Origin of the sequence: Pseudomonas chlororaphis subsp. chlororaphis (assembly GCF_003945765.1) — a bacterium.
Taxonomy (GTDB): domain Bacteria; phylum Pseudomonadota; class Gammaproteobacteria; order Pseudomonadales; family Pseudomonadaceae; genus Aquipseudomonas; species Aquipseudomonas chlororaphis.
Map to the genome: position 1 here is coordinate 1,487,373 of NZ_CP027712.1, position 110,219 is coordinate 1,597,591.

Genomic DNA, 110,219 nt, shown 5'->3' on the forward strand with positions numbered 1-110,219 from the left:
CGCGATGAGGCGAACTTTAAATCGCTATTTCGCGATATACCAATATGATTTTGATCTGAGATCAGCATTAATCGGTATATCGGGTTATAACGATATGTGAGGCGCGGTGCTAAGCTGCGCGAATGAATTATCTCGCACATCTGCATCTCGGCGGCCAGCGCCCCGGTCAATTACTCGGCAGTTTGTATGGCGACTTCGTCAAAGGGCGCCTGCAGGGCCAGTTCAACCCGGAAATCGAGGCGGCGATCCAGCTGCATCGCAGCATCGACATCTTTACCGACCGCCATCCGTTGGTGGGTGAGTCGCTGTCGCGTTTTTCCCTGACCCGCCGGCGTTATGCCGGCATCGTCCTGGACGTGTTTTTCGACCACTGCCTGGCCCGTGACTGGATGCTCTATGCCGACCGGCCGTTGGAATTGTTCACTTCGGACGTGTACCGGGTGCTGGCGGCCGAACCCCGGTTGCCCGGGCGCCTGGCGCAGATCGCGCCGCATATGGCCGCCCATGACTGGCTGGGTTCCTACCGCGAGTTCGAGGTGCTGGAGCAGGTGTTGCGGGGGATTGCCCGGCGCCTGTCACGCCCGGAAGAGCTGGCGGCGGCGATGGGCGAGCTGGAGCGGCTGTATCAGCCGTTGAGCGAGGACTTCCGGGCGTTCTACCCGCAGTTGCAGGCGTTCGCCGCGCAACATATGCAGCCGCGGTAGGAGCCGGCAAGGCCGGCTCCTCCAGGCTCAGGCGGCGATCAGGTCGCCGGCACGCCGTGGCTCGGCTGGCTGGGCGATGTCGCCAAACAGAACCTTCTGCACCGCCTGTTGCGCCTGGAACGCCAGCGCGGCGCGCTCCTGGCCCTGACAGGCAATCGGCTGGAGCAGATGGATTTCCACCCGGCCCTGATCGTTGGCGAACAAACGCATCAGGTGCGACAGCAAATCATCGTCGCCGATGAACGGCGCCAGCGGATCGATATCGCCATCGCGCAGGTAACGAATGGCCACCGGCTGCAACGCCACGTCGGCGTCGATGGCGCTGGCCAGCAGGCGACCGTGGAACGTGCGCAGGCTGCGGCCGTCGGTGGTGGTGCCTTCGGGGAACATCAGCAGCGGGTGGGTTTGCTGCAGATGGCGGGTCATCTGCTTGCGGATCAACTGGCTGTCGCCCGAACCGCGGCGGATAAACAGGCTGCCGGCCTTGGCGGCCAGCCAGCCGGCGACCGGCCAGGTGCGCACTTCGGCCTTGGACAGGAACGACAGCGGTGTCAGCGCACCGAGCAACGGGATATCGGTCCAGGACACGTGATTGCTGACCCACAGCATCGGCTGCTTCGGCACCTCGCCGTGCACCGTCACGCCGAAGGGCAGGGCATTGCTCAGGCGCGCCATGAAAAAGCGCGACCAGCGCTGGCGCCGGACCATGGAATGGGCGACGCCCAGGCGCTCGAACACGCCGAACACGCAGGCCATGCTCAGGCCCAGCGCCACCACCAGCAGCACCCGGGCGATGCGCCCGTAGACCCGTAGCCGGCGCATCACACGGCCGCCTTGAAGTGACGGGCGTAGCGCGGGCACAGCTCATCGCGCTTGAGCAGGATGAACACGTCGGCCACTTGGAAATCCTGGTCCCAGCACGGCTCGCCGCAGATCTTCGCGCCCAGGCGCATGTAGGCCTTGAGCAGCGGCGGCATCTCGGCGATGACGTTGGACGGGATATCGAGGTTCGGCAGCGGGTTCTTCGGTTCGGCGCGCAGGTGCTCGGTGCACAGGTAGCGTTCGCGCAGGCGCTGCATGATCGCGTGGGCCTGCACGCCGCCGTCCTGCATCGGGATGCTGGCGCAGCCCATCAAGTAACTGTAGCCGCCCTGGTTGAGCACTTCGGCCAGCTCGCCCCAGAGCACGGCGATGGTGCCGCCATTGCGGTAGGCCGGGTCGACGCAGGTGCGGCCGATCTCGAGGATCGGGCCCTTGAGCTGGACCAGGCCGTGCAGGCTGAATTCTTCTTCGCTGTAGAAACGCCCCAGGCTGCTGGCGGCCTGGTGGTCGAGCAGGCGGGTGGTGGCGACCAGGCGGCCGCTGTTCAAGTCACGCACGCCAATGTGGCTGCAGTGGACATCATAGTCATCCATGTCCAGACCCAGCTCCGCGCCTTTCAGTTTGGCGTTGAACTCGCCGCTGAAGACGTTGAAGCGCAGGGCCTGGGCTTCTTGCAGGGCCGCGGCGCCCACCAGGCGCTCGGCTTGCAGGCGGCGTTCATTGCCGGTGTCGCTGATGCGGGCGATCTGAGTCATTGTGAATCTCCGTGCGGGCCACTGACCCGCCTTGGGTTGCAGCCGATCGACTTTGTTGTGCAAAGTCAGGCTATGTAGCCCCGGTGTCATCGCCATGAAGCTTTGGTGATGCTTATATGACAGCCCCTGAGGACCCGCTTATGCCCTGGCAAGCCCTGCTGCACAGCCGTCGCCGGCTGCCCGCCCACCCGGACCTGGCCGAAGGTTATGCCGCGTTGTTACAGGAACTGGGACCGGTGACGCCCTTCGAGCTGGCGGTGCGCGGTGGGAGGTTGATGGCCACCCCGGGGCTGGCCTTCCTGGTGGGCTACCAGGCGGCTTTGCGCATGCTCTGGCCCAGCGCGCCGCTGAGCCTGGGTGCGCTGTGCGCCACCGAGCAGCGCAGCCTGCGCCCGGCCGATATGCAGACCCGCCTGCAGGACCTGCACCTGAACGGGCGCAAGGATTTTGTCACCGCCGGCGATGCCGCCGACTGGCTGCTGATCGCCGCTCGCTGCGAAGCGCCAGGCGAGTCGCCGCGCTTGAACCTGGCGGTGGTCTATGCCGGCGAGCCCGGGGTCAAGGTCGACAAGCTGTCGGCGATCCCGCTGATGCCGGATATCAGCCACGGCCGCCTGCAACTGGATAACGCCCTGTGCGAACGGCTGGCGGGCGACGGTTGGGATGCCTACGTCAAACCCTTCCGCACCCTGGAAGACATCTATGTACTCAGCGCCATGACCGCCTGGCTGTATGGCGTCGGCCAGGACAACGACTGGCCGCAGACCCTGCTCCTGCAATTGCTGGCCTTGCTCGCCGGTTGCGCGGAAGTCAGCCGGCAGAACCCCTCACTGGGCAGCGGGCATGTGTTGCTGGGTGGCCTGTTCGCCCAGTTCGACGGGCTCAAGCCGGCCCTTGAGCAGGCCTTTGCCGATGGCCCGCCGCAGTGGGCCGAATTGTGGAAGCGCGATCGGGCGGTGCTGGACCTGGCGGCGGGCGCGCGGAGCAAACGCCTGGCCAAGGCGCTGGCTCTATAGAAGGAGGGGGCCGCAGGAGCGTCGGCCGGACAAAAACTGTCATCTCTCTGGTCTACCCTCAGCGGGTTACCCTGTCTGAGTTCCCGCCATGCTCAAAGGCTCGACCCTGCTGCTTGCGTTGCTGTTGATGCTCCCATCGGCCTGGGCCGAGAACTGGCCCGGCGCGCAATGGAGCAAGGGCCCCGCGGCCAGCGGCCCGGCCCTTGAGGCATTGGAGGCCTATGCCTTCGCGCCCCGCAACGAGGCGACCCGCCTGGGCATCCGCAGCGACGCCTTGCTGGTGATTCGCGACGGCCAGTTGATCTATGAGCGTTACGCCGACCCGACCAACGCCGACACCCCACACCTGACCTGGTCCATCAGCAAAAGCCTGTTGGCCGCGGTGCTGGGCGTGGCCTATGGCGAAGGGCGTTTCCAGTTGCAGGACAAGGCCGCGCGCTTCCTGCCGGCGCTGCGCCAGCACCCGGATATCCGCATGGCCGACCTGCTGCACTGGGCCTCGGGCCTGGATTGGCAGGAGGACTACGAGTACGCGCCACTCAAGTCCTCGGTGGTGGCCATGCTCTACACCCGTGGCCATGGCGATATGGCGACCTTTACCGCCGAACACCCGGTCTTCAGCCCGCCGGGGCAGGTGTTTCGTTATTCCAGCGGTGACAGCAACCTGCTGTCGGCGGCCCTGAAAGGCATGCTGGGAGCCCAGCGTTATGCCGACTATCCCTGGCAGGCGCTGTTCGAGCCCCTGGGCATTACCCACGCCGTGTGGGAAAGCGACGCCACCGGCACCTTCGTCGGTTCCTCCTATGCCTACCTCACTGCCCGCGATCTGGCGCGGGTCGGCCTGTTGATGCTGCGCGATGGGCGTTGGGGCGAGCGCCAGTTGCTGCCCAGGGACTGGGTCGAATTCACTCGCACGCCGTTCGCCGGTTATCAGGCCAATCAGGACGAGCTGGTGCCCGGCGGCCATTGGTGGCTCAACGGCGCTATTGGCGGAGCTCCGCCGCCCTGGCCGGACGCGCCGGCCGATACCTTCGCGGCGCTGGGCCATTGGGGGCAGGCGTTGTACGTGATCCCCAGCGCCGGGCTGGTGATCGTGCGTTATGCCGACGACCGCGACGGCAGCTATAGCCACAACGCATTGCTCAAGCTGGCCCTGGCGGCCTTCGCCCGGCAGGTGCAGCCATGAGCCGGCGTCCGTGGCTCCTGCGCCATCCTTTTGCCGGCTTGCTGTCGTTGGCGCTGTTGGCCTTGCTCGGCTGGGGCTGGAGCGAGCGGGTCGCCCTGCGGGCCTTCCCGGACATCCTCAGCGCCTACAGCGCCAAGGAGTACTGCTCCTGCCGCTACGTGATGCACAACGCCGCCGAGTACTGCGAAGGTTATGTGCAGCAGTACCTGCCACTGAAAAGCCTGCAGGACGATGCCGAGCACAAGCGGGTCAGCGCCAGCGGCCTGGGACGCAGCCACAGTGCGGTCTGGCTGGGCGAACGCCAGGGCTGTCGACTGGAGCCCTGAACGGCGCCGCGTAAAGATCAGTAATCCTTTCCCGGGGTTTCCAGCCCCCATGCTTGTTGGCTCCCCGCACAAGGTTCCACCCTGTGGAACCACATTTGATTGTCGCGGCAGGCGGCTCGCGGTTATCTGAGGGCACGCCGCGATCACGCCTTGCCGCACCGTGAGACGCTCCGAAAAAAGAACGGGATTACACCCGGCCCGAGGAGATACGTCATGACCCGTTTCCCGCATATCTTTGCCTGGCTCGACGACGTCGCCAGCGACCTGCGCGCCGTGCGCCAGGACATCCACGCCCATCCCGAACTCGGTTTCGAGGAGAACCGCACCGCGGCGCTGGTCGCCCGCTCCCTGGAGGAGTGGGGTTACCAAGTGCATAGCGGCATCGGCAAGACCGGCGTGGTCGCTGTGCTGCGCAATGGCAACAGCCCGCGCAGGCTTGGCCTGCGCGCCGACATGGACGCCTTGCCGATCATCGAGAACAGCGGCGTGGCCTACAGCAGCCGCCACAGCGGTTGCATGCATGCCTGCGGGCACGATGGCCACACTGCCATGCTCCTCGGCGCGGCGCGTTACCTGGCGGCCACGCGCCAGTTCGACGGCACCCTGACCCTGATTTTCCAGCCGGCCGAAGAAGGCCAGGGCGGCGCCGAAGCGATGCTCGCCGACGGCCTGCTGGAGCGTTTCCCCTGCGACGCGTTGTTCGGCATGCACAACATGCCGGGGCTGCCGGCCGGCCACCTGGGTTTTCGTCAAGGGCCGATGATGGCCTCCCAGGACCTGCTCACCGTGACCCTCGAAGGCGTGGGTGGGCACGGTTCGATGCCGCACCTGACGGTCGACCCGCTGGTGGCTGCGGCCAGTGTGGTGATGGCCTTGCAAACCGTGGTGGCGCGCAACATCGATGCCCAGGAGGCGGCGGTGGTGACGGTCGGTGCGCTGCAGGCCGGCGAGGCGGCCAACGTGATTCCGCAACAGGCGCTGCTGCGCCTGAGCCTGCGGGCGCTGAACGCGCCAGTGCGCGAGCAGATGCTCGAACGGGTCAAGGCGATCATCCACACCCAGGCCCAGAGCTTCGGCTGCTCGGCCAGCATCGAACACCGCCCGGCCTATCCGGTGCTGGTCAACAGCCCGGAGCAGACCGAATTCGCCCGTCAGGTCGGGGTGGCGCTGCTGGGCGAGCAGGCGGTCGACGGCAACACGCGCAAGCTGATGGGCAGTGAAGACTTCGCCTGGATGCTGCAGCGCTGCCCCGGCAGCTACCTGTTTATCGGCAACGGCCTGTCCCGGCCGATGGTTCACAACCCCGGCTATGACTTCAACGACGACATCCTGCTGACCGGCGCCGCCTATTGGGCCGCGCTGGCCGAGAGCTGGCTCGAGCCGGCCTGAGTTCTCCCTTTCTTCTGCCGCTGAATCGGGCGCCGTGGCGCCCGGCACTTCCCATAAGGGGCCGACTCGCTACCCGAGAGGCCCGACAAGAATAGAAGGACAGCGCTCATGCACACCTCGAAATCCAGTGTTTCGCGTACCCGGCAAGTGGTCGCCGCGGTGATCGGCAACGCCCTGGAGTGGTACGACTTCATCGTCTACGGCTTTCTGGCCAGCATCATCGCCCGGCAGTTTTTTCCCTCCGACGACGAATACGCCTCGTTGCTGATGGCCCTGGCCACCTTCGGCGTGGGCTTTTTCATGCGCCCGGTGGGCGGCATCCTGCTGGGCATGTATTCCGACCGCAAAGGCCGCAAGGCCGCCATGCAACTGATCATCCGCTTGATGACAGTCTCCATCGCCCTGATCGCCTTTGCCCCCAACTACGCGGCCATCGGCATGGGCGCGCCGCTGATGATCGTGGTCGCGCGGATGCTGCAGGGCTTCGCCACCGGCGGCGAATACGCCAGTGCCACGGCCTTCCTGGTGGAAAGCGCGCCGGCGCACCGCAAGGGCCTGTATGGTTCCTGGCAATTGGTCGGGCAATGCCTGGCGGTGTTCTCCGGGGCGGCGATGGTGGCGCTGGTCACCCATCTGTTCTCGCCCGAGGACCTCGACCTGTGGGGCTGGCGCCTGCCGTTCGTGATCGGCTTGCTGATCGGCCCGGTGGGCCTGTGGATCCGCAAGTACATGGAGGAGCCGGAAGCCTTCGTCGAGGCCCGCAGGCAGGTGCGCGGCAACGGCCCGGGCCTGATGCAGGTGCTGCGCGAGCACCGGCGCAGCATCCTGGTGTCCATGGGACTGGCCTGCGGGGCGACGGTGTCGTTCTACGTGGTGCTGGTGAACATGCCGACCTTCGCCCACAAGAACCTCGGCTTGCCGCTGGACCAGGTGTTGCTGGTGCAGATGTTCGCGGTGGCGCTGATGACGGTGGTGATTCCATTGTCCGGCGCCCTGTCGGACCGGCTGGGGCGGCGCCCGGTATTGCTGGCCTTCACCCTGGCGTTTTTCGTCATGGTGTACCCGCTGTATGTCTGGGTCGCCGCGGCGCCCTCGATCGAGCGGCTGCTGGTGATGCAGGTGCTGCTGTGCAGCGCCATCGGCGGCTTCTTCGGCCCGGCGCCGACGGCACTGGCCGAACAGTTCCCGGTGCAGGTGCGTTCCACCGGGGTGTCGGTGGCCTACAACGTGGCGGTCATGGTCTTCGGCGGTTTCGCTCCGCTGATCGTGACCTGGCTCAGCAAGGTACTGGGCACCCCGGTGGCCCCGGCGTTTTATGTCTTGTTTGCCTGCGTGTTGACGCTGCTGGGCACTTATTGCCTGTATGAGGCACCCAAAGAGAAGAAACCGAGCACACTGAATTTCGGGGTGAAGCCTTGATGGATATCGCAATACAAGACCTTGGACCCATTGTTGAGCTGGGCGCCGTCGAGCTGTCCCGGGCGATCCACGCCCGCAGGTTTTCCTGCCGCGAAGTGATGTCGGCCTATCTGGACCGGATCGAGCGCTGCAACCCCCGGGTCAATGCCCTGGTGTCGTTGCGTGAGCGCCAGGTACTGCTGGCCGAGGCCGAGGCGCGCGACCGCCAGCTGGACCGGGGCCAGTCCCTGGGGTGGATGCACGGCATGCCCCAGGCGATCAAGGACCTGGCGGCCACCGCCGGGCTGCGCACGACCCTGGGTTCGCCGCTGTTCGCCGAACAGATCCCGGCCCATGACGCCATCTGCGTGGAGCGGGTCCGGGCCAGCGGGGCGATCATCGTCGGCAAGAGCAACGTGCCGGAGTTCGGTCTGGGCTCGCAGACCTACAACAAGGTGTTCGGCACCACCGGCAATGCCTACGACCCGACGTTGAATGCCGGCGGCAGCAGTGGCGGGGCGGCGGTGGCCCTGGCGCTGCGCATGCTGCCGGTGGCCGATGGCAGCGACATGATGGGCTCGTTGCGCAACCCGGCGGCCTTCAACAATGTCTTCGGCCTGCGCCCGTCCCAGGGCCGGGTGCCCCACGGCCCGGCGCCGGAGCTGTTCGTCCAGCAACTGGCCACCGAGGGGCCGATGGGCCGCAGCGTGGCCGATATCGCGTGCTTGCTCGCCACCCAGGCCGGGTACGACTCGCGGGTGCCGTTGTCGCTCAAGGACGACCCGGCGATCTTCAACGAGCCTTTGCAGCGGGACTTTCGCGGCACGCGCCTGGGCTGGCTGGGGGACTACGACGGCTATCTGGCCATGGACGATGGCGTGTTGGCGCTGTGTGAGTCGGCGTTGGGGGATTTTCGCCAGCTGGGCTGCGAGGTCGAAGCCTGCCAGCCGGCGTTTTCCATGGCGACGCTGTGGCAGTGTTGGCTGGTGCACCGGCATTGGCTGGTCCAGGGCAACCTGGGGCCGCTGTATGCCGACCCGCAGAAGCGCCAGCTGCTCAAGCCCGAGGCGCAGTGGGAAGTCGAGGGCGGGCTGCGCCTGAGCGCGGCGGATGTCTACCAGGCCTCGCAGATTCGCAGCGACTGGTACCGGGCCCTGGAGCGCTTGTTCGAGCGTTACGATTTCCTGCTGTTGCCCAGCGCCCAAGTGTTCCCTTTCGATGCAGGGGTGCCTTGGCCGCGCCTTGTCGGAGGGCGGGAAATGGATACTTACCATCGCTGGATGGAAGTGGTGATCGGCCCGACCCTGGCCGGCCTGCCGAGCCTCAGCGTGCCGGTCGGCTTCAACCCGGCGGGCTTGCCCATGGGCATGCAGATCATCGGCCCGGCCCAGGCCGACCGGGCCGTGTTGCAGCTCGGTCATGCCCACGAACAACTGACGCAGTGGGTCAGGCGCCGGCCGCCGGGTCATCCGTTGTAACCCTCGAACCGGGGTGTGCGGGTTTATCGGGCCCGCATCTTGCTGCGTAAAACGCTCATCCATCCGCTTATCAGGGAGGTCGGCATATGGCCTGCAAGGTAGAAACCAGCAGTGTGCGTTCGGTCGAACGGGCGTTGGCGATCGTCGAACTGCTGGGCCAGCACCAGGCCCTGGGCCTGGAGGAGCTGCACTACCTGACGGCGCTGCCCAAGGCCACGGTGTCGCGCATGCTCCTGACGTTGCAGGAGCAGGGCTGGATCTATCGCGGCCTGAGCGACCGGCGTTACCGGCTGTGCGCCAGGCGGCTGTTCGGCGACCAGCAGCAACGCTTCAAACGGCAGTTGGTGGAGCGTGCCGCGCCCTGGTTGCAGGCGTTGAGCGAGCGCACCGGGCTGGTGGTCGACCTGTCGTGTTTCGACGGCGAGCGCCTGGAAGTCATGGAAAGCTCGATCCCGGCAGTGCTGCGCAAGCGTTATCCGCATAACTGCCAGATCGTCGGCCACTATTCGAGCCTGTTCCATTCGGCGATGGGCAAGGCTTGCCTGGCTGAACTGGATCACGAGCAGGTCCAGCGCCTGGCCGTCCGCGAGCGGGTGCCCCAGGAGGACCAGTACCGCGCCTGCGAACAATCCCAGCATCAGGGGTTCGGCCAGCGCACCGAGGGCTATTGGGAGTACCCGGTGCGGCTGCCGTTCCTGATCCGCGCCGTGGCCTTGCCGATTCGTGACCAGGGCCGGCTGGTGGGCAGCATGGCCCTGCACTGGCCGATGGACCAGGCGCCGGTGGAGCGGGTGCTGAGTTTGCACCTGGACAGCCTCGCGGCGACTGTCCACGATGTCGAGCGCAGCCTGTAGCCGCTGCCGCAGGCTGCAATCGGCCGGCACGGCCGTGACATTCTCGCGGGCGCAGGAGGTCCTGCGGGTCTTTCGCAGGCTGCGCCAGCGGCTACGGAATTCACCGTTCGGGGCTGGTCGCTGTTTGCAAGCGCGCGCGGGCCGGTTAAGGTTCGGCTCAGATTTCTCGACCCCATGAGTCTTCCATGTTCAACGCTTCTTTCCCCAAAGCCCTGGGCGCTTTGCTGCTGGCCTGCGCGGCCTGGCCGGCCCAGGCCAACTGGTACCTGGACAACGAGTCCTCGCGCCTGTCGTTCGTCACCACCAAAAACGCCAATGTTTCCGAAGTCCATCGTTTCCTGGTCCTGCACGGCAAGGTCGACGCCAAGGGCATGGCGCAGCTGGAAGTCGAGCTGGACTCGATCAACAGCGGGATTCCGCTGCGCGACGAGCGCATGCGCAAGGAACTGTTCGAAATCGAGCGGCATCCGGATGCCCTGATCAACGCACAGATCAACCTGCGCCCGATCAACGACCTGGCGCCCGGCGCGCAGATCGAACTGCGTCTGCCGGTCAACGTCACCCTGCACGGCAAACAGCACGAATACAGCGCCGAGCTCCTGGCCACGCGGCTGGACGATCGGCGCTTCCAGGTGGTGACCCTGGAGCCGCTGGTGCTCAACGCCGCCGATTTCGACCTGGTGCCGGGGCTCGAAACCCTGCGCAAGGCGGCCGGCCTGTCGGCGATCAGTCTGTCGGTGCCGGTGGGTGCGGTGCTGATCTTCACGGCGCGCTGATATGGCGGGCGCGGTCTTTCCCTGGCGTGAAGGCAATCGCTTCGAGTTGCTGATCGACGGTCCGAGTTTTTTCCCGCGGATGCTGGTGGCGATCGCCCGGGCCCGTGAACAGGTGGAACTGGAGCTGTACCTGGTGGAGGCGGGCGCCTGTGCCGAAGCCATGGTCCAGGCCCTGACCCAGGCCGCCGAGCGCGGGGTGCGGGTGCGTTGCCTGTTCGATGACTACGGCAGCCTGGCCTTCACCCTGGGCCTGCGCCAGCGCCTGACGGGCGCCGGGGTCGAACTGCGCTTCTACAATCGCCTGAGCTGGCGCCGCGGGGTGCGCAACCTGTATCGCGACCACCGCAAACTGTTGCTGGTGGATCAGGAACTGGCGGTGGTCGGCGGCACCGGGGTGACCGATGAATTCTGGAACCCGCTGCAAGACAGCTGCGACTGGCATGAAGTCATGGTGGAGATCAGTGGCCCGCTGGTGCTCGACTGGCAGATGCTGTTCGACCGGCAGTGGATCGCCAACCGCTATCGCACCGCCTGGAAGCCGGCGTCGAACTTCGGTCTGCCACGCCTGCCGCGGGTGCCGGCCCAGGGCGAGGGCATGGGCCGGGTGGCCTATGCCGACGCCCGGCAACACCGGGACATTCTGCAATCGCTGGTGCGCGCGCTGAACAGCGGGCAACGGCGAATCTGGCTGGCGACCCCGTATTTCCTGCCGACCTGGAAGGTCCGCCGCTCCCTGCGCCGCGCCGCCGGGCGTGGGGTGGACGTGCGCCTGCTGCTGACCGGGCCGCGCACCGATCACCCGTCGGTGCGTTATGCCGGGCATCGTTATTACCCGCGCCTGCTGCGGGCCGGGGTGAAGATCTTCGAATACCAGCCGCGTTTCCTGCACCTGAAGATGGTGCTGATCGACGATTGGGTGAGCATCGGCTCGTGCAACTTCGATCACTGGAACCTGCGCTTCAACCTCGAGGCCAACCTCGAAGCCCTCGACCTGCCGCTCACCGATGCGGTGGTTGCAAGCTTTCTCGCCGACTTCGACCAGAGCCAGGAGGTCAGCCTCGAAGCCTGGAAGAACCGCCCGCTGTGGCGGCGGGTCAAGCAGCGGATCTGGGGCTGGGTGGACCGGCTGGTGGTCAACCTGCTCAATCGCCGCGACTGAACCCGGCCCGGCGCGGCTTTGGCTTCTGTAGGAGCCAAGCTTGCTGGCGAAATGGGCGGTGAGGTGGGGCAGGTGGATCGCTTTCGCGGGCAAGCCTCGCTCCTACGTAGGGGGGCAGGAGCGAGGCCGGGGGGAGGGTTACAGCAGTTCGAAGCTCTGTTGCTTGACGTCCCGGGAGTCCAGGCCGATCTCGATCTTGAACTCGCCCGGTTCCGCGGCGTACTTGAGCTGGGCGTTGTAGAACTTCAGGTCGTCTTCGCTGATGCTGAAGTGGATCACCTTCTGTTCGCCTGCCTTGAGCTGCACTTTCTGGAAGTTTTTCAGTTCCTTGATCGGGCGGATCATGGAGCCGGCGACGTCCTGGATATACAGCTGCACCACGGTTTCGCCGTCGCGCTTGCCGGTGTTTTTCAGGGTCACGCTGGCGTCGAGCTTGCCGCTCTTGTTCAGGGTGGTCGACGACAGGGCCATGTCCGACAGGCTGAAGGTGGTGTAGCTCAGGCCATACCCGAACGGAAACAGGGGACCGGTGATGTCGTCGAAATACTGCGAGGTGTAGTTGCCTGGTTTGCCCGGGGTGAACGGCCGGCCAATGGTCAGGTGGTTGTAGTAGGTCGGGATCTGCCCCACCGAACGCGGGAAGGTGATCGGCAGCTTGCCGGACGGGTTGTAGTCGCCGAACAGCACATCGGCGATGGCGTTGCCGCCTTCGGTGCCGCTGAACCAGGTTTCCAGGATCGCGTCGGCCTGTTCGTTCTCATCGAGCAGCGCCAGTGGCCGGCCGTTCATCAATACCAGCACCAGCGGTTTGCCGGTGGCCTTGAGGGCCTTGATCAGCTCGCGCTGGCTGGCCGGGATGTGCAGGTCGGTACGGCTCGAGGATTCGTGGGACATGCCCCGCGATTCGCCCACCGCCGCCACCACCACGTCAGCCTGCTGCGCGGCCTTTACCGCCTCGTCGATCAACTGCTGGGCCGGGCGCGGGTCGTCCACCACTTCCGGGGCATCGAAGTTGAGGAAGTTCAGGTAGTCGACCACCGCCTTGTCGGCGGTGATGTTCGAACCACGGGCATAGATCAGCTGCGCCTGATCGCCCAGGGCGCGGCTCATGCCGTCGAACAGGGTGACCGATTGCGCCGGCACGCCGGCGGCGGCCCAACTGCCCATCATGTCGATCGGCGCCTTGGCCAGCGGGCCGACCAGGGCGATCTTGCCGGCCTTTTTCAGCGGCAGGGTTTCATTGGCGTTCTTCAGCAGCACCAGGCTGCGGCGCGCCACATCGCGGGCATCGCTGCGGTGCAGGCGGCTTTCGGCGTTGGTGTCGGCCGGGTCCTGCTCGGCCTTGCCGATGCGCAGGTACGGGTTGGCGAACAGGCCCATGTCGTACTTGGCGGCCAGCACTTCGCGCACGGCGTTGTCCAGGTCGCGCTGGCTGACGTCGCCGGACTTGATCAGCCCCGGCAGTTCCTTGGCGTACAGCGAGTCGTTCATGCTCATGTCGATGCCGGCCTTGATCGCCAGCTTGGCGGCTTCGCGGCCGTCCTTGGCGACGCCGTGGCGCATCAGTTCGACGATGGCGCCGTGGTCGCTCACCGCCAGGCCCTTGAAGCCCCACTCCTTGCGCAGCAGGTCGTTCATCAGCCAGGTGTTGGAGGTGGCCGGCACGCCATTGATCGAGTTCAGCGCCACCATCACCCCGCCGGCACCGGCGTCGATCGCGGCGCGGTAGGGCGGCAGGTAGTCCTGGTACATCTTCACCGGGCTCATGTCGACGACGTTGTAGTCGCGACCGCCTTCCACCGCGCCGTACAGGGCGAAGTGCTTGACGCTGGCCATGATGCTGTCGGCGTTCTTCGGGCTGTCGCCCTGGTAGGCCTTGACCATGACCTTGGCGATGCGCGAGACCAGGTAGGTGTCTTCGCCGAAGCCTTCGGAGGTGCGGCCCCAGCGTGGGTCGCGGGAGATGTCGACCATTGGCGCGAAGGTGATGTCCAGGCTGTCGGCGCTGGCTTCCTGGGCGGCGATACGCCCGGAGCGGCCGATGGCGTCCATGTCCCAGCTTGACGCCAGGGCCAGGGGGATCGGGAAGATCGTGCGGTGGCCGTGGATCACGTCATAGGCGAAGAACATCGGGATCTTCAGCCGACTGCGCATGGCCGCGTCCTGCATCGGCCGGTTTTCCGGGCGGGAGATGGAGTTGAAGGTGCCGCCGATGCGCCCGGCGGCGATTTCCTTGCGGATCAGTTCGCGGGGCATTTCCGGACCGATGCTGATCAGGCGCAACTGGCCGATCTTTTCATCCAGGGTCATCTGCTTGAGCAGGTTGTCGATGAAAGCGTCCTTGTTCTGCAGGACCGCGTCCGAAAAGGGTTTTTCCTGGGCCGATACCGGCGTGGTGGCGGCGAGGGCAGGGTGACTGGCCAGGCTGATCAGCAAACCCAGCAAACACAGCTTCTTCATGAATATTGTTCTCTAGGGCCTAAAACAGACGCGATCAGTACGCGCCGAGCGGCCGAAAATTGGGAGAGCGGCTAATAAAGGAACGACTATTGTTGTTCGGATAAATGCAGCACACTTCTGAACTCTTTTTCGCGCTGGGCATCTTTTAGCCGATTGGCCCGATGCAATCCAGTGGTGGCGGCAGATTATGCCCGATGCACTCGATTCAAAGGGTTACAGGTTCCATCCCCTAGGTTGCAAGGAGCGTCACCACCATGAACGTACGACAGAGCCTTCGCTCAAGCTGGCCCGTGATGGCATTGCTGCTGCTCGGCAGCCTGCTCAGCGGCTGCGGGATCAACAACATCCCGACCCTCGACGAACAGGCCAAGGCGGCCTGGGGTCAGGTCCAGAACCAGTACCAGCGTCGCGCCGACCTGATCCCCAACCTGGTGGAAACGGTCAAGGGCTACGCCAAGCACGAACAGGAGACCCTGACCGCGGTGATCGAAGCGCGGGCCAAGGCGACGTCGATCCAGGTCGATGCCAGCACCCTGGACAATCCGGAAAAACTCAAGCAGTTCCAGCAGGCCCAGGACCAACTGACCGGCGCCTTGAGCCGTTTGATGGTGGTGTCCGAGCGGTATCCGGACCTCAAGGCCAACCAGAACTTCCTGGCCCTGCAGTCGCAGCTCGAAGGCACCGAGAACCGCATCGCCGTGGCGCGTCGCGATTTCATCCTCGCGGTGCAGAAGTACAACACCGAGATCCGTACCTTCCCCGGCCGCCTGTGGCACAGCGTGATGTACAGCAACCTGCAGGTGCGCGAGACCTTCGAGGCCACCAGCCCCGACGCCGACAAAGCGCCAGAAGTGAAGTTCTGATCAGCAGCGGCTACCCGCGGATCGCGCGAGCGACCGCGGGATCTGCCCCGGCGTTACCACGGATGAGGTTCCAATGCGCGTGTTGAGAGTGGGTGTGGTGCTGTTGCTCTGGGTGTTTGCGATAGCGGCCCAGGCCGAGCTGAAGTTCCCGGCGCTGAGCGGGCGGGTGGTGGATAACGCTCAGATGATCGAGCCGGCGGTGCGCCAGCAACTGACCCAGGAGCTGGCCTCCCACGAACAGTCCACCGGCGAGCAGGTGGTGGTCGTGACCCTGCCGGACCTGCAAGGCACCAGCATCGAGGACTTCGGCTATCAGCTGGGGCGCTACTGGGGCATTGGCCAGAAGGACAAGAACAATGGTGCCTTGTTGATTGTCGCCCGCGATGATCGCAAGCTGCGCATCGAAGTCGGTTACGGCCTGGAAGATCGCCTGACCGACGCGCAAAGTTCGGTGATCATCAACCAGGTCATCACCCCGGCCTTCAAGGCCGGCCAATTCAGCAAGGGCATCAGTGATGGCGTATCGGCCATGCTGCTGGTGCTGGGCGGCAATCCACTGGACGAGCCGAGCGCTGCCTATGACGGTGGCGGCGAGCGCGGCAGTGAGTTTTTCGAGCGGCATCCCGGCGCCCTGGTGTTCCTGGTGCTGCTGTTTATCGTGACGATCTTCGTCTGCCAGTTGCTTGGCATCCTGCCCAGCGGTGGCGGCGGGCGTGGCGGTTCCGGAGGTTTTGGCGGGGGCGGTTTTGGCGGCGGAGGCGGTGGGGGTTTCAGCGGCGGCGGTGGTAGTTTTGGCGGCGGCGGATCGTCAGGCGGCTGGTGACTAACAATAATCGATGAGTATGGGAAGACATGGCACTACTGAGTGAGTACGAACAACGGCAGGTCGCCGAGGCGATCGCCCGGGTCGAACAGCAGACCGATGCCGAACTGGTCACCGTGCTGGCCGCCCGCGCCGACGACTACGCCTATATCCCGTTGCTCTGGGCCAGCCTGCTGGCGCTGATCGTGCCGGGCGTGGTGCATTACGCCACCGGCTGGATGAGCATGCACCTGTTGCTGCTGGTGCAGTGGGCGATCTTTATCGTGCTCTGCCTGGTGTTCCGCATTCCGCGCATTACCACCCGCCTGATTCCGCGCTCGGTACGCCACTGGCGTGCCTCGAACCTGGCCCGCCGCCAGTTTCTCGAGCAGAACCTGCACCACACCGTCGGCAGCACCGGGATGCTGATCTTCGTCTGCGAAGCCGAGCGCTATGTGGAAATCCTGGTGGACGAGGGCATTTCCAGGCGCCTCGACGACAAGACCTGGGACACCATCGTCCAGGCCTTCACTCAGCAGGTGAAGCAGGGGCAGACCCTGCAAGGCTTCATCACCTGCATCGAGGCCTGCGGCGAACTGCTCAAGGTGCATGTGCCGGTGACCCACGTGCGCAACGAGCTGCCCAACCGCCTGGTGGTCCTGGCCTGATTTCCCCGCTCCTGTAGCCGCTGCCGCAGGCTGCGATCGGCCGCAAGGCCGTGGCGTTCTGAAGATCGCTGGAAGTCCTGCGGACCTTGCGCAGCCTTTGGCAGCGGCTACAGGAGGCCCCATCGCCTGGAATTCTGCGCCGCCGGGTAAATAACTCCGTGCCCCGGCGGGCCATCCCCCCTAAAATACCCGCCATTCCCCGATTCACACCCCGCATCGCCCGAGGCACCTTTTACATGTCTGCAACCGCAACCCCCGCCAGCCTCGCGCCGGATCATCACGCCCAGTTTCTCGAACTGCTGGAAACCAGCCTGGCGCAGAATGCCTTTATCAAACTGGTGCTGGCCAAGCATGTGGGGGCCGAGGCGGATTTGCAGCGGCTGATCATCAAGCAACTGACGGTCAAGGAGCAGCCGTGCCTGTCCTTCGTCTACCGCTACAAGACCCGCGACATCACCAAGAATTTCCCCCTCGATGAAGGCGTGGCGCTGATCGCCGGGCTGCTGCCGGCGTCGTTCAAGAACGCGCACCTGCTGTCGCTCACCGATGAGGTGCAGCTCGAATACAGCAAGAAGGGCAAGAGTTCGCTGTTCAAGGGCAAGGCCCAGCAGCAGCGCGAAGTGCCGTCCGCCGAGCACAACCGCGAGAAGAACCGCTACCTGGAGCTGAGCCGGCCCTTCCTCACCGACCTGGGGGTGACCAACAAGCAGCACGAACTGATCCCGGCGATGTCACGCAAGTGGAAGCAGATCAACAAGTTCATCGAGGTCTTCAGCCACGCGCTGAGTTCGTCGCCGATCGATCTGCAACAGCCGGTGCGGGTGGCGGACTTCGGCTCCGGCAAGGGCTACCTGACCTTCGCCATCCACGACTACCTGTGCAACACCTTGCAGGCGCAAGGGCAGGTGACCGGCGTGGAGCTGCGCGAAGACATGGTGACCCTGTGCAACGCCGCGGCGGCGCGCCTCGACCATCAGGGCCTGGAGTTCAAGTGCGGCGACGTGCGCAGCGTGGCGCCGAGCGAGCTGGACGTGATGATCGCCCTGCATGCCTGCGATATCGCCACCGACTACGCGATCCATACCGGCATTCGTTCCGGCGCGGCGATCATCATGTGCTCGCCGTGCTGCCACAAGCAGATCCGCCCGCAGATGCAGAGCCCGGCGCTGCTCAAGCCGATGCTGCAATACGGCCTGCACCTGGGCCAGCAGGCGGAGATGGTCACCGACAGCCTGCGCGCGCTGTTCCTCGAAGCCTGCGGCTACGAGACCAAGGTCTTCGAGTTCATCTCCCTGGAACACACCAACAAGAACAAGATGATCCTCGCGGTCAAACGCGCCGAGCCCCAGGACCCGGCGCAGCTGCTGGCGAAGATCGGCGAGCTCAAGGCGTTCTACCACATCAGCGAGCACTGCCTGGAAACCCTGCTGCGGGCCGACGGCTACCTGGGCTGATCACGCGCCTGTAGCCGCTGCCGCCGGCTGCGATCGGCACCGCAGGGGCCGCAAACCAGGCGACGCGCTACATCTGACAGGGCCGGGATACCGCCTTTGCGCCGGCTACGCCGTCGATCGCAGCCTACGGCAGCGGCTACAGTTTCGCGGTGATCAGCGGTGCTGGACGCACAGCGGTCTTGCGCCCGAGCATCACGGTGAGGATCACGCCGACGGCGAACAGCCAGGTGACCGGTTCCACCTGTTCGCCGAAGAACAGCGCCGAGAAGGCGATGGTAAAAAAGATCTGCAGCAGCTGGATCTGGCTGACCCGGGCGATGCCGCCCATGGCCAGACCGGCGTACCAGGCAAAAAAACCGATGAACTGCGAGAACAGCGCCACGTAGCCGAAGGCCCACCAGGTCTTCGCCGAGACCGCGCCCTGATGCTGTGCCGCGAGATACCACACTGGGCCGATCAACAGCGGCGTCGACAGCACCAGCGCCCAGCAGATCACCTGCCAGCCGCCCATCTCCCTGGCCAGCCGGCCGCCTTCGGCATAACCCAGGCCGCCGACCGCGATCGCCCCGAGCATCAGCAAGTCGCCGGCCTGGATACTGCCGGCGCCGCTGATCAGCGCGTAGCCCAGGACCAGGGCGCTGCCCAATGCGGCGCAGCCCCAGAAGGCTTTCGACGGCCGCTCATGGGACAGCCACGCCGCGTACAGCGCCACGCACAAGGGTTGCAGGCCGTTGACCAGTGCGCCATGGGACGCCGGCAGAGTCTGCATGGCCCAGGCCGACAGCACCGGAAAGCCCAGGATCACCCCGGCGATCACCAGGCTCAGGCCCTTGATCTGCTTCCAGGTCGGCCACTTTTCCCGACGCCAGAGCAACAGCAGCGCCGCCGGGATCGCCGCGAACAGCGCCCGTCCCAGGCCGTTGAGCAGTGGGTGAAGTTCCTGCACCACGATGCGGGTGAAGGGCAGGGTCAGGCTGAAAATAACCACGCCGAGCAGGCCCAGGGCCATGCCGGTATTTTCGCGGGAAGACATGATGACAACCGTTTTTTATTGGGGAAGGGCAGGTGCGCTTATCTAGCCATAAACCCACCGCGGCACCCTGTTACAGCTGTACGCAGAGTTATCCATACAGTTCGGCTTCTGTAGGAGCGGCCGCTCGACGCTCGATTGCCCGCGATGAACGATAACGCGTTGTATCAGGCAATCCGCGTCGCCTTTATCGCGGGCAAGCCTCGCTCCTACGGGGCCGGGGTATTGATGCGTTTCTGGGGTGAGGCGTAGTACCGGGTTATTACCCGGCCCCGCGGATAGGGACTACCTTGAATACTCCTGTTTTCCCTTGAAGAGGAGTCATCTCCATGGCCGCGAAAAAAATCCTCATGCTGGTCGGCGATTACGTCGAGGACTACGAAGTGATGGTGCCGTTCCAGGCGCTGCTGATGGTCGGCCACACCGTGCATGCGGTGTGCCCGGACAAAAAGGCCGGGCAGACCGTGCGCACCGCGATCCACGACTTCGAAGGCGACCAGACCTACAGCGAAAAACCGGGCCATCAGTTCGCCCTGAATTTTGACTTCGCCAAGGTCGAGGCCGCCGATTACGACGCGCTGCTGATCCCCGGCGGTCGCGCCCCGGAATACCTGCGGTTGAACGAGAAAGTCCTGCAACTGGTGCAAGCCTTCGACCAGGCCGGCAAGCCGATCGCCGCCGTCTGCCACGGCGCCCAGCTGCTGGCCGCGGCGGGCATTCTCGAAGGCCGCGAGTGCAGTGCGTACCCGGCCTGCGCTCCGGAAGTGCGCTTGGCCGGCGGTACCTACATCGATATTCCCGTGACGGACAGCCACGTCCAAGGCAATCTGGCGACGGCGCCGGCCTGGCCGGCGCACCCCAGCTGGCTGGCCGGTTTCCTCGGTTTGCTGGGCACCCAAATCACCCTGTAAGCGGATGATCCACTGGCGCTGCTTTTCTGTCAGGAAGCAGCGTCATCGTCCTACCCCTACAACCGAGGAGCGCCCAGCATGTGCGAGCTCTACGTCAAAGCCGACCCGATCCTCTACGAGTCCCGTTCGCGCTCGCTGCGCATCTGCGGGGTGGTCACCACCCTGCGCCTGGAAAACCAGTTCTGGGACATCCTCAGCGAAATCGCCGAGGTCGATGGCATGACCACCAACCAGCTGATCGCCAAGCTCTACGAAGAGGTGATGGACTACCGCGGCGAAGTGGTGAATTTCGCCTCGTTCCTGCGGGTCAGTTGCACCCGCTACCTGAGCCAGCGCCGCAGCGCCACGCCGGAACTCAGCGTGGTGCGCAGCGCCACCAAATAACCCCGCACCCTGTAGCCGCTGCCGCAGGCTGCGATCGACCCGAAGGGGCGCAGCGATCTTGCGGCCGTCTGAGGTCCTGCGGACCTATCGCAGCCTGCGGCAGCGGCTACAGGATTCGTTTCAGATCAAGAGGTCGGGCGGGTGCCGTCGAGCAGGGCATCCACCACTGCCCGAGCCATTTCCACCGAATGCACCATGGACCAGATCAGCCCGCGTTCGATGCCGCTGGCGCGTTCGGTGATTTCATCGGACACCTCCTCGGCACATTTGAGCAGCAGGGACACGTGCATCAGCGCGTCTTCGGCATTGACGCCGGGCTGCACGGCGAACAGCGGATGGCCCTGGCCATCGCGCAGGCCAAAGGGGCGGTGGCGAGTGCCTTGCAAGGTGGCGATCAGGCTGGCGTTGGCGCGATCCAGTTCCGGATTGCGTAGCTTGCGAGGGGATTGTAGGGGTGGATCGGGGACGAGCTTTTTCATGAGGTGATTTCTCCAGTCGTTTAAGGAACCGCCGGATCTCACTTCCACATGAGAGGTGGCAGCCGTACGTGGGTGTGGAAGACCGGACTGAAGAACCGGCGCACCCGAGGGTGCCCCACGTACAGCCGCCATAAAACGACTTCACCAGCACCGAAAGTTACTGATGTTCGTATTGAGCGAATTGCACGTTCTTCAGATCCGGACTTCCACATCCGGGCCACTGTTTTTGCAGCGACCCAGGCAGACTGCCTGATCGGTTTGAGGGGTACAAGGCGCTCAAAGGCGTTGGGGATTTTCTAGGAAATACCTTACAAAACAAAGCGAAACCTCTCCACTTCTCACCAGCATCCCCTGACAAAACACGACCTGTAGCCGCTGCCGAGCCTGCGAGGCTGCGATAGGTCCGCAGGACCTCAGACGGTCGCGAGATCGCCGCGCCCCTTCGGGTCGATCGCAGCCTCGCAGGCTCGGCAGCGGCTACAGGGGTTACAGGGGTTACAGGGGCATCGCCCCGGTTCAGAAGAACCGGGTCACGCTGATCTTGGCGTTACGCCCCAGGCTGGAGGCATTTTCGCCGCTCAGGGGCGGGCGGTAATCGCGGTTGAACATGTTGTCCAGGGTGAAGTTGACCTCGGTGCCCTTGAGGTACGGCTGCTGCGGTTTCCAGTTGGCGAACAGGCCCTGCACGTTGTAGCGGTCGTTCTCGTACTGGTCCCAGTAGGAGTCGCCCAAGGCGCTGGCCGGGCCGCTCGGGTAGACGTCGCTCGGCACGCGGTCGGTCTGGCGTACCCACTGGCCCTGCCAACCCACCTGCGCATCCCACTGCGGGATTTTCACCCCCAGGGTGGCGACCCACTTGCGGGGCGGAATGTCCCGCGCCCAGACATTCGGCCCCCAGGGGTTGGTGTAGGCGCCTTCATGCTTGCCGGTGATCCAGGAGTAGGACAGCGAGCCGAACAGGTAGGTCGAATCGTAGAAACTCTCGACCTCGAAACCCTTGATGGTCAGGTCGCCGATATTGCGGTAGACCCCGATGGTCGGCTGGTTGCACACCTGGCCGATGTTCTTGCCGCTGCTCAGTTGCTCGGGGCAGCCGATCCCCAGGTTCTTCATGATTTCGTCCTTGATCTCATTGCGGAACACGGTGGTGCGGATTTGCACGCTATCGGCATCGCTGAACACATTGGCGAAGCTGGTGATGTTACCGGCGCGCAACGCGGTGATGCGCTCCGGGTCGAGGTCGCGACTGGTGGCCGAGCGGGTGGTGCCCGGCGCCTGGACTTCGTATTGCTCGTCGATCACTGGCGCGCGCCAGGTCTTGCTGTAGTCGGCGAACAGGGCGAATTGCGGGGTGACCGTCCAGAACGCCGACAGCCGTGGCGACCAGCCGGTATAGGTCTTGTCGCCATAATCGTGGCCGACCACCGGGTTGGGGCTGTTATAGATCGGCGCGTCGTTTTTTTGCCCACGGTTGCGCACATGGTCGTAGCGCAGGGACGGGGTCAGGGTGAAGTCGCCCAGGGTGATCGCGTCCTGGATATAGAAGGCGTTGTTGTCGACCTTGCCATGGGGCATGAAGCCCGGCTGGTAATGCCCGTTGTTGTACTTGGGCACCTCGTAGGTCTTGCCCGGCATCCACATGTCCACCTCGCGGGTGTGCTTGCGGATCTGGATGCCCTGGGTCAGGGCATGTTCCAGCGGGCCGGTGTTGAAGCGGCTGGTGTTTTTCAGCGAGAGGATCCTGTCCTCGTAACCCACGGTGATCTTGCGGCCACCGGAGGCGGGCTGGGTGTAGGCGTTCGGGCCGCGCTCGTCGGTCTGGTCGGTCTTGGAATCGGAGTACTTGGCCTCGAAGTCGATCCACGGGTTGTCCAGCGGCGTGTACTGGTACTTGACCTGCCAGGTGGTGTCGACGGTATTGCGCTGGGCCAGGAAGCGCCGGGTGGCGCCATCGTAGCCGTACTTGTCGATATCGCTCTGGGTCGGTGGCGTCGGGTAGCTCTTGGCCGAGAAGGGCGCCCAGATGTCGCTGTTGGAACGCATGTAGCTCAAGCCCAGGCGATGTTCGTCGGTCAGTTGCATGTTCAGCTTGAACAGCTCGCCGTCCAGGTCCTGGGCGGTGTTGGGCAGGCGCTTGGGGTTGATCGGGTAGGCGTTGCGCGGGTCCGGCTGGGCGCTGGCCAGCTTCATGTCGTCGCCGTCGCGTTTGGTCCAGTAGGCCAGGGCATCGAAACGCCGGTCCTCGGTGCGTCCGTACACCGCGCCGGTGTAGGCCTGCTCATGGCTGTTGCTGCTGTAGCCGTACTTGAGCATGGCGCCGCTGTCGCGGCCTTCCTGCAGCAAGTCGGGGGCGTCCTTGGTCTCCATGTGCACGGTGCCGCCGAAACCACCGTTGCCGGTCTCGGGCGAGTGCGGGCCCTTTTCCACTTCGATACGCTTGATCAGTTCCGGCTCGATGAAGATCGAGCCCTGCTGGTAGCGTTCGAAGCCGCTCTTGGTCGCGCCGTCGACGCTCATCGGCACGTCTTCGGCGTCGCCCAGGCCCCAGATGTTGATGGTCTGACCGCCGGGTTTGAGCGAGCCGCCGAGGCTGACGCCGGGCAGGGTGGCAATCAGGCTGGGAATGTTGGTGGCCTGGTGGCGATCGATCTCGGCCTGGTTCAGGGTCGAGCGGCCGACCGTGGCGGAGTCCACTTCCAGGCCGCTGCCGATGACGCTCATGGCCCCCAGCTGCAGCGCCGAACTGCGGGTGCTGCTATTTTCCGCGGGGCGCACCACGTAGGTCTTGTCGACCTTGACCAGGCTGAACTCGCTGCCACCCAGCAATTGCTGGATCGCCGCCTCGGGGCTGAAATCACCCTTCAGCGCCGGGGCCTTCACGTTGCGCAGCAACTCTTCGTCGAACAGCAACTGGATCTTCGCCTGCAGCGCCACCTGGCTCAGCGAGGCCGCCAGCGGTTGGGCGGGCAGGGCAAAGTTGAACGATTCGACTTGAACCTGGGCCTGGGCCTGCAGGCTGAACGCCAGGCAGGTGGCGAGCAGGGTCGGACGCGAACATATGAGCTGCAAGTGATAAGGCGCGCGAAACATGAAATCCCCCGGAGCGGCGACAAAGGCCAGAAAAGGTGTGCGTAAACAACGCAGACCGGAGGAAGACGCGTCAGCAAAATAAAACCTCATATGCGAATGCAAAATATTCGCATATGGGTTTCAGCGTCGGGCTTCGATGCGCACGCGGCCGTCGGCCAGGGCCACGGTTTTCACCGGGATCAGCGCCGGCAGGGCCTTGATCAGGGCGTCCGGGTCCTGCACATCGAGGTTGCCCGAGACCTTGAAGTTGCCCAGCGCGCCATCGGCCAGCAACACCGGCTGGCGGCGATAGAGGTTCAGCTCGTCCACCAGGCTGGCCAGGTCGCGATTGCGAAAGGCCAGGTGGCCGCCGCGCCAGTCGGCGACCTCGGCGACGTTCACCGCCTGTTCCCGCAGGGTGCCGCTGGCGTAGTCATAGATGCCGCGCTGGCGGGCGCCGAGCAGCAGCGAATCGGGCTTCTGCGCATCGGGAACGAACGCCACCTGGCCATGGGCGACGCTGACCACCAGTTGTTTCTCGCCGCGTCGCACATCGAAGCCGGTGCCGACCACCCGCACCCGGGCGTTGCCTGCATGCACCCATAGCGGCCGTTCCTTGTCGGCGGCCACTTCCAGGTACAGCTGGCCCCGGTCCAGATAGAGGTTACGTTGCTGTGCGCTGAAGTCGATGCGCAAACGGGTGTTGGCGTTGACGTACAGGGTGCTGCCATCGGGCAGGTTGAAGCTGCGCATGCCCGTGCTCTGCGCGGCGATCTGTTGCGAATGGATCGCCGGCGGGGCGCCCAGCTCGATAGCCAGCAGCGCGCAGACCAACGCGGCGGCCACCGCCAGGGCCGGGCGCCAGCGCGGCTTTTTGCGCACCGGCAGCGGCGTCGGTCGGTTCAGTGGTTCGAGTTCGGCCAGGTCGGCCCACAAGCGCTCGAACTCGGCGTAGGCCCGGGCATGGGCCGGTTCGCTGGACCAGGTCTTGAACGCGTCGCGGGTGGCCTGGCTGTGATCGTCGCGATTGCGAGTGAACCAGCCGGCCGCCTGGGCATCGATGCTGTCGATCTGCTGCTCGTGCTCATGTTGAGGGTCGCGGGGGCGGGTCATTGCGCTTGCTCCTTGCCGTGTTCCTGTTCCAGGCGCTGCTTGCAATGCAGCAGGGCAAAGGCGATGTGTTTTTCCACCATGCTCAGGGAGATGCCCATGCGTTCGGCGATCTGCGCCTGGCTCAGGCCTTCGAAGCGGTGCAGCATAAGGGCTTCGCGGCGGCGCGGCGAGAGTTCGGCGAGCACCCTCTTCAAGCGCTCCAGGCGTTGCAGGCGCTGGGCCGCGGGCAGTGGCTCGTGGTGTTCGTCGGCCAGCGGCTCGGGTTCTACTGCATGCGGTTCGTGGTGCACCTTGTGCCTGACCTTCTGCCGGCGCCAGTGATCGCGCAGCAGGTTGCGCGCCATCTGGAACAGAAAGGCGCGGGGTTGTTCGACCTTGGCCCGGTCGCGGTAGTCGAGCCATTGGGTGAAGACGTCCTGGGTCATGTCCGCCGCATCGCTGGCGTTGTCCGTGCGTTTACGCAGGTAATGCAGGATGTCTGCATAGAACCCGCGGACGGGGTCCGCCGAGGTGGGGTCGGGCTTGAAGCGAGACATGAAAATCCTTCGCAAGTACTGCCGGGCAGAAAGGTCGCGAATGATATCGAGAATTATTACTATTTGTCTGCATGAGTTTCGCGTCATGAACCGGATGCGATTTTTCCTGTCTGATGCTGCGTGCCTCAGCAACACACCCCAAACGCTGGTAAACCGGCAAAGACAGGCTTTAATCCGAAGTGCATTCGCATCTTTGGACACTCAGGAGCAGGACCATGGCTGGATGGTATGAATTAAGCAAAAGCAGTGACGGGCAGTTCCGCTTCGTTCTCAAGGCTGGCAATGCTGAAACCATTTTGACGAGTGAGTTGTATTCCTCTCGCAGCGCCGCCGAAAACGGCATCGCTTCGGTGCAGACCAACAGTCCCAACGAGGCCCGCTACGCCAAGGAAGTCTCCAAGGACGGCAAACCTTATTTCAACCTCAAGGCCGCGAACCACCAGATCATCGGTAATAGCCAGCGCTATTCGTCCGAGGCGGCGCGCGACGCGGGCATTGCCAGCGTGCAGACCAACGGTCCGAGCACGACCATCAAAGACAAGACCGCCTGACGTTTTGCACTGAAACAAAAAAGCCCGGCAGGACAACCTGCCGGGCTTTTTGTTGGGCGCTGCTTTTGTAGGCGTCAGACAACGCGTGGTGTCTGATGCGCCGCTATCGCGAGCAAGCTTCGCTCCTACAGAAGCGGACGGTAGGAGCCAGGCTTGCCGGCGATGAGGCCCGCAAGCTCGCCCCTACAGCCAGGGCCCGATCAGCGCACTGCGTTCAACATGGCCTGCAACTGATTGCGCCCGGCTTCATTCAGCGGGAACACCGGCAGGCGCGGGTCGCCGACTTGCAATCCGGTCATGTTCAACCCGGCCTTGATGGTGGTCGGCAGACCGCCCTTGAGGATGAAGTCGAGCACCGGCAACTGGCGGTAGAACAATTCGCGCGCGCGCTCCAGGTCGTTGTCCAGCACCGCCTGGTACAGGTCCAGGTTGAGCTGCGGGATCAGGTTCGCCGCGGCGGTGCACCAGCCCTTGGCGCCGGCGGCGAAGGCTTCCAGGGCCAGCGGGTTGCAACCGTTGTAGAACGGCACCTGGCCTTCGCCCAGCAGTTGCAGCTTGTGCATGCGCTGGATGTCGCCGGTGCTCTCCTTGACCATGGTCACGTTTTCCACCGCATGGAAGATCCGCAGGATCAGCTCCACCGACATGTCGGTGCCGCTGGTGGCCGGGTTGTTGTAGAGCATGATCGGCACGCCGACGCTGTCGCCGATGGCCTGGTAGTGGGCGAGGATCTCGGCTTCGCTGAGCTTCCAGTAGGACGTCGGCAGGACCATCACCGCATCGGCGCCCTTGGCCTCGGCAAAGCGCGCGCGGCGCACGGCCTTGGCGGTGGTCAGGTCGGAAACGCTGACGATGGTCGGTACGCGCCTGGCGATGTGGCGGATGCTGAACTCGGCGACCTGGTCCCACTCGGCGTCGCTCAGGTAGGCGCCTTCGCCGGTGCTGCCCAGGGGCGCGATGGCCTGCACGCCGCTGTCGATCAGGCGATCGATGGAACGGCCGAGGGTGTCCAGGTCCAGTTGCTCACCGTTGGCGGTGAACGGGGTGATGGTGTAGCCGATGATGCCGTGAATGTTGGCGTTCGACATGGCGACGCTCCTTTAGCGAATGAGGTGGGTTCAGTTCAGGCAATCGGCGTGTTGCTTGAGGTTCTGCCGAGCGTAGTAGTTGAAGGCGGCGGCGTGACGCTTGGGCTTGGAGATCCAGTCATGGGCCTCGCGGCCGAGCTCCGGCAGGATCGGTTTGATGGTGCCGGCGGCCATGGCTAGCAATTGCAGTTTGGCGGCGCGCTCGATCAGTTGGGCGATCACGCAGGCTTCCTCGATGCTGGCGCCGGTGGACAGCTGGCCGTGGTGCGAGAGCAGGATGGCGCGCTTGTCGCCCAGGGCCGCGGAGATGATCTCGCCTTCTTCGTTACCCACCGGCACGCCCGGCCAGGCCTTGAGAAAGGCGCAGTCGTCATACAGCGGGCACAGGTCCATGTGGGAGATTTCCAGCGGCACTTCGATCATCGACAACGCGGCGACGTGGGTCGGGTGGGTGTGGATGATGCAGTTCACATCGGGGCGGGCGCGGTATACCCAGCTGTGGAAACGGTTGGCCGGGTTGGGCATGCCGTGGCCTTCGAGCACCTCCAGGTCTTCGTTGACCAGCAGCAGGTTGCCCGCGGTGATCTCGTCGAAACCCAGGCCCAGTTGCTGGGTGTAGTAAGTGCCCGGCTGCGGGCCACGGGCGGTGATCTGCCCGGCCAGGCCGGAGTCATGCCCGTTCTCGAACAGGATGCGGCAGGTCAGGGCCAGCTTTTGCCGGTCGGTCCACGTATTATCCGCCAGGGTGTTTTGCATCTGGGTCAGGGCTTGCCTGACCAGTTGCTCTTTGGGTAGTGCTAATGTCTTGGCCATATCGGTGTCCTTTGGTCGTTGCAATGGACGTCGGATTTGCCAGCCCCCGCTGCTCGCAAGGTCGTTGGGTGAAAGCAAATGACACTAAAGAGGCTATATGACACTTTGTGTCATTGGCAAGGACAAATCGTCGCCTCCTTGATGGGTTAACCGTTCTACATGTCTATCCGTTTGAAATTATTGAGAAAAAAACTTGGCGTGACGCTGGAGGCCCTGGCCGAGAAATCCGGCATGACCAAGAGCTACCTGTCGAAAGTCGAGCGCGGCCTGAACACGCCCTCGATCGCCGCGGCGTTGAAACTGGCCAAGGCGTTGAACGTGAACGTCGAGGAGCTGTTCGCCGAAGACAAGGTCAGCCTGGACAGCTACAGCCTGGTGCGCAGCGACGAACGCCAGTCGCTGGCGGCCAACGACCAGGCGCCGGGTTATGCGGTGCTGGCGCATCAGGTCAGCGAGCGCAGCCTGCTGCCGTTCATCATCTACCCGCCCAGGGAGTTCACCGACAAGAGCTTCAAGGAACACCTGGGGGAGGAGTTTCTGTTTGTCCACGAAGGGCAGGTGGAAGTGGATTTCATGAACGAGCGGGTGATCCTCAACCGGGGCGACGCGCTGCACTTCAACGCGCAGAAACCCCACCGCCTGCGCTCGGTGGGCGAGGTGCAGGCGCAGTTGCTGGTGGTGGTGCACAGCGGCGAGGAATAAGGGACACGATGTAGCCGCTGCCGAAGGCTGCGATAAGGCCGAAGGCCTTCAGCGATCTCAACACCGTGCGCGCCCTTCGGGGTCGATCGCAGCCTCGCGGGCTCGGCAGCGGCTACAGAGGTGGCGCTCCGCAGACGCCTGCCCGCGATCTTTCAGCGTTCGACCGGCACCGACAGCGCAGGATCGCCCAGGGCATGGCTCTTCGAATCGAAGAAGCGCAGCGTCACTTCCATCCCTGCGAACAGCTTGGCGTAGCGCCGCTTCTGGTTCTGGATGAAGGCCTTGCTGCGCGGCTGGATCGAGATCGCCAGGGTCCGCACTTTGGACTGGCGGATGGCACTCACCAGGTGGCTGTCCTGGGAGCCGAGGTCGTGGCCGAAGATGCACAGCGCGTCGCTGTGATTCAGCAACTGCTGGTAGCAGAACGACAGGTAGTCGCTGCCGCGAATGGTCTTGAACTTGTCCGCCACCGGGCCCTCGCTGACGAACAGCGGCACATCGTCGAGGGTCTTCAGGGTGTTGTTGATGGCGAAGTTGCCCAGCAGCGTGCCTTCGGTGGAACCCAGCTTGCGCGCGGTGCCGTCCTGGTTGCGCACCAGGTGCAGGCCGCCGTGCAGGTACAGCACGCGGGTCCGTTCACTGGCGGTCTGGCTGATGTCGAAGCTCGGGTCGGCGCCCCGGAACAGGTCGTCAATGCCCTGGGCATTGTGCTGGATCGCCCAGTAGTTGAGCAGGTCGTAGTTGCTGGTGAACACCGTGCGGTAGCGGCGCAGTTCCTGGTTGATCTGCGACAGCGTCGCCGGCTGTACCAGGCGCCATGGAATGTGCACCGCGTGCACGGTATTGATCAGCGCTTCCTTGATTGCGTAGTAGCGATTGCGCGGCGCCGCGGAGCTGACGGCCAGGGCCTTGTTGACCCGGCTGGTGGTCTTCAGCGCGCCCAGCACCTGTTCGAAACTGCGGGTCTGCAGGGCTTCGAACACGCTCAGCTCGGAGGGGCTCAGGGGCTTTTCTTCGACGGTGCGGGCGTTCTCGAACAGCGAATCGTAGGCGAAGTCTTCCCACACCGCGCGGCTGGCGCCGTTGCCGATCAGCAGGCCGGTGATCGGCGTGCTGGCGCGCAAGGCGTTCCAGTCTTCAAGGTCGGCATCAAATTCCTGGAAATCCATCATCGCGGTTCGTCGTCTCAAGGCAGAAGGTGTACAGGGCGCCGACTTTATCACGACCGACCCTTGAGCCAGATCAACAACGCGCGTGACCGATGGGTCGATCCTGTGCGCATTTGCCGGATCGGCACGGCTGATCCAATCCCAGCCTGGAGGACGCGCCATGAGCAGCACTTTTTTCATTCCCGCCGTGAACATCATGGGTATCGACTGCCTCGACGAGGCCATGGTCGCGATTCGCAACTACGGTTTTCGCAAGGCGCTGATTGTCACCGACGCCGGCCTGGCCAAGGCCGGGGTGGCCGGGATGATTGCCGAGAAGCTGGCGATGCAGGACATCGATTCGGTGATCTTCGACGGCGCCAAGCCCAACCCGAGCATCGGCAACGTCGAGAAGGGCCTGGCGCAATTGCAGCAGAGCAACTGCGACTTCGTGGTCTCCCTCGGCGGCGGTTCGCCCCATGACTGCGCCAAGGGCATCGCCCTGTGCGCCACCAATGGCGGGCATATCAGCGACTACGAGGGTGTCGACCGCTCGGCCAAGCCGCAACTGCCGCTGATCGCGATCAACACCACCGCCGGCACCGCCAGTGAAATGACCCGTTTCTGCATCATCACCGACGAGCAGCGCCACGTGAAAATGGCCATCGTCGATCGTAACGTCACGCCACTGCTGTCGGTCAACGACCCGGCGCTGATGGTCGCCATGCCCAAGGGCCTGACCGCCGCCACCGGCATGGACGCGCTGACCCACGCAATCGAAGCCTATGTGTCCACCGCGGCCAACCCGATCACCGATGCCTGCGCGCTGAAAGCCATGACCATGATCAGCCAGAACCTGCGCCAGGCGGTGCACGACGGCAGCGACCTGGTCGCCCGGGAAAGCATGGCCTACGCCCAGTTCCTCGCCGGCATGGCTTTCAACAATGCGTCGCTGGGTTTCGTGCATGCCATGGCGCACCAGCTAGGCGGTTTCTACGATTTGCCCCACGGTGTGTGCAACGCCGTGCTGCTGCCCCATGTGCAGAGTTTCAATGCCATGGTCTGCGCCGGACGCCTGACCGACGTGGCCCACGCCATGGGCGCGGACATTCGTGGCTTCAGCCCGGAGGAGGGCGCGCAGGCGGCCATCAGTGCCATTCGCAGCCTGGCCCGGGATGTCGAGATCCCCAGCGGCTTGCGTGACCTGGGCGCCAAGCTGACGGACATTCCGGTCCTGGCCGCCAACGCCCTGAAAGATGCCTGCGGCCTGACCAACCCACGCCCCGCCGACCAGCGCCAGATCGAAGAGATCTTCCGCAGCGCGTTCTGATACCTACAGATGCTCTACCGCGCGCTCGGGCCCTTGCTGTCCTGGGCGCGCCGCCGCTGGCCCCAATGCACGAGCTATTGGCGATCGTTTTTCCTACCGGCAGGCGGCAAGCGCGGGTATGGAAAATCCGCAGCATCTGCAGGCGTCCCTGACGTACGCGGTAGGGGATCGGGTAAGGACGATTGGGGACCAGGCGAAGTCGCCTGCCTCTGCTTCAGTCAGGGCTTTCTGGATCTCGTCGATTTGCCAGGCTTCGCGGGCCAGATATTCTCTCAGAGCATCCACAGCGAGGAATGACTTGCTGCGGCCTGTCGCCTTGGCCAAGTGAGCCGGGGAATTGGCAACATCATCGGGCAGGCGCAAGGACATGACGGACAGGGTGATCTCGATGTAGTGGTTTGTGATGCAGCACACTACATCGCCACCCGAGGCTTGCCGCCAGAGCCATTCGTCCAGTGCGAGCGCTGCTTTGATTCAAGACGATTCAGGACCTTCCTCTTACAAGGACTTTGCATGCTGACCGGCCTCAACCACCTGACCCTCGCCGTGACCGACCTGAACCGCAGCCTGGGGTTCTACCACGACCTGCTGGGCCTGCGCCTGGACGCCAGCTGGGACAGCGGCGCCTATCTGTCGTTGCCGGGCCTGTGGTTGTGCCTGTCGCTGGACCCGTCGCGCCGCTTGGCCGAAGTGCCGGACTACACCCACTATGCCTTCGGCATCGAGGCCGGGCATTTCCTGGCGTTCGTCCAGCGCCTGCGGGCTGCTGGCGTGCGGGAGTGGCGCGACAACCGCAGCGAAGGCGCCTCGTTCTATTTCCTCGACCCCGACGGCCACCAGCTGGAAGCCCATGTCGGCGATCTGGCCTCGCGTTTGCGCGCCTGTCGGCAGCAGCCCTATGCCGGGATGACGATCTTTACCGACGAATGACCGCTCGCCGCCGCTTCAAGACGGCTGGCTGTCGTTATGGCGACCATTGTGGGGTGGTGCGGGGGCGCGCAAGCCGGCAGAATCCTGCGATCAAAACCGCGCCACCTTCGGCGCTTCGGAGTGTGGCATGACTTCTTCGCTGTTACTGGCCGTTCTCGCCTCGGGCTTTATCTACGGTATTACTCCCGGGCCGGGCGTGCTGGCGGTCTTCGGTATCGGCGCGGCGCGCGGGCGGCGGGCCGGGGCCGGCTTTCTCTGCGGGCATCTGCTGGGCGACGTGATCTGGTGCAGCACCGCGTTGATCGCCATCGTCGGCGCGAAGGAGATCGGCAGCAGTGCCTTCGATGTGCTCGGCGTGCTCAGCGGCCTTTATCTGTTCTGGCTCGGCCTGCGGGCGATCCGCAGCCAGCGCAGCAACGGGCAGGAACCCCAGGGCCCGGCGCGCCAGCCGTTCTGGCACGGCATCCTGTTCGGCCTGACCAACCCCAAGGCGTATCCGGTGGCCGTGGCGACTTTCACCGCGCTGCTGTCCAGTCGTGCCGAGCTGCTCAACTGGTCGATGCTGCCCTGGCTGATCTTCCTCAGTTTCCTCGGCGGCATCGGCGCATACGCTATTCTGATTGGCATCGTCGGTGCGCGGCGGGTGCGGACCCTGTATCAGCGTCACGAACTGGCGATCACCCGGCTTTGCGGCGTGATGTTCATCGGGTTTGCCATCAACGCCTTGCTGCATGCCGTTCCGGGATTGCTGGCGAACAAGGCATAAAGGCTGTCCGCAAGGTTGCGACAGCCACGGACCAGCAGCGGCCCTGCGCCGCTGCCAGAACCAGGGATTGATACTCGGCGCTTTATCTTCACAGGCAGTGTCGTTCCCTGATGGCAACCAACAACTCCGCGCCCCTGGCCAGTTTCATCGACCTTCTGCTGGACGCCGTCTGTGCGGTGGATGTGGAAGGCCGTTTCGTCTTTGTCAGTGCCGCCTGCGAGCGGATTTTCGGTTATACGCCGGACGAACTGGTCGGCCGGCGCATGATCGAGCTGGTGCACCCCGCGGACCGCCTGCGCACGCTGCAGGCCGCCGAGCGGATCATGGCTGGCGAACCCATGCCCAACTTCGAGAACCGTTACCTGCGCAAGGACGGGCAGGTCGCGCATATCCTCTGGTCGGCGCGCTGGTCCGAGGTCGACCAGTTGCGCATCGCCGTGGCCCGCGACATCACCGAGCGCAAGCAGGCCGAGTCGCGGCAGGCGGCGCTGTATGCGATTTCCGAAGCGGCCCATGCCACCGAGGACCTGCTGGCGTTGTTCCGGCGTGTGCACCGGATCATCGGTGAATGGCTGCCGGCGCTGAATTTCTCCGTCGCGCTGTACGACGAGCAATGTCAGGCGCTGAGCTTTCCCTATCACGTCGACGACCGCGAGCGTTGCCCGGAGCAGCCGGGCACGCTGACCGGCAGCCTGTGCGCCGAGGTGATCCGCAGTGGCCAGCCGTTGCTGCTGACTCCCGGCAATTATGGGCCGCTGTCACCGCTGTCGGATGCCGCCGACCCGTACTCACCCTGCTGGCTCGGTGTGCCACTCAATTCGCAGAAAGGCACCATCGGTGCGCTGATCGTCAAGAGCGCGCCGGGCGACGAGCGATACACCGAGCAGGACAAGGAACTGCTGCAATACGTCTGCGCCCAGCTTGCCACCGCCATCGAGCGCAAGCAGCTGCATGCGCGCCTGCAGTACATGGCCCAGTACGACCAGCTGACCCAGTTGCCCAACCGCGAATTGCTCCGCGAGCGCCTGCGCAGTGCCCTGGCCCGTGCCCGTCGCGAGTCCGGGCGCATGGCCTTGCTCTACGTCGACCTGGACCGGTTCAAGCAGGTCAACGACACACTTGGCCACGCCGTCGGCGACATGCTGTTGCAGGCGGTGGCCAACCGGCTCAAGGCCTGCGTGCGCGAGAGCGACACCGTGGCGCGGATCGGTGGCGATGAGTTCGTGGTGCTGCTCGGCTGTATCCAGCATGCGGAAGATGCCGGCATCGTCGCCGGAAAGATTCGCCGAGCGCTCGACGAGCCGCTGCGCCTGGATGGCCATCAACTGAGCATTCTGCCGAGCATCGGTATCGGCCTGTTCCCCGAACACGGCCATGACGAAAAGCAGCTGTTCAAGCACGCCGACGAGGCGATGTACGCGGCCAAGCGCGCCCAGCGGAGCCCGTCCCGGGCCTGAAAGAAACGGCCGATCAGGGCGTTTTTTTGCCAACCGTTCGTCGTGGCCGATGCAACTTTTTCAAACCTTCGGTGGCCTGAAAACTCTCATTCTGTGCAGGCGCCGTGCGCCGTCAACTGATCAAAGGAGGCCGATACCATGAGCTTCATGGCCACCCATCTGTCCCGCACCTGCCTCGCGCTGCTGCTCGGCCTGAGCGCCAGCGCGGCATTCGCCCAGTCCCCCGCGGAGTTTATCGATGAGGCTTCGGCCAAGGGCATGGCAGACATCGAGGCCAGTCGCCTGGCCCACCAGAAGACATCTTCCAAGGCGGTCAAGGACTACACCATCGTGGTCATCAACGACCGCACCACCGCCAACCAGCACCTGGCGAAAATCGCCAGGAAACTCGACCTGCCCGTAGCGCCCCGGGAAGAAGTGATCAGCAAGGCCAAGGCGCTGATCCCCGAAGTGCCGGAAGGCGAAGCCTTCGATGCCGCCTATGCCGAGAGCCAGGTCAAGGCCACCGAAGAAGCCATCGAACAGATCCAGCAACAGGCCCAAATCACCGAGGTCCCCGAACTCAAGGCCTTCGCCGAAGAGACCCTGCCGAAACTGCGCAATCACCTGCAAATGGCCAAGGCCCTCAAGGCTGGCCGGCCCCTGGATCAGTTGGATGGTTGAGCGGCGGTGTTCCGCCTCAGGTATTGACCAGCCAGCGAGCCTGGCGACTGCCGCGCCAGTTGAAGCTGCTCAGTGCCAGCAAGAGTAAGAGTATCGAGTAGATGGCGTAGGTCCCGAGCCTGTCGTAGGCCCAGCCCGCCAACAGGATGCCCACGAGCCCGGCAAAGCGGCTGATGAAGTCTATCGAGCCATACCAGCTACCAATGATTTCCTTGGGCACGGTGAGCTGGATGGCACTGGCCGTGGTACGGAAATACAGCGTGGTACCGAACTGGAATACGAACATGCCGGTGCCCGCGAGCCAGATATCGCCGCGCAGGCATAACGTGATGCAGACCCCCGAGATCATGATCAGGTGCGACAGCAATATCGTGCTCGGCACCCGGGAGGCCTGGCCACTGGCGCGCAAGGCGAGTCCGCCGGCTATGGCACCTGCCGCTCCAACGGAGAACAGGTAGCCGGTCTGCACTTCGGAAAACCCATGAAAGCCCCGAAGCAGGGGGACCCACAGGAGCGCCAGCACGCTGACCACCAGCAGGCAGGTGGCATAAGAGGCGAGGAAATACCGCCACCGTGGAGCGCGCAATAGATCGATGGTGGCTCTCGAAGCGCCGGTGACACTTTCCTGGAAACGTTGGACAAACGAGGTGCTGGCAATATCGAGGGGCGTGGTTTGCCTATTCAAGGTACTCAGGCTGATCGTCAAGGCGAGCGCGGCCAGCATGAAGGCAATGGAGGCCAGCAGTGAGATCGACAAGCCGACGTTGAAAATGACCAGGGCCCCGATGACCGGCCCCAGGGTCCTGGCGACGCCATTGAAGGTGGCGAGCAGGCCGTTGATTCTGGGGATGTCGCCAGCAGTGAAAAGGAACGGGATCAAGGCAAACAGGATCAGCCGTGAATACTGATGGATCAGGTCGACAAAGAAGGCAAAAAACCACACCCATTCCACGGAGCGGTCGTAGACCCGAAGGACAAGAACGGCCAGGGCAAACACCGCGATGTTTACCAGTTGCGTGGCAATGAACAGTTTCCATTTGTTGAAACGATCGATAAAACCCGCGCCTAGCAAGGTCACCAGTATTTCAGCGCTATAGCCGATGGCGTAGGTGGTGGTAACGGCCAGCGTCGTTCCGCTGATGGAGTAGGCAAGGTTGGCGAATACCAGGTCGTAGATGGCTTCGGAAAGTATGAGTAATACCCCCAAGGCCACAAAGGACCAGACTGACCGCGCCGTTGAATTGAAAGAGGTGTGCACAGAAATTTAATCCGTTAAATTTTTTATATGCCCGGTATCACGCAGCCTGGGCTTTGATATTGGCAGGCAAGAACGATTGGAGTTCTTCTATGCTGTTGAACGCCTGTTTGGCCGTAAGGCTATCCAGCGCAACAATTTCCATGGCTTGTATCTTGCCCAGGAGTGTACGCAGTGCTCCAGGTTATAGATCTGAATGTTTCAGATTTAGCATATGTTCTTTTGTTAAGTGCTTAGATCGAACCAAAGTCCAGCAACAGGCCGAAATCACCGAGGTACCGGAACTCAAGGCCTTCGCCGAAGAGACCCTGCCGAAACTGCGCAATCACCTGCAAATGGCCAAGGCCCTCAAGGCTGGCCGGCCCCTGGATCAGTTGGATGGCTGAGTGCCGTCCCACCATCGATGCGCCTTCGGGCCTAACCTGAAGGCGCACCGCGTCCGGTGTCGCTGTCTCTCCCTGGCATTTTCAGCATCGATTCAACTCGGCTTCTGCTGTTGCTCCGGCGGTAGTTCATCCAGCTTCAAGGGCTCGCCTTCGCCGATTTCCTTGTATTCCTGGCGCAGCTTCTCCAACTGCTTGAGATCCAGCCCATCCAGGCTCAGCAACGCATTGTGCGCATCCTTGGTGGCGCGCAGCAGTTCGTCGATCTTCAAGTGCAGGATGTCGTTGTCGCGGTTCTGGGTGTTCTGGATCAGGAACACCATCAGGAAGGTGATGATGGTGGTAGAGGTATTGATGACCAGCTGCCAGGTATCGTTAAAACCAAAGATCGGCCCGCTCATGCCCCAGATCGCAATCAATGCCAGCGCAATCAGAAAAGTCCCCGGACTGCCGGCCCACAGCGACAGCTTCTGCGAGAATTTGGCGAATTTCATTGGCGTTTCCCCTGTGCGGCGGCATCTGAAATTCAGACAGCGGCGGTAGAGGGAAAATTCTTTTTATGATTGGCCCTCTGGCTGCAGTCAGGGGCTGCATCCGTTCGGTCGCCTGGGATCCTCTCCCGGCGTTCTTTCCAGGATGGGAGGAATCTTTCTTTGTGGCGGTTTGTGTCTAGTATCAATGGCAGTCAATTTGCCACCACGCTCATACATGGATCGGAACAGGTAAGAGGCCACTCATGGAATTTTTCGAGAAGTTAACCAGTCTTGCTGCCAAGGTACGTCTGCAGGGAGCCGCCATTCAGACGGAGGAAGCGACAAAAAATGCTTTTGTCATGCCCTTCATCAGCACGGTGTTGGGCTATGACGTATTCGATCCGACGGAGGTGACGCCAGAGTTTGTCTGCGATATAGGAACCAAGAAGGGCGAGAAGATCGATTACGCGATCATAAAGGAAGGGGAGGTCCAGATCCTCATCGAGTGCAAGAAGATCGGCGAGCCGTTGCATATCAATCATGCGTCGCAATTGTTTCGTTACTTCCATGTCACCAGCGCGCGGATTTCCATCCTTACCAATGGCCAGGTCTATAAGTTTTTCACCGACCTGGATGCTCCCAACAAAATGGATGAGAAACCCTTCCTTGAACTGGATCTGCTCGATATCGACGAGTATTCGGTACCAGAACTGACCAAACTGACCAAGTCGTCTTTTGATGTGGAGTCGATTATCAGCGCGGCAGGTGAGCTGAAGTACGTTAGCCAGATCAAAAAAGTCATCGCTTCTCAAGTTAGTAAGCCAGACGATGACTTCGTCAAAGTCTTTGCATCGCGGGTATACGACGGAGTGATTACCCAAAAAGTCCGTGAGCAGTTTTATGAGCTGACTCGAAAAGCGGTGGGACAATTTCTCAATGATCAAATCAATGATCGTCTCAAGTCTGCAATGAGTGGTGCTATCCAGCCGTCTCTTGCGGTTGCCTCCGCTTCCGGAGCGGGGAGTGCCGATAACGATGACGCGGAGACAGCGGACGATAAGGTGCTGACGACGTTGGAGGAGCTTGAGGGCTATCACATCGTACGTGCGGTGGTTCGCTCCGTGGTCGATGCCAAGAGAATCGTTCAGCGGGACACTCAGAGTTACTTCGGTATCTTGCTCGACGACAACAACCGAAAACCGATTTGCCGCCTGCATTTCAACCGTTCACAAAAGTACATCGGGATTTTTGACGAGGAAAAGAATGAGACCCGTCATCCGATCAGCTCTGTCGATGAAATCTACGAGTATTCCGATCACCTGAAAAAAACCGTTGGGTATTACGACTAGGAATCTGCATTGGGTACGAGTTAAAAAAAACGGCGGGCTACGCCGGTTTTTTTTGCCTGACTCACTCCCCGCCTTCGCTTGTCGAGAGCGGTATGAACGGGGTAGCGGACTGGCTTCAGGGACCGCTGATTTCGCGCTGGAACGCCGCTTGTGCCCGGGCGCAGGTGAGGATGCGGTAGCGCGTGCTGCGTGAGACGGTTCGGTCACGAAAGCGCTGGTACACCGGCTGGAAGACGGTGCGATCCAGGTTGGGGTGCTCCGCGTGCAGGTAGGCCTCGCAAAGCCGGTCGTAATCCTGCTGCGCGATGAAGCGCCGGAACCAGAAGCGGTAGAAGTAACCCAGCAGGAAACCCAGGCTGAAGTCGCGGTCGAGTACCGAGTGGGCGCAGCACTCGAAGTCGATCAGGCGCAGGCGGCCATCGGCGGCGACCAGAATGTTTTTCGGGTGGGGGTCCATGTGTACGAAGTCGTCGTCGAGCATCTGGCCGAACAGCCGGAAGATCGCCGACAACAGGGTTTCAGCCTGCTCGGGATGGGCCAGCAGGCGGTCGTCGACGCTGCAATGATCCGCCCAGAAACCCACCAGCAAGTACTCTTCGCGCAGGAACGGAAAACGCCCCTTGTAGCCAAACGCCGAGATCTGGGGCGAGAGGGCGGATTTGCCCGACACCACCGACAGGTTGATGAATTCATTGGTCAGGTCGTGCAGACCGAAGCTGCGCTTGAGCCCGAGGAAGTTCTGCAGCTGCTTTTTCCAGTGAGTCAGGCGGTTGCGCTTGAGTACCCATTGGCGTTCGCCTTCGAGCAGGAACACGCCCCGGGTGTCTTCCGGAATATCCAGCGTGGGATATTGCTCGGGCTTGGCCAGAAAACGCCGTAGCAGCGGGTCCAGTTCGTGCCGATGGGCTGGATCGAAATGGAAGGTCACGCCATCGATCTGCTGCCGATGCAGCGTTCGGGTGAAGCTCCTGAGGTGAAGCATGTAGGGTTCCTGGCCTGGGATTACGAACGAGGGGGCGCTGTGAGCCTGCGCTGAAACGCGAGCCGAAAGGGCGCGCATCATAATTCATCGCAGGTCCTGGCGTTCACGAAATTCATCCGGGTTCTGCGGCCTTGTGTGCCCTGGCGATGGGAACAACCATGCAACGATTTGCCCGGGCGCAGACTGTTCTGGCCGAGGCTGAGTCGAGCCGGCTCGTGGAGTGCTTCAGTGCGCGGCGTTCTGCCGGAACTGCCGTGGGCTGACGCCGGTCAGCGCCTTGAACTGGCGGCTGAAGGCGCTGTGGTCGGTGTAGCCGCATTGCAGGGCGACGTCGGTGATCGGCAGTTCGCCGAGCAGCAGGCGCGAGGCGTGTTCCAGGCGCACCTTATGGATCATCTGCCGTGGGGTGAGGTGGAAGATGCGTTTGCAGTAGCGCTCCAGCTGGGCGATGGACAGGTCGGCGATATGGGTCAGGTCGTCGAGGCGGATCGCTTCGTTGTAGTGCTCGCGGATATGCCGGTCCACCGCGGCCAGGCGTTGGTAGGCCGGGTGCGCGTCGCGGGCGGCCTGCAGGTCGAGGGAGATGCCGGCCATGCCGATGATCCGCCCGTCGCGCCCGTGCAGCGGCAGCTTGTGGGTCAGGCACCAGCCGGGTTCGCGGCTGCCGTACAGGTGCAGTTCCAGCTGGCCCTTGATGGTGACGCCCTGGCGCAGCACGCGCTGGTCCTGCTCGGTATAGACCGGGCCGAGCACGGCGGGAAACACCTCGGCCGAGGTCTTGCCCAGCAGCGGCGCGACGTTCTTGAAGCCGCAGCGCTGGGCCAGGGTCAGGTTGGCGGTGAGGTAGCGGGCTTGCAGGTCCTTGATGAAAAACACCGCGTTGGGCAGGGTGTCGAGCAGCGGGATCACCAGGGCCATGCTGCCCAGCAGGCTGTGAATATCCTCGGGCGCCTGGCTGGCGATGGCTTCGGGCAGGCGGTGCAGCTGAGCGGTATCGATCATCAAGGGCTGCTCTTGTTGTGGGGCGGGGCGCGCCCCGCGACTTTGGGTCTACTGGCTCATCCTTGAATTGCGCGGCGCCGTTGGCGGGCGGCCCGCGGCAACGGTCTGCGCCTCACTTCACGCCGGGCGTCGACGATTCCATCAGCAGCGTCTCGATCTGCGCCGGCACCAGGGGCGCTCGTGGCGTCGGCGCGGTCCAGCCGAACAGGGCCTGTGCCGCCGTGGCGCAGACTCGCCCCTGGCAGGCGCCCATGCCGCAGCGACTGTGCAGTTTGGCCTCGCTCCAGCCCGCTTCGCCAGCCACGGCGGAGTAGGGCACATCCTCGCAGCGGCACAGCAGCGTATCAGCTCGCGCCAGTCGCAGAAGCGCCGGTTGCAGGGCGAAGGTTTCCCGCACTCGCTCGGCGAAAGCCTGCCAATGGGCCCGACGCTGGATCAGCGCGATGGCCTCCCGGGTCTGCCCGCTGGCGGCCAGCCCGGCGATCTCGCCTTCGACCCTCGCCAGTTCGCTGCCGCCGACCCCGGTGCATTCGCCGGCCGCGTAGACCTGGGCGAGGCTGGTGGCCTGGTAGCGATCCACGGCAATGGCGTTGGCTTGCAGCTGGCAGCCGAGATGGCTGGCCAGGGTGGTGTTGGGCACCAACCCGAAACCGCAGGCGAGACGTTCGCAGGGTATTTCCCGAACCTGCTCGCCCTGCTGGATACGCACCGCTTGCAGGCGGTCTTCGCCCAGGGCTTCGAGCACATGGGCGTTGTAGCGATAGGCCGTGGTGGCCAGCCCGGCGGCCTGGCCGAGCTTGGCCGGCCAGCGCCAGAGCCCGGCGGCGAATGTCGCCAGTGCGGCCAGCGGGGCCTGCTCCAGGACCGCCTGCACCCGGGCGCCGGCCTGGCGGGCGGTGGCGGCGCTGGCCAGCAGCAACGGCCCGCTGCCGGCGATGACCACGCGCTCGCCGGCCAGCGTCAGGCCGTTTTTCAGCAGGGCTTGCAAGGCCCCGGCACCCGTCACTCCGGGCAAGGTCCAGCCGGGGAAGGGCAGCAGCAGTTCGCGGGCGCCGCAGCACAGGATCAGGCTTTGATAGCGGACCAGCAAAGCCTGCTCGGCATTTTCCAGCAGCAGGGCATTGGCGCCGGCGCCGGCCACCACCCGGGTGCCCGGCAGGTAACGCAACCGAGGATGCTCCAGCACCTGCAAGGCGTCGCGGGCGATGCCGGCGAGCGTGACGCCCGGCCCGTTGCGCCAGATCTGGCCGCCGGGGCGCGGGTTGTCGTCGAGCAGGACGATGGAGAGATCGCTGCGACTCGCCGCCCGGGCCGCCGCGAGGCCGGCCGGGCCACTGCCGACGATAAGGATGTCGCAGCTCAGGCGCTGTTGATTCATGGCGTGCGCTCCACGTGCATGCCTTCGCGGCACAGGGTCTGGCAGGCCAGTTGGCGCCGGCCGTCGATGGTCATGCGGCATTCCTGGCAGATGCCCATGCCGCAGAAGGGCGCCCGGGGCTGGCCGCTGCAGGAGGTTCGGGTACGTGGGTCGCCGCTGGCGGCGACGGCAGCGACGACGCTCAGGCCATCGCGCACGGTCAGCGCCTGACGGTCCAGGTAAATGATCATGGGGCGGTTCCAGTCAGGGAGGCGTTCAGCTCGGCGAAGCGTGCGGGGCGATAGGCCTGGGCGTCGATATCCGGCCGTTCGCCGAGCAGCAGTTGGGTCAGCAGCCGGCCGCTGCCGGGGGCGGTGGTGACGCCCAGGCCTTCATGCCCGACCGCCAGCCACAGGCCTGTGTGGCGTGGGTGTTGGCCAAGGATCGGCAGGCCGTCCGGGGTGGCGGCGCGAAAGCCGGTCCAGGCGCGGATGCCGTTCAATTGCGCGAGCCCCGGCAGATAGGCCACGGCCCGTTGCAGCATTGGGGTCAGTACTTCGGGCTCGATGGCCGGGTCGAGGCTGTCGAACTGCCGGGACGAGCCGATCAGCAATTGCCCGGTCGGCCGTGGCTGCACATTGAACGCCACCGAGGTGCCGTTGCTGGCGTGGGCGCTGGCGGCGTAGCCCAGTTCCACCAGTTGGTGGGACACCTGCCGGGGGGAACGATCGGTGATCAGCAGATGGCCTTTCTTCGGCCGCAGCGGCAACTCCGGCAGCAGGTTCTTCGCCGCCAGACCGTTGGCCAACACCACGTACTCGGCACGCAGCACGCGGCCGTCATCCAGCTCCACACGGTGGTCGGCGATGGCGCTGACCGTGGCCCGCTCGCAGCTGATCCCCGGCGTGTTGTGCAACAGCCAATGGGCGGTGGCCGGGGCGTAGAGAATGCCGTCGCCGGGGATTTTCAAGGCGCCGCCAAGCCCTTTGCGCAACAGGGGCTCGAGTGCAGCCAGGGTCGCGCTGTCGAGCAATTCGCCCGCCACGCCGTGCTGGGTCAGGTTGATTTGCTTGGCCCGGGCCAGGTCCATTTCCGCAGCGTCCGCGGCCAGCCACAGGGTGCCGCAATTGCGGTAGGCGCAGGTGGCCGGCAGCTGCGCGCGCAGCTGGTTCCACAGGCCGATGGAGTAGTGACTCAGCGCCAGTTCGGCACGGTTGTCGTCCATCGCCACCAGGTGGCCCATGCCCGCGCCGGTGGCACCGCCGCTGGCGTTGTCGAGCACCCGTACCCGCAGGCCGCGGCGGGCCATTTCATGGGCGCAGGCGGCCCCGACTATGCCGCCGCCAATCACCAGGACGTCGGCTTCGGCCGGCTGGCTCACGAGACGATGCCCCAGCCGAAAGGATCGCTGTCTTCGATCAGCAAGGTGGCTTCGGCGCTGATATGGGCGGTGCCGCGAAGGGTCGGGATGACCTGCTCGCCCGCCTGTTCGTAGTGGGCGCTGAACTGGCTGCCGATCACGCTGGCCTGGCGCCAGGTCGCCCCGGGCGCGAGTTTGCCGTCGGCGGCCAGGCAGGCCAGCTTGGCGCTGGTGCCGGTGCCGCAGGGGGAGCGGTCGTAGGCCTTGCCGGGGCACAGCACGAAGTTGCGGCTGTCGGCCTGCGGGTCGTCGGCGAACAGCTCGATATGGTCGATCACACCATCGTTGGCGCCGCTGATGCCGGCGGTCTCCAGGGCTTCGCGCACGGCCCAGGTGTAGTGGGTCAGGGCTTCGACGTTATCCAGGGCGATGCGCTGGCCATGCTCGCTGATCAGGAAGAACCAGTTGCCGCCCCAGGCGATATCGCCACGGACTTTGCCGTGGCCGGGCAGTTGCAGTTCGACGCCGCTGCGGTATCGGTAGGCCGGCACGTTGCGCACGCTGACCGAGAGGTCGTCGTGCAGGGTGGCGCTGACGGTGCCCACCGGGGTTTCGATGCGGTGCACGCCCGGTTCGATGCGCCCCAGGTGATACAGCGAACGCACCAGGCCGATGGTGCCGTGGCCGCACATGCCCAGGTAGCCGCTGTTGTTGAAGAAGATCACCCCGGCACAGGCATCCGCCGCCTGGGGGGCGCACAGCAGGGCCCCCACCAGCACGTCGCTGCCCCGCGGTTCCAGCACGCAAGCCGTGCGCCAGCGATCGTGGCGTTCTTGCAGGATCGCCAGCCGTTCGGCCATCGAGCCGTTGCCCAGGTCGGGAAAGCCGTCGACAACCAGGCGAGTCGGCTCGCCCCCCGTATGTGAATCGATGACGGTTATTTTTTTCATGGCAGCACCTGACGGAAAAGGCCTACAGAGTGGCTCGGGAAAGGGCTGCATCGCTTGTGGGTTTTCTCTGCGGCGGATGACGAAATCGGCACAGTGATGAAGCTCGCCCATCCTGTAGCCGCTGCCGAGGTACGAGGCTGCGATCGGGTTGGGCGGCATTCCGACGAAGCGGCCGCCAGTCTTGTGTCCTCGGTCTCTCTGACAAACCGAATTGCCGGGTTTACGACTGCTGCGCAGCCGATCGCAGCCTCGTACCTCGGCAGCGGCTACAGGTGTGCGGTGCGGCTGCTGGTGCAGGGGATTTCAGGCGGGTCGAAGGAGGGTAGTGCGAAGGCGTAATGGGCGGAAAAGGTCGGTGGACGGTTGGGCAAATGTGCCGATTTCGTCTTGCTTGAGCGGGAAAAACCTCAAGCTGCGAGGCGGCGAAAGGCGGAATCTGTTTTTCGTTTCCAACGCCTGTCGGCCCCGACCGACTCACCCCATAAGGACAAGACCATGAGCCGTAAAGCCATCCACTGGAGCGGTGTGTTCCCTGCCGTCAGCACCCAGTTCAACCCCGACTTTTCCCTGGACCTGGACGCCACCCACAGCGTCATGCGCAACCTGGTGGCCGACGGTGTGTCGGGCCTGGTGGTGTGCGGCACCGTGGGCGAAAACACCTCGCTGAGCACCACGGAAAAACTCTCGGTGATCGAGGTCGCCAAGGACGCCGCCGGCGGCCGCGTACCGGTGATCGCCGGGATCGCCGAGTTCACCACCGAGTTCGCCCGCAACACGGTGCGCGAAGCGGCCAAGGTCGGGGTCGACGGGGTGATGGTCATGCCGGCCCTGGTGTATTCGGCCAAGTCCCATGAAACCGCCGCGCACTTTCGCGCCATCGCCACCGGCACCGACTTGCCGGTGATGGTCTACAACAACCCGCCGATCTACAAAAACGACGTCACCCCGGACGTGCTGATCGCCCTGCAGGACTGCGAAAACATCGTCTGCTTCAAGGACTCCTCCGGCGACACCCGGCGCTTCATCGACCTGCGCAATGCCGTGGGCGATCGCTTCGTGCTGTTCGCCGGCCTGGATGACGTGGTGGTGGAAAGCATCGCCGTCGGCGCCGAAGGCTGGGTCTCCGGGATGTCCAACGCCTTCCCGAAAGAGGGCGAAACCCTGTTCCGCCTGGCCAGGGAAAAGCGCTTCGAGGAAGCCCTGGCGCTGTACCGCTGGTTCATGCCGTTGCTGCACCTGGATGCGCGTCCGGACCTGGTGCAGTGCATCAAACTCTGCGAGGAACTGGTCGGTCGCGGCTCCTCGATCACCCGCCCACCGCGCCTGGCCCTGCAGGGCGAGACCCTGGCCGAGGTCAAGGCGATAGTCGCCAAGGCCCTGGCCGAGCGTCCGCAGTTGCCGGACGTCGGTCTGTAAAAGCCAGCCGACAGGACGCCCCCGCGCAGCGGCTCGCGGGGCGGCCTGGTCCACGAGAAGAACCATCAGGCACTCGCGCAGTGCCGTGTTTCACCACGTCGGTATCCCATCCACGGGAGGCCGGCGCGACATTCGATCTGCCTACTCCAATAACTCAATAAGAAGGCGCGCCTATGTCAGGCCAAGGCAAATTCAAGAAACAGCTCTCTCTGGTTGACCTCACCTTCATCGGCCTGGGGGCGATCTTCGGTTCCGGCTGGTTGTTCGCCGCCAGCCATGTCTCGGCCATCGCCGGGCCGGCGGGAATCTTCTCCTGGCTGCTCGGCGGTTTCGCCGTCCTGCTGCTGGGCATCGTCTATTGCGAACTGGGCGCGGCCCTGCCGCGAGCGGGCGGGGTGGTGCGTTATCCGGTGTTCTCCCATGGGCCGCTGCTGGGCTACCTGATGGGCTTTATCACCCTGATCGCGTTTTCCAGCCTGGTGGCCATTGAAGTGGTGGCGGCGCGGCAATACGCGGCGGCCTGGTTTCCGGGGCTGACCCATGCCGGCACCAGCAACCCGACCATCATCGGCTGGCTGGTGCAGTTCGCCCTGTTGTGCCTGTTCTTCTGGCTCAACTACTCCAGCGTCAAGACCTTCGCCAAATCCAACAATTTCATCAGCCTGTTCAAGTTCGTCGTGCCGCTGCTGGTCATCGGCGTGCTGTTCACCTTCTTCAAAGCGGAGAATTTCCACGTCCAGGGCTTTGCTCCCTTTGGGCTGTCCGGCATCGAAATGGCGGTCTCAGCCGGCGGCATCATCTTCGCCTACCTGGGGCTGACGCCGATCATTTCGGTGGCCAGCGAAGTGCGCAATCCACAGCGCACCATTCCCATCGCGCTGATCCTTTCGGTCCTGCTCTCGACCCTGATCTACGGCCTGCTGCAACTGGCGTTCCTCGGCAGCATTCCCACCGACATGCTGGCCAACGGCTGGAGCAGTATCAGCAAGCAATTCTCCCTGCCGTACCGCGACATCGCCCTGACCCTGGGTGTTGGCTGGCTGGCCTACCTGGTGGTGGCCGACGCGGTGATTTCTCCCAGCGGCTGCGGCAACATCTACATGAACGCCACGCCACGGGTGGTGTACGGCTGGGCGAAGACCGGGACCTTCTTCAAGATCTTCACCCGCATCGACGAGCAGTCCGGCATCCCGCGCCCGGCGCTGTGGCTGACCTTCGGCCTGTCGGTGTTCTGGACCTTGCCGTTCCCGTCCTGGGAAGCGCTGATCAATGTGGTGTCGGCGGCCCTGGTGCTGAGTTACGCGATTGCCCCGATCAGTGTGGCGGCGCTGCGCAAGAGTGCGCCGGACCTGCCGCGGCCGTTCCGGGTCAGCGGCTTCGGCCTGTTGGGACCGGTGTCCTTCGTCATCGCCGCGCTGATCGTCTACTGGTCCGGCTGGAGCACGGTGTCCTGGCTGCTGGGCCTGCAGATCCTGATGTTCGTCATCTACCTGGGCTGCAGGCGCCTGGTACCCACCGACCACCTGAGCCTGACCGAACAGGTGCGTTCGTCCCTATGGCTGATCGCCTTTTACGCCCTGACCATGGTCATTTCCTACCTGGGCAGCTTCGGCGGGATCGGCGTGCTCACTCACCCCTACGACACCCTGGTCGTCACCCTCATGGCCCTGTGCATTTACTACTGGGGGGCCAATACCGGGGTGCCAGGCAGCAAGCTGCTGCTGGAAGGGGCAGACGAATGAGCACGGCCCAGGCATCCATTCAGCTCACGCCATTTATTCAGAGAGGTAACCCATGCCTGTAACAGGACAACTGCTGATCGGCCAAACCCGCGTGCGGGGTGGCCACGGCGAAGTGCATGCGCTGGCTGCCGCCACCGGCGAGATCCTGGCGCCGGGTTTTGGCGGCGCCGGCCCGAACGACCTGGAGCGCGCCTGTGCCCTGGCCGAAGCGGCATTCGACCGCTACCGGGAAACCAGCCTGGAGCAACGGGCGGCGTTCCTGGAGAGCATCGCCGGCAACATCCTCGCCCTCGGTGATGAGCTGATCGAGCGCTGCATGAGCGAAACCGGCCTGCCCCGTGCCCGCCTGGAAGGCGAGCGCGGGCGCACCCTAGGCCAGCTGCGTTTGTTCGCGGCGGTGGTGCGCGACGGCAGCTTCCTGGCGGCGCGCATCGACCCGGCCCAGCCGGAGCGCCAACCCTTGCCCAAGGTGGATCTGCGCCTGCGCCAGATCGCCATCGGGCCGGTGGCGGTGTTCGGCGCCTCGAACTTTCCCCTGGCGTTTTCCGTGGCCGGCGGCGACACCGCCTCGGCACTGGCCGCCGGTTGCCCGGTGGTGGTCAAGGCGCATTCGGCGCACCCTGGCACCTCGGAACTGGTAGGCCAGGCGATCCAGCAGGCAGTGCACAGCCACGGGTTGCCGGAAGGGGTGTTCTCGCTGCTGTTCGATGCCGGCCGCAGCATCGGCCAGGGGCTGGTGGCGGACAGTCGGATCAAGGCCGTGGGCTTTACCGGTTCGCGCAGCGGCGGCGTGGCGCTGATGAAGATCGCCGCGGCCCGCGAGGAACCGATCCCGGTCTATGCCGAGATGAGTTCGATCAACCCGGTGCTGCTGTTGGCCAATGCGCTGGCCGAGCGCGGCGAAGCCATCGCCCAGGCCTTTGTCGGCTCCCTGACCCTGGGCGCCGGGCAGTTCTGCACCAACCCGGGTTTGCTCCTCGCGGTCGACAGCCCGGCGTTGCGCGCATTCGAAGCCGCGGCGGTAGCCGCGCTCAAGGTGGCGTCGGCGCAGACCATGTTGACGCCAGGCATCCACGCCAGCTACTGCCAGGGCGTCGAGCGGCTGCTGCGGCATACCGAGGTGGAGTCCTTGGGGCAGGGCGCCGATGGCCAGCGCTATCAGGCCCGTGCCGCGCTGTTCGCCACATCGGCCGAGGCCTTTATGGCCCGCGCTGCACTGCGCGAGGAGGTCTTCGGCCCGGCCTCGTTGATCGTGCGTTGCAGCGATGTCGCGCAGATGAAAGCGCTGCTGGCGAGCCTGGAAGGTCAGTTGACCATCGCCCTGCACCTGAGTGACGACGACCATCCGCAAGCCCGGGAACTGCTGCCGTTGCTGGAGCGCAAGGCTGGCCGCCTGCTGGTCAACGGTTTTGGCACCGGGGTCGAAGTCGGCCATGCCATGGTCCATGGCGGGCCGTTCCCCGCCACCTCGGATACGCGCACCACTTCGGTGGGCAGCCTGGCGATCCAGCGTTTCCTGCGCCCGGTGTCGTACCAGGACTTGCCGCCAGCACTGCTGCCGCAGGCTTTGCGCAACGACAACCCCTGGCAGGTTCCACAGCGTCTCAACGGCGAGCGCCCGTTGTAGCCACTGCTGCAGGCTGCGGTCAGGCCGCAGGCCTGCAGCGTTCTCACCCTCAACCCCATAGGGCCGGGTTTCCCGGCCCCCACGGTTTTTATCGGAGCACAAGCCCCATGTCCGATCTCGTCACTCTTTCCCTCGCCGAAGTCCATGAGCTGTCCCTCAAGGTGCTGACCCGCCACGGCCTGTCCAATGCCCACGCCCGGGCCATTGCCGAGGTCATCACCCAGGGGCAGCGCGACGAGTGCCACTCCCACGGGGTGTACCGCCTGCTGGGTTGTGTGCGCTCCGTGCGCGAGGGCAAGGTCGACCCGCTGGCCGAGCCGAGCCTGCGGCCTATCTCCGCGGGCGTGCTGGAGGTGGATGCGCACTATGGTTATTCCTTGCTGGCGTTCCAGACCGGCTTGCCATTGCTGGCGGAAAAGGCCCGCAGCCAGGGGCTGGCGGCCATGGCGATCAAACGGTGCTTCCACTTCTCCGCTCTGTGGCCGGAGGTCGAGGCCATCGCCGCCGAGGGGCTGGTGGGCATCGCCATGAACCCCAGCCACAGCTGGGTGGCGCCGGCCGGCGGCAGCAAACCGGTGTTTGGCACCAACCCCCTGGCGTTCGCCTGGCCACGACCGGCGGGCCAGCCGTTCGTGTTCGACTTCGCAACCAGCGCCATCGCCCGCGGCGATATCGAACTGCACGCGCGCCAAGGCAAGGCTATCCCCGAACACTGGGCCATCGACGCCCAGGGCCAACCGACCACAGATGCCAGGGCGGCCCTGCAAGGCGCCATGCAAACCTTCGGCGGGCACAAGGGTTCAGCCCTGGCGGCGATGATCGAACTGCTGGCCGGCGCCTTGATCGGCGACCTCACCAGCGCCGAGTCCATGGCCTTCGACGCCGGTGTCGGCGCCGCGCCTTGCCATGGCGAGCTGATCCTGGCGTTCGATCCGCAGGTGTTTCTGGGGCAGGACTACGAGAAGGGTCTGGAACGCGCCGAAGGACTGTTCGCGGCCATCACGGGGCAGGGCGCGCGGCTGCCGTCGCAGCGGCGTTTCGAAGCCAGGGCCCGCAGCGCGCAACACGGCGTAAAGATCTCCCGCGCGCTGTTCAACGATATCCAGGCGCTGTTGGCGCAGTAACCGCGATTCTTGTAGCGAGCAAGCTCATCTACAGAGGGGCCGTGATCGTTCAACAAGTGATCGTTGCAGTTCCGGGCTATGAATGAACGTCTTCTTGAATCGGCATACCGATGCAGCGCTCGAATATCTGATTCAGATGGTGATCATTGCCGTGGAATGAACTGATGTTGGCTGCAACCCATTCCTGTTGGTCAACCGCCCACCAATCGATTTCATAGCCGGCGTTGACGATGATCCATTCGAAAAGGATGCGCTGGGTTCGCCCGTTGCCTTCCCTGAAGGGATACAGGACGTTGATCGTTCCGTAAGACTCGGCGCAGGCAACTACCAGCTGTTCACGTGAATAACCGTCAAACCAGCCTGCTGCCTTGAGCCGGCTGAATTCTTTGGTCGCTTCCGGTTCGATGCGCTCGGGGATACAGAACTGATTGCCACCCTTGCTGATCTTCACGGTTCTCAGTTCGCCTGCCCAACTGTAGATCCGCGAAAACAGCGTGTGATGGATGTCTTTCAAGGTTGCCAGACTGTAGGGCGGTTCCTGGAATTCGAACTGCGTTGCGCACTTCTCGGTGAGATAGCGTTCTGCCTCGTTGAGGTCTCGCTCATCACGCAAATCCAGGAGGTTTTTCAGGACATCGGTTCCCGGGTAGCAATCCGGGTCATGGCCAACGCCGTACTTGTCGATATTCACACTTTGAGTTGTTGAACGGCTTTGAGTGCTGCTTTGCGTGAGGGCAGTCTGCATTCCTCATCGTTGAGCGATGTGGCGAAACCTTCAAGGCGCAGACTGGCGCTGAAGTTGGATTTACGATGCTTGGCGAAGTAGGCTTTTTTAGCTTGAAAACTCAGCTTTTCCATATCCGGCCCCTCTATGCGAGTGATGGAAAATCATAGCTGATAGCAGGGGGGACTTTGTTATCGTTCATCGCTCGTTTCAATCTTCCTGAATACGGATATCCAGTTGATGAACCTCCACTTCGAAACCCCCAACCTGTTGCTGCGCCCGCGTACCCTCGAACACTTCGAGGCGTGCATCGCCATGGACCTCGATCCGCAAGTCACCCGTTACCTTCCCGGCCCCTGGGACGGTGGCGAGGAGCACCGCGATTTCGTGCGTTCGCGTATGGAGCGCGATTTTGGTGAGCACTGTGGTTATTGGGCGATCTTTGCCAAGTCCGCGCCGGAGGAGTTTCTCGGCTGGGTGTCGTTCATTCCCTACGAGGCTGTCGGCCCGGAACTGGAAATGGGCTGGCGCCTGGTGCGCCGGGCGTGGGGCAGGGGTGTTGCGTCCGAGGCGGCGGGGCGCGTTGTCGAGCACGCTTTTCTCGGGGCGGGGGTCGAGCGCATCGTCGCCGATGCCCATGCCTTGAACGAGGCCTCGCTGGGGGTGGCGCGCAAGCTGGGTTTTCGTTTTGTGCGCGATGGCGAGTTCGAGGGACTGCCGAGCAAGTTTTTCGAGATGACCCGGGCGGATTTCGACGCCCGAGGACGTTGATCTGCCGCCGCTGACTGGCCGTTTGTCGCCACCTTGCTGCCGCTATCTGCCTGCTGCTATCAGGTTCAGCTAGCAGACAGTTTCGAGCTGTTAAAACACGTCTTACGCCTGGCAGGAGCCGGGTGGTTGCAGGGGGCGTTGTCAGCAGTTCAAGCGTCGGCGTCAAGCGCCGGGGAGGCAGCATGTTGTTACGTTACACGGCTCTGGTGGCGGTGGTCGTAGTGGCCTCCGGGTGTGTGCAGGAACGGGTGGTGCATGAGCGGCGGGTGGTCGAACGCGCGGCGCCGGTGGAGTACACCGAGGTGGTTGCGCCGCAGCCACCGCCGGTGCGGGTCATCGAAGTCGAGCCCATGCATCGCCCGGGTTATGTCTGGTCCCGGGCTTACTGGCACTGGGATGGCCGGCAGTATGTGGCGGTCCATGGTCACTGGGAGCCGTTGCGTCCCGGGTACCATTATGTGCACCCGTTCTGGGAGCGTCGCGGCGATGGCTGGCACCTGCATGCGGGTGGCTGGGCCAGTTGAGCGAAGGCGAACCGGCGCACAGGCAAACCTATGAAAACGACCCGAACGGGTCGTTTTTTTTGCGCTTGCAGAACGCTGCATGCCTTGGCGTCAGGAGCGCCACGAACCTTCGGGCAGTTCGACTTCTCGTTGCGCCTGCGCCAGGGCCGCGCGCAGCCCCGGTTTATCCAGCGGGATGCAGTAGGCCGGTTTGGCCCGTTCGAAACGCCAGCTGTCCGCCAGGCCGCCGCCATCGACCGTGTCGAAACCCAGCTCGTCGAGCAATTGCACGACCTGCGCCTTGGCCTGCGGATCGTCGCCGGCAATCGGCAGGGCGCGGCGATCAGGGGCGCCACTGGGGCGGGCGTCGGTCAGCAGGTCCTGGGCGAGGATGGCATTGAACACCTTCACCACCCTGGCGCCTTTGAGGTGTTCGGCGAGCAGTTGGCTGGTGGTGGTTTCGAAGCGGTCCAGGGCCTCGATATGACCGTCGCGGGACGGGTAATAGTTATTGGCGTCCAGCACCGTCTTGCCGGCCAGCAGGGCTGCGGGGAGGCTACGGTAATGGGCCAGCGGGATGGCCACCAGCACCAGCTCGCCGAACTGTACGGCGTCTTCGACGCTGCCGATGCGGCTGCCGCGAATGCCGCTGGCCACGCTGCTCATGGTCTGCGGGCCGCGGGAGTTGCTGAGCATCACCTCATGCCCCGCCGCCAGGGCCAGTTGCGCCACGGCGCGCCCGATAAAACCTGCTCCGATAATGCCGATACGCATGTCCATGCTCCGTTGAAAGGGTCGAGCGGCTATGATGATTCACCACCAGATGGCGATAAATAAGCGACTGGTACTTAATCTCGTTACTGGGAGTGTTGAATGATGGATCGTCTGACCAGCATGGAGGCCTTTGTCGCGGCCGCCGAAAGCGGTTCCTACGCTCGTGCGGCGACCCGCCTGGGGCTGTCGCCGCAGATGGTCGCCAAGCATGTGGCGGCGCTGGAGCAGCGGCTGGGCGCGCGCTTGCTCAACCGCACCACGCGCCGGCAGAGTCTGACCGAGCTGGGCAGTGCCTACCTCGAGCGCTGCAAGCACATCCTCGGCGAAGCCCGGGCCGCTGATTCCCTGGCGCAGATCATGAATGCCACGCCCCGGGGCAAGCTGCGCATCAGCGCGCCGGTGACCTTCGGCTCCTACAGCCTCATGCCGTTCGTGACGGCGTTTTTGCGCGAGCATCCGCAGGTGGAAATCGACCTGCACCTCACCGATCGCTACATCGACCTGGTGGAGGAGGGCTACGAGGCGGTCTTTCGTATCGGCCCGCTGGCCGATTCCAGCCTGACCGCCAGGCCACTGGCGCCCTATCGGTTGATCGCCTGCGCGGCACCTGCCTACCTCGCCGCCCGGGGCACGCCACGGGTGCCGGCCGATCTCGAACAGCATGAGTGCCTGGGGTACGCCTACTGGTCGCGGCCGGCGGACAACCAATGGCAGTTCCGCCGCGACGGCCAGGTACATGAGGTTCAGGTGCGCAGCCGCTTGCAGGTCAACGAGAGCAAGGCCTTGCTGTCGGCGGCCGTGGATGGCTTCGGCATCGTCCTGGGGCCGGCGGATTTTCTCGAACCGGCGCGGGCCGCGGGGGAGTTGGTGCAGTTGCTACCCGGCTATGAGGCGCCGAGTCGCGCGATGCATCTGCTGTACCGGCCGGACCGGCAGATGACCGCCAAGCTGCGGCACTTCGTCGATGCGGCGATCGCTCGTTTCGGCGCCTGAGAGCAACGTCGTCAACCGTCGAAGCGCTCTAGCTCGAAGGTCTTGAGAACCAAGCTTTTTTGTAACCAATACCGTTCGTCCGACGGATGGGTTTGGCAAGCGCCTGCCCGTCAGTCATTCTGGTGGCCGGGATGTCCTAATGCCACTATCGCTTTCATCCCCGTCGCGCCCCCTCCAGCCTCCCTGCGAATAGGTTGTTTATTGTGATGATCGCGTTGTCCCGGCCCGAGGTCGTGTATGCCCGATAAGGCGATTGCCGAGGAGCGGCGCCTGGCCGCCCTGCATGCCCTGGAGTTGCTGGACACCGCCAGTTGCGAGAATTTCGACCGGATCTGCCGCATGGCGGCCGAGTACTTCAAGGTGCCTACCGCCTTGATCAGCCTGGTGGACCGTGATCGTCAGTGGTTCAAGTCGCGGGTGGGTTTCGATGAGCCGCAGACCCCCATCAACCAGTCGTTCTGCGCCTTCACGGTGCAAGGCCGCGAAGTGCTGGAGGTGCGCAACGCGGCGCTCGATCCGCGTTTCCAGGACAACCCGCTGGTGACCCGCGACCAGGGCATCCGCTTTTACGCCGGGGCGCCGCTGTTGACCGCGTCCGGTTATGCCATCGGCAGCCTGTGCATCATCGACAAGGTCGAGCAGCAGTTGAGCATCGTCGAACGCCAGCAGTTGCGGGACATGGCAGCGATGGTCATGGAGCAGGTCGAGCAGCGCCAGCGCCAGCGTCGTCGCGACCCGGTCAGCGGCCTGGCCAATCGCGAGCAGTTCCAGAGCGACCTGCGTGACCTGGTCGAGCACCACATCGGCGAACAGCGCGTGCTGGTGCTGATCGATGCCCTGGACATGAAGGTGGCCCACGAACTGACCCTGGCCCTGGGGCTGGCGCCTTTCGAGACCATCATCCGTTTTCTCGCGCTGCGCCTGCAGGAGTACCTGGGGCGGCATGTGCGGGTCTATCACGTGTCGGTCAAGCGCTTCGGCTTCCTGCTGCCGGCGCCGGCCGAGGGGCTCGATAGACTGCTCGATGCGCTGGTCAGTCGCCTGCGTCGCCAGCCGCCCGGGCTGGGGTTTCCCATGATTCCCACGGTCTGCGCCGGAACCGTGGAGTTCGAGATCGATACCCAGTCAGTGGACGATGCCTTGCGCAAGGCCATGTTCGCCCTGGAGCTGGCCATGGCCGGGCGCAGTTTCTGGGCGCATTACGATGCCGGGCGCGATCATGCCCAGCGCCGTGCGTTCAACCTGGCCTCGGACCTCAACGATGCCTTGCGCAGTGGCCAGATCTACCTGATGTTCCAGCCACGCTTCGCCCTGCCCGACGGAGCCCAGGTCAGTGCCGAAGCCTTGTTGCGCTGGGAACATCCGTGGCTGGGGCCGATCTCGCCCGCCGAGTTCATTCCGGTGATGGAGCGCAACGGCCTGATTCATCAGGTGACCCACTGGGTCATCGATACGGTGTTGAGCAAGTTGCGCACCTGGGGCCTGCCCGAGAGCAGCAAGCTGTCGTTCAATCTGTCGCCCAAGGATTTCGAGGACCAGGATATCGCCGAGCTGATCCGCCGCGCCTGTGAGCTGCATGGCATCGACCCACGGCGGCTCGAAGTGGAGATCACCGAGGGCGAGTGGCTGCGTTCCAACCCGAATGTCCTGGCGCAATTGACGCGCATTCGCGAGCTGGGCATGGATGTGGCCATCGATGATTTCGGCACTGGCTACAGCAACTTTGCCTACCTGCACCAGATCCCGGCCAACGTGGTGAAACTCGACAAGTCGATGATCACTGACCTTGAGCGCAACACTCAGCACCAGAAGATCACCCGCTCGATCATCAGCCTGGCCCGCGAGCTGGGTTATCGCACCGTGGCCGAGGGCATCGAGAGTTTCAAATGTTTGCAGATGCTCTACACGTTCGGTTGCGATGAAGCCCAGGGTTATTTCCTCGCCAGGCCGATGCTGCAGGAACGCTTCCTGGCCTGGAGCGGGGCGAACCGGTTCCCGTTGCAGCTTTGCGTCTAGGGCAGGCCTGCTGCTCGCCGGCGAGGCCGTGCCTTAGCGGGCCTGGCCGAGGGTCTTGGCCATGGCCTCGCCCACCAGGGCATGGACTTTGCGGGTCGGGTGCCATTCATCCCAATAGAAATATTCGTCTGGATGGGCGCACGCCGGCTTCACCTCGGGATAGGTCGGCTGGCACGGTCGGTCGAGCTGGGCCAGGCCATGCTCGGCAGGCCGGCGGCGCAGCTGATCGCTGAAGGCGATGTGGTCGAAGTAGGTGATTTGTACATTGAGCTTTTTGCTCTCGGCCACCAGCAGCGACGGCAGTTGCTGTTCAAGTATCTGCTGATAGCGCAGTGCTTGTTCGCTCTGCCCGCTGGCCACCACTGCCGGGGCATGGCGCAGGTCGGTGCTGCCGATTACCAGGAAATGCCTGGCGCCGGCATTGGCCAGACGACTGACGGCATTCTGGATATGGTCGATGCTGCTGGCGGCCAGTTCGTCGATCGGTTCCTTGTGGCCGAAGTCGGCATGCTCGAAAAAGTCGTTGGCGCTGATGAAGATGAAGTACAGCGCGCCAGGGTCGGCCTGGCCTTTGGCGTTGGCCAGGTAGTCGTCGATCTGCCCGCTCACTCCTGTGTCGCGGTACGCGGTCATCCAGGCGTAGTAATTGTTCTGCCCGCTTTTCGCGCCGCCAACGGCGTGGTCGGTGAGGGGTAACCGCAGGCTTTTTGCAAGCACTTCCACGGCGGTCGGGCCGTTGCTCCAGCGGCCTTGCCAATACAGCTCGCCGGGCAGTTGCTGGGTGTCCTTGAACTGCTGGGCGAGCATGTCCCGGGTCAAGCGGTCGCTGGCGCCGTTGTCGGAATAACTGTCGCCGAAGGCGTAGAGACGATCGAACGACGGGCCCGCCAGGCAGTTGCCGGCGGCCAACGAAAGTGCGAGCAAGGGAGCGAGCAGGATCTGGCGCATGGGCGGTCTCTACGGTGAAAGGCGAGGGCTCATCGTAGAAGTTTCGAGCGTTGCCGATACGCCGGATGCGACCTGGGCTTAGCCGTACTCGTCCGCGCGTGCCTGTGGGCGACCTGTACGACTAAATTCCACCCGGCCGGTCCAGCGTTGAGCGGCCACCAACAGCCTTATTGGCCGCTCACGTTCTTCGGTCAGGGCGGCGTGTTCAGTCTTGCTGCAATACCTTCAGTGCAGCCGAAGCGAGAAAGCCCGAGCGGCTCTTGGCTTCCGGGTGATGCAGCACGTATTCGTCGATGCGGTTCAGCAAGTAGCCGGGCAGGGTGATGTTGAGCTTCTGCGCCTTGCCCAGGTACTTGGTGACATCGATGTCGATCAGCGCCCAGGTGCAGCCTGCGTACCGGGGGTTGGCCGCGTGCAGGGTGACCTTGTTGGCGTGCGGGATGGGGGCACCGTCTTCGGCGAGAATCTCGAAGTGCCCTTCGATGGCTTCGCGGGCCATGGCCATGGCGTCGTCGAGGTCGTCGCCGGCCGAGAAACAGCCAGGAATATCGGGGACTTCCACCCCCCAGGCGTGTTCGTCATCGCCCATTGAAATTGCAATCGGGTAAAGCATGTGCGAAACCTCCAGGGCGCGGTGAATCGCCTTCACATGAGCAGCGCCTGTTTCAGAATGCTGATGGCGGTTTTTCTCAGCAGGTCCTTTTTGGGATGGGGAACGGTCACCAGCCCCGGTTTATGGGGATGCTTGAAATGGTGGTGACTGCCCCTGACCCTGACCAGATACCAACCGTCTGCGACGATTTGGCCGATCAAATACCGACTGTCCACATCACCTCCTTGTGATGTTTGGTGGTTACTATACCTACCAAAAAAATGTGTTCAATACCTGGCCCGCCCGACGGTCGTTGGCAGGGGAACTCCGCAGGCTGAAGTGTAGAAAGAGCGAGTTTGGAACGCGGCGGATAAGAGCGCTGGCTGTGTTGCAGGATCCTTCTCGAACCGTGATATCTGCCGAAGTACTGGCCAAGCTGATTTCGTTGAGGGTCGACAGGAGTACAGATGAGCGGGCCTGGTCAGCATCTTTGAAGATGAGTAAGCCCGGTCGAGGCGCTGGGGGACAGCACGGGGCTATTCGGGGCTATTGCCATTTCCGTGCTCGTTCATCGTGGCCGCAGGTTGATAAAGCGCCCATAAAAAAACCGGTCACTCGAGGACCGGTTTTTTTGTTTCTGCATCCCTCGTCGGCAGGGCCTGACGCTGGACTCGAATGAAGTGGAGCGGGTGAAGGGAACAGCACCCGATATCTAACTTTTTGATTAACAAAGATTTTTGTGGATGCAGATACCGTATTGGACTACATCGTGGACTAGATCTTCCATATCAGCAGCATCGACGCCCAGACGTTGCAGTCCCTCACCGTCGAATGGGCATTACGATGCTACGAAGCTTTCAGGACGGTTGTCCTCGACAGGAATACGTAGAACATCGCATGTAGTGAAAGGGGGGCATACTCCGACTCTCCTGGGCGGCGAAACCAAGAACGCAGGTTGAGCGAGTTGGGCAGGAGCCAGACCGTATTATGGCCCGGCAAATCTGGGGCTTGGGTGCGATGCAGTACGTCGGGCCTATGGCTCTTTCCTCGAACACCGAATTCGCACCATCCGGTTCCTCATGCGGTGCCTCGCTATTTCGCAGGTGAGTGAGCACGTTGTTCCTTTTAGGAATTGTCCTACTGCTTGCGACGCCTATCTACTGTAGTTTTCCTGCCTCCTGACTTTCTCGAACGTCACGAATACCCGCACGGTTCGCCTCGTCGAGTCCATCGCTGTTTTTGCATGGCGTGTAACAACGGGGTTCTGTCCTTCGACACATATCGAGGTAGAGAATTACCGTGAAGACTCCAGCCATCGCCGGATTGATTCTGGCCAGTTTCGCCCTGTTTTTCCCTGCTTTCTCCCAGGCCGGCATCAACCTGGAAAACACCCGTGTGGTGCTTGCGGCGCCGAGCAAGGAAGCGTCCCTGGTGATCAAGAACAGCGCGACCGAGGACCTGATGTTCCAGGCCTGGGTCGAGTCGGCCGACAAGAGCGAGGATGTGCCCTTCGCCATCACCCCGGTGCTCAAGCGCCTGGCTGGCGAACAGCAGCAGGTGTTGCGCATCCTGTACAGCGGCAAAGGCCTGCCGACCGACAAGGAGTCGGTGTACTGGCTGAACGTGCGGGAGGTTCCGCAAAAGTCCCGGGAGGAAAATACCCTGCAAATCGCCGTGCAGCAGCGCCTCAAGCTGTTCTACCGGCCGGCCGGGCTGCCGGGCAAGGTCGCGCAAGCCCCCCAACAACTCAAGTGGCGCCTGCTTGCCAAAGACGGCAAAACCCACCTGGAAGTGACCAATCCGTCGGCTTTCCACCTGTCTTTTGCCACGATCACATTGCGGATGGGAGGCAAGGGGTTCACCGCGCCGATCGATATGGTCGCGCCGGCCGCGACTTCCCTGGTCGAGATGGCGGAGCTGCCGAGTGGCGTCCAGGCTAACGACCTCAAGGTTGAGTTCGAAGTCATCGGCGATTTCGGTGGAATTCTCAAATACGACGGCGTCATCTCCGGCTGAGGTTTGGTGTCTTTCTTATTTTTGCGGCAGGGGACTTGTTGGCACGTCTCTTTGACCGTCCAAGTTGGCAACCCTTCCAGTTTTGGGGGGCGCTAGAGGTTATTATTTAGATGCGTAAACTAATATTCATACTGATATTTTTAGCCAGCCTGTTTGCGCAGAATGTATTTGCAGCTTGCACTCTGGACAGCAGTGTCCCACCGCTAAAGGACATCGTTCTCCCTGCTCGAACTATCATCAAGGCAGCTCCCATTGGAGCAGAGCTTGCTAAACACACTGTCACTCTCTGGCAAGGTGGGTTCGTTACATGTCAGGGTACGAATCTCGCGGCTATTACTGCTAATACGACGCTAGTGCCATCGGCGATACCTAAAGTTTATGAAACAGGTATCAAGGGCATCGGCGTTAAATTCTGTCTTGGGCTGGAGGCGAGTGGCAACAATACGTGGTGTACTCCATTTTCTTGGACAACCAGCTCCGGCTATCTTCCCAGATTTATAGATGTTGTGTTCGTTCGTACCGATCGTGGTGTCGCTTCAGGAAAGGTACCAATGATGTTCAGCGTGATATGGGATATGGGAGGTGCGCGACTCACAGTCCGCTCGCAAGGTACTACCGAACTGGTCAACGATATATTTTTCGCTGGCTGCGAATCCGTGGGTGCAGCGGTCAATGTCCAGATGGGCAAGCAGACCATCGACAACCTCAAGAAGGGAAGTGTCAAAGAGGTGCCATTCAACTTCGATGTCCGCTGCGAAGGCTTGAAATCTGATACGAAAGTTCCGGTAAAAGTCTACTTCGAAGGCAACTCCCAGGCCGACGGCCTGCTCAAGCTTATCAATCTAGGCCAGCCCGGGGTTGCATCGGGGGTGGGTATTTCCCTGGTCAACGATAAGGGCGTCAAGTTGCCATTCGATATCTCCAGGTCCATCGCCCTCGATTGGAACAGGGAGATTGCGGAGGGCTCCATTTACCGGTTCTCCGGCAGTGCCAAATATGTTCCGACAGGTAGCGAGATAAAGCCGGGCAAAGGCGATGCGACCATGAGCTTCGTTCTTAACTACAACTGATCGTCATCGGTGGCGGGTACTTATTTGTCAGGAAGGCCTGGCGTCTCTGCAGCGTTTTCAGAATGCTCCGATGCTCTTCTTGTAACCGGCAGATTGCTCGTTTTACTTGGAGCGGGTTAGAGCATAGATCGGAGGTTCGCCAGCGATTATCACTGCTTCATAGTGCGCCGCTTCGACCGTACCGATGCGGGTCGCCGTCTGCATTTTGCTTCGGCGATGACCATGACCGGACACAGTGATGGCGATGATGCATCGACGGGGGTGAGCTACCTGGAGCTCGCAGAAGTGCTGATGAACCAGGGCTCGCAGCCCAATGAGGATCTGCGTGAACTGTGGTCGAGGATTGTCTTCAACATCCTCGTTTCCAACACGGACGATCATCTGCGCAACCACGGTTTCATCCTGGTGCCCGGCAATGGTTGGAAGCTCTCGCAGGCTCACGATATGAACCCTGTCTCTCATGCTGATGGGCTGAAACTCAACATCACCGATGCGGACAACGCCCTCGATCTTGAGCTGGCCCGGGAAGTCGCAGAGTATTTCCGCCTGGAGCTCTGCAAAGCGGACGAGATCATCGAGGCGTTTCGAGGCGTCGTTGGCCAATGGCGAATGCTGGCTCAGCGCGTAGGATTGTCCGTGCGGGAGCAGGACCGAATGGCTGGTGCCTTCCGGCTGGCCGAGTGACTGTCCATTGGTGGCGCGCTGGCGACGACTTGGATTCAATCGGCACGGCGGCGCCTGATAGAGCACATCTGGCAGCGGACCTCGTTGCCGCGCCAATACTGCTCCTGTTGTAGGTCATGCTTGAGCAGCATGCGCCCGCAAGGCCTGCTTCTGCTCTTCGGTCAAGTTGCCAACGATGTGGTCGCTGCGAGACTTGATGTCTTGCTTCAGGTACGACGTGGCCGCAAGCAGACACCTGATCAGATCCGGGCAGAGCGTAAGGTGATAGTGGATGATGGTCTGCGCCCCACCAGCATCGATGGTTATGGCGCCATGCTCATCGATGAAATATGCGACACGGTGGCGACCATGTTCTAGCTCCTTGTGGGCGTAGTGCTTATTTCTGATGCACTCAATCTTCTGGTGTACTGCCTTGAGTTCATTCTGACCGGCGAAGACGTCCTTTTCTTTGAGAGGTGCGCGATTGGAGCTGGTGAACATCTGCTGGTAGCCAACAACGATTCCGGCAAACAGTTCTTCGAGACTCATCCAGAGATTGGGACTCAAGAAAGCCAATACGTATTGCGTCCCGGCGCGTCGCCTCATTTCCCAGATGGCGTCTCTGTCCCTGTCCAGTTGGGTAGGCGCAGGAGCGTCCTGAAGCAACAGCTTCATTGCTTCAACTAATTCTGCCGGCAGGGGAAAGTCCTGCTTGGGGACTGGCTTCGAGTCAATGATGTCGGAAATTGCCAATAGGGATTGCGTCAGCTGATACACCTGATAGCTCTGCTCGATCCTGTCTTCGAGCCCCTTGATCTTGTTCAGCAGGTCGTTGTCGCTGGCGAAGGCTTCATGCGTTTTTGGGAATAGCTTGCTCATTGAAGTGATTGTCCCTCTGTCGTTTTCTGCGAATCAGTGTATGCAATCTTTCGTAGAGCAATCCGGAGTATTTCAGATCCGATTTTGTAGTGACTTTGCCCTGGGGGGGCTGAACCACCACATCCAGGTCGGAGGATTCCGCTACCGAACCTTGTGCCGCTCGATGTTGCCAATGACTTCGAGCAGATCGATTCGCTTGACCCCGTAAATCGAGCGATGGCCCAGCAGTGGCAGTACATCATTGTCGAGATGCGCGGGATCACTGACTGGGTGGCCTGGCGTCCTTCTTGGTATGTCAGCCCGCAATGCGCGAGCCATTTCACAAAGATTGCCTTGAAGGTGTACTCGTCGGTCAGGCGAACGGCCGCTCGTTTTTGCTTTCGGTCGCGGTGAGGATTGATTCCCTTGGCCACCTGCGCGCGGGCTTCGTCGCGCAGCGACAGTTCCGGCTAGCTACCCAGAGACATGCGTTTTTGGATGCCATGCCATTGATAACGGAAGTGCCAGGATTTGCCCCCACCCGGCGCTACGGCCAGTGAGAGTCCATCCAGATCTGAGAGGGTATATGCCTTGCCGGTGGCCTTGGCCTTGCGGACAGTGAGGTCGGAGAGCGCCATGTTCCAGCTCCTGAATTTGAGTCAGGAACCAGATGCTGATCACAGTCGATCCGCACTCCCAGTAACAATCCGAACACCGCGCCACCCTAAAGATGGACTAAATAATGGACTAAAAAGTCCCGGCTTGGCGTGGATTTCAGTGGACGTCTCTGGATCGAGTCAGAAGAGAAAAGTGTTTATCTTCAATGGCTTGAAATGCTCAGTGGACGTTCTTGGAAACCCGTGGAAAGTTGAAGTGGAGCGGGTGAAGGGAATCGAACCCTCGTTATCAGCTTGGGAAGCTGGAGTAATGCCATTATACGACACCCGCTCGGAGCGGCTGACTTTGTACCAGAAGTGCGCGCGGATTTGAAGTTTTTCTTTGCCGGGCCTGTGTTTGCGAAGCGGTGGGAAATGCACGCAGGTACGCTTCTACGCCGTCATCGCGGCGACGGGGCGAAGACCGGCTTGCGGTCTATCGCGGGCAAGCTCGCTCCAAGGGCAGGGGACGAGTTGCTCGCGATGACGCCACTTCAGATAGCCAGGGCATGGTGGTCCTGCAGGTAGTGATAGCGCGGACGACTGGTGTGCTGGGTCGGTTTGAGGAACCCCATCAGCGCGTTACGGCTGTCCCGGCAGGCGGCCTTGTGTTCCATGTCGAGGAAGTGCCCGGCGGCCTGGATGGTGCTGAACGTCGAGTGCCGGACATGGTTGCCGAACAGCCGGGCGTCATTGGCGGCGGTGTATTCGTCCCATTCACCGTTCATGAACAGCACCGGCACCTCGATGTTCTTCGCCGCTTTCAGGTAGCACTGGCGGTCGCTGTTGAGGACATGGCTGATGTGGAAGTGCATCTGCCCGTATTCATGCTCGGCCAGGGTGCTGACGTGGCGATAGTTGAAACGCTTGAACAGTGACGGCAGGTGCTTGCCGATGGTCTCGTTGACCAGGTGCCCGACACGGTCGCCGTCCCGGCTGCCGAGGTAATCGACACCGCGTTCGAGGTAGTCGCGCATCGGCTCGTTGATCACTGGCGAGAACGAGCTGATCACCGCCTTTTCAATGCGCCGCGGGCGCTGCGCCAGGGCGAGCAGCGTCGGCGCGCCACCCCAGGAGAACGACATCACGTGCTCGGCGGCGAAGTGGTCGATCAGCTCCAGGAGGATCTGTCCTTCGACTTCCTTGGTGAGCATTTTCTCGTGCCTGTTGTGGGCTTTCGAACGACCGGCATAGGGCTGGTCGTAGAGCACCACATTGAATTGCGGATGCAGGTTCTTCACGGTCTGCGCAAAAGACGCGGTGGTGGCCATTGAGCCGTTGACCAGAATGATGGTCTTTTCTGCGGCATCTGCGCGATAGAACTCCGTGTAAACCCGATACTGACCTTGTATATCCAGCACAGCGATTTCTGGCCTCATGTCATAAGACTCCTGGCAAGCGGGTATGCGCGCAACCGAGGGTGCACGAGATTTGTGACAGGTAGGCATACGCCTGGAATTTTTTAGCCCATGTCGATCCGCACAGATGGTCGACGGGTGTTGTTATAGGCGGGCAATTTGCCGGACAACAGGAATGAGCACAGGAGGCTCGGACGGCAAAGGATTTCTTAGAAGTATGTTCGTGACTCATCGGTCACATTTCGGCCGACGGACTGATTCAAGCAGGGAGAACGCCGTCTCGCAAGTGCCGTTGGTAAATTGTTCGACAACTTCGGCTGAATGGTCATGGCATCGTCGATGGCTTACAGCGGCTACGGAAATTGTAGGCGCTCAGACCAGGCGGATTTCTTCATCGGTCAGCGGCCGGTACTCGCCGGGCGCCAGGTTTTCGTCGAGGGCCAGCGGTCCCATGCGTTCGCGGTGCAGGCGCAAGACCTTGTTGTCGAAATGGCCGAACATGCGTTTGACCTGGTGGTAGCGGCCTTCGACGATGCTCAGCCGCGCACACCGGGGGCCGAGGATCTGCAGCTCGGCGGGCAGGGTGGTGAGGTCCTCGAAAGCGAAGTACAGGCCCCGGGCGAAGGTCTCGGCGTACTCCGGGCCTATGTCCTGTTCGGTCTCGACGTAGTAGCGCTTCGGCAGTTTGGTCTGCGGCTGGGTCAGGCGCCGCGACCAGCTGCCATCGTTGGTGAGGATCAGCAAACCGGTGGTGTTGTAGTCCAGGCGTCCGGCGATGTGCAGCTCGTGCTTGTCCGGTTCGTCCAGCAGGTCGAGCACGGTGCGGTGTTCGGGATCGCGGGTGGCGCTGACGCAGCCCATGGGTTTGTGCAGCATGAAATAGCGCGGCGGCTTGCCGGCCTGCAGCACTTCGTCGTCGAGCTCGACCCGGCTGAACTCGCGCACCTCGGCATGGGGATCGCTGACCACCTGGCCGTCGATACGGATGCGCTTTGCCACCAGCAGCAGGCGCACCTGCTGGCGGTTGAAGCGGGGCAGGTTGCTGAGGAAGCGATCAACGCGCATGGCTATCGGCAGGCTGGCAAAAGGCTGCGCATCTTACGGGATCGGCCGGGCGGCCGCTTGCAGTTGCGCATCGACCCGGGCACAGCGCGGGCACAGGCAGGCACGATCGCGCAGCTCCGGCGGCAGGGCTTCGAGCACCGCCGGGTCGATGCTCACGCTGTAGCACCAGCAGGCCTGGTCGGCGGTACGCGGGTCGGCCAGGCTGCAGTCGTTGCGGGCGCCGCAGGCCGGGCAGAGGCTGGGGTTGTTCAGGGTCGGTTCATTCATAACGGGAGTGAGGCATTTCCATGCAGGTTCGGTTACGGCCGGTCTGCTTGGCACGGTACATCGCATGGTCGGCGCGCGATAGCAGGCTGTGCAGGGTATCGTCCGCCTGCAGCGTGGTCACGCCGATGCTGACGGTCAGCCGCATATTCTTGCCCTCATAGGCGTAGTGCTGTTGCTCGATCAGCAGGCGGATTTTCTCGGCGATCTTCAGCGCCGTGGCGCTGTCGGTGTCCTTGAGCAGCACGATGAACTCTTCGCCGCCCCAACGGCAAACGATATCGGACTGGCGCAGGCAGCTTGCCAGGTGTCGGGCGAAGCCGCTCAACACCTGATCGCCGGCGAGGTGGCCGTAGGTGTCGTTGAGGCGTTTGAAGTGGTCCAGGTCGAGCAGCAGGGCGGCCAGCGGCTTGGGCTCACGCTGGGCTTCGAGCATGGCCTGGGCGGCCAGCAAGTCGAAGCCGCGGCGGTTGGGCAAGCCGGTGAGGCTGTCGAGGGTGGCCTGGGTTTCGATCTTGTGCTGGAAACGCCTGACCACGCGGTTGAGCAGGGTCAGCACGATCAGGGTGATCGCCAGGCAGATCAGCAGGTTGAGGTACAGCGAGCGGCGGATATCGCCCAGGGCGCGGTCCTCGCGCTTGTCGACGAACAGGTACCAGTTCAGCTCGGGAATGAAACGCACATTGAGGAAGTGCCGCTGGTCTGGGGCGCTGTATTCGTAGTTGCCGCTGTGGGGCTTGGGCATCCTGGCCTGCAGGTCGCGCAGGTTTTCCAGTTCGAACAGCGACTGGCCGGCCCGAGCGCCCTGCGGGCCGCCTTCGGCCCCGGTGAGGACGATCCGGCCCTGGGTATCGACGAAATACACGCTGCGCTGATAACGCTGCTGGTAGCGGTCGATCAGCTTGACCACCGTATCCACCTTGAGGCCGACACCGGCGACGCCGATGAAATTGTCCTGGTAGTCGTAGACCTTGTAGTTGATGAAAAACGTCAGGTTGTTCTGGTTGGCCTGGTCCGGATCGACGTTGATTTCATACGGGGTGGCCATGTCGCGGACCCGGAAATACCAGGCGTCGCGAGGGGTATCAGGGGCGATTTTCTTCAGCACGCCCTTGGCGTGGTAGTAGGTCAGGCTGCTGTTGGAGACGAAGAAGGCGGTGTAGGCGCCGTAGTGGGTCATCACCTCGTTGAGGTAGCGGGTCATCTGCTCGGGATCGTGTTCGCCAGCTATCACCCAGTCGCGCATGAAGGTGTCGCGGGACATCATCGAAGAGATCAGGATCGGCCGTACCAGGTCTTTCTGGATTTCCGAATACACGGTATCGGAGGTCAGCGGCAGCTCAGTGTTGACGATGTTGTCGCGGATCGAGGTTCGCGAGGCGTAGTAGCTGAGTAAGGACGTGGCCATAAAACCGCCGCCCAGCAGCACGATGAGCGTGATGATCAGCCAGCGTTGCGAATACAGCGGGGAGCTAAGCGGCATGGGCGACTCCGTGGCAGTGACCCGATGCAAGCATTCTAGTGGCCGCGTCGACGGGTAGCTGCGCCATTTGATCGCTCGCCAGCAATGGCACACAGCCCGCGAAAACCGGGCGTTTTCGGATCCAAAATCCTTGCCTGGCGACTTGTATCAAGGTGTAACCGAAATCGCACCAGACCCGGTTTTCGCGGTCAGATATTCCGTCAGCCAGAACATCCTTGGCTGCCGCCGGCCAGCGTCGCTGGCATGGCCCATCAGCGGTCCAGGAGGCCGCCATGTATCGTCGAATTCTTCTCACTGCGTTCCTGGGTTTGGCTCTTTCTGCCTGCGTTCCCTATTACGACTACGACGGAGGTTCCACTTACTACCGCTCTGAGGTCTATACGACGCCGGCGCCGGTCTACTACGGCGGTTCCTATTATTCTTCCGGCCGCGGCTATTACGCGCCGCGTTATTACCAACCAGCGCCACGGTACTACCAGCCCCGGTATTACCAACCGGCACCGCGTTACTACCAGTCGGCGCCGCGGGCCGTTTATCGCGCCTACCCGAACCGTGGCTGGGATGGCCACCGCCAGGGCTGGAACAATGACTATCGGCGCCATGACGGCCGCCGTGACTTTGACGGCCGGCGGGGTGGTCGAGACTGGAGCGATCGTGGTCGCGACGATCACCGTCGTGACCGCCATCACAACCGCTGATCTGCCTATAACAAACAAGCGGCGCCTGGAGCGCCGCTTTTTCATGGCTGGTTTTCAGAAGTCCGACAGATCCGCCAAGGGGTGACGGCCTTCCCAGGCCTTGTGGAAATGCGCCTCGACCACGGCGTCGGGGATGCTGTTGATATCCGGCCAGTGCCAACGGGGCTTGTGGTCCTTGTCGATCAGGCGCGCCCGCACCCCTTCGCTGAATTCGGGATGCCGGCAGCAGTTCAGGCTCAGGGTGTATTCCATCTGGAACACCTGGGCCAGGGACAGGTGCCGGGCCTGCTGGATCTGTTCCCAGACCAGGCAGGCGGTCAGCGGGCAGCCTTCGCTGAGGGTTTTCGCCGCCCGCGCCAGCAGGGCATCGGAGTGATTGTGCAACTGGCTGATGGCTCGCCAGGCACAGCGTACGTCGCTGACGTCCAGCCACTCGTCGATCTGCTGGCGCCGTGGTAGCCACTGGGCAGCGGGCATTTGTTCGACGGCCTCCTGTTGCAGGGCCTTGAGCAGACTGTTGAGCTGCATCGGCGTCTGTTCCTGCCAGTTGAGCTGCAGCAGCCCGTCGATCAGCGCTTCTTGCTGGTCGTCTCGCAGGAAGCGGTCGGCCAGGTCCAGGTCGATGGCGTCGCGGCCGTTGATGTGCGCGCCGGTCAGGCCGAGGAACAGCCCGAGCTTGCCCGGCAGGCGCGAGAGGAACCAACTGGCGCCGACATCCGGGTACAGGCCGATGCTGATTTCCGGCATCGCCAGGCGGCTGCTCGGTGTGACGATACGAATGCTGGCGCCTTGCAGCAGGCCCATGCCGCCACCGAGCACATAGCCGTGGCCCCAGCAGATTAGCGGTTTCGGGTAGGTGTGCAGGCGGTAGTCGAGACGGTATTCCGCGGCGAAGAACTGCGCGGCCAGCGTCGGTACTTCGCCGGGGTGGGCCAGGCAGGCCTGGACCAGGCTGCGCACTTCGCCGCCGGCGCAAAAGGCCTTGGCGCCGTTGCCGCGCAACAGCACACAGACCACTTGCGGGTCCTTGGCCCAGGCTTCCAGGCGGTCGCTCAACAGATGGATCATTGGCAGGGACAAGGCGTTGAGGGAGTGTTCGGCATCCAGGCTGGCAATTGCGATGCGCGCGCCGTCGGTGCCGGTGAGTTCTTCGAAGTGCAGATTCATCGTGACCTCGATCGGGAATTTGAGCGTTCAGTATGATCGCTATAGGCGAAAGTGGCGGTTCTGCGTCAGATCAATTGACAAGCGTGGTGGGCTTTCCTAGGGTGCGCCCATTGATTTTACCGGGTGCAACCATGACCGATGACGACCGTATCAAACTCGAACCCAGCTGGAAGCAGGCGCTGCGTGCCGAATTCGACCAGCCTTATATGGCGGAGTTGCGCGAGTTCCTGCGTCAGGAACATGCCGCTGGCAAGGAGATCTACCCGCCGGGCCCGTTGATCTTCAATGCGCTGAATTCGACCCCGCTGGACAAGGTCAAGGTGGTGATCCTCGGCCAGGACCCTTACCACGGCCCGGGCCAGGCCCACGGCCTGTGCTTCTCGGTGCAGCCGGGCGTACCGGCGCCGCCGTCCCTGGTGAATATCTATAAAGAGCTCAAGCGCGACCTGAACATCGACATGCCCAACCACGGCTACCTGCAGAGCTGGGCCGACCAGGGCGTGCTGATGCTCAACACCACCATGACCGTGCAACGGGCCAACGCCGCGTCCCACGCGGGCAGGGGCTGGCAGCATTTCACCGACCGGATCATCGAAGTGGTGAGCCAGCACCAGCCGCATCTAGTGTTCCTGCTGTGGGGGGCCCACGCCCAGAGCAAGCAGAAGCTGATCGATGCCACCAAGCACCTGGTGCTGACCTCGGTGCACCCGTCGCCCCTGTCGGCCTACCGCGGCTTTATCGGTTGCGGGCATTTCAGCCGGACCAACAAGTACCTCGAGCAGAATGGCGAGACGCCGATCGAATGGCGGTTGCCGTCGGTTTGATGGGGTTTGAAGGCCGTCATCGCGGGCAAGCCTCGCTCCTACAGAGCCAACGCAAAACCCTGTAGCCGCTGCCGCAGGCTGCGATAGGTCCGAAGGACCTCGGCGACTCTGAACATCGCGCCCCCTTCGGGGGCGATCGCAGCCTGCGGCAGCGGCTACAGGGGACCGGCTTCAGTCCGGTTTCTTGTCCCAATGCCGGAACAGCGGCTCGGCCAGAAACAGCACGAACAGCAAGCGCATTACCTGCATCGCCGTCACCAGCGGCACCGACAGTTGCAGGGTCTCGGCCGTCAGGCTCATTTCCGCGATGCCGCCGGGCATCATGCCCAACGTCAGCGAACGCAAGTCCAGATGAGTCAAGGCGCTCAGGGCCACGGCCGCGAGGCTGGCGATCAGCATGGTCAGCGCCGTGCCGATCAGGGTGCGGCCCATGAACGAGGGCGCGCGGCGGAAGAACTGGCGATTGAAGTGACAGCCCAGGCCGCTGCCGATCAGCCACTGGCCGATCTGGCTGCCGCCGTCCGGCAGGCCGATATGCAGGTCCCAGCCGATACTGACCGCGGCGCTGACCAGCAGCGGCCCGAACAGCCAGGGGTTGGGTTGGCGCAGACGTTGCCAGAGCCAGGCGAGCAGGGCGCCCGCCGGAAACAATACGGCCAGCCAGCGCCAATCGACGCTGGCCGGATGCAGTTGGGGCACACCTTCACCGAGCAGGTACTTGAAGGCCGCCGGTACACATAAGACCACCACCAGCACCCGCAGGCTCTGCCCGGCCGCCACGCGGCTGAGCACCGCGCCGTTGCGCGCGCCGAGGTTGACCATCTCGCCGGAGCCGCCCGGCATGCTGGAGAAGAAGGCTGTGGCCCGGTCCTCACCGGTGCGCCGCAGCAGCCAGACCCCGACCACGCTGGACAGGCTGGTGACCAGGGCACCGAAGAAGATCAGGCCGAAATGGCTCATGACCTGTTCCATCACCACCGGGGTGAAGTGCAGGCCGATGCCGATCCCCACCACCCATTGCCCGCATTTGCGGCCGCCGGGGATTTCCCCCAGTTGCCAGGGCGTCAGGCAGCGCACCAGGATGATCGCCAGCAACGAGCCGACCATCCACGGCAGCGGCCAGCCGATCTGGCTGGCGAGGTAACCGCCGGCCAGACCGACCAGGGGCGTCCCCCACCACTGTTTGAAGCTGGCCTCAGACATCGGCCACGGCGCGTTGCAGGGCCGAGCGCTTGCGCCAGATGCGGATCATCGGCATCAGCAGCATGATCACGGTCAGCACCCAGACGCCGACGGTGATCGGGCTGGACCAGAGGATTTCCATCGCGCCGTTGGAGATCGACAGCGCGCGGCGCAGGTTCTGCTCCATCAACCCGCCGAGGATAAAGCCCAGTAACACTGGCGACAGCGGGAAATCCAGCTTGCGCAGGATGTAGCCGAAGATGCCGATACCGACCATCAGGAACAGGTCGAAGGTGGTGGCGTGCACCGCGTAGACGCCGATCCCGGTGATGATTGCGATCACCGGCACCAGGGCCCAGTTCGGCACGGCGAGGATGCGGGTGAAGACGCGGATCATCGGAATGTTGAGGATCACCAGCATGATGTTGGCGATGAACAACGAGGCGATCAGGCCCCAGACGATGTCCGGCTGCTGTTGGAACAGCAGCGGGCCCGGGGTGATGTTGTACAGCGACAGGGCGCCGATCATCACCGCGGTGGTGCCCGAACCCGGGACGCCGAGGGTCAGCATCGGTACCAGGGCGCCGCAGGCCGAGGCGCCGATCGCGGTTTCCGGTGCCGCCAGGCCGCGCTTGTCGCCCTGGCCGAACTTGCCGCTGGCGCCGGCGATGCGTTTTTCGGTCATGTAGGCCACGGCGCTGGCCAGGGTCGCGCCGGCACCCGGCAAGACGCCCATGATGAAGCCCAGCAGGCCGCAACGGATGTTCACCACGAACACCGACGCCGCTTCCTTGAAGTTGAACATCATGCGCCCGGTGGCTTTCACCGCTTCCTGGCCGCGATGGGTTTTTTCCAGCAGCAACAGGATCTCGCTGATGGAGAACAAGCCCAGTACCAGCACCACGAACTGGATGCCGTCGGTGAGGTGGATGTTATCGCCGGTGAAGCGGTACACGCCGCTGTTGGCGTCGATGCCGACCGACGACAGGAACAGCCCGATCAGCGCGGCGATAAAGGTCTTGATCGGACGATCGCCGGCCATGCCGCCGAGGCAGACTATGGCGAACACCATCAGCACGAAATACTCCGCCGGGCCGAAGGCGATCGCCCATTTCGCCAGCAGCGGGGCGAACATCACCATGCCGCAGGTGGCGATCAAGGCGCCGATGAACGAGCTCCAGGCCGACAGCGACAAGGCCACCCCGGCCAGGCCCTGGCGCGCCATCGGGTAGCCGTCGAGGGTGGTCATCACGGTGGAAGCTTCGCCCGGGATGTTCAGCAGGATCGAACTGATCCGGCCACCGTATTCGCAACCCAGGTACACCGCCGCCAGCAGGATCAGCGCCGACTCCGGTGGCAGGCCGAGGGCGAAGGCGATCGGGATCAGCAGTGCCACGCCGTTGATCGGGCCCAGGCCCGGGAGCAGGCCGACCACGGTGCCGATCAGGGTGCCGGTCAGGGCGGTGACCAGGTTGTAGGGGCTCAGCGCGACGCCGAAACCCTGGCCCAAATAACCAAGCGTATCCATATCAGTTCTCCAGAACGTCGAGCAGGCCCAGGGGTAGTGGCACGTCCATCACCCGGTCGAAGAGCACGTACAGACCGATGGCCATCAGCGTTGTGACCACGGCGCTGGGCACCCAGCGGCCGCCGTACAGGCGCGCCATCGGAATGCCGATCAGGATGCTGCTGAGAATGAAACCCAGGGGTTCGAACAGACCGGCGAAGATCAGCAGCAGGAGCACACAGATGCTGATCTTGGTCAGGGTTTCACGGTCCAGTGGCGGCTCGTCTTCGCTGTGCTTTATCGGCGCCGGGCGAAACACCATGTACAGCAGCGCCAGGCCCATCAGGCCGAGCATCAGCAGGGGAAAGGCGCGCGGGCCGACCGGTTCGTAGGAAAAGGCGGCCTGGTAAGGCCAGGCCATCAGTGCCAGGCCCAGGCAGACCAGGAGCAGCAGCGAGGCGAAAAGGCGTTGTAAGAGCATGGGAAACTCCTGGGCCCCGCCCCCGCGAAAGGGGCAGGGCCGCTAGACAGGGGCGATTACTGGATCAGGCCGAACTCTTTGGCCAGGGTCTTGTAGTCGGCCACCTGTTTCTTCACGTAGGCGTCCAGTTCCGGCCCGGTCATGGCGAACGGGAAGAGCTCGCGCTGGTCGCGCAGCTTGGCGAACTCTTCGGAAGCCAGCAGCTTGTCGAAGGCGTCTTTCCACCAGGCGTAGTCTTCGTCGCTGACCTTCGGCCCGAGGTAGAAGCCGCGCACCACTGGCCAGACGATGTCGTAGCCCTGCTCCTTGGCGGTCGGGATGTCTTTCATTTCCGGCTCGTCCAGGCGCTTGTCGGAGAACACCGCGAGCAGGCGCATGTCGCCGCTCTGGATGTGCGGCATGGAGTCGGAAATGTCAGTACTGCCGACCTGGATGTGCCCGCCCAGCAGCGCGGTGGCGATTTCGCCGCCGCCTTCCAGGGCCACGTAGCGCAGGTCGCGCGGGTTGATCCCGGCGGCCTTGGCGATCAGCGCGGTCTGCATCCAGTCCTGGCTGCCGACGGTGCCGCCGGAGCCGATCACCACCGAGCTCGGGTCTTTCTTCAGCGCCTTGACCAGGTCGTCGAGGGTCTTGTACGGCGAGTCGCTCTTCACCGCGATGGCGCCATAGCTGGTGCCGACCGCGGCCAGCCAGCGCACCGCGCTTTCATCGAAGCGGCCGAACTTGCCCTGGGCCAGGTTCAGCAGCGAACCGCTGGACCAGGCCACCAGCGTGCCGGCGTCGGCAGGGCGCTGGGCCACCACCGCGTTGTAGGCCACCGCGCCGACACCGCCGGGCATGTAGGTCACGCGCATCGGCTTGGTCAGCAGCTTTTCGTTGACCAGCGCGCTCTGCGCCAGTTTGCAGGTCAGGTCGAAACCGCCGCCGGGGGAGGCCGGGGCGATGCATTCCGGGCGCTTGGGTTCGGCGCTGGCGGCGGCGAGCAGTTGACCGGCGAACAGCATACAGCCGGCGGCGAGGGCCAATTTACGCAGTGATGGGTTCATGCTTGTCTCCACAGGAGTTGTTGTTGTGTGTTGCATGCCAGGGGCCTTGGCAGGCGTGGCGCCTGCCGAAGGTCGGTCGATTACCAGAGCGCCAGGCTGTAGCTCACCAGCAGACGCACTTCATCCGCATCGCGGGCCGAATAGTTGGAGCGGTAGGTGGCGTTGCGCAGGCGCACCGCGACGTCCTTGAAGGTGCCGCTTTGCACCACGTACTTGATCTCGGTGTTGCGTTCCCATTCCTTGCCGGTATCGCCGTTTTTCAGGGCGATGTTGTCGCCGCTCAGGTAGCGGGTCATGAAGGTCAGGCCGGGGATGCCGAGTTTGCCGAAGTCGTAGTCGTAGCGGGCTTGCCAGGAGCGTTCTTCGGCGCCGGCGAAGTCGTTGATCTGCACGAAGTTGACCAGGTACGGATCGGCCCCGTCGAGGTAGGGGAAGGCGCTGTCGCCGGACATGTGCTGGTAGCCGGCGCTGAGTTTATGCCCGTTCAGGGCGTAGCTCACCAGGCCGTTGAGGGATTTGTTGTCGATCTTGCCGCCGCGGGCCTGGCCCTGGTCGTCACTGACGGCGAAGCGCAGGTCCGTGGCGAAGGTGCCCGGGCCCATCGGCTGCGAGGCGAGCAGGCCGAAGAAGTGCTGGTTGTAGACCTCGGCGAGCTGGGCAAAGTGGTAGCTGCCGGTGATCTTGTCGGTGAACTTGTAGTCCAGGCCGCCGAAGTCGAAGTGCTTGCCGGCGACGGTGCCGGCGAAGCGGCTGTTCTTGTTGTTGAGGGCGATGTCTTCGAAGTCGGTGCTGTCGCGATCCTTGGCTTTCTCCAGGCGGCCGCCGGTGAAGGTCAGGTTCTTGATTTCCCTGGAGGTCAGCAGGCCGCCCTCGAAGGTCTGCGGCAGGATGCGCCCGTCGTTGGGCTTGATGGTCGGCAGTTCCGGGATCAGGCTGCCGATCTTCAGTTCGGTGGCGGAGATTTTCACTTTGCCGGTCAGGCCGACTTTGGAGTACTCGTCGGCGGCGCGCCCGTCGTCGTGGGTCGGCAGCAGGCCGGTGCCGGTGCGGTCGGGGCTGGAGTCGAGCTTGATGCCGAGCATGCCCAGCGCATCGACGCCAAAGCCCACGGTGCCGTCGGTGTAGCCCGATTGCAGGTTGAGCATGAAGCCCTGGGCCCATTCGTCGCGCTTGGATTGCTGGGCACTGGTACCGCTGCGGAAGTCGCGGTTGAAGTACATGTTGCGGGTTTCGAGGGTGGCGCTGCTGTCTTCGAAGAAGGCGGCCTGGCTGATCGGTGAGAAACCGGCAAGGGCGGCGGCGCTGGCGAGGGCGGTGTGGCTGAGACGGGAAAAACGAACAGGCTGGCAAGCCTGAGGCTGCATGGACAGCATCGTGTTGTACTCCGTTATTGTTCTTATTGGCGAAAACGCTTCGAGGCGTTTTTCGGGATGCCACCGGGAGGTAGCCACGGAAGTCGAAACAATCCGTGACAGGACTCTAAAGGGCCAACCTTTCGCTAACCTTTCAGCAGACTTTCACGGTTTTCGGGCTTCACAGCAGCGGTCCCGGCTGTAAACTCCGCGGCAATAAAAAGTGCCGTCGATCCCCTGAACGAGGTAGGAAATCCATGCGCGTGCTTCTCGTCGAAGACCACCTGCAGCTGGCTGAAAGTGTCGCCCAGGCGCTCAAGAGCACGGGTTTGACCGTGGATGTGCTGCACGACGGAGTCGCCGCGGACCTGGCCCTGAGCAGCGAGGATTACGCCATGGCGATCCTCGATGTGGGCCTGCCGCGCCTGGATGGTTTCGAAGTGCTGGCGCGCCTGCGGGCCCGGGGCAAGAACCTGCCAGTGTTGATGCTGACCGCGCGCAGCGATGTCAAGGACCGGGTCCACGGCCTCAACCTGGGGGCGGACGACTACCTGGCCAAGCCCTTCGAACTGACCGAGCTGGAAGCACGGGTCAAGGCCCTGCTGCGGCGCAGCGTGCTCGGCGGTGAGCGAGTACAGCGCTGCGGGGTGCTGGCCTACGACCTCGATACCCGGCGCTTTACCCTGGGTGAAGAGCTGCTGACCCTGACCTCCCGCGAGCAGGCGGTACTCGAGGCGTTGATCGCCCGGCCGGGGCGGGTCATGAGCAAGGAGCAACTGGCGTCCCAGGTGTTCGGCCTGGATGAAGAGGCCAGCCCGGACGCCATCGAGATCTATGTCCATCGCTTGCGCAAGAAACTCGACGGCCAACCGGTGGCCATCGTCACCTTCCGCGGGCTTGGCTACCTGCTGGAAAGCCGCGATGCATAGGCCCAGCAGCCTGCGCTGGCGCCTGCTGTGGAACCTGGCACTGCTGCTGGTGGTGCTGATGCTGGCCAGCGGCCTGAGTGCCTACTGGAACGGCCGCGAGGCAGCGGATACGGCTTACGATCGGACTTTGCTGGCCTCGGCCCGGACCATCGCCGCCGGTTTGTCCCAGCGTGACGGTGGCCTGAGCGCCAATGTGCCCTATGTCGCCCTCGATACCTTCGCCTACGACAGTGCCGGGCGGATCTATTACCAGGTCAACGATATCCATCAGAAGCTGATTTCCGGTTACGAAAACCTGCCCGGTCCGCCGCCGGGCACGCCGCGCACCGACGATTATCCGGCGCTGGCGCGGTTCTACGATGCTACTTACCAAGGGCAGAACGTCCGCGTGGTGAGCCTGCTCAAGGCGGTCAGCGAGCCGAACATGAACGGCATGGCGGAGATTCGCGTGGCGGAGACCGACGAGGCGCGGGTCCGCATGGCGCGCAGCCTGATGGCCGATACCCTGTTGCGCCTGGGCATGCTGGCCATCGGTGCGTTGTTGCTGGTGTGGTTCGCGGTCAGCGCCGCGTTGCGTCCGCTGGAGCGTTTGCGCAGCGCGGTGGAGGAGCGCCAGCCCGACGACTTGCGGCCCTTGCCGCTGGTCGAGGTGCAACGCGAGTTGTGGCCCCTGGTGCGGGCGCTCAATCACTTCACCGAGCGACTGCGTGGCCAGTTCGAGCGTCAGGCGCAGTTCATCGCCGACGCCGCCCATGAATTGCGCACCCCCCTGGCGGCGTTGAAGGCGCGCCTGGAATTGGGTCTGCGGGCCTCGGAGCCCGAGACCTGGCGCAATACCCTGGAAAGCGCCGCCCAGGGCACCGATCGCCTGACCCATCTGGCCAATCAACTGTTGTCCCTGGCGCGGATCGAAAACGGCGCCCGGGCGATTGCCGAGGGCGGCGCGCAATTGCTCGATCTCAGCCAGTTGGCCCGCGAGTTGGGCATGGCCATGGCGCCCTTGGCCCACGCCCGGGGTATCGCCCTGGCCTTGGAAGCCGATGAGCCGGTGTGGCTGCGCGGTGAACCAACCCTCTTGAACGAACTGCTGAGCAACTTGGTGGACAATGCCCTGGCCCACACCAAGCCGGGCGGAAACGTGATCCTGCGGGTCAGCGCGCCGGCGGTGCTGGAGGTGGAGGACGACGGCCCGGGGATTCCCCTGGAGGACCGCGACCGGGTATTCGAGCGTTTCTACCGACGCAACCCCCATGTCGCCGGTTCCGGCCTGGGCCTGGCGATCGTCGGCGAAATCTGTCGTGCCCATCTGGCGCAGATCAGCCTGCATGATGGCGCGCAGGCGGGTCTGAAGGTGCGGGTGAGTTTTAACGCGGGCTAGAGGCTGTGGTACAGGTTCAGTAGAACATTGATTCAGTAGAGCATTGATTCAATAGAACATTGACCGCGACTCGGCCAGATCGCTGCACATTGCCTTGTTCTCGGGGTCGATCCCGAGTTTTTTGAAGGCTGGCACGCTGAGGATATCGATCTTCGCCAGTGGGTGGTCGGTGTCTTTGTGGCAATAGAGGCTGGCGATCTGCACCAGGTCGACATAGTCCAGGCGCTCGGACTGGCGCTGGAAGTCCAGGTACTGCCCCGGCAACTTGGCCAGCTGTTCCGGAAACTCCCAGACTTGCAGCAGCTTGTCGCCCAGCAATGGGTGGATGTGCTCGATCACGTGGTTGAGGCTGACCGGGTCGGACAGCAGCTCATAGTGATCTTCCGCATAGGTTAGGATCGGCAGTACGCCGATCTGGTGCACCAGCCCGCCGAGGGCGGCCTGGTCGGGCTTCAACTGGGTATGGCTGCGGCACAGGGCATAGCTGACTCCGGCCACTTCCAGGCTTTTGCGCCAGACGTCATGCATCTTTTGCGCGATCACCTCCGAGCGGGCATGGAAAATCTGTTCCATGACCAGGCCGATGGCCAGGTTGCTGCTGTAGTTGACCCCCAGCCGGGTAATCGCGGTGTGCAGGTCGGTGACTTCCTGGGTGGCGCGCAGCAGGGGGCTGTTGACCACTTTGATCAGGCGCGCCGACAGCGCCGTATCACGGCCAATCACTTTGCTCAGGGTGCTGACGCTGATTTCCGGATCTTCAGCGGCCCGGCGAATCTGCAGGGCCACTTCCGGTAGCGTTGGCAGAACCAGGTCATCGTTGTCGATGGCCTCAACCAAATCCTGTTGGACCTTTTCCGCCAGCTCACTCATTTCTGTTCTCTAGGGGTATTGCAGGAAGTTGCGGCGATCAGCGCTGGATTTCTCGATCGCGATCCAGCTGGTAAGGCAGGTCCAGCAGGTGCAGCCCCGGACCTTCGAGCGCGCCAAGATGGAGATTGCCATCCTCTGCAGCTTCGGCTTGCAGTACGGCCAGGAGTTCAATGTTTTGTTCGGCACGCGCGGCGATCACTACCTCACCGATGGCGCTGCCGTGGGTCGGGGAGAACAGCGGGGTGCCGGGTTCCGGCAACTCTTCGGCGTTCAAGGCCAGGCGGTAGAGGCGGCGCTTGAGTTTGCCCAGGTACTGCATGCGCGCGACGATTTCCTGGCCGGTATAGCAGCCTTTCTTGAAACTGACGCCGCCGATGGCCTGCAGATTGAGCATCTGCGGGATAAACAGCTCACGAGTGGCCGGCATGACCTGGCCGATGCCGGCGCGGATCTGGCCCAGTAACCATTGATTGAGATCGCCTTCGGGCAGTTGCACGGCCAGCTTTTCGCGCAAGACCTCAGCTTTATCTGCGGGGGCCCAGAGCTCGGTCCGGTCCGCTGAAACACGAATGGCGATCAGGCCGTCGTTGCGGGCGACCGCGCCGTCTTCCGGCGGCAACTCCAGCCCGAGACCGGCCAGCAGCGTATTGGCGTTGCCCAGGCCGAAGCGCGCCCACAGGGCACTTTCATCGCTGAGCTTGGCCTTGGAAAACACGGCGTATTTTTTCAGGTCCGCCAGTTGCGGCTCCAGCAACTCGGTGGCCATGGCCAGCAGGCAGCCATCGCCTTCGAGCAGGATGCGAAAGCTCGATTGCATGCGGCCTTTCTGGGTGCAACGGGCGCCCAGGCTGGATTGGCTATCACTGAGGTAATTGAGATTGCAGGTCAGCTGGCCCTGAAGGAACTTGCTGGCATCAGGGCCGCGGACGGCGAGAACGCCCTCGTGGGACAGGGAGCAGAAAAAAGCGGAATCAGCCATGGGTCATCGCAGGGTAAAAAGTCTGGCGAACATCATAAGGGGGCGCCCTTGAAATGGGTAGTTCACAAAGGATGGGTGGTGACCGACCAAAGCCGACTGTTCTGGTGTCCGTCGGGCTGTATACTTGCGCTCTATTTGAGGAGCGCTCCATGGTCGAAGATGTTGAATTGAACCGCCTCTACTGGCACAGCCGCCGCGGCATGCTGGAACTGGACGTGTTGCTGGTGCCATTCGTGAAAGAAGTCTATCCGCATCTGAACGATGTTGACCGTGCCTGCTACGTCAGGCTGCTCGAATGCGAAGATCAGGACATGTTCGGCTGGTTCATGGAACGCTCCGAATCCGAAGATCCCGAGCTGCAACGCATGGTCCGCATGATCCTGGATCGTGTCCAACCCAAGTAACGCCTTCGAATGCCGCTGGCAGCCTTCCAGGCAATTGCTGGCGGCCTATCTTCTGGCCCAGCTGTTCGCGCTGGGCGCCTTGCTGATGCTCGATATTCCACTCTGGGCCCGTCTGCTCGGGGTTCTGCTGTGCCTGGGTCACGGAGTCTGGGCGTTGCCGCGGCGGATTCTGCTGAATCATCCCTCGGCTTTCAGCGGTCTGCGTCGTAATGCCGATGGCTGGCAGTTGTGGTGCGCCGGGCAGGGTTGGCGGCCGGTGCAACTGCGGCCTGACAGCCTGGCGCTGCCGCTGCTGGTGGTGTTGCGTTTTCGCCTGTCGGGCGAGCGCTGGGTGAGGTCGGTCTGTGTGCCGCGGGACGCGCAGGCGGCCGATGTGCATCGGCGCCTGCGCGTGCGGCTCAAGTTCAGTCGCCGTAGGTGGGCGGCACCAGAATAGTGTCCAGTGCCTCGGGCAGCAGGTTTGGGTAGTCGAGGGTGTAGTGCAGGCCCCGGCTTTCCTTGCGCTCCATGGCTGAACGAATCATCAGCTCGGCGACCTGGGCCAGGTTGCGCAACTCGATCAGGTCACGGCTGACTTTGTAGTTGCTGTAGAACTCGTCGATTTCGTCCAGCAGCAAGCGTACCCGGTGCTGAGCCCGTTGCAGGCGCTTGTTGGTGCGTACGATGCCAACATAGTCCCACATGAATCGCCGCAGTTCGTCCCAGTTGTGCGCAATGATCACGTCTTCGTCGGAGTCGGTGACCTGGCTGGCGTCCCAGGCGGGCAGGGCGATCGGAATGGCGATCTGCGGCAGTTGTTCGAGAATGTCGGCTGCCGCGGAACGGGCATAGACGAAGCATTCCAGCAGTGAGTTGCTGGCCATGCGGTTGGCGCCGTGCAGGCCGGTAAAGCTGGTTTCGCCAATGGCATACAGACCCGGAACGTCGGTGCGGCCCTGCTGGTCGACCATCACCCCGCCGCAGGTGTAATGCGCGGCCGGTACCACCGGGATCGGCTGTTTGGTGATATCGATGGAGAATTCCAGGCAGCGCTCGTACACGGTCGGGAAGTGGCTTTTGATAAAGGCTTCCGGTTTGTGGCTGATGTCCAGGTACACGCAATCGATACCTAGGCGCTTCATTTCATGGTCGATGGCCCGGGCGACGATATCCCGTGGTGCCAGTTCGGCACGCGGGTCGAAACGCGGCATGAAGCGTTCGCCGTTGGGCAGCTTCAGGTGCGCACCCTCGCCGCGCAGGGCTTCGGTGATCAGGAAACTCTTGGCCTGCGGATGGTAGAGGCAGGTCGGGTGGAACTGGTTGAACTCCAGGTTGGCCACCCGGCAGCCCGAACGCCAGGCCATGGCGATGCCATCGCCACAGGCCCCATCGGGGTTGCTGGTATAGAGGTAGACCTTGGCGGCACCGCCGGAAGCGAGGATGACAAAACGCGCACCGTAGGTATCGACCTCGCCAGTGGCGCGGTTGAGTACGTAGGCGCCGAGGCAGCGATCGCCTTCCAGTCCCAGGCGCTTTTCGGTAATCAGATCGACGGCGACCCGCTGTTCCAGCAGTTCGATATTCGGGCGTTGCCGGGCCTGCTCCAGCAATGTAGTGAAGATGGCCGCGCCGGTGGCGTCGGCGGCATGGATGATGCGGCGATGGCTGTGGCCGCCTTCGCGGGTCAGGTGGAATTCGAAACCGCCGTCTTCATTGCCCGATTGCTCGTCACGGGTGAAAGGCACGCCCTGGTCGATCAGCCACTGGATCGCCTCGCGGCTGTGCTCGACGGTAAACCGTACGGCGTCTTCATGGCACAGGCCGCCGCCGGCATTGAGGGTGTCGTCGACGTGGGATTCGACGGTATCGGTGTCGTCCAGCACTGCCGCGACGCCACCCTGAGCCCAATAGGTCGAGCCATTGGCGAGATCGCCCTTGCTCAATACGGCAATGCGCAGATGACCAGGCAAGGTCAGCGCAAGGCTCAAACCGGCAGCACCGCTGCCTATCACCAGAACATCGTGTTGAAACTGTTGGCTCATTGGAAGATTCCGCTCAAAAGCGACCCGGGTCGGGGTTGGCGCAAGACGCCTGGATCGGCGAGTCAAAGCAGCCATGCAGCCCACTAGTATATAGAGGGGGGGATCGGCACAATAGCGGTGCCTTCGTGGCATTATGAAATTATGAGGGCGAGAAAAGCGGTCTTGCGAGGCAGTGATGGGTGGCTCGATTTTTCCGTCAAATCGGGGAGCTGGCGACTGTATCGAAGATGTAGCAACCTTTTTCTCTTCATGGTTACACAATGTTCGCTCCGTACGGCTATAAAGATTGGGAACTTTTGACACGGCCCCAAGCTCAATAGAAGGTTGCCTGATAGAAGGGACAGCGTCGGTTTTATGCAGGACTTGTGTCGTGGTCATGCAGCTCAATTCGACGACAGGATTATTCGCGCAGCCGGCCTTGCCCGCGCTGCGTTTTTCGTGCGTGCCAAATCAGAGCCCGCAGGAAACTTGCTTGGAGGGGGAGAACTTTTGCGAAAAGCCCGAGTCTATGTTTGCAAGCCTGATCGTTTAGTTATGCAAGCCTCCTCCGAGCTTATCGAGGAGTGTTCATGCTAACCCAGGAAGAGGATCAGCAGCTGGTCGAGCGCGTTCAGCGCGGTGACAAGCGAGCTTTCGATCTGCTAGTGCTGAAATACCAGCACAAAATTCTCGGGTTGATCGTGCGTTTTGTGCACGACACCCATGAAGCCCAGGATGTTGCACAAGAAGCCTTTATCAAGGCTTACCGTGCGCTTGGTAATTTCCGCGGTGACAGTGCGTTTTATACGTGGCTGTATCGTATCGCCATCAACACGGCGAAAAACTATCTGGTTTCGCGCGGCCGCCGGCCGCCGGATAGCGATGTCAGTTCCGAGGATGCGGAGTTCTACGATGGCGATCATGGCCTCAAGGATCTCGAATCGCCGGAGCGCGCATTGCTGCGGGATGAGATCGAAGGCACCGTCCATCGAACCATTCAGCAACTGCCAGAAGATTTGCGTACGGCTTTAACTTTACGTGAATTCGATGGTCTGAGTTACGAGGACATTGCCAGCGTCATGCAGTGTCCGGTGGGTACCGTGCGCTCCCGGATTTTCCGCGCTCGGGAAGCCATCGACAAAGCCCTGCAGCCGTTGTTGCAGGAAACCTGAGACAGCGGCGACAGCCAAGAGAGGAACCGCCATGAGTCGTGAAGCCCTGCAGGAATCGCTGTCCGCGGTGATGGATAACGAAGCGGACGAACTGGAATTACGTCGGGTATTGAATGCCGTCGACGAAGTGGAAACCCGTGAGACCTGGGCTCGTTACCAGATCGCCCGGGCGGCCATGCACAAGGAATTGCTGCTTCCGCGTCTGGACATCGCCGCGGCTGTTTCTGCTGCGCTGGCTGACGAAGCCGTACCGGCCAAGGCCACTCGTGGTCCATGGCGTAGCCTGGGTCGCCTGGCTGTTGCCGCATCGGTGACCGTTGCCGTATTGGCGGGTGTTCGCCTGTACAACCAGGATGAGATCGCTGGTGTCGAACTGGCACAGCAATCGAACCAGCCAACCCTGGCCGCTCCTCAAGTAAAAGGCCCAGCTGTATTGGCCGGCTACAATGAGAGTTCGGAAGCCCCTGGCCCTATGGCCAACGGCGTATTGCAAGGTCAGCCAGGCTGGCACGATCAGCGTCTGCCAAGCTACCTGCGTCAGCATGCTCAACAAGCTGCACTGAAGGGCACTGAAAGCGCTCTGCCTTATGCTCGTGCGGCGAGCCTGGAAAACCGTTAAGGAGGATCATGCGCGCCATCCCTCTACTCTCGCTTCTGCTCAGTGGCTGGTTCATTGTTCCAGCCCACGCCGACGAAGCTCAGGATTGGTTGAAACGTCTTGGGCAAGCCGAACAGCAGCAAAGCTTTCAGGGTACTTTCGTCTACGAGCGTAATGGTAGTTTTTCTACCCATAACATCTGGCATCGCGTCCAGGATGGCCAGGTCCGCGAGCGACTGATTCAGCTCGACGGTTCCGCTCAAGAGGTTGTGCGTGTTGATGGGCGTACCCAATGTGTCAGCGGTACGCTGGTGGCTGGACTGGGGGACGCCCCCAACTCTTCGGCCCACTCACTCGATCCAGAAAAACTCAAGAATTGGTACGACCTTGCCGTCATCGGCAAGTCGCGTGTGGCTGGGCGCTCCGCGGTCATTGTTTCCCTGACCCCGCGGGACCAGCACCGTTATGGTTTTGAATTGCATCTGGACCGCGAGACGGGCCTGCCGCTGAAATCGCTGCTGTTGAACGATAAGGGGCAGTTGCTCGAGCGCTTCCAGTTCACTCGCCTGGATACGGCGGATGTGCCGAAGGACAGCGAGCTGCAGGCCAGCGCCGAATGCAAGGCCGTGGCCCTGGACAGCGACAAGGCTTCCGCAGTGAAGGTTGCGCAGGCCTGGCATTCCGACTGGCTGCCGCCAGGCTTCGAGTTGACCAGCAGCAGTGCGCGTAAAGATCCCGACACCAAGACCATGGTCAACAGCCTCATGTATGACGATGGCCTGGCCCGCTTCTCGGTGTTCCTCGAACCGCTCAATGGCGCGACGGTGACTGACACCCGTACTCAACTGGGTCCGACCGTGGCGGTCTCCCGACGTCTGACCACGCCTGAAGGCGAGATGATGGTAACGGTGGTGGGTGAGATACCTATCGGTACTGCCGAACGGATCGCCTTGTCGATGCGTACCGACGCCGCTGCGCCCAAGGCGCAGTGAGAGTACAGCCCCAGGTGTTCATCGAGCGTTAATGTTGGTTGTGTAAGAGGTCTGCAATGCCAGCTCTGCAATCGAGATATCTAAATGTTCGGTGAACATTTTCATTTGCAAAACCCCCTGTTTTTTCTTATAGGTCAGAGCCACTAGGTTCTGGCCTTGTTTGTCGTTTCCGGGACAAAAGTACTGCGCGAGTCGCCTGGTATTTCTTGTCCCTATCGCTTAACCACGCTCGTTGTAATGGGAGCCGTATGTCGATACCACGTTTGAAATCCTATCTCTCCATTTTCGCTACTGTGCTGGTGCTCGGTCAGGCCGTTACCGCGCAGGCGGCGGACTTGCCTGACTTCACACAACTGGTCGAGCAGGCGTCGCCTGCAGTGGTCAACATCAGTACCACGCAGAAGCTCCCGGACCGCAAGGTTTCCGCCCAGATGCCGGACCTCGAAGGTCTGCCGCCGATGCTGCGCGAGTTTTTCGAGCGTGGCATGCCGCCGCAGCCGCGTTCGCCACGGGGCGATCGCCAGCGTGAAGCCCAGTCCTTGGGTTCTGGTTTCATCATTTCGTCGGACGGTTACATCCTGACCAACAATCATGTGATTGCCGATGCGGATGAAATCCTTGTCCGCCTGGCCGACCGCAGTGAATTGAAAGCCAAGCTGATTGGCACCGATCCACGCTCCGACGTGGCGTTGCTGAAGATCGACGGCAAGGACCTGCCGGTTCTGAAGCTGGGCAAATCCCAGGACCTGAAGGCCGGCCAGTGGGTAGTGGCTATCGGCTCGCCGTTTGGTTTCGACCACACCGTCACCCAGGGCATCGTCAGTGCCATCGGTCGTAGCCTGCCGAACGAAAACTATGTGCCGTTCATCCAGACCGACGTACCGATCAACCCGGGTAACTCCGGTGGTCCGCTGTTCAACCTGGCCGGTGAAGTGGTGGGTATCAACTCGCAGATCTACACCCGTTCCGGCGGTTTCATGGGTGTGTCCTTCGCTATCCCGATCGATGTCGCCATGGACGTTTCCAACCAGCTGAAAGCCGGTGGCAAAGTCAGCCGCGGCTGGCTGGGCGTGGTTATCCAGGAAGTGAACAAAGACCTGGCGGAGTCCTTCGGCCTGGAGAAGCCGGCCGGTGCGCTGGTGGCCCAGATCCAGGACGACGGTCCGGCAGCCAAGGGCGGCTTGCAAGTGGGTGATGTGATCCTGAGCATGAACGGTCAACCGATCATCATGTCGGCGGACCTGCCGCATCTGGTCGGTGCCCTCAAGGCGGGTGCGAAAGCCAATTTGGAAGTGATTCGTGATGGCAAGCGCAAGAACGTCGAATTGACCGTTGGTGCGATTCCGGACGAAGACAAGGCCCTGGACGCCATTGGCAAGTCCGGTGCCGAGCGCAGCAGCAACCGTCTGGGCGTTGCGGTGGTCGAGCTGACCGATGAGCAGAAGAAAACCTACGACCTCAAGGGCGGTGTGGTGATCAAGGAAGTTCAGGATGGTCCAGCCGCGCTGATCGGCCTGCAGCCGGGCGACGTGATCACTCACCTGAACAATCAGGCGATCACTTCGACCAAGAACTTCACTGAAATCGCCCAGGCGCTGCCGAAGAACCGTTCGGTATCGATGCGGGTTCTGCGTCAGGGACGTGCCAGCTTCATTACCTTCAAGCTGGCCGAGTAGTCCGTGTAGCGGATTGATCGCCCACAAAAAAGCCCGCCTCGAAAGAGGCGGGCTTTTTTGTGGGCGCCGGTTGGGCTCAGCGCATCATGTCCTTGACCATCTGCTCCTGGTCCATCAGCTCACGCTGACGTGCATCGATCCGTGAAGACAGGGGGAAGTTGCTGCCGGCGCGACGTTTGGCGAAATCCAGCTGCTGGATCGCCTGGCGATAGTCGCCGACTAGGGCAAAGTATTCGGCCCGCGCCTGATGCAGGCCGATGATATTGCCCGACAGGCCACGGGTTTCCGCCACCGAGTACCAGACGTCCGGATCGTCGGAGCGGGTCTTGAGCAGGCTTTCCAGGGCCTTTTCGGCGTCCGCCGGGCGATTCTGCTTGAGCAGCAGGTCGACCCTGACCTGGTTCAGTGGGTAGTTGCCCGGATACTGCGCAAGCATTTTATCCACCCGGGCCTGGGCGTCGGAAAAGCGGCTGGTGGCGGTATCCAGGTCGATCTGGGCCAGGTTGTAAGTGATGTCGTTAGGTTGCTTGGCCAACAGCTGCTTGAGGTTTTCCCGGGCATCGTTGAACTGGCTGCCCTTGATCTGGGCGATGGCGAGGCCGTAGCGGGCGATGTCGTTTTTCGGATTTTCGTCGAGCTGGGCGCGGAAACGCTTGGCACCCATGCCGGGGGACTCTTCGTAGATCAGCTGTACTCGTGCGCGAATCAGCTGGTAACGCAGGCTGTCTTCCTTGCCGCCGGCCTTGGCCTGTTCGGCGCGGTTGCGGGTGTCGGCGATCCGCGATTCGGTGACCGGGTGAGTCAGCAGGAACTCCGGCGGCTTGGCGTCGAAACGGTACTGGCGCATCAGGCGCTCGAACATGGTCGGCATGGAGCGCGGGTCATAACCGGCCTTTTCCAGGTTGAGGATGCCGATGCGGTCGGCTTCCTGCTCGTTCTGCCGGGAGAAGCGCCGTTGTTCCTGGATGGCCGCGGCCTGGGTGCCGGCAATGGCGGCGATCCCGGCGTCGCCACCGCCCGCCGCGGCGATCACGATCCCGGCCAGCAGGGCGGCCATCATCGGCACCTGCATGCGTTGCGAAGCCTCGACGCCACGGGCGAAGTGGCGTTGCGACAGGTGCGCCAATTCGTGAGCCAGCACCGAGGCATATTCGCCTTCGGTCTGGGCGTTGAGGAACAGTCCGCCGTTGACCCCGACAATCCCGCCGGGAGCGGCAAACGCGTTGAGCTGCGGGCTGTTGATCAGGATGAACTCGAGACGTCGGTCGTTGACCTGGCTGGTCTCGACCAGTTTGTAGACGCTGGTTTCGACGTAATCCTTGAGTTGCGGGTCGTTGAGTTGCGAAACCTGGCTGCGCAGCAACGCCAGCCAGGCGCGGCCCAGTTGGTGTTCCTGTTGGGGCGAGACAATGGCAGAACTGGCGTCACCGAGTGATGGCAGGTCGTCGGCGAAGCCTGGTGAGGCGAGCAGGCAAGCGAGCGTCAGCAGGGTAGGGCGCAAAAAAGTCATGCACAAAGCCTTAGTCGACAAAGAGTCTACTGTAGCCGGACACCAGGCCTTGGACCAGATATTCTAGGCACCTCGACGACCCTCCCGGAGTGACGCAATGACTGATGCTGTAGCCCACGACGCCGAGCTCGATGCCAGCGGACTGAATTGCCCGCTGCCGCTGCTCAAGGCCAAGATGGAACTCAATCGCCTGGCCAGCGGCGCGGTGCTCAAGGTGATCGCCACGGATGCCGGCTCCCAGCGCGACTTTCGCACCTTTGCCCGTTTGGCCGGTCATACCCTGCTTCGCGAGGAAGACGAGGCTGGGGTCTATCGTTACTGGCTGAAGAAGGCCTGAACCGACCCGGAAATCATCGCGCCTCTGTCTAAGGATCATTGATGTTCAAAGTGTTACGCGACTGGATTCAGCGCTACTTCTCCGATGAAGAGGCCGTGGTACTGGCCGTTCTGTTGTTCCTGGCCTTCACCGCGGTGCTGACCCTGGGCGGCATGCTCGCGCCGGTGTTGGCGGGGATGGTGCTGGCCTATCTGATGCAGGGGCTGGTGCTCACGCTGGAACGCTGGCGTTTGCCTGGCGGGGCGGCGGTGGGCCTGGTCTTTGCCTTGTTCATGGGGCTGCTGCTGGTGTTCATCGTGGTCGTCGTGCCGCTGTTGTGGCATCAGTTGATTACCTTGTTCAACGAGTTGCCGGGAATGCTTGCCAAGTGGCAATCGTTGCTTCTGTTGTTGCCGGAGCGTTATCCGCACCTGGTGTCCGACGAACAGGTGCTGCAGGCGATCGAGGTGGCACGCGGCGAGATCGGCAAGTTCGGCCAGTGGGCGCTGACCTTCTCGCTGTCCAGCCTGCCACTGCTGGTCAACATCATGATCTATCTGGTGCTGGTGCCGATCCTGGTGTTTTTCTTCCTCAAGGACCGGGCGATGATCAGCCAGTGGGTGCGCGGTTACCTGCCGCGCGAGCGGGCCTTGATCACCCGGGTGGCCCAGGAGATGAACCGGCAGATCGCCAATTACATTCGTGGCAAGGTGATCGAGATCGTCATTTGTGGCGGGGTGACCTACATCGCCTTCGTGGCCTTGGGGCTGAACTACGCGGCGTTGCTGGCGTTGCTGGTGGGGATTTCGGTGGTGGTGCCCTACGTCGGGGCTGTGGTGGTGACCGTGCCGGTAGCGCTGATTGCCTTGTTCCAGTGGGGCTGGAGCGACCAGTTCATCTATCTGATGGCGGTCTACGGGATCATTCAGACCCTGGACGGCAACGTACTGGTGCCGCTGCTGTTCTCCGAGGCGGTGAACCTGCATCCGGTGGCGATCATCTGTGCAGTACTGTTGTTTGGCGGGCTGTGGGGCTTCTGGGGGGTGTTTTTCGCGATTCCCCTGGCCACCCTGTTCAAGGCGGTACTGGATGCCTGGCCGCGCAAGGAGCCGGTCGTGGCGCCCTTGCTCTAGGGCGGCCCTGCTCTGGAAATGAAAAAGGGGGCGGCTGAATCAGCCGCCCCCCTTTTTTTAGTCGGTTACTTTTTAGTCGGCTACCACGCTCAGGCCTTGTTCAGCACCTGCGCAGCAGCCAGTACCGCATCCACGTGGCCTGGCACTTTCACGCCACGCCATTCCTGGCGCAGCACGCCATTCTTGTCGATCAGGAAGGTGCTGCGATCGACGCCCATGTATTCCTTGCCGTAGAGCTTCTTCAGCTTGATCACGTCGAACAGCTGGCAGACGGCTTCGTCCTTGTCGCTGATCAGCTCGAAGGGGAATTCCTGCTTGCACTTGAAGTTCTCGTGGGACTTCAGGCCATCGCGGGAGACGCCGAACACCTCGGTGTTGGCGGCCTTGAACGCGGCGTATTGATCGCGAAAGCCCTGGCCCTCGGTGGTGCAACCCGGGGTGCTGTCCTTGGGGTAGAAGTAGATCACCACCTGCTTGCCCTTGAGCGCGGCGAGGCTGACGGTCTGACCGCTGGTGGCCGGGGCTTCGAAGTGGGCAACAGGTTGGTCGATGGCAACGGCCATTGGGGCTTCCTTACATTGGGTTCTGTGGGCGCCAGGGTTCGATCAGCGCATCGAGATTCATTGCGTCGGCGAAGTCCAGGAACTGATCGCGCAGCCAGCTGATCTGAGTGCCGGCCGGCAAGGTCACGGTAAAGGTGGCGTTGAGCATGGTGCCGCCGGTCTGCGGGGCCTGATAGGTATCGCAGGTCAGGTTTTCCAGCTCGACATGGTGATCGATGAAGAACTGGCACAGTTCATTGACGATGTCCGGGCGGTAGGCGGCGCTGACGTAAGCCACATAAGGCAGGGCCTGCGGGCGGTTTTCCAGGGCCGCGCTGCGCACCACGTTGACGGTGAAGGCGTATTTCTTCGCCAGCGACGGCAGGCCGGCCTCCAGGCGCGCCAGGGCATCCCAGCTGCCGGAAACCTCCAGGACCAGCGCACTGCACTCACCATGGCGGGTCAGGCGGGAGGTCACCACGGCGCAGCGGTTTTCATGGCTGGCGCGGCACAGGACGTTGGTCAGCTCCATGGGGTTGGCGCCGAGGGCACTGATGACAAGGAATTGTTCGCGGACTGTGGGGGTGGACATGCAGCATTCCTAAAGCGATGAGCGGTCGATACTTTTGCAGGCTTGAGTACTGGGTAAACGTCCGGATGCGGTTTCAGAAGCCCTGAACCGCCAGGTTGCGACGAGCTCCATAAAAGGCGAGAGCGAAGGGCGGCAACGCAGGATTGGGGCTTCGGATGCCGAAAAGGGAGGCTGGAACCCGGCGTACAAGCTTAGCAGTACCGATCAAAGCCTGAAGGGTAGCGAAATACATCGCTCAGGGGAATGCTCGCAGCGCGGTACTTCGCTTGTGCAAGCATCTTGGCGCCAGTACCATTACCGCTCTCTTTTTCCGGCAGGAGCGGTTGCATGATTGCGGGCAGTATGGTGGCACTGGTCACACCCATGGATGCACAGGGTCGTCTCGACTGGGACAGCCTGAGCAAACTGGTGGACTTCCACCTGCAAGAGGGCACCAACGCCATTGTGGCGGTCGGCACTACAGGTGAGTCGGCTACCCTCGATGTGAACGAACACATCGAAGTGATTCGTCGCGTGGTCGCTCAGGTTGCAGGGCGTATCCCGGTGATCGCCGGTACCGGCGCGAACTCGACGCGCGAAGCGATCGAGCTGACCACCAATGCGAAGATCGCCGGTGCTGACGCGTGCCTGCTGGTGACCCCTTATTACAACAAGCCGACGCAAGAAGGCCTGTATCAGCATTTCCGTGCCATCGCCGAAGCCGTCGATATCCCGCAGATCCTCTATAACGTGCCGGGCCGCACCGCTTGCGACATGCAGGCCGAGACCGTGATTCGCCTGTCGACCGTGCCGAACATCATCGGCATCAAGGAAGCCACCGGTGACCTGCAGCGCGCCAAGGACATCTTGGCCGGCGTGAGCAGCGACTTCCTGGTGTACTCCGGCGACGACGCAACCGCCGTCGAACTGATCCTGCTGGGTGGCAAGGGCAATATTTCGGTGACCGCCAACGTGGCGCCAAAAGCCATGAGCGAGATGTGCGCCGCCGCAATGCGTGGCGATGCCGCCACCGCCCGGGCGATCCACGAGAAGCTGATGCCGCTCAACAAGACTCTGTTTATCGAATCCAACCCTATTCCCGTGAAATGGGCCCTGTGCGAGATGGGCTTGATGGCGAACGGTATCCGTCTGCCGCTCACCTGGCTCAGTGCTGCCTGTCACGAACCGCTGCGGCAGGCCATGCGCCAGTCCGGCGTATTGGTTTAATTGAGGAAGTACTACGCATGAAGCGATTGGCCGGACTTTCCGCACTTGCCTTGATTATCTCCAGCACCAGTGGCTGCGGTTGGATTTGGGGGCCGGAAGGCTACTTCCGTGACCGCGGCAGCGATTACCTGCAAGCGCAACAGACCGCACCGATGCAACTGCCGTCGGATGTCAGCACCTCCAAGCGCCTCGATCCGCTGTTGCCGATTCCGCGCAATGTGGCCGATGACACCGTCAAGGGCGAATACATCGTGCCGCGTCCGCAGCCGTTGGGCTCGGTGGCCGATGCCAGCGACTACACCCTGCAAAAGAGCGGTGATGCGCGTTGGGTCATGGCCCAGCACGCCCCGGCCGAAGTCTGGCCGGTGGCCATGCAGTTCTTCCAGGACAACGGTTTCCGTATTGACGAGCAACGTCCGCAAACCGGCGAGTTCACCACCGCCTGGCAGCGTTCCGACGAACTCTCCGCATCCATGGCCAAGCGCCTGGGCAGCGTAGGTTCGGCCGATAACGAAACCCGCGTGCGGGTGCGTATCGAGCCAGGCGTGCAGCGCAATACCAGTGAAGTCTACGTGGTCAGCGCCGAACGTCCTGTCGGCAGCACCTCCAACGTCGATTTCACCAATCGCTCGGTCAACACCAGCCTGGATGCCGCGCTGGTCGACGAAATGCTCGCCAGCATGAGCCGCAGCGCCGAGAAGGGCGGTTCGGTCTCCCTGCTGGCCGCGCGTGATTTCGATACCCCTAGCCGTGTCAGCCTCACCGAAGACGGCAGCGGCAACGTGGTGCTCAACCTCGGCGAAGACCTCGACCGCGCCTGGTCGAGCGTCGGCCGCGCCCTGGAACAGGGCGAGTGGCGCGTTGAAGACATCAACCGCAGCCTGGGCCTGTACTACATCAACCTGGCGGAAAAAGCCGAGAAGAAAAACGACGAGCCGGGCTTCTTCGGCAAGTTGTTCGGCAGCGCACCGGCCAAGGAAGAAATCGAGGCCCGCGCCGAGCGTTATCAGGTTCGCCTGAGCAAGGTGGGCGACAACGTCCAGGTCACCGTCGAGAAAGACATCAACACCGTTGCTCCGCCTGAAGTGGCGCGCAAGGTCTTGACTGTGATTCAGGACAACCTGGGCTGATCCGATGCGTTTCGCCGTTCTCGGCAGTGGTAGTCAAGGGAATGGCACGCTGATAGCCAGTGACGACACCTACGTCCTGGTGGATTGTGGTTTCTCCTTGCGCGAAACCGAGCGGCGCCTGCTGCGCCTGGGGGTAGCCCCCGCGCAACTGAGCGCGATTCTGGTAACCCACGAACATGCCGACCACGTGCATGGCGTGGGTTTGCTGTCTCGGCGTTACAATTTACCGGTCTACCTCAGTCGCGGCACGTTGCGCGGGATGCGCAAACCGGTGGACGCCGCGGGTTTTCTCGCCGGGGGCGAGACGCTTCAGGTCGGTGCCTTGAGCATCGACGTGACCCGCGTCGCCCACGATGCGCTGGAACCTGTGCAGTACGTGTTCAGTGACGGCCGGCGGCGTTTCGGTCTGCTGACCGACCTGGGTTCTTACTGCAACACGGTGATCGACCGCTATCGCGGGCTGGATGCCTTGATGATCGAGGCCAATCACTGCCGCGATATGCTGGCCCGAGGTTACTACCCGTATTTCCTCAAGCAGCGGGTCGGTGGGGAAATGGGACATTTGAACAACCATCAGGCCGCAAGCCTGGTGGCCGAGTTGGGCTGGCAGGACCTGCAGCATCTGGTACTGGCCCATCTCAGCAGCAAGAACAACCTGCCGCAGCTGGCCCGGCAATGTTTTGTCGACACCCTCGGGTGCGACCCGGACTGGCTGCAACTGGCCGATCAAGATTCAGGGCTCGACTGGCGACACATCGCCTAGCCCACCTACTTAGCAAGCGGAGCCCATCATGGAAAAACGTGAAGAACTCTACCGTGGCAAAGCCAAATCGGTTTACAAGACCGACGACGCCGATCGCCTGGTCCTGCTGTTTCGCAACGACACCTCGGCGTTCGACGGCAAGCGTATCGAGCAGCTCGATCGCAAAGGCATGGTGAACAACAAGTTCAACGCCTTCATCATGCAAAAGCTCGAAGAGGCCGGCGTGCCGACCCAATTCGACAAGCTGCTGGGCGACAACGAGTGCCTGGTGAAGAAGCTGGACATGATTCCGGTCGAGTGCGTCGTGCGTAACTACGCCGCCGGCAGCCTGGTCAAGCGCCTGGGTGTGGAAGAGGGCCTGAAGCTCAACCCTTATACCTTCGAACTGTTCCTGAAGGACGACGCCAAGGGCGACCCGTTCATCAACGAATCCCACGTCGTGGCCTTCGGTTGGGGCACCGCCGAGCAACTGGCGCGCATGAAAGAGCTGTCGCTCAAGGTCAACGAAGTCCTGAGCAAGCTGTTCGACGACGCTGGCCTGCTGCTGGTGGACTTCAAGCTGGAGTTCGGCGTATTCCACGGCCAGATCGTCCTGGGCGACGAGTTCAGCCCGGATGGCTGCCGCCTGTGGGACAAGGAAACCCGCAAGAAGATGGACAAGGACCGCTTCCGTCAGGGCCTCGGTGATGTGATCGAAGCCTACGAAGAAGTCGCAAACCGTCTGGGCGTACCGCTGTAATCGACGCAACCGACTGATAGCACGGAAAAAATTTGCCCGAGGGGCTTCGCTTCGGGCAAAGGTGCTGTTATGATGCGCGCCGTTGGAGAGATGCCAGAGTGGCCGAATGGGACGGATTCGAAATCCGTTGTACCTTCGCGGGTACCTAGGGTTCGAATCCCTATCTCTCCGCCATTATTGAAAAAGATGAAGCCCCCGTAATCGTTACCGATTACGGGGGCTTTTTCGTTTTTAGCTTTTTGATTAGGGCATTTTTAGGGCAAATCGAGACCATTGAGAGCTGGCTGTAGGCCAGTTCAGATCTTCACTTACCGTTAAGGGCGGCAGGTAAGGGATTGGCGTTTTACCTGTTTTGCGACGCCTTGGGCTTTATGGCTCACCGCGGCATATGAACCGCACGAGACGGTCAAGGTTCGACCGCCGTAGGGCGTTCCTGGCAATGGAGTCTCAGTGAGTAAAACCAGAGGAAATGACGCCTAACGCGGGTGTCACAGTGCCACCAATATTGGTAGCGAGACGGAACTGAAAGCCATAAACTGTGCTAAATTTTAAGAAAATCTTTACGCTCGTTGATGGTTCAAGATCGAATCTTAGAAAGCGGATTTTCTACAAACAGCAGGATGGTGTTAGATGACTGATTTGTTGATTAATGAGCAGTTGATTATTATAGGTGCCGTCGATATACCGTTGAACAACGATAATACGATGAAACTGCTGAAAGTTTTCGGTGAAATGGGCTACCTGCCTTCTGTAGTACAAGAAATTAATATGCAAACTGGTCAAGCTATTAACCGGATGTCTTTGGTGAATAATGCTGATACCGCTATAACCTTCAATACAGATCGAATTTCATTTATTCGAAATCCAAATCCGGTTAACCCCGCACCTACAGATTTTACTGATTTGATACGAGTGTTTGCGGATAGGCTTGCTGCAGAGTTTAATTTGAAGGCTAATCGCTGCGTTATTTCAAAAGAAATGTTGATGGGCGAATGTAGCGAAGAGAAAATGAATAAGACCGCAGCTTTGTTTCTGAATGCGGAAGCTAACGATGACGAGGATGTCTTCGAGTGGTTTGCTCGAAGGTCAATAGGATTTGAGCATAATGATGAAAAACTTTTAAAGGTTTCTGAAGTCGGCCGCGCTCAAGGTAAAATTCTCTTAAATTCAGTACTGACCGATTTCGATAGGGTTCGAATTAAAGCTGAGGTTGGCACTGATTTTTATAATCAAGAGAATCGACTTGATATAAAAAATGTCTCGGCGTTGGTCTTAAGTTTGAGTGAGCTTCATGCGGACTTTATTTCTGGTCTTGTGAGGAATCATCATGAAAGCTGAGTTTTATTCAGATAATGTGCCTACCACAGTTACTATTCGGGGGGGTTATATAAAAAAACCAGTTGTCCCGACTTCTGATGTCACTCTGACAGAGAAGCCTCGAATTGGCTTGTTTGCCAATAGTTTTGGCCGAGTAACTATTACGTCGCCCAGTTTTTTTTCTGATATCAAAACTTCACCGACAGGCATCGATGTCGAAAAGATTGGATCGTTAGGCAGAGATTCTAGTAAATACATCCAGACTAGTGAAGCCGTGAATAATCTTGCGGCTGAAAAAATCAATCTGCACGAATATCTCCTCGCATTCAGGCGTGCATCTAGATCCGGTAATTTAGAATACGGTATGGTATCTAAATGCGATGAGCTCATTCTGCAATGGTTTGGTGAGTCAAATGAACAGCTTGGTAGGATAATCAGTCATATATTTATACAGTCTATGAATGATAAAAATATTCTATTGTTTTTGTTAAAGGCTATAAGCAATGTTTCCTACGCAGCGATCTATCCTTTTGGGCAAACTGTAGCTGTTGCTGCATTGGTCAATCGAGATATCGAAGTAATCGAAGGGGGCATACGAGCATTCGAAAACTGGGGTAGCCGAGATGGGATTTCCGTATTGGAAAATACCAAATTGGCATTTGACTGGTTGGAAGTCTATCGTCGGCAGACTATAGATTATTTGCGAGAGTTCTAAGATGGAGCTAATACGTAAAATTAGTTTGGCTAAATGGAAGAACTCTCTCGCTGTTGGTCCTGAATATATCAGTGCAGATGCAGTAACAGGATGCTTGCGTACATCTGAAAATACTCTGTCTGTATGGAAGAATGAAAGTGAAGTTGAGTATGATCAGTCAGTACTCGCGCTTCTAGCATCCCTGACAAGCATGGAAACGATCGACATAGTTCGTTTGGGTGTTGAGGAGCTTGAACAGAAAAATCTCGAGCTTGCAGAAACTGAAGGTGATACACGGGCCAAGGGTCTAGAGAATTTGCATCGAGATATCATTAATCTCGATCACGCTGCTCTAAAAAGCGTCGCTGAGATAGTTAAGGCTAAAGTTGCTGAGAATAAGTCCATTCGGTTTCGTAAGCCGGACATTAAGGTTATTCTAAATAAAGCTGTCGCCGAAGGCGTGATTGATATTGATCTGCTGCCTGATAAGGTTCGCGCCGAATTACTTAAAAAATGAGTGCCGTAGATTTGGCGTGCTATTGAGTCGTATTGCTGGCGAAGTACCATAATTTCCCTCCATCGGATGCTATTTGCGATGGAGGGTTGAGTTTTATTTTTCAAAGTGGGAGATGTCTAATCAGACAAATGCTCCCGACTTAATCTCCTTTATCTCTGAAACCTAACATTTTCGATACTAAACCAGCCATGCTCTTGGTGTCTTTTGGTATCCATCTACCATAATGTTTTCTCACCATCGTAGTGTCTGCATGTCCGAGCTGTCTTGCAACCCACTCGACCGGCACATAGCTCGAGAGCATCTGGCTGGCGAATGTGTGGCGGCACTGGTTAGCCCCGCGGTGCCGGACCCCTATTTTTTTCAGATGAGCGGTAAACCACTTGCTCAGGGTTTTGCCGTTCCAAAGCATGGCGCTTTTTGAGTTGCGGAAGAGTAAGCGGACCTTCTGTTTCTTCGCTGTGATGTTGTCGCGCTGTATGACTTTGATTTCAACGGCCGGTGCGGCCTGAGCTGCAGCGACAATCTCGCGCATCAGTTCGAGTGCTGGGTCTATCAGCTCGACGATCCGATTCCGTGATCGTTCCTTTGGCACCTTGAACTCTCCCACGACCAAGGCCCGGCGCACGTGAATGGTACCGGCGATGAGGTCTATGTCCTCCAGGGCCAGGGCGATGATTTCCGACATCGACAGGCCGGTCCAACAGTTGAAGGCGAGCATGCGAGCATCGGCCAAGCGCTCCGGGTCGCCCGTTGCAATCAGCTCGATTTCCTCGCGGCTGAACGGATCGGCGTGTTCTGAGTCGGAATCGGTGCCGACGTTGCTGATCCGGTCCAAGGGATTTGCTTTCAGGATCCCATCGCCGAAGGCGTCCGCCCAGACTCCGCGCACAATTGTGAAAATATCATTCACGGTCTTCGGGGCCAGGCCTTGCTTGAGCAGTTGCGCCTGGAACAGTTCGAGGTCGCTCTTACTGATATCGACGATACGTCTTTTACCGAACTTCGTGTCGACGTGTTTGGATTTGCTGACGTAGTTGTCGACTGTGCTGGTGGCGCGGAGGGCGCGTTGTACTTCCAGCCATCTTTCGATTCCTTCCTTGATGGTGCGTTTTGTCGAGTGGCCGCCCGTGCCCGAGAACATTGCCGCCCTCGGCGAGTCGGGGAAGTGCGCGGCGTAATCAAAGCGACCTTCCGCGATTTCGGTCAGGATCGTCCGGCGCTTGTTATCGGCGTAGGCAATAGATGCCTTGTTGATTTTGATAATGCCGGGCACAGGTTCACGGCAGCGTTGCCCGTAGAGCATGAACCAGATGCGCAGCTTCTTTCCGTTCAGCTCCACGCCAGTGGGCAGCTTCTCCCCGATCTTCTCTGTCATGGTTGGCCGGCCATCCACTTTTCGATTTCCACGCGGTTGTAAACAATCACGTTGGCGGGATCGGTGCGCCATTGTTTCTCTTCCAGCCAGATGCCGCGATCTCGATACTTCCGCACGGCCTCAGTGCTCAGTCCGAAAACGGGGAACAGTAATTCCTTTCTAATCCATACGGCGGGTGTAATAAGAAGTTGCACCGCTTCGGAAGTTTGATTGCTTGCTTCGTGAATGGGTTTAACTTGTTGCTTGGCCATAAAATATTCTCCGACTTACCGAAGGGCGCGCAGGCGCTGCACCTGCTGGAGTTTCTTTGCGGCCACGTTGGCCATGTAGGATTCCCACTCGACGTTCTTCCGCTGCTGCCGGATCTTGCTGCAGCTGGCGTGATTGCGGGTCGAGCGTGCTTTGCCACAGATGTCACATATCGTCGGCAAATCAAGGCGGTGAGTGGCCATGCGTGGTCTGATGAGCTGTGCCGCTTGTTCAGCCATGGCTCACCTCACAGGCTTGATGATGGTTGAGGAGCGCGGCACAGAGGATTTCGTCAAACTCCTCGATGGCCAGGGGGTCCCATCGTCCATTGCGCATCCTGTCGTGGTGCCACTTGATCCCGTTGTAAGTGACGCGCACATGCGTTGCGCTTATTTGAAGTTCAGCGACGCTGCCACTGCTGGCGGACTCCTCCATGGACTCCCTGATGCGCGATATTGTCACCGGCTTGGCGTGCTTGTTGTGCGCGGTCGATGCGTACGGCTCGCCACACTTGTTGCAACCGCTAGTGAAAGGGATGAACTCATGAACGCAAGGCTTTGAGCTGGCGAGCAGGATTGCCGCCTCGGCAATAGCTCGTAGTGAGTCCTGATTGTTACTGCCGGCGATTCGCTTCAGTAGGGCGAAATATGCCTTCGCCTCTTGGCTTTTCTCGATACCGATCTGGCTAGCCTTTGTCAGCTTGGCACGTAGGGTGTCGCGCTCTTCTTTCAACAGCGCATAGCCCGTCTGGTAAATGCCGAGGTCGTCTTGCAGCCGCTCAGCTTCGCTCACAGAAGCATGGCTGGACACCGGTTTCCAGGCGCGGCGCATCCAAGCAGAAAAAACCGCTCGGTATGCGTAATGCTCACGGGCGAACTTGTCGGATGTGCTCGATCCGGCTGCTCGAATGTAGGTGTCGCGGTTTGCGCAGTACTGCAGGCCTTCCGGAACCGGAAATTCCCTCTCGTATTCGGCTCGTTCGTCACGCGGGAAGGGCTTATACCCCACAACTGGCTGCGCGGGCGGGCGTTCCCGAGCGATTAGCGTTGCATCAACACTGGCTGCCTCGCGCAGCTTTTCGTGGGGTATAAGTGCCTCGGCAGTGGCGCAGACAGGGTCAATAATGCCTGCTGCTTCGCAGCAGAGACTCTTTGTTTCTTGCGCGTCGACGCCGCAAGTGTTGCGGAGCAAAGCGGGCATAGATTGGGTGTTGGTCTGTTCGATCTTCATGCCGCTTTACTCCGATGTTCGATTGCAAGTTGGTCCATCAGGTTGGGTGAAGCGCTTGCCGGTGTGGGGTGAGTCCGGGTCATGCGGCCTCCTTGACCAGATCGGCCAGCAGCAGGGCGTGTTCGGTGGTTTTACGGAGTTCGCGCAAGGCGTCGGCGCCGATCAGCACGGCCAGCTGGCGGTCGAACTCTTTACGGAAGCGCGACAGTTCTTGCAGCTCGGTGGTGGCTTTTGTGCATTTTTCCTGCAGCTCGCCGGCCGCCTCTGGGCTCAAGCGCAGTAATGGGATAGGGCGCTTCATGCTGCGTCCTCCTGAGCTACCGGCTCCAACGCCTCGGCCATGGCAAGAACCTGGTCCTGCAAGGCGAGCGTTTCGCGGGTGATGGTCTTGCCGGTGCGCAGTGCGCCGAAGGTTGCGGCGGCAATCCTCAGCTTGTCGGCGACGTCCAACAGAAACTCCCGTGACTGGCCGGCCTTGAGCTTTTTGCAGTGCTGGGCGAGGTGCAGGTGATCGGCCTGGATGAATTGCAGGGAGGCCTTCAGTTCCCTGATGGTCTTTGCGTTTTCTGCTTGGGTAACTTCTTTTCCTTCCAGCAGGCCTTTCGCCTGGCCATCCTTGCGGCCGAAAAAATAGCCGAGGTTGATCAGCAGAATGGCGGCGAGTGTCAGGCCGATCAGTGCATAGATTTGAATCGCGGTCATGTGGTGTGCTCCTGGTGGTTTGCTGGCCGGTGGTGGCGGCCGTTGGGTTAGTCGTTTGCTTCGGCTTGTGCTCGAGGCATTTCCTCGTCCGCCCTGTAGGCTCTGATATCGATCAGCGCAGCGACATGTCGGATGTGCACGTATTTCGGCGCCTTGCGGCTGCTGTCCAGCGTGGTCACGGGTAACTCGATCCTGCCGCTGGTGATCTCTGCCGCAAACGACTCCTTGTTGAGGTTGCGGAAATACTGCTCGCGCAGCCTTTCAAGGGGGATCAACACGTCACCGAAGGTTCGGTAGAGCAGTTCGACAGTGGATGAATCCGGTGCGGGGTGCAGTCGCAGCGGTGCTTGGCTGTTATTGCTCATGGCTCTGTTGGGCCTCCTTGCGTTTGTGGCGTGCCGGGTGGTTCCAGGCATTCAGGCAGTGGCTTTTGGTCAACTCCCGCAGATGTTCCGGTACCTCAAGGAGCGCAGCGTTGCGCTCCTCTTTAGTACGCAGGGCTAAGATCTGGCGGGCGTATTCTCTAGGCCACGTCACGGCGGTCTGGAGTTGCCGGGATCTCCGGCATCTCCAGCCCCAGCTGTTCAGCAAGCCAGCGCAGGCCGGCTTGCTTCACTCGGGTGGACTGGCTGTATTGCATCCCGAAATCCGGGTGCCACCATTGGCCGTTCTTGATGCTCAAGTACTCCCGGTCCCGGTGGGGGTAGGCCGGCAGCTTTTTGTCGTTGAGCAGGCCCTTCTCGCGCATGAGCTTGATCAGCGTTGGGCGGGTGATGCCGAAGTACTTGGCGGTCTTTGCGAGGTCGCGTTCCATGGTTGCCCCCTATGCCGCGTGTGCTGCAGGAGTTGCGACTGCAGCCAGGTGGTTGATGGACTCGACGATCTTCTCGTACATCTCGGTGTCGCTACCGCACACGGTGAAGCACTTGGTGCGGGGCTTCTTCACACCAATGCTCATGATGGTCGTCACGGCTTTGCGCGTGATGTTGCGATGGAGGGCAATGTGAATGGGGAGGTCGAACCCCATGTCCAGGCTGAGGGTGCCGCCTGTGCGCACCAGCTCAAACACCTGCTGCCGTTGTTCGGCTTCAAAGGTGCCGAAGCGGCGGCTTGCATGAGGAAGTGTCAGCAGATCGCCTGAACTGCTTGGGTCGAAGGGGCCGTTTACGATCTCCTCGATAAAGTCGGCCAGCTTGAGGTGCATCTTCTTTTCGTTCGGTAGGGTCAGCGTGTGGCGTTCGCTACCCAGCTCGACAGTGAAGAGCGTGTCGGATTTGCTGCGTTCAACCTTTAGGCGGAACGACAGCACATCACGCCGCGGGGTGGACCGAAGCGTATGAGTAAAGGTTTCGGTCAGATTGACCTGGGCGTTTAGCAGCCGCAGCGTGCGATTGTCGAGTTTGTACTTCCTCATGCTGCATGCCCTCCGCCGTTCGGGCTGAATGGAGTAGGGGTGCTGCGGGGTTTTTGCTTGGATTTGCTTGCGACGAATTCGCACCCGCTCTCACGGGCCAGGCGGCGGACTTCAAAGGTGCGGAAGGGGTCAGCAGCGGCCGGGTGGACGTGCAGGGTTGCTGTGGTGTGCATGGTATTGCCTCGCTCTGTGGTGGAAGAGTGAGGCAAATATCAACCGATGGTTGATTGTTGTCAACTGATGGTTGATCAGTGCGTGGGGTGGCGATTTAATGGCTTTGTCGTGGAGTACCACATATTCTTGATTTTTAGCCTTACTGGGCACAGGTCAGTAAGGCGCCAGATGGGGATATGTTGTGACTGAGATTTGTAAGTGTAAGCGTCAAGATTCTTTAAGTGTTTTTTTTCAGAATTACATTGGACATTTTGTTACTTTGCTTGCGGTAGTTATTACTGTCATTGGTGGATTCTTGACGTTCAATCATCAATGGGAAATGAATCGTCATGATCGATTGGTATCGGATGCGCATAAGGTTTCTGATGAGCTGACCGTGTTATTGTTCAACGATCTTAAATACTTGAAGGTTCTAAATGATAGCATTTCAAAGGGTGAAGATTGGGAGAGGTTTGTGCAAGGCCCATATGCAGAGTATCTAACTCGCAAGGAGGTTTGGCGCAGAGATGTAATCATTATGCATTATAAAGTCGAACGCTACTTCGGTAGCGACATTGCAAATGATCTCATAAATACCGAAAAGCTCATTTCTGGCGCTTCTTATGAGGATCTCAGTAGTCCCTCTCCTTGCGCTACGCCAGCAGATGCTGAGCGCAGCCTTATGGTGACGTCTGACGTGATTGAGTGCCAGATCCGCATGGCTGCTTATCTGAAGATGAAACTATCGAAAGATTCAGACGACGTATTTGGTGATATCACTCGAGATATTAACCTGTCTCGAAATAACGCTGAGAATATGAGATTGTATGACAGAGGTATCGTTTCTTATATCCGAGCGATTAATTCAAGGCTGACTAGTTTGGGGGAGGTAAGTGTTCAGCCGCTAATTGATAACTAGCACGAGTTATTCAGGGATGAATGAGCCTACCACCTTTCCGCAAATGTGCGTTTCTTCTGTGATGTCAATGATTGGATATTGCGGATTGATTGGCCTTAGGAACTGACGTCCTGCATCTTCGACCAGAATTTTAAATGTAGCTTCATTGGTGCGAGGAACTCTTGCAATAACTCTATCGCCAGTCTTGGTTTCTGCTTCAGGGTCCACAAATAGGATGCAGCCAGCCGGGTAGCTTCTCCCCGGTCCAGGATTCGTCATCGAGTCGCCAAGGACTTTTAGTGCGTATCCGTGGTTGCTGATCGGAACAGGGCAAGAAAGCCAAGAATCAGCATCATATGATTCAAAATTTGAAATCGCCTCGCTCCAAGCGCCTGCCTGCACCCACGAGATCAATGGAACCTTGCCAAAGCGTTGGTTAACTTCACTAACGTTACTCTCGTCACTGACAACCAGCTGGCGCACATTGCTTTCGCCGGTCTGTTCTTTCGGCAGTACGCCATATTCAAGCCACTCCCGGCGTACTTTCAGCCAGGAGCAAAGTGCAACCATACTGTCTGCTTCGGCGATGGCTTCGCCGTTGAGCCATTTACTGACAGCTTGAGTTGTCTTATCGACCCCCAAACTTTTCAATTTACGATGGATATCGACCCCTCGGCCTCGGCTGCGTACGCCGGCATCGTCGAGAGCTTCATGAAGGCGCGAGCTGAAAGCGGCGCGGAGTGCATTTTTATCAACCATGGGTTGAGAGTGCCACGGAGCTTGCGCAATAGTCAGTTGATGTTTAATATCAACTCCAGGTTGATAAATGGAGGGTGTCATGCTGGACCCCGCAGATTTTCCGAATGCTATTGCGTTCGCTTTTGAAGCTGTAGGCGGCATTGGGGCCGCCGCCAAGGTCTGTGACAGGAGTTATCAGGCGCTGAACAAATGGCGTCAGGCTGCTTGTTTGCCACGAACCGACTACACCGGTGAGACCCAGTACGCTGTGCTCTTGGCAACAGAGGCTAAGCAGAAGGGGAACGGCTTTGAACCGGCCTGGCTGCTGAGCGCATCTTCACCACATAGAGCTGCCGCATAGTTTAGTTAGAAAAAAGGCGACCTAAAGGCCGCCCAGTTCCTCCCGGCACGCACCACCACAGCGCTGTCGGGTCGCGGTAAAAGGTAGGCGGGCACACCACATGCGAACCGCCGACTCTTACCGCGCTTTCCAAGATACGGATACCTTGGGTTGCTGCCTTTCTCCACCACAGATAGGGCAGCTGTTGCGCCAGAGGTGAGCGACGGATCGCTTGCCTCGGCACGGTGCCGGTGTCGGTCTTGCGGACCTAGCCGGCGTTTGGGCCTCTTCAAGCCACGCGGCAAATGTATCACCACTGCATGTCGCGCGGCACTGGCAACTTACAAGGATTAATGCCATGAGCCGTATCGCTCTGAGTTCAATCGACCGGGCACAGCAGGAAATCCTGCCGCTCGATCTCGCGCTTTACCATGCTGCTCGGGACTACCCGGGCGGCGCCGCAGCCATCGCCGCCACCACCGGCAGAAACGCCACCACCCTGCAGCACAAACTATCCCCGACCCACCCCAGCCACACCGTGAACATTCAAGAGTTCGGCGAGATCCTGGAACTGACCAAGGATCGCCGCATTCTGGATGCGGTGCATGCACTGGTCGGAGACACGACTTGGCAGGAGCTGGCTGAGGCGTACACCAACGACATGCCCGAGACCCTGACCACCGGCATTGCGGAGTATTTCCGGCAGGTGGCCGCCCTGGCCGAGACTTGGGCCAAGAGCATCGGCGATGGGGTGGTGAGCGACCAAGAACTGGCCGCGATTCGCCTGCAGGTGTTCCGCGGTATTCAAGGGCTGCTGGGGTTGTTCAACCGCGCTACCTATGTCAACCAGACAACGCGGGGTGCTGACCGTGGCTGACATTGCCGACTTTGCCAACGACCTGGTGCAGGAGCGTATCGACCAGGCGCTTGCTGCACGTAACGCCGCCAAGCCTGCTTTGGCAGCGCATTCGTTCATGTTCTGTGAGGGATGCGATGAGCCAATCCCGGAAGCACGCCGTTTAGCTTCTCCGGGGTGCACCCAGTGTGTGGGCTGTCAGGCAGTCGACGAAGCGTGGGAGGCCCGCCATGCTCGATGAAGTGTTGGGGCAATTCGCAGACTACGGCCTTGAGCCCGCGCAGCCGCTGGTTTTCGGCAAGCTGACACGCTGCAAAACCTCGCAGGACAAGGGCAAGGAAAAGAACGGTTGGTACGTCGTCCATGAGCATCGGACTGAGAAAGGCGAGACGCTGATTTTCGGCAGCTTCGGTGACTGGCGCTCGGGCGAGACGCAGAAAATCAAGGTCAAGGTCGGGCGGATGTCACCGGAGGAGCGCGAGGTTATGCGCGCTCGGCAGGAAGAGGCCAAGCGCCGCGCCGCCGAGATCGCGGCTAATGCCGCACGTCGGGCGGCGAAACGGGCGGCAGGTATGTTCAACCGCATGCCGGAAAAGGGTCGCAGCGACTATCTGGATCGCAAACAGATCGTCGGCTTCGGCGTTCGCTATGCGCCGCGGTCTGGGTCTTTCCTGGTGCCGATGTGCAACGTACGGGACGAGATTGTCGGCCTGCAGGTGGTCTTTCCATCGAAGCAGGAGGACACCGGCCGGGACAAGTCCTATTGGCCCTACGGGATGTCGAAGGAGGGGGCGTTTCACTTGATCGGCCCGCATCCGGATCCTGGGGAGCCTGTGCTGGTCTGTGAGGGATACGCTACCGGCGCCAGCCTGCATATGGCGACTTCGCTGACAGTCGCCGTCGCGTTCGATGCGGGCAACCTATTGGTGGTCTGCAAGGCCATGCGCGAGCGCTTTGCAGGCTGCCCGCTGATCATCTGCCGAGACGATGACTGGAAGACCACGAAGCCGAATGGTGATCCATGGAACCCTGGCGAGGAGAAGGCCAACAATGCCGCGCTGATCGTCGGTGGCCAAGTGGTTGCGCCGATCTTTTCCGGCGAGCGACAAGAGAAGTGGACCGACTTTAATGACCTGCATGTTGCCGAAGGCCTGGAGGCGGTACGTCGCCAGGTATTGGCGGTGGTCAAGCCGCCTGCAGCCGGCGGCTGGAAGGATCTGTTGGCTCGTAGCGAAAGCGGCGCATTGATCGCCCATATGCAGAACGTCGAGCTGATCCTGGCCAATGACGAACGCTGGGCCGGGGTGATCAGTTACAGCGCCTTCAGCTCGAAGATCGTTAAGTTGCGTGCGGCCCCTTATGGCGGTGGCACGGGCGATTGGGCCGACATCGACGATATGCGTGTCATGAAGTGGCTCGCGCAGCAGTATAACTTGCGGGTCAAGGCGTCCCACGTGATTGAGGCGGTCAGTGTGGTTGCCCATGACCATGCCTTTCACCCGGTGCGCCAGTATCTGCAAAAGCTGGAATGGGACCGAGTGCCACGCCTGGAAAGCTGGTTGACTGACGTCATGGGCGTGAAGCCCAGCGACTACACGTCCAAGGTCGGCAAACGCTGGATGCTCTCGGCTGTTGCCAGGGTGATGAAGCCCGGCTGCAAGGCCGACTCGGTGATGATTCTCGAAGGGGCTCAGGGCGCTGGTAAGTCAACGGCGATGAGCATCCTCGGCGGCGAGTGGTTCATGGACACGCCGTTCGCCTTGGGCGACAAGGACGGTTTCCAGGCAATCCGCGGTAAGTGGATCGTCGAACTGGGCGAGCTGGACAGCTTCAACAAGGCCGAGTCGACCAAGGCCAAGCAGTTCTTCTCGGCATCCACTGATACCTACCGCGAGAGCTACGGCCGCAGGACTATGGACGTGCCACGCCAGTGTGTTTTCGTGGGTACGACCAACCAGGACGAGTACCTGAAGGACGCCACGGGCAACCGCCGCTATTGGCCGGTGGCATGTACCAAGGTCGAGCTCGAGCTGCTGCGGCAGATCCGCGATCAGCTGTGGGCCGAGGCCATGTTCTGCTACGAGGCAGGCGACCTCTGGTGGGTAACGTTGGACGAGGCGGCGATGTTCGGCGAAGTACAGGACGAACGCTTCGTGGTGGATGAGTGGGAAGGTCCAATCCTGACCTGGCTTGAAGAGTCGCAGATCGGCGAAACCACCACTGGCAGTGAGGTGCTGGCCAGTGCGCTGAAGCTCGACTACGGGCATTGGGGCAAGCCGGAGCAGATACGGGTCGGCGCGATCATGCACCGGCTGGGTTGGCGGCGTGTGCGTTTGCCGGCGTTGGTGAAAAGCGGTCAGCGGCCCTGGGCTTACAAGAAGCCGGCCGGGTGGGGCGGTGCGTCAGCGTTGCAGCGGGAAGCGTTCGAGGAGCCTTGCTTTGATTAAGCGAATCGACGACATGCTCAAGTTGTGGGCCGAGGATCTGCACAACCCGCACGAAGGTGGCTCGGAGTTGGGCGGCGGCAACATGATTGCGATGCTGATGGAGTGCAAGGGCGAGTTGATACGAGGGACTCGCGGCAGCCGGGTGTTGCTGGACGAGTCGGCGGATATCGAGCTGATCGTGAACAAACATATGCCTGCGCAGCTGTCGGTTCTTGTCCGGGAGCACTACTGCAACCACGACAGCTTCTTGTCGCAGAAGATGTTGCATTGTGGATGCAGTGCGCCGACCTACTACCGCCGCTTGCAGGAAGCTCATGTACTGATCGACGGCATGCTGATGGGGAAGGCTGCGTGACCCCAGGCATGACCTCGGCTGTCACTGTCCCATTGGCCCGTGTTTGCCCCATTGCGTTTAGGTGCGATGGGACAAGCGCGGGCCTTGTGTTTGTTGGCGTGTCCCATTGTCCCATCAGGAACACCACCCGCCCGCATGAGCGGAGCGCAGACCTGTACGCGCTATCGCGCGCATGCGTGTTTTTAGATTTTCTTCTTTACACGAGAAAAAGAAGAAATAGATAGGACAATGGGGCAGAGCCCCGAATTTAGGCGCTCTCAGGAGTCCCATACTCAGGTTGAGGTATGGGACATATGAGACGCCGCCGAAGCAACAGAATGCCGTGGGGAGATATTCGCCGACATTCGCCAGACGTTCACCCGGTGTTACCCACTTATTCACCGGGTGGCATTAAAGTGGGGTTGCTGCCATGAGAATCGACCTGTAAAAAGTAGCCATCTTCGATAGGTGCGACCGCAGAGAGCGGCAGACACCACACTCACCAAACCCGGCCCTTGTGCCGGGTTTTTGCGTTTAAGGGGCAGGGGAATGACGAACGAGCAGCAAACGCTGGTGGACATGCCGATCTGGATGCTGATTGTGCTTTCACTGGTCGGCGGTGTTTCCGGAGAGATGTGGCGAGCCGACAAGGCGGGCGCCCGGGGCTGGTCCTTGGTTCGCCGCCTGGCACTTCGGTCGGGGGCCTGCGTGGTCTGCGGGCTTGGCACCATCATGCTGCTGCATGCCGCTGGGGTTTCGATCCTTGCTGCAGGCGGGATCGGATGCCTGACAGCCATGGCCGGCGCCGATGTTGCGATTGGCCTGTACGAACGCTGGGCCGCAAAGCGGTTGGGCCTCGGGCAAGTGCCGCCGGCCAATGGCGAGGCGGGACAGTGACCCGGCCAGGGGGCGGGGGTGGGGGCCGGTTTTTTTGGGTCCTCCCCCCGGCCCGCCCCCTACACGGGTGCGCAGACTCGCGGTTTCCCTGCAGCTGAGATTTCGGCAGGGATGTCCGTCTTTTCAGGGACTTAGTGATGGGCAAGACAGTCAGCAAGGTTGAACTGGGCGAGATCGTCGGTCGAGACGAAAGAACCCTGAGCCGGTGGCAGAAGAGTGGCATGCCGGTGATCGAATTCGGCGTGGGGCGCGGCAACGAAAACCAGTACGACACCCAGGAGGTGATCGAATGGCTGATGCGCCAGGCCGCATTGAACGGCAAGAAAGAATCCACCCGCGACCGACTCGACAGGCTGCGCGGAGATCGCGAGGAACTGGCGTTGGCCAAGGACTTGGGTGAAGTCGTGATCGAAGCCGAGATGGTCGAGCGCTTCGAAGCGGTGATCACCGCGGCCAAGATCGAACTGCTGAATACCTTCCCTGATGAGCTGGCGGCAACCCTGTCCGCCCAGTACGGCGTGCAGGTCGACGACCAACTGATCCGCGATCCCATCGAATCAATACTGAGGAGGTTGTCCGCGTATGACGAGGATGACGATCTCGCTGGGGATCCTGACGAGTCGGACGACGAGGAGGGCTCTGAGGAAGACGGCGAGTAAAGCGATGGGCCGGGTCTGCCGCAAGTGGGCGCCGCCCCCGCGCATGACCATTATCCAGTGGGCGGACAAGTTCCGCTGGCTGGCCCCTGAAGAGTCAGCCACACCCGGTAAGTACCGGTTCGACAAGACACCGCACCTGATCTGGCCCGGTGGTCCACTGGAGGCGCTGGACGATCCGAACGTTGGCGAGATCGTGGGCCGCAAGTCGGCCCAAGTGGCCTGGACGTCGGGCGTGTTGGGCAATGCCCTCTGCAAGTGGATCGACCTCGACCCATCCCCGATCCTGATCCTGTTCCCCAAGGCCGAAGCAGCCAAGCAGTATGTCGGCGAGAAGCTCGAGCCGATGATCGAGGCCACGCCGCGGCTGCGCAAGAAAGTCGACCTGCGCAGCCGCAAGCTGCAGCAGCGCCAGGACTTCAAGCGGTTCCCCGGCGGCTTCCTGAAAATGGTCGGCTCCAACAGCCCGGCCAGCGTGAAATCGACGCCGGTACCGCGGGTCGCCATCGAAGAGCCCGACGACTGCAACCTGAACCTGCGGGGGCAGGGGGACAGCATCAAGCTGGCCAAGGAGCGTCTCAAGACGTTCCGGCGGTCGAAGATCATCATCGGCGGCACCCCGACCATCAAAGGGCTGTCGGCGATTGATGCCGAGTTGGAGCTGTCGGACAAGCGCGTGGGTCTGGTTCCGTGTCACGGCTGCGGCCAGGCGCACGCGCTGAGCTTCGACCATCTGCATTGCGACGAGGACGAGCACTACTTCCATGAGGTGTACGGTAAGCGCCGCCCGGAAACGGCGTACTACGCATGCCCTCACTGCGGCGAGATCTGGGATGACCACCAGAAGAACGCCAACCTCAAGCGTGGGCGCTGGGAGGCAACTGCCGAGTTCCGCGGCATCGCCGGCTACATCCTCAACGAGCTGTATGCCACGTTCCATGGCTCGCGCTTCGAAGTGCTGATGGAGAAGAAGCTGCAGGCCGAACACGCAGCGTCGCTTGGCAACATCGGCCCGATGATCGCCTTCACCAACAGCTCGATGGGCGAGAGCTACGAGTACAAGAGCAACGCGCCGAAAACGGACGAACTGGAGAAGCGTGCCGAACCCTACGCCGAGTTGACTGCCCCGAAGGGCACGCTGCTGGTCACGGTCGGTGTCGACGTCCAGGGCGACCGCCTCGCGCTGGTCATCGTGGGTTGGGGGCGAGGGGAGGAGTCCTGGCGGTTGTACTGGGGCGAGCTGCCCGGCAACCCGATCGACCCGAATGACGGGGTGTGGACGGAGCTCGACAGGATCATCGCCACGCCGATCCCCACTGAGAGTGGTGCGCAACTGGCCGTGTCGGCGGTCAGCATCGACAG

General features: G+C 61.8%; 115 protein-coding genes, 2 tRNA genes and 3 pseudogenes (1 of these 120 only partly in view). 65 read left to right on the top strand and 55 right to left on the bottom strand.

What is annotated here, in order from left to right; genetic code table 11:
• Positions 1-122 precede the first annotated feature (122 nt).
• Positions 123-704 (top strand): acyl carrier protein phosphodiesterase, encoded by a 582-nt coding sequence (locus tag C4K27_RS06680; RefSeq protein WP_053259880.1) that lies wholly within the window; start codon positions 123-125, stop codon positions 702-704.
• A 27-nt stretch (positions 705-731) separates the two neighbouring features.
• Here the strand turns inward: C4K27_RS06680 and C4K27_RS06685 are convergent, their stop codons facing one another.
• Positions 732-1,526, bottom strand: coding sequence for a lysophospholipid acyltransferase family protein (locus C4K27_RS06685; protein WP_053259881.1), 795 nt, complete (start codon positions 1,524-1,526; stop codon positions 732-734).
• Positions 1,526-2,281 carry an L-ornithine N(alpha)-acyltransferase gene (gene olsB / locus C4K27_RS06690; protein WP_007926556.1) on the bottom strand — a complete coding sequence of 252 codons (756 nt, stop codon included), beginning with the start codon at positions 2,279-2,281 and terminating at the stop codon, positions 1,526-1,528. The genes C4K27_RS06685 and olsB overlap by 1 nt, the downstream gene beginning before the upstream one ends.
• A 140-nt stretch (positions 2,282-2,421) precedes the next feature.
• On the opposite strand from olsB, the gene C4K27_RS06695 reads away from it, so the two are divergent.
• From C4K27_RS06695 to C4K27_RS06735, 9 genes are all read left to right on the top strand, one after another.
• Positions 2,422-3,297, top strand: coding sequence for an acyl-CoA dehydrogenase middle domain-containing protein (locus C4K27_RS06695; protein WP_053259882.1), 876 nt, complete (start codon positions 2,422-2,424; stop codon positions 3,295-3,297).
• An 88-nt stretch (positions 3,298-3,385) separates the two neighbouring features.
• Positions 3,386-4,483, top strand: coding sequence for a serine hydrolase domain-containing protein (locus C4K27_RS06700; RefSeq protein ID WP_053259883.1), 1,098 nt, complete (start codon positions 3,386-3,388; stop codon positions 4,481-4,483).
• A complete protein-coding gene (locus C4K27_RS06705) occupies positions 4,480-4,809 on the top strand; it encodes a hypothetical protein (protein ID WP_053259884.1) in 330 nt (109 codons plus the stop codon). Before C4K27_RS06700 ends, C4K27_RS06705 begins: the two co-directional genes overlap by 4 nt.
• Positions 4,810-5,022: 213 nt before the next feature.
• Positions 5,023-6,198 (top strand): M20 aminoacylase family protein, encoded by a 1,176-nt coding sequence (locus C4K27_RS06710; protein ID WP_053259885.1) that lies wholly within the window; start codon positions 5,023-5,025, stop codon positions 6,196-6,198.
• Positions 6,199-6,306: 108 nt separating this feature from the next.
• Positions 6,307-7,617 (top strand): citrate-proton symporter, encoded by a 1,311-nt coding sequence (locus C4K27_RS06715; RefSeq protein ID WP_053259886.1) that lies wholly within the window; start codon positions 6,307-6,309, stop codon positions 7,615-7,617.
• Positions 7,617-9,074: an amidase gene (locus tag C4K27_RS06720; protein WP_053259887.1), complete on the top strand. Its 1,458-nt coding sequence runs from the start codon at positions 7,617-7,619 to the stop codon at positions 9,072-9,074. The genes C4K27_RS06715 and C4K27_RS06720 overlap by 1 nt, the downstream gene beginning before the upstream one ends.
• An 86-nt stretch (positions 9,075-9,160) precedes the next feature.
• Positions 9,161-9,928, top strand: a complete 768-nt coding sequence (locus C4K27_RS06725; RefSeq protein ID WP_053259888.1) for an IclR family transcriptional regulator — start codon at positions 9,161-9,163, stop codon at positions 9,926-9,928.
• Between the two features lie 185 nt (positions 9,929-10,113).
• Entirely contained in the window at positions 10,114-10,704 is a 591-nt protein-coding gene (locus tag C4K27_RS06730) for a YceI family protein (protein WP_053259889.1), read from the top strand.
• A gap of 1 nt (position 10,705) precedes the next feature.
• Positions 10,706-11,863 carry a phospholipase D-like domain-containing protein gene (locus tag C4K27_RS06735; protein ID WP_053259890.1) on the top strand — a complete coding sequence of 386 codons (1,158 nt, stop codon included), beginning with the start codon at positions 10,706-10,708 and terminating at the stop codon, positions 11,861-11,863.
• Between the two features lie 138 nt (positions 11,864-12,001).
• Here the strand turns inward: C4K27_RS06735 and bglX are convergent, their stop codons facing one another.
• Positions 12,002-14,323, bottom strand: a complete 2,322-nt coding sequence (gene bglX / locus C4K27_RS06740) for a beta-glucosidase BglX (protein ID WP_053259891.1) — start codon at positions 14,321-14,323, stop codon at positions 12,002-12,004.
• 254 nt (positions 14,324-14,577) lie between these two features.
• Between bglX and C4K27_RS06745 the strand changes: the two genes are divergently transcribed.
• The 4 genes from C4K27_RS06745 (at position 14,578) to C4K27_RS06760 (ending at position 18,110) form a co-directional block, all read left to right on the top strand.
• Positions 14,578-15,186 carry a LemA family protein gene (locus tag C4K27_RS06745; protein ID WP_053259892.1) on the top strand — a complete coding sequence of 203 codons (609 nt, stop codon included), beginning with the start codon at positions 14,578-14,580 and terminating at the stop codon, positions 15,184-15,186.
• 73 nt (positions 15,187-15,259) lie between these two features.
• Positions 15,260-16,009 carry a TPM domain-containing protein gene (locus C4K27_RS06750; RefSeq protein WP_053259893.1) on the top strand — a complete coding sequence of 250 codons (750 nt, stop codon included), beginning with the start codon at positions 15,260-15,262 and terminating at the stop codon, positions 16,007-16,009.
• A 29-nt stretch (positions 16,010-16,038) separates the two neighbouring features.
• On the top strand, positions 16,039-16,656 hold the full coding sequence (locus C4K27_RS06755; RefSeq protein WP_053259894.1) for a TPM domain-containing protein: 618 nt from the start codon (positions 16,039-16,041) through the stop codon (positions 16,654-16,656).
• A gap of 236 nt (positions 16,657-16,892) precedes the next feature.
• The gene (locus tag C4K27_RS06760) at positions 16,893-18,110 is read left to right on the top strand and encodes a class I SAM-dependent methyltransferase (RefSeq protein ID WP_053259895.1); all 1,218 of its coding nucleotides are present in this window, start codon (positions 16,893-16,895) and stop codon (positions 18,108-18,110) included.
• A 136-nt stretch (positions 18,111-18,246) separates the two neighbouring features.
• Here C4K27_RS06760 and C4K27_RS06765 read toward each other — a convergent pair whose 3' ends face one another.
• On the bottom strand, positions 18,247-19,143 hold the full coding sequence (locus C4K27_RS06765; RefSeq protein ID WP_053259896.1) for a DMT family transporter: 897 nt from the start codon (positions 19,141-19,143) through the stop codon (positions 18,247-18,249).
• A 326-nt stretch (positions 19,144-19,469) separates the two neighbouring features.
• On the opposite strand from C4K27_RS06765, the gene C4K27_RS06770 reads away from it, so the two are divergent.
• Complete coding sequence (locus C4K27_RS06770; protein ID WP_007927432.1) at positions 19,470-20,051, top strand: DJ-1/PfpI family protein; 582 nt, start codon at positions 19,470-19,472, stop codon at positions 20,049-20,051.
• A 78-nt stretch (positions 20,052-20,129) separates the two neighbouring features.
• Positions 20,130-20,435: a ribbon-helix-helix domain-containing protein gene (locus C4K27_RS06775; protein WP_009042529.1), complete on the top strand. Its 306-nt coding sequence runs from the start codon at positions 20,130-20,132 to the stop codon at positions 20,433-20,435.
• 125 nt (positions 20,436-20,560) lie between these two features.
• Here the strand turns inward: C4K27_RS06775 and C4K27_RS06780 are convergent, their stop codons facing one another.
• From C4K27_RS06780 to C4K27_RS06795, 4 genes are all read right to left on the bottom strand, one after another.
• A complete protein-coding gene (locus C4K27_RS06780) occupies positions 20,561-20,914 on the bottom strand; it encodes a DUF6124 family protein (RefSeq protein WP_053259897.1) in 354 nt (117 codons plus the stop codon).
• A gap of 516 nt (positions 20,915-21,430) precedes the next feature.
• Positions 21,431-24,004, bottom strand: coding sequence for a TonB-dependent receptor (locus C4K27_RS06785; RefSeq protein WP_053259898.1), 2,574 nt, complete (start codon positions 24,002-24,004; stop codon positions 21,431-21,433).
• Between the two features lie 120 nt (positions 24,005-24,124).
• On the bottom strand, positions 24,125-25,096 hold the full coding sequence (locus tag C4K27_RS06790) for a FecR family protein (protein ID WP_053259899.1): 972 nt from the start codon (positions 25,094-25,096) through the stop codon (positions 24,125-24,127).
• Positions 25,093-25,632 carry an RNA polymerase sigma factor gene (locus C4K27_RS06795; protein WP_053259900.1) on the bottom strand — a complete coding sequence of 180 codons (540 nt, stop codon included), beginning with the start codon at positions 25,630-25,632 and terminating at the stop codon, positions 25,093-25,095. Before C4K27_RS06795 ends, C4K27_RS06790 begins: the two co-directional genes overlap by 4 nt.
• Before the next feature lie 215 nt (positions 25,633-25,847).
• Here C4K27_RS06795 and C4K27_RS06800 point away from each other — a divergent pair, with 215 nt between their 5' ends.
• Positions 25,848-26,183, top strand: a complete 336-nt coding sequence (locus C4K27_RS06800; protein WP_007922249.1) for a YegP family protein — start codon at positions 25,848-25,850, stop codon at positions 26,181-26,183.
• Positions 26,184-26,383: 200 nt separating this feature from the next.
• On the opposite strand, the gene C4K27_RS06805 is transcribed toward C4K27_RS06800, so the two are convergent.
• On the bottom strand, positions 26,384-27,271 hold the full coding sequence (locus C4K27_RS06805) for a dihydrodipicolinate synthase family protein (RefSeq protein WP_009042533.1): 888 nt from the start codon (positions 27,269-27,271) through the stop codon (positions 26,384-26,386).
• 30 nt (positions 27,272-27,301) lie between these two features.
• A complete protein-coding gene (locus tag C4K27_RS06810; RefSeq protein WP_053259901.1) occupies positions 27,302-28,084 on the bottom strand; it encodes an aldolase in 783 nt (260 codons plus the stop codon).
• 159 nt (positions 28,085-28,243) lie between these two features.
• On the opposite strand from C4K27_RS06810, the gene C4K27_RS06815 reads away from it, so the two are divergent.
• Positions 28,244-28,786, top strand: a complete 543-nt coding sequence (locus tag C4K27_RS06815) for a helix-turn-helix domain-containing protein (protein ID WP_007922237.1) — start codon at positions 28,244-28,246, stop codon at positions 28,784-28,786.
• 152 nt (positions 28,787-28,938) lie between these two features.
• On the opposite strand, the gene C4K27_RS06820 is transcribed toward C4K27_RS06815, so the two are convergent.
• Positions 28,939-29,958, bottom strand: coding sequence for a DUF4917 family protein (locus C4K27_RS06820; protein ID WP_053259902.1), 1,020 nt, complete (start codon positions 29,956-29,958; stop codon positions 28,939-28,941).
• A gap of 157 nt (positions 29,959-30,115) precedes the next feature.
• On the opposite strand from C4K27_RS06820, the gene yiaY reads away from it, so the two are divergent.
• Positions 30,116-31,264, top strand: coding sequence for an L-threonine dehydrogenase (gene yiaY, locus C4K27_RS06825; protein WP_053259903.1), 1,149 nt, complete (start codon positions 30,116-30,118; stop codon positions 31,262-31,264).
• Between the two features lie 93 nt (positions 31,265-31,357).
• Here yiaY and C4K27_RS31410 read toward each other — a convergent pair whose 3' ends face one another.
• Positions 31,358-31,642: a CopG family ribbon-helix-helix protein gene (locus tag C4K27_RS31410; RefSeq protein ID WP_053260050.1), complete on the bottom strand. Its 285-nt coding sequence runs from the start codon at positions 31,640-31,642 to the stop codon at positions 31,358-31,360.
• Between the two features lie 135 nt (positions 31,643-31,777).
• Between C4K27_RS31410 and fos the strand changes: the two genes are divergently transcribed.
• The 4 genes from fos (at position 31,778) to C4K27_RS06855 (ending at position 35,080) form a co-directional block, all read left to right on the top strand.
• A complete protein-coding gene (gene fos / locus C4K27_RS06840; protein ID WP_053259904.1) occupies positions 31,778-32,194 on the top strand; it encodes a fosfomycin resistance glutathione transferase in 417 nt (138 codons plus the stop codon).
• Positions 32,195-32,321: 127 nt separating this feature from the next.
• Positions 32,322-32,960, top strand: a complete 639-nt coding sequence (locus C4K27_RS06845) for a LysE family translocator (protein WP_007922230.1) — start codon at positions 32,322-32,324, stop codon at positions 32,958-32,960.
• A gap of 110 nt (positions 32,961-33,070) precedes the next feature.
• Positions 33,071-34,417 carry a sensor domain-containing protein gene (locus tag C4K27_RS06850; protein ID WP_053259905.1) on the top strand — a complete coding sequence of 449 codons (1,347 nt, stop codon included), beginning with the start codon at positions 33,071-33,073 and terminating at the stop codon, positions 34,415-34,417.
• Between the two features lie 138 nt (positions 34,418-34,555).
• A complete protein-coding gene (locus C4K27_RS06855; RefSeq protein WP_053259906.1) occupies positions 34,556-35,080 on the top strand; it encodes a DUF4142 domain-containing protein in 525 nt (174 codons plus the stop codon).
• A gap of 16 nt (positions 35,081-35,096) precedes the next feature.
• On the opposite strand, the gene C4K27_RS06860 is transcribed toward C4K27_RS06855, so the two are convergent.
• A complete protein-coding gene (locus C4K27_RS06860; protein ID WP_242627805.1) occupies positions 35,097-36,338 on the bottom strand; it encodes an MFS transporter in 1,242 nt (413 codons plus the stop codon).
• 242 nt (positions 36,339-36,580) lie between these two features.
• Between C4K27_RS06860 and C4K27_RS31415 the strand changes: the two are divergent.
• Positions 36,581-36,721 (top strand): annotated as a pseudogene (locus C4K27_RS31415) (DUF4142 domain-containing protein); the annotation flags it as partial.
• Positions 36,722-36,813: 92 nt separating this feature from the next.
• On the opposite strand, the gene C4K27_RS06870 reads toward C4K27_RS31415, so the two are convergent.
• Positions 36,814-37,212, bottom strand: coding sequence for a low affinity iron permease family protein (locus C4K27_RS06870; RefSeq protein ID WP_053259908.1), 399 nt, complete (start codon positions 37,210-37,212; stop codon positions 36,814-36,816).
• Between the two features lie 242 nt (positions 37,213-37,454).
• On the opposite strand from C4K27_RS06870, the gene C4K27_RS06875 reads away from it, so the two are divergent.
• Positions 37,455-38,540, top strand: coding sequence for a type I restriction endonuclease (locus C4K27_RS06875; protein WP_053259909.1), 1,086 nt, complete (start codon positions 37,455-37,457; stop codon positions 38,538-38,540).
• A 115-nt stretch (positions 38,541-38,655) separates the two neighbouring features.
• Here C4K27_RS06875 and C4K27_RS06880 read toward each other — a convergent pair whose 3' ends face one another.
• From C4K27_RS06880 to C4K27_RS06905, 6 genes are all read right to left on the bottom strand, one after another.
• Positions 38,656-39,522 (bottom strand): AarF/UbiB family protein, encoded by an 867-nt coding sequence (locus tag C4K27_RS06880; RefSeq protein WP_053259910.1) that lies wholly within the window; start codon positions 39,520-39,522, stop codon positions 38,656-38,658.
• A gap of 225 nt (positions 39,523-39,747) precedes the next feature.
• Positions 39,748-40,524, bottom strand: a complete 777-nt coding sequence (locus tag C4K27_RS06885) for an AraC family transcriptional regulator (RefSeq protein WP_053259911.1) — start codon at positions 40,522-40,524, stop codon at positions 39,748-39,750.
• A gap of 112 nt (positions 40,525-40,636) precedes the next feature.
• Entirely contained in the window at positions 40,637-41,902 is a 1,266-nt protein-coding gene (locus tag C4K27_RS06890) for an NAD(P)/FAD-dependent oxidoreductase (protein ID WP_053259912.1), read from the bottom strand.
• Positions 41,899-42,132 (bottom strand): 2Fe-2S iron-sulfur cluster-binding protein, encoded by a 234-nt coding sequence (locus C4K27_RS06895; protein ID WP_053259913.1) that lies wholly within the window; start codon positions 42,130-42,132, stop codon positions 41,899-41,901. The genes C4K27_RS06890 and C4K27_RS06895 overlap by 4 nt, the downstream gene beginning before the upstream one ends.
• The gene (locus C4K27_RS06900) at positions 42,129-43,262 is read right to left on the bottom strand and encodes an NAD(P)/FAD-dependent oxidoreductase (protein WP_053259914.1); all 1,134 of its coding nucleotides are present in this window, start codon (positions 43,260-43,262) and stop codon (positions 42,129-42,131) included. Before C4K27_RS06900 ends, C4K27_RS06895 begins: the two co-directional genes overlap by 4 nt.
• Positions 43,259-44,191, bottom strand: a complete 933-nt coding sequence (locus tag C4K27_RS06905; protein WP_053259915.1) for a 4-hydroxyproline epimerase — start codon at positions 44,189-44,191, stop codon at positions 43,259-43,261. Before C4K27_RS06905 ends, C4K27_RS06900 begins: the two co-directional genes overlap by 4 nt.
• A gap of 495 nt (positions 44,192-44,686) precedes the next feature.
• Between C4K27_RS06905 and C4K27_RS06910 the strand changes: the two genes are divergently transcribed.
• The 4 genes from C4K27_RS06910 (at position 44,687) to C4K27_RS06925 (ending at position 50,100) form a co-directional block, all read left to right on the top strand.
• The gene (locus C4K27_RS06910) at positions 44,687-45,607 is read left to right on the top strand and encodes a dihydrodipicolinate synthase family protein (protein ID WP_053259917.1); all 921 of its coding nucleotides are present in this window, start codon (positions 44,687-44,689) and stop codon (positions 45,605-45,607) included.
• 173 nt (positions 45,608-45,780) lie between these two features.
• Positions 45,781-47,349: an APC family permease gene (locus C4K27_RS06915; protein ID WP_053259918.1), complete on the top strand. Its 1,569-nt coding sequence runs from the start codon at positions 45,781-45,783 to the stop codon at positions 47,347-47,349.
• 52 nt (positions 47,350-47,401) lie between these two features.
• Positions 47,402-48,976 (top strand): aldehyde dehydrogenase (NADP(+)), encoded by a 1,575-nt coding sequence (locus C4K27_RS06920; protein WP_053259919.1) that lies wholly within the window; start codon positions 47,402-47,404, stop codon positions 48,974-48,976.
• Positions 48,977-49,083: 107 nt separating this feature from the next.
• Positions 49,084-50,100, top strand: a complete 1,017-nt coding sequence (locus C4K27_RS06925) for an Ldh family oxidoreductase (RefSeq protein ID WP_053259920.1) — start codon at positions 49,084-49,086, stop codon at positions 50,098-50,100.
• 76 nt (positions 50,101-50,176) lie between these two features.
• On the opposite strand, the gene C4K27_RS06930 is transcribed toward C4K27_RS06925, so the two are convergent.
• Positions 50,177-50,845: a Fic/DOC family protein gene (locus tag C4K27_RS06930; RefSeq protein ID WP_053259921.1), complete on the bottom strand. Its 669-nt coding sequence runs from the start codon at positions 50,843-50,845 to the stop codon at positions 50,177-50,179.
• Entirely contained in the window at positions 50,788-50,958 is a 171-nt protein-coding gene (locus C4K27_RS06935) for a YhfG family protein (RefSeq protein WP_114759830.1), read from the bottom strand. The genes C4K27_RS06930 and C4K27_RS06935 overlap by 58 nt, the downstream gene beginning before the upstream one ends.
• Before the next feature lie 106 nt (positions 50,959-51,064).
• Here C4K27_RS06935 and C4K27_RS06940 point away from each other — a divergent pair, with 106 nt between their 5' ends.
• Positions 51,065-51,595: a GNAT family N-acetyltransferase gene (locus C4K27_RS06940; protein ID WP_053259922.1), complete on the top strand. Its 531-nt coding sequence runs from the start codon at positions 51,065-51,067 to the stop codon at positions 51,593-51,595.
• Positions 51,596-51,777: 182 nt separating this feature from the next.
• Positions 51,778-52,119, top strand: a complete 342-nt coding sequence (locus C4K27_RS06945) for a YXWGXW repeat-containing protein (protein ID WP_053259923.1) — start codon at positions 51,778-51,780, stop codon at positions 52,117-52,119.
• A gap of 90 nt (positions 52,120-52,209) precedes the next feature.
• Here C4K27_RS06945 and C4K27_RS06950 read toward each other — a convergent pair whose 3' ends face one another.
• The gene (locus C4K27_RS06950) at positions 52,210-52,872 is read right to left on the bottom strand and encodes an NADPH-dependent F420 reductase (protein WP_053259924.1); all 663 of its coding nucleotides are present in this window, start codon (positions 52,870-52,872) and stop codon (positions 52,210-52,212) included.
• Between the two features lie 102 nt (positions 52,873-52,974).
• Between C4K27_RS06950 and C4K27_RS06955 the strand changes: the two genes are divergently transcribed.
• Together C4K27_RS06955 and C4K27_RS06960 are read left to right on the top strand one after the other, a co-directional pair.
• The gene (locus tag C4K27_RS06955) at positions 52,975-53,865 is read left to right on the top strand and encodes a LysR family transcriptional regulator (protein ID WP_053260051.1); all 891 of its coding nucleotides are present in this window, start codon (positions 52,975-52,977) and stop codon (positions 53,863-53,865) included.
• Between the two features lie 237 nt (positions 53,866-54,102).
• The gene (locus C4K27_RS06960; RefSeq protein WP_053259925.1) at positions 54,103-55,881 is read left to right on the top strand and encodes a sensor domain-containing phosphodiesterase; all 1,779 of its coding nucleotides are present in this window, start codon (positions 54,103-54,105) and stop codon (positions 55,879-55,881) included.
• A gap of 33 nt (positions 55,882-55,914) precedes the next feature.
• Here C4K27_RS06960 and C4K27_RS06965 read toward each other — a convergent pair whose 3' ends face one another.
• The 3 genes from C4K27_RS06965 to C4K27_RS06975 all read right to left on the bottom strand — a co-directional run bounded on the left by C4K27_RS06965 (position 55,915) and on the right by C4K27_RS06975 (position 57,657).
• Positions 55,915-56,829, bottom strand: a complete 915-nt coding sequence (locus tag C4K27_RS06965) for an SGNH/GDSL hydrolase family protein (protein WP_053259926.1) — start codon at positions 56,827-56,829, stop codon at positions 55,915-55,917.
• A 205-nt stretch (positions 56,830-57,034) separates the two neighbouring features.
• Positions 57,035-57,442, bottom strand: a complete 408-nt coding sequence (locus C4K27_RS06970) for a type II toxin-antitoxin system HicB family antitoxin (protein ID WP_009042564.1) — start codon at positions 57,440-57,442, stop codon at positions 57,035-57,037.
• A gap of 32 nt (positions 57,443-57,474) precedes the next feature.
• Positions 57,475-57,657, bottom strand: a complete 183-nt coding sequence (locus tag C4K27_RS06975) for a type II toxin-antitoxin system HicA family toxin (RefSeq protein ID WP_053259927.1) — start codon at positions 57,655-57,657, stop codon at positions 57,475-57,477.
• A 1,063-nt stretch (positions 57,658-58,720) separates the two neighbouring features.
• On the opposite strand from C4K27_RS06975, the gene C4K27_RS06980 reads away from it, so the two are divergent.
• The 3 genes and pseudogenes from C4K27_RS06980 to C4K27_RS06990 form a co-directional block, all read left to right on the top strand.
• Positions 58,721-59,437: a fimbrial biogenesis chaperone gene (locus C4K27_RS06980; RefSeq protein ID WP_053259928.1), complete on the top strand. Its 717-nt coding sequence runs from the start codon at positions 58,721-58,723 to the stop codon at positions 59,435-59,437.
• Between the two features lie 110 nt (positions 59,438-59,547).
• Positions 59,548-60,507 (top strand): fimbrial protein, encoded by a 960-nt coding sequence (locus C4K27_RS06985; protein WP_053259929.1) that lies wholly within the window; start codon positions 59,548-59,550, stop codon positions 60,505-60,507.
• Between the two features lie 123 nt (positions 60,508-60,630).
• Positions 60,631-61,191 (top strand): annotated as a pseudogene (locus C4K27_RS06990) (type II toxin-antitoxin system HipA family toxin); the annotation flags it as partial.
• Between the two features lie 114 nt (positions 61,192-61,305).
• Here the strand turns inward: C4K27_RS06990 and C4K27_RS06995 are convergent.
• The 7 genes and pseudogenes from C4K27_RS06995 to C4K27_RS07030 all read right to left on the bottom strand — a co-directional run bounded on the left by C4K27_RS06995 (position 61,306) and on the right by C4K27_RS07030 (position 66,854).
• Complete coding sequence (locus tag C4K27_RS06995; RefSeq protein ID WP_053259931.1) at positions 61,306-62,049, bottom strand: hypothetical protein; 744 nt, start codon at positions 62,047-62,049, stop codon at positions 61,306-61,308.
• 150 nt (positions 62,050-62,199) lie between these two features.
• A pseudogene (locus C4K27_RS31420) lies at positions 62,200-62,666 on the bottom strand (tyrosine-type recombinase/integrase); the annotation flags it as partial.
• 236 nt (positions 62,667-62,902) lie between these two features.
• A tRNA-Gly gene (locus C4K27_RS07010) sits at positions 62,903-62,976 on the bottom strand.
• Positions 62,977-63,178: 202 nt separating this feature from the next.
• The gene (locus C4K27_RS07015; protein WP_053259934.1) at positions 63,179-64,063 is read right to left on the bottom strand and encodes an alpha/beta fold hydrolase; all 885 of its coding nucleotides are present in this window, start codon (positions 64,061-64,063) and stop codon (positions 63,179-63,181) included.
• Between the two features lie 351 nt (positions 64,064-64,414).
• Positions 64,415-65,107, bottom strand: a complete 693-nt coding sequence (locus tag C4K27_RS07020; RefSeq protein ID WP_053259935.1) for a pseudouridine synthase — start codon at positions 65,105-65,107, stop codon at positions 64,415-64,417.
• Positions 65,108-65,140: 33 nt separating this feature from the next.
• Positions 65,141-65,359, bottom strand: a complete 219-nt coding sequence (locus C4K27_RS07025; protein ID WP_274306756.1) for a cysteine-rich CWC family protein — start codon at positions 65,357-65,359, stop codon at positions 65,141-65,143.
• Positions 65,360-65,366: 7 nt separating this feature from the next.
• Entirely contained in the window at positions 65,367-66,854 is a 1,488-nt protein-coding gene (locus C4K27_RS07030) for a sensor domain-containing diguanylate cyclase (protein WP_053259937.1), read from the bottom strand.
• Between the two features lie 272 nt (positions 66,855-67,126).
• Here C4K27_RS07030 and C4K27_RS07035 point away from each other — a divergent pair, with 272 nt between their 5' ends.
• Positions 67,127-67,552 (top strand): hypothetical protein, encoded by a 426-nt coding sequence (locus C4K27_RS07035; protein ID WP_007929400.1) that lies wholly within the window; start codon positions 67,127-67,129, stop codon positions 67,550-67,552.
• 54 nt (positions 67,553-67,606) lie between these two features.
• On the opposite strand, the gene C4K27_RS07040 is transcribed toward C4K27_RS07035, so the two are convergent.
• Positions 67,607-68,719 (bottom strand): enoyl-CoA hydratase/isomerase DspII, encoded by a 1,113-nt coding sequence (locus C4K27_RS07040; RefSeq protein WP_053259939.1) that lies wholly within the window; start codon positions 68,717-68,719, stop codon positions 67,607-67,609.
• A 131-nt stretch (positions 68,720-68,850) separates the two neighbouring features.
• Here C4K27_RS07040 and ung point away from each other — a divergent pair, with 131 nt between their 5' ends.
• Entirely contained in the window at positions 68,851-69,543 is a 693-nt protein-coding gene (gene ung / locus C4K27_RS07045) for a uracil-DNA glycosylase (RefSeq protein ID WP_053259940.1), read from the top strand.
• A 171-nt stretch (positions 69,544-69,714) separates the two neighbouring features.
• Here the strand turns inward: ung and C4K27_RS07050 are convergent, their stop codons facing one another.
• The 5 genes from C4K27_RS07050 to C4K27_RS07070 all read right to left on the bottom strand — a co-directional run bounded on the left by C4K27_RS07050 (position 69,715) and on the right by C4K27_RS07070 (position 75,132).
• Positions 69,715-70,746: an AbrB family transcriptional regulator gene (locus C4K27_RS07050; RefSeq protein WP_053259941.1), complete on the bottom strand. Its 1,032-nt coding sequence runs from the start codon at positions 70,744-70,746 to the stop codon at positions 69,715-69,717.
• Entirely contained in the window at positions 70,739-72,253 is a 1,515-nt protein-coding gene (locus C4K27_RS07055; RefSeq protein ID WP_053259942.1) for a tripartite tricarboxylate transporter permease, read from the bottom strand. The genes C4K27_RS07050 and C4K27_RS07055 overlap by 8 nt, the downstream gene beginning before the upstream one ends.
• Position 72,254: 1 nt before the next feature.
• Entirely contained in the window at positions 72,255-72,713 is a 459-nt protein-coding gene (locus C4K27_RS07060) for a tripartite tricarboxylate transporter TctB family protein (RefSeq protein WP_007930215.1), read from the bottom strand.
• Between the two features lie 56 nt (positions 72,714-72,769).
• Positions 72,770-73,759 (bottom strand): Bug family tripartite tricarboxylate transporter substrate binding protein, encoded by a 990-nt coding sequence (locus C4K27_RS07065; RefSeq protein WP_023968150.1) that lies wholly within the window; start codon positions 73,757-73,759, stop codon positions 72,770-72,772.
• Between the two features lie 80 nt (positions 73,760-73,839).
• A complete protein-coding gene (locus C4K27_RS07070; protein ID WP_009042579.1) occupies positions 73,840-75,132 on the bottom strand; it encodes an OprD family porin in 1,293 nt (430 codons plus the stop codon).
• 236 nt (positions 75,133-75,368) lie between these two features.
• Between C4K27_RS07070 and C4K27_RS07075 the strand changes: the two genes are divergently transcribed.
• Positions 75,369-76,040 (top strand): response regulator, encoded by a 672-nt coding sequence (locus C4K27_RS07075; protein ID WP_053259943.1) that lies wholly within the window; start codon positions 75,369-75,371, stop codon positions 76,038-76,040.
• Positions 76,033-77,418, top strand: coding sequence for a sensor histidine kinase (locus tag C4K27_RS07080; protein ID WP_007930222.1), 1,386 nt, complete (start codon positions 76,033-76,035; stop codon positions 77,416-77,418). Before C4K27_RS07075 ends, C4K27_RS07080 begins: the two co-directional genes overlap by 8 nt.
• Before the next feature lie 48 nt (positions 77,419-77,466).
• On the opposite strand, the gene C4K27_RS07085 is transcribed toward C4K27_RS07080, so the two are convergent.
• Entirely contained in the window at positions 77,467-78,288 is an 822-nt protein-coding gene (locus C4K27_RS07085; RefSeq protein ID WP_053259944.1) for an HDOD domain-containing protein, read from the bottom strand.
• 37 nt (positions 78,289-78,325) lie between these two features.
• Positions 78,326-79,267, bottom strand: a complete 942-nt coding sequence (gene ygfZ / locus C4K27_RS07090; protein WP_053259945.1) for a CAF17-like 4Fe-4S cluster assembly/insertion protein YgfZ — start codon at positions 79,265-79,267, stop codon at positions 78,326-78,328.
• 149 nt (positions 79,268-79,416) lie between these two features.
• Between ygfZ and C4K27_RS07095 the strand changes: the two genes are divergently transcribed.
• Both C4K27_RS07095 and C4K27_RS07100 read left to right on the top strand, forming a co-directional pair.
• The gene (locus tag C4K27_RS07095) at positions 79,417-79,671 is read left to right on the top strand and encodes an FAD assembly factor SdhE (RefSeq protein ID WP_007930227.1); all 255 of its coding nucleotides are present in this window, start codon (positions 79,417-79,419) and stop codon (positions 79,669-79,671) included.
• Positions 79,655-80,107, top strand: coding sequence for a protein YgfX (locus tag C4K27_RS07100; protein ID WP_053259946.1), 453 nt, complete (start codon positions 79,655-79,657; stop codon positions 80,105-80,107). Before C4K27_RS07095 ends, C4K27_RS07100 begins: the two co-directional genes overlap by 17 nt.
• Here the strand turns inward: C4K27_RS07100 and nadB are convergent.
• Entirely contained in the window at positions 80,076-81,692 is a 1,617-nt protein-coding gene (nadB, locus tag C4K27_RS07105; RefSeq protein WP_009042585.1) for an L-aspartate oxidase, read from the bottom strand. The genes C4K27_RS07100 and nadB overlap by 32 nt on opposite strands.
• A gap of 569 nt (positions 81,693-82,261) precedes the next feature.
• On the opposite strand from nadB, the gene rpoE reads away from it, so the two are divergent.
• The 4 genes from rpoE (at position 82,262) to C4K27_RS07130 (ending at position 86,109) form a co-directional block, all read left to right on the top strand.
• A complete protein-coding gene (rpoE, locus tag C4K27_RS07110) occupies positions 82,262-82,843 on the top strand; it encodes an RNA polymerase sigma factor RpoE/AlgU (RefSeq protein ID WP_007930230.1) in 582 nt (193 codons plus the stop codon).
• A 31-nt stretch (positions 82,844-82,874) separates the two neighbouring features.
• Positions 82,875-83,462 (top strand): sigma-E factor negative regulatory protein, encoded by a 588-nt coding sequence (locus tag C4K27_RS07115; RefSeq protein WP_007930231.1) that lies wholly within the window; start codon positions 82,875-82,877, stop codon positions 83,460-83,462.
• A gap of 8 nt (positions 83,463-83,470) precedes the next feature.
• Entirely contained in the window at positions 83,471-84,433 is a 963-nt protein-coding gene (locus C4K27_RS07120; protein WP_053259947.1) for a MucB/RseB C-terminal domain-containing protein, read from the top strand.
• A 248-nt stretch (positions 84,434-84,681) separates the two neighbouring features.
• Positions 84,682-86,109 (top strand): DegQ family serine endoprotease, encoded by a 1,428-nt coding sequence (locus C4K27_RS07130; RefSeq protein WP_007930233.1) that lies wholly within the window; start codon positions 84,682-84,684, stop codon positions 86,107-86,109.
• Between the two features lie 76 nt (positions 86,110-86,185).
• Here C4K27_RS07130 and C4K27_RS07135 read toward each other — a convergent pair whose 3' ends face one another.
• Complete coding sequence (locus C4K27_RS07135; protein WP_007930234.1) at positions 86,186-87,619, bottom strand: M48 family metalloprotease; 1,434 nt, start codon at positions 87,617-87,619, stop codon at positions 86,186-86,188.
• A gap of 97 nt (positions 87,620-87,716) precedes the next feature.
• On the opposite strand from C4K27_RS07135, the gene C4K27_RS07140 reads away from it, so the two are divergent.
• Complete coding sequence (locus C4K27_RS07140; RefSeq protein WP_007930235.1) at positions 87,717-87,956, top strand: sulfurtransferase TusA family protein; 240 nt, start codon at positions 87,717-87,719, stop codon at positions 87,954-87,956.
• A 41-nt stretch (positions 87,957-87,997) separates the two neighbouring features.
• Positions 87,998-89,068, top strand: a complete 1,071-nt coding sequence (locus tag C4K27_RS07145) for an AI-2E family transporter (RefSeq protein ID WP_007930236.1) — start codon at positions 87,998-88,000, stop codon at positions 89,066-89,068.
• A gap of 89 nt (positions 89,069-89,157) precedes the next feature.
• On the opposite strand, the gene C4K27_RS07150 is transcribed toward C4K27_RS07145, so the two are convergent.
• Positions 89,158-89,631, bottom strand: a complete 474-nt coding sequence (locus C4K27_RS07150) for a peroxiredoxin (protein WP_053259948.1) — start codon at positions 89,629-89,631, stop codon at positions 89,158-89,160.
• A 10-nt stretch (positions 89,632-89,641) separates the two neighbouring features.
• On the bottom strand, positions 89,642-90,202 hold the full coding sequence (locus C4K27_RS07155) for a glycine cleavage system transcriptional repressor (RefSeq protein WP_007930238.1): 561 nt from the start codon (positions 90,200-90,202) through the stop codon (positions 89,642-89,644).
• 327 nt (positions 90,203-90,529) lie between these two features.
• On the opposite strand from C4K27_RS07155, the gene dapA reads away from it, so the two are divergent.
• The 8 genes from dapA to C4K27_RS07200 all read left to right on the top strand — a co-directional run bounded on the left by dapA (position 90,530) and on the right by C4K27_RS07200 (position 96,568).
• Positions 90,530-91,408, top strand: a complete 879-nt coding sequence (dapA, locus tag C4K27_RS07165; RefSeq protein ID WP_009042590.1) for a 4-hydroxy-tetrahydrodipicolinate synthase — start codon at positions 90,530-90,532, stop codon at positions 91,406-91,408.
• 17 nt (positions 91,409-91,425) lie between these two features.
• The gene (gene bamC, locus C4K27_RS07170) at positions 91,426-92,538 is read left to right on the top strand and encodes an NlpB/DapX family lipoprotein (RefSeq protein WP_007930240.1); all 1,113 of its coding nucleotides are present in this window, start codon (positions 91,426-91,428) and stop codon (positions 92,536-92,538) included.
• A gap of 4 nt (positions 92,539-92,542) precedes the next feature.
• Positions 92,543-93,301, top strand: a complete 759-nt coding sequence (locus tag C4K27_RS07175; RefSeq protein WP_053259949.1) for an MBL fold metallo-hydrolase — start codon at positions 92,543-92,545, stop codon at positions 93,299-93,301.
• A gap of 28 nt (positions 93,302-93,329) precedes the next feature.
• Positions 93,330-94,040 (top strand): phosphoribosylaminoimidazolesuccinocarboxamide synthase, encoded by a 711-nt coding sequence (purC, locus tag C4K27_RS07180; protein ID WP_007930242.1) that lies wholly within the window; start codon positions 93,330-93,332, stop codon positions 94,038-94,040.
• Between the two features lie 84 nt (positions 94,041-94,124).
• A tRNA-Ser gene (locus tag C4K27_RS07185) sits at positions 94,125-94,214 on the top strand.
• Positions 94,215-94,670: 456 nt separating this feature from the next.
• Positions 94,671-95,378, top strand: coding sequence for a hypothetical protein (locus C4K27_RS07190; RefSeq protein WP_053259950.1), 708 nt, complete (start codon positions 94,671-94,673; stop codon positions 95,376-95,378).
• Positions 95,368-96,072, top strand: a complete 705-nt coding sequence (locus C4K27_RS07195; RefSeq protein WP_125737975.1) for a hypothetical protein — start codon at positions 95,368-95,370, stop codon at positions 96,070-96,072. The genes C4K27_RS07190 and C4K27_RS07195 overlap by 11 nt, the downstream gene beginning before the upstream one ends.
• 1 nt (position 96,073) lies before the next feature.
• Positions 96,074-96,568, top strand: a complete 495-nt coding sequence (locus tag C4K27_RS07200) for a hypothetical protein (protein ID WP_125737977.1) — start codon at positions 96,074-96,076, stop codon at positions 96,566-96,568.
• Between the two features lie 139 nt (positions 96,569-96,707).
• Here C4K27_RS07200 and C4K27_RS07205 read toward each other — a convergent pair whose 3' ends face one another.
• The 9 genes from C4K27_RS07205 to C4K27_RS07250 all read right to left on the bottom strand — a co-directional run bounded on the left by C4K27_RS07205 (position 96,708) and on the right by C4K27_RS07250 (position 101,538).
• Positions 96,708-97,943, bottom strand: coding sequence for an Arm DNA-binding domain-containing protein (locus C4K27_RS07205; protein WP_238437527.1), 1,236 nt, complete (start codon positions 97,941-97,943; stop codon positions 96,708-96,710).
• Positions 97,940-98,194 carry an excisionase family protein gene (locus C4K27_RS07210; protein WP_053259952.1) on the bottom strand — a complete coding sequence of 85 codons (255 nt, stop codon included), beginning with the start codon at positions 98,192-98,194 and terminating at the stop codon, positions 97,940-97,942. Before C4K27_RS07210 ends, C4K27_RS07205 begins: the two co-directional genes overlap by 4 nt.
• 15 nt (positions 98,195-98,209) lie before the next feature.
• Positions 98,210-98,431, bottom strand: coding sequence for a hypothetical protein (locus C4K27_RS07215; RefSeq protein WP_053259953.1), 222 nt, complete (start codon positions 98,429-98,431; stop codon positions 98,210-98,212).
• Entirely contained in the window at positions 98,424-99,422 is a 999-nt protein-coding gene (locus C4K27_RS31355; RefSeq protein ID WP_174705599.1) for a hypothetical protein, read from the bottom strand. The genes C4K27_RS07215 and C4K27_RS31355 overlap by 8 nt, the downstream gene beginning before the upstream one ends.
• A gap of 79 nt (positions 99,423-99,501) precedes the next feature.
• Positions 99,502-99,723 (bottom strand): hypothetical protein, encoded by a 222-nt coding sequence (locus C4K27_RS07225; protein ID WP_053259954.1) that lies wholly within the window; start codon positions 99,721-99,723, stop codon positions 99,502-99,504.
• The gene (locus tag C4K27_RS07230; RefSeq protein WP_053259955.1) at positions 99,720-100,124 is read right to left on the bottom strand and encodes a hypothetical protein; all 405 of its coding nucleotides are present in this window, start codon (positions 100,122-100,124) and stop codon (positions 99,720-99,722) included. The genes C4K27_RS07225 and C4K27_RS07230 overlap by 4 nt, the downstream gene beginning before the upstream one ends.
• A 47-nt stretch (positions 100,125-100,171) precedes the next feature.
• Positions 100,172-100,489: a pyocin activator PrtN family protein gene (locus C4K27_RS07235; RefSeq protein WP_053259956.1), complete on the bottom strand. Its 318-nt coding sequence runs from the start codon at positions 100,487-100,489 to the stop codon at positions 100,172-100,174.
• 158 nt (positions 100,490-100,647) lie between these two features.
• Entirely contained in the window at positions 100,648-100,938 is a 291-nt protein-coding gene (locus C4K27_RS07245) for a phage antirepressor KilAC domain-containing protein (RefSeq protein WP_053259957.1), read from the bottom strand.
• Positions 100,939-100,947: 9 nt separating this feature from the next.
• Positions 100,948-101,538 carry a hypothetical protein gene (locus C4K27_RS07250; RefSeq protein ID WP_053259958.1) on the bottom strand — a complete coding sequence of 197 codons (591 nt, stop codon included), beginning with the start codon at positions 101,536-101,538 and terminating at the stop codon, positions 100,948-100,950.
• 355 nt (positions 101,539-101,893) lie between these two features.
• Between C4K27_RS07250 and C4K27_RS07255 the strand changes: the two genes are divergently transcribed.
• Positions 101,894-102,610 (top strand): hypothetical protein, encoded by a 717-nt coding sequence (locus C4K27_RS07255; RefSeq protein WP_125737979.1) that lies wholly within the window; start codon positions 101,894-101,896, stop codon positions 102,608-102,610.
• Between the two features lie 6 nt (positions 102,611-102,616).
• Here the strand turns inward: C4K27_RS07255 and C4K27_RS07260 are convergent, their stop codons facing one another.
• Positions 102,617-103,348, bottom strand: a complete 732-nt coding sequence (locus C4K27_RS07260) for a LexA family protein (RefSeq protein ID WP_081002221.1) — start codon at positions 103,346-103,348, stop codon at positions 102,617-102,619.
• Positions 103,349-103,427: 79 nt separating this feature from the next.
• Between C4K27_RS07260 and C4K27_RS07265 the strand changes: the two genes are divergently transcribed.
• The 8 genes from C4K27_RS07265 to C4K27_RS07300 form a co-directional block, all read left to right on the top strand.
• Positions 103,428-103,688, top strand: coding sequence for a hypothetical protein (locus tag C4K27_RS07265; protein ID WP_081002222.1), 261 nt, complete (start codon positions 103,428-103,430; stop codon positions 103,686-103,688).
• A gap of 337 nt (positions 103,689-104,025) precedes the next feature.
• Positions 104,026-104,544, top strand: a complete 519-nt coding sequence (locus C4K27_RS07270) for a phage regulatory CII family protein (protein ID WP_053259961.1) — start codon at positions 104,026-104,028, stop codon at positions 104,542-104,544.
• Positions 104,537-104,764, top strand: coding sequence for a TraR/DksA family transcriptional regulator (locus C4K27_RS07275; protein ID WP_081002223.1), 228 nt, complete (start codon positions 104,537-104,539; stop codon positions 104,762-104,764). The genes C4K27_RS07270 and C4K27_RS07275 overlap by 8 nt, the downstream gene beginning before the upstream one ends.
• Positions 104,754-106,970 carry a VapE domain-containing protein gene (locus C4K27_RS07280; protein WP_053259962.1) on the top strand — a complete coding sequence of 739 codons (2,217 nt, stop codon included), beginning with the start codon at positions 104,754-104,756 and terminating at the stop codon, positions 106,968-106,970. Before C4K27_RS07275 ends, C4K27_RS07280 begins: the two co-directional genes overlap by 11 nt.
• Entirely contained in the window at positions 106,963-107,325 is a 363-nt protein-coding gene (locus C4K27_RS07285) for a PA0613 family protein (RefSeq protein WP_053259963.1), read from the top strand. The genes C4K27_RS07280 and C4K27_RS07285 overlap by 8 nt, the downstream gene beginning before the upstream one ends.
• Before the next feature lie 528 nt (positions 107,326-107,853).
• A complete protein-coding gene (locus C4K27_RS07290) occupies positions 107,854-108,201 on the top strand; it encodes a phage holin family protein (RefSeq protein WP_053259964.1) in 348 nt (115 codons plus the stop codon).
• Positions 108,202-108,338: 137 nt separating this feature from the next.
• Entirely contained in the window at positions 108,339-108,860 is a 522-nt protein-coding gene (locus C4K27_RS07295) for a DUF1441 family protein (protein WP_053259965.1), read from the top strand.
• A gap of 43 nt (positions 108,861-108,903) precedes the next feature.
• Positions 108,904-110,219, top strand: the 5' portion of a protein-coding gene (locus C4K27_RS07300) for a phage terminase large subunit family protein (RefSeq protein WP_173613332.1). The gene runs 571 nt beyond the window's last position; 1,316 of the gene's 1,887 nt are visible here — the first part of the coding sequence; its start codon is at positions 108,904-108,906; its stop codon lies beyond the right edge, outside the window.

Coding starts and splice junctions, on each gene's coding strand:
- C4K27_RS06680 (WP_053259880.1), top strand. CDS start 123: ATGAATTATCTCGCACATCTGCATCTCGGCGGCCAGCGCCCCGGTCAA.
- C4K27_RS06685 (WP_053259881.1), bottom strand. CDS start 1,526: ATGCGCCGGCTACGGGTCTACGGGCGCATCGCCCGGGTGCTGCTGGTG.
- olsB (WP_007926556.1), bottom strand. CDS start 2,281: ATGACTCAGATCGCCCGCATCAGCGACACCGGCAATGAACGCCGCCTG.
- C4K27_RS06695 (WP_053259882.1), top strand. CDS start 2,422: ATGCCCTGGCAAGCCCTGCTGCACAGCCGTCGCCGGCTGCCCGCCCAC.
- C4K27_RS06700 (WP_053259883.1), top strand. CDS start 3,386: ATGCTCAAAGGCTCGACCCTGCTGCTTGCGTTGCTGTTGATGCTCCCA.
- C4K27_RS06705 (WP_053259884.1), top strand. CDS start 4,480: ATGAGCCGGCGTCCGTGGCTCCTGCGCCATCCTTTTGCCGGCTTGCTG.
- C4K27_RS06710 (WP_053259885.1), top strand. CDS start 5,023: ATGACCCGTTTCCCGCATATCTTTGCCTGGCTCGACGACGTCGCCAGC.
- C4K27_RS06715 (WP_053259886.1), top strand. CDS start 6,307: ATGCACACCTCGAAATCCAGTGTTTCGCGTACCCGGCAAGTGGTCGCC.
- C4K27_RS06720 (WP_053259887.1), top strand. CDS start 7,617: ATGGATATCGCAATACAAGACCTTGGACCCATTGTTGAGCTGGGCGCC.
- C4K27_RS06725 (WP_053259888.1), top strand. CDS start 9,161: ATGGCCTGCAAGGTAGAAACCAGCAGTGTGCGTTCGGTCGAACGGGCG.
- C4K27_RS06730 (WP_053259889.1), top strand. CDS start 10,114: ATGTTCAACGCTTCTTTCCCCAAAGCCCTGGGCGCTTTGCTGCTGGCC.
- C4K27_RS06735 (WP_053259890.1), top strand. CDS start 10,706: ATGGCGGGCGCGGTCTTTCCCTGGCGTGAAGGCAATCGCTTCGAGTTG.
- bglX (WP_053259891.1), bottom strand. CDS start 14,323: ATGAAGAAGCTGTGTTTGCTGGGTTTGCTGATCAGCCTGGCCAGTCAC.
- C4K27_RS06745 (WP_053259892.1), top strand. CDS start 14,578: ATGAACGTACGACAGAGCCTTCGCTCAAGCTGGCCCGTGATGGCATTG.
- C4K27_RS06750 (WP_053259893.1), top strand. CDS start 15,260: ATGCGCGTGTTGAGAGTGGGTGTGGTGCTGTTGCTCTGGGTGTTTGCG.
- C4K27_RS06755 (WP_053259894.1), top strand. CDS start 16,039: ATGGCACTACTGAGTGAGTACGAACAACGGCAGGTCGCCGAGGCGATC.
- C4K27_RS06760 (WP_053259895.1), top strand. CDS start 16,893: ATGTCTGCAACCGCAACCCCCGCCAGCCTCGCGCCGGATCATCACGCC.
- C4K27_RS06765 (WP_053259896.1), bottom strand. CDS start 19,143: ATGTCTTCCCGCGAAAATACCGGCATGGCCCTGGGCCTGCTCGGCGTG.
- C4K27_RS06770 (WP_007927432.1), top strand. CDS start 19,470: ATGGCCGCGAAAAAAATCCTCATGCTGGTCGGCGATTACGTCGAGGAC.
- C4K27_RS06775 (WP_009042529.1), top strand. CDS start 20,130: ATGTGCGAGCTCTACGTCAAAGCCGACCCGATCCTCTACGAGTCCCGT.
- C4K27_RS06780 (WP_053259897.1), bottom strand. CDS start 20,914: ATGAAAAAGCTCGTCCCCGATCCACCCCTACAATCCCCTCGCAAGCTA.
- C4K27_RS06785 (WP_053259898.1), bottom strand. CDS start 24,004: ATGTTTCGCGCGCCTTATCACTTGCAGCTCATATGTTCGCGTCCGACC.
- C4K27_RS06790 (WP_053259899.1), bottom strand. CDS start 25,096: ATGACCCGCCCCCGCGACCCTCAACATGAGCACGAGCAGCAGATCGAC.
- C4K27_RS06795 (WP_053259900.1), bottom strand. CDS start 25,632: ATGTCTCGCTTCAAGCCCGACCCCACCTCGGCGGACCCCGTCCGCGGG.
- C4K27_RS06800 (WP_007922249.1), top strand. CDS start 25,848: ATGGCTGGATGGTATGAATTAAGCAAAAGCAGTGACGGGCAGTTCCGC.
- C4K27_RS06805 (WP_009042533.1), bottom strand. CDS start 27,271: ATGTCGAACGCCAACATTCACGGCATCATCGGCTACACCATCACCCCG.
- C4K27_RS06810 (WP_053259901.1), bottom strand. CDS start 28,084: ATGGCCAAGACATTAGCACTACCCAAAGAGCAACTGGTCAGGCAAGCC.
- C4K27_RS06815 (WP_007922237.1), top strand. CDS start 28,244: ATGTCTATCCGTTTGAAATTATTGAGAAAAAAACTTGGCGTGACGCTG.
- C4K27_RS06820 (WP_053259902.1), bottom strand. CDS start 29,958: ATGATGGATTTCCAGGAATTTGATGCCGACCTTGAAGACTGGAACGCC.
- yiaY (WP_053259903.1), top strand. CDS start 30,116: ATGAGCAGCACTTTTTTCATTCCCGCCGTGAACATCATGGGTATCGAC.
- fos (WP_053259904.1), top strand. CDS start 31,778: ATGCTGACCGGCCTCAACCACCTGACCCTCGCCGTGACCGACCTGAAC.
- C4K27_RS06845 (WP_007922230.1), top strand. CDS start 32,322: ATGACTTCTTCGCTGTTACTGGCCGTTCTCGCCTCGGGCTTTATCTAC.
- C4K27_RS06850 (WP_053259905.1), top strand. CDS start 33,071: ATGGCAACCAACAACTCCGCGCCCCTGGCCAGTTTCATCGACCTTCTG.
- C4K27_RS06855 (WP_053259906.1), top strand. CDS start 34,556: ATGAGCTTCATGGCCACCCATCTGTCCCGCACCTGCCTCGCGCTGCTG.
- C4K27_RS06870 (WP_053259908.1), bottom strand. CDS start 37,212: ATGAAATTCGCCAAATTCTCGCAGAAGCTGTCGCTGTGGGCCGGCAGT.
- C4K27_RS06875 (WP_053259909.1), top strand. CDS start 37,455: ATGGAATTTTTCGAGAAGTTAACCAGTCTTGCTGCCAAGGTACGTCTG.
- C4K27_RS06880 (WP_053259910.1), bottom strand. CDS start 39,522: ATGCTTCACCTCAGGAGCTTCACCCGAACGCTGCATCGGCAGCAGATC.
- C4K27_RS06885 (WP_053259911.1), bottom strand. CDS start 40,524: ATGATCGATACCGCTCAGCTGCACCGCCTGCCCGAAGCCATCGCCAGC.
- C4K27_RS06890 (WP_053259912.1), bottom strand. CDS start 41,902: ATGAATCAACAGCGCCTGAGCTGCGACATCCTTATCGTCGGCAGTGGC.
- C4K27_RS06895 (WP_053259913.1), bottom strand. CDS start 42,132: ATGATCATTTACCTGGACCGTCAGGCGCTGACCGTGCGCGATGGCCTG.
- C4K27_RS06905 (WP_053259915.1), bottom strand. CDS start 44,191: ATGAAAAAAATAACCGTCATCGATTCACATACGGGGGGCGAGCCGACT.
- C4K27_RS06910 (WP_053259917.1), top strand. CDS start 44,687: ATGAGCCGTAAAGCCATCCACTGGAGCGGTGTGTTCCCTGCCGTCAGC.
- C4K27_RS06915 (WP_053259918.1), top strand. CDS start 45,781: ATGTCAGGCCAAGGCAAATTCAAGAAACAGCTCTCTCTGGTTGACCTC.
- C4K27_RS06920 (WP_053259919.1), top strand. CDS start 47,402: ATGCCTGTAACAGGACAACTGCTGATCGGCCAAACCCGCGTGCGGGGT.
- C4K27_RS06925 (WP_053259920.1), top strand. CDS start 49,084: ATGTCCGATCTCGTCACTCTTTCCCTCGCCGAAGTCCATGAGCTGTCC.
- C4K27_RS06930 (WP_053259921.1), bottom strand. CDS start 50,845: ATGCAGACTGCCCTCACGCAAAGCAGCACTCAAAGCCGTTCAACAACT.
- C4K27_RS06935 (WP_114759830.1), bottom strand. CDS start 50,958: ATGGAAAAGCTGAGTTTTCAAGCTAAAAAAGCCTACTTCGCCAAGCAT.
- C4K27_RS06940 (WP_053259922.1), top strand. CDS start 51,065: ATGAACCTCCACTTCGAAACCCCCAACCTGTTGCTGCGCCCGCGTACC.
- C4K27_RS06945 (WP_053259923.1), top strand. CDS start 51,778: ATGTTGTTACGTTACACGGCTCTGGTGGCGGTGGTCGTAGTGGCCTCC.
- C4K27_RS06950 (WP_053259924.1), bottom strand. CDS start 52,872: ATGCGTATCGGCATTATCGGAGCAGGTTTTATCGGGCGCGCCGTGGCG.
- C4K27_RS06955 (WP_053260051.1), top strand. CDS start 52,975: ATGGATCGTCTGACCAGCATGGAGGCCTTTGTCGCGGCCGCCGAAAGC.
- C4K27_RS06960 (WP_053259925.1), top strand. CDS start 54,103: ATGCCCGATAAGGCGATTGCCGAGGAGCGGCGCCTGGCCGCCCTGCAT.
- C4K27_RS06965 (WP_053259926.1), bottom strand. CDS start 56,829: ATGCGCCAGATCCTGCTCGCTCCCTTGCTCGCACTTTCGTTGGCCGCC.
- C4K27_RS06970 (WP_009042564.1), bottom strand. CDS start 57,442: ATGCTTTACCCGATTGCAATTTCAATGGGCGATGACGAACACGCCTGG.
- C4K27_RS06985 (WP_053259929.1), top strand. CDS start 59,548: ATGCGTAAACTAATATTCATACTGATATTTTTAGCCAGCCTGTTTGCG.
- C4K27_RS06995 (WP_053259931.1), bottom strand. CDS start 62,049: ATGAGCAAGCTATTCCCAAAAACGCATGAAGCCTTCGCCAGCGACAAC.
- C4K27_RS07015 (WP_053259934.1), bottom strand. CDS start 64,063: ATGAGGCCAGAAATCGCTGTGCTGGATATACAAGGTCAGTATCGGGTT.
- C4K27_RS07020 (WP_053259935.1), bottom strand. CDS start 65,107: ATGCGCGTTGATCGCTTCCTCAGCAACCTGCCCCGCTTCAACCGCCAG.
- C4K27_RS07030 (WP_053259937.1), bottom strand. CDS start 66,854: ATGCCGCTTAGCTCCCCGCTGTATTCGCAACGCTGGCTGATCATCACG.
- C4K27_RS07035 (WP_007929400.1), top strand. CDS start 67,127: ATGTATCGTCGAATTCTTCTCACTGCGTTCCTGGGTTTGGCTCTTTCT.
- C4K27_RS07040 (WP_053259939.1), bottom strand. CDS start 68,719: ATGAATCTGCACTTCGAAGAACTCACCGGCACCGACGGCGCGCGCATC.
- ung (WP_053259940.1), top strand. CDS start 68,851: ATGACCGATGACGACCGTATCAAACTCGAACCCAGCTGGAAGCAGGCG.
- C4K27_RS07050 (WP_053259941.1), bottom strand. CDS start 70,746: ATGTCTGAGGCCAGCTTCAAACAGTGGTGGGGGACGCCCCTGGTCGGT.
- C4K27_RS07055 (WP_053259942.1), bottom strand. CDS start 72,253: ATGGATACGCTTGGTTATTTGGGCCAGGGTTTCGGCGTCGCGCTGAGC.
- C4K27_RS07060 (WP_007930215.1), bottom strand. CDS start 72,713: ATGCTCTTACAACGCCTTTTCGCCTCGCTGCTGCTCCTGGTCTGCCTG.
- C4K27_RS07065 (WP_023968150.1), bottom strand. CDS start 73,759: ATGAACCCATCACTGCGTAAATTGGCCCTCGCCGCCGGCTGTATGCTG.
- C4K27_RS07070 (WP_009042579.1), bottom strand. CDS start 75,132: ATGCTGTCCATGCAGCCTCAGGCTTGCCAGCCTGTTCGTTTTTCCCGT.
- C4K27_RS07075 (WP_053259943.1), top strand. CDS start 75,369: ATGCGCGTGCTTCTCGTCGAAGACCACCTGCAGCTGGCTGAAAGTGTC.
- C4K27_RS07080 (WP_007930222.1), top strand. CDS start 76,033: ATGCATAGGCCCAGCAGCCTGCGCTGGCGCCTGCTGTGGAACCTGGCA.
- C4K27_RS07085 (WP_053259944.1), bottom strand. CDS start 78,288: ATGAGTGAGCTGGCGGAAAAGGTCCAACAGGATTTGGTTGAGGCCATC.
- ygfZ (WP_053259945.1), bottom strand. CDS start 79,267: ATGGCTGATTCCGCTTTTTTCTGCTCCCTGTCCCACGAGGGCGTTCTC.
- C4K27_RS07095 (WP_007930227.1), top strand. CDS start 79,417: ATGGTCGAAGATGTTGAATTGAACCGCCTCTACTGGCACAGCCGCCGC.
- nadB (WP_009042585.1), bottom strand. CDS start 81,692: ATGAGCCAACAGTTTCAACACGATGTTCTGGTGATAGGCAGCGGTGCT.
- rpoE (WP_007930230.1), top strand. CDS start 82,262: ATGCTAACCCAGGAAGAGGATCAGCAGCTGGTCGAGCGCGTTCAGCGC.
- C4K27_RS07115 (WP_007930231.1), top strand. CDS start 82,875: ATGAGTCGTGAAGCCCTGCAGGAATCGCTGTCCGCGGTGATGGATAAC.
- C4K27_RS07120 (WP_053259947.1), top strand. CDS start 83,471: ATGCGCGCCATCCCTCTACTCTCGCTTCTGCTCAGTGGCTGGTTCATT.
- C4K27_RS07130 (WP_007930233.1), top strand. CDS start 84,682: ATGTCGATACCACGTTTGAAATCCTATCTCTCCATTTTCGCTACTGTG.
- C4K27_RS07135 (WP_007930234.1), bottom strand. CDS start 87,619: ATGACTTTTTTGCGCCCTACCCTGCTGACGCTCGCTTGCCTGCTCGCC.
- C4K27_RS07140 (WP_007930235.1), top strand. CDS start 87,717: ATGACTGATGCTGTAGCCCACGACGCCGAGCTCGATGCCAGCGGACTG.
- C4K27_RS07145 (WP_007930236.1), top strand. CDS start 87,998: ATGTTCAAAGTGTTACGCGACTGGATTCAGCGCTACTTCTCCGATGAA.
- C4K27_RS07150 (WP_053259948.1), bottom strand. CDS start 89,631: ATGGCCGTTGCCATCGACCAACCTGTTGCCCACTTCGAAGCCCCGGCC.
- C4K27_RS07155 (WP_007930238.1), bottom strand. CDS start 90,202: ATGTCCACCCCCACAGTCCGCGAACAATTCCTTGTCATCAGTGCCCTC.
- dapA (WP_009042590.1), top strand. CDS start 90,530: ATGATTGCGGGCAGTATGGTGGCACTGGTCACACCCATGGATGCACAG.
- bamC (WP_007930240.1), top strand. CDS start 91,426: ATGAAGCGATTGGCCGGACTTTCCGCACTTGCCTTGATTATCTCCAGC.
- C4K27_RS07175 (WP_053259949.1), top strand. CDS start 92,543: ATGCGTTTCGCCGTTCTCGGCAGTGGTAGTCAAGGGAATGGCACGCTG.
- purC (WP_007930242.1), top strand. CDS start 93,330: ATGGAAAAACGTGAAGAACTCTACCGTGGCAAAGCCAAATCGGTTTAC.
- C4K27_RS07190 (WP_053259950.1), top strand. CDS start 94,671: ATGACTGATTTGTTGATTAATGAGCAGTTGATTATTATAGGTGCCGTC.
- C4K27_RS07195 (WP_125737975.1), top strand. CDS start 95,368: ATGAAAGCTGAGTTTTATTCAGATAATGTGCCTACCACAGTTACTATT.
- C4K27_RS07200 (WP_125737977.1), top strand. CDS start 96,074: ATGGAGCTAATACGTAAAATTAGTTTGGCTAAATGGAAGAACTCTCTC.
- C4K27_RS07205 (WP_238437527.1), bottom strand. CDS start 97,943: ATGACAGAGAAGATCGGGGAGAAGCTGCCCACTGGCGTGGAGCTGAAC.
- C4K27_RS07210 (WP_053259952.1), bottom strand. CDS start 98,194: ATGGCCAAGCAACAAGTTAAACCCATTCACGAAGCAAGCAATCAAACT.
- C4K27_RS07215 (WP_053259953.1), bottom strand. CDS start 98,431: ATGGCTGAACAAGCGGCACAGCTCATCAGACCACGCATGGCCACTCAC.
- C4K27_RS31355 (WP_174705599.1), bottom strand. CDS start 99,422: ATGAAGATCGAACAGACCAACACCCAATCTATGCCCGCTTTGCTCCGC.
- C4K27_RS07225 (WP_053259954.1), bottom strand. CDS start 99,723: ATGAAGCGCCCTATCCCATTACTGCGCTTGAGCCCAGAGGCGGCCGGC.
- C4K27_RS07230 (WP_053259955.1), bottom strand. CDS start 100,124: ATGACCGCGATTCAAATCTATGCACTGATCGGCCTGACACTCGCCGCC.
- C4K27_RS07235 (WP_053259956.1), bottom strand. CDS start 100,489: ATGAGCAATAACAGCCAAGCACCGCTGCGACTGCACCCCGCACCGGAT.
- C4K27_RS07245 (WP_053259957.1), bottom strand. CDS start 100,938: ATGGAACGCGACCTCGCAAAGACCGCCAAGTACTTCGGCATCACCCGC.
- C4K27_RS07250 (WP_053259958.1), bottom strand. CDS start 101,538: ATGAGGAAGTACAAACTCGACAATCGCACGCTGCGGCTGCTAAACGCC.
- C4K27_RS07260 (WP_081002221.1), bottom strand. CDS start 103,348: ATGGTTGATAAAAATGCACTCCGCGCCGCTTTCAGCTCGCGCCTTCAT.
- C4K27_RS07265 (WP_081002222.1), top strand. CDS start 103,428: ATGCTGGACCCCGCAGATTTTCCGAATGCTATTGCGTTCGCTTTTGAA.
- C4K27_RS07270 (WP_053259961.1), top strand. CDS start 104,026: ATGAGCCGTATCGCTCTGAGTTCAATCGACCGGGCACAGCAGGAAATC.
- C4K27_RS07280 (WP_053259962.1), top strand. CDS start 104,754: ATGCTCGATGAAGTGTTGGGGCAATTCGCAGACTACGGCCTTGAGCCC.
- C4K27_RS07290 (WP_053259964.1), top strand. CDS start 107,854: ATGACGAACGAGCAGCAAACGCTGGTGGACATGCCGATCTGGATGCTG.
- C4K27_RS07295 (WP_053259965.1), top strand. CDS start 108,339: ATGGGCAAGACAGTCAGCAAGGTTGAACTGGGCGAGATCGTCGGTCGA.